The organism is Microvirga sp. GN3 (assembly GCF_055792825.1).
Genome location: NZ_JBVVAK010000004.1, coordinates 1 through 113,318 on the forward strand (window position 1 = coordinate 1; position 113,318 = coordinate 113,318).

Sequence of the window (113,318 nt, forward strand, 5' to 3'; positions counted from 1 at the left end):
AGGTCAGGTCATTCCGCTGATGGGACTGCAGGTGCGCGTCATCGACCCGCAGACTGCGTCGAATACATTGGAAGGCCCACCTGCGAAGACCATCATGCGGCGAACTGGTGTCGACCGCGAAGACAACCGTGCTCCCGGCAAGCGACCATCACTGGCGCCAAGAAGAACAGGCAATGCGATCGCAATATCAACCTTCTGTTCGTGATTCGTCGAACGATCGGCAATGGTATTGTCGAGCAATTTCAAAAAAGACTTGATCAAGAGGCTGCGATTAGACAACCCCATCTGTCGCAGGATGCTCAACGGTCCCAGGCGTCGCCATGTGGGTTGTTGGTCTTCACCTTCGGATCGCCGAGCCAAGCACAGAGATCCTCCAATGAGGGGAAGGTGTGCTCAATCTTATTGAAGGGCACAGGCCTCTTGCTCCGCGGCAAATCCTCAAGCAGCTCCGCAGTTCATGTGTATGGCTGTCGTGATCCGCTTCTCACGACGCTTCCCATCACCTCAGCATTCAGCAGGAGGTCGTAGGCGCCCGGTGCGAGCTGGATCAGATGGGGTGGTTGCCGCCCTCCCCAGACGGCATCGCAGTGTGCCAAGAATGTGGTGGTTTCATCCACCAGGCGGAGAGGACGGCAAAGTGAAAGATACAATGATTGGAGTGGATCTCGCGAAGCAGGTATTCCAACTCCACGGCGCATCAATGGCGGGGCACTTGAAGTTTCGGAAGAAGCTGTCACGCTCGCAGTTTCGGAAGTTTATGAGCGAGCACCCGCCGGCAGTCGTGGTGATGGAAGCCTGTGGCAGCGCCCATTATTGGGCACGGGAGATGGCCAAAATCGGCCATGAGGTGAAGCTGATCGCGCCGCAGTATGTGAAGCCCTTCGTTAAGCGCCAGAAGAACGACGCAGCCGATGCCGAGGCGATCGTGGTCGCAGCCCAGCGCCCGGAGATGCGCTTCGTCGAACCGAAATCGGAAGACCAGCAGGCCAAGGCGGTCCTGTTTCGGGCGCGGCAGCGCCTGGTCCATCAGCGCACCGACCTAGTGAACGCACTGCGTGCGGTTCTTTATGAATACGGCCACATCGTCCCGCAAGGGATTGGCCAACTCAAGCGCATCGACGCGATCATCGAGGAGCCAAACAGCGACCTGCCCGAGCTGGTCCGCCAGGAATGTCAGGACCTTATCGACCAGATTGGCCGGAAGACAGAACGAATTGAGACTAAGACTGAGCTACTCAAGACATTGGCGGCGGAAGACGGAACAGCGAGACGGCTGCAAACGATACCGGGGGTCGGCCCGCTGAGCACTCTGGCAATCGAAGCATTCGCCCCTGATATGGCTAGCTTCAAATGTGGTCGAGACTTTGCGGCCTGGCTAGGCCTTGTTCCACGTCAGCATTCCTCAGGGGGCAAGGAACGTCTCGGGCGTGTATCAAAGGAGGGGCAGGCTGACATTCGCCAGTTACTCATCGTTGGGGCGATGTCGCGGCTGAACTGGCTCGGTCGCAAGTCGATTCTTGAGGGTTCGTGGCTGGCACAGATGCTGGCGAGAAAGCCGCGGATGCTCGTGGCGGTGGCCTTGGCAAACAAGATGGCACGGACGATCTGGGCCATGCTCACCAAAAAAGAGGATTATCGGAATCCGGCACCGGCCGTGGCTGCATGACTGACCTGTAGCAAACAGCCTGATGTCGGTAAGGGGGTGTGAGAAGGCGACGACCTGAATGGGCACAATGATCGAACAGATCGGGATTAGGCGTAGGGTCTGGGGACATCATTTCAGCTGAGCCAGGGCGGTGTCCAGCCGGTAATCGGCAATCCTGATGCGCTCGCGGCTGCCGACGTAGGCCGCCTCAACAGCTTCGCCGAGAGGGATCTTGTCGAGGAGTTCGCAGACACGGTCGATGGGTGGCTGACCGCCCAGCGCGGTGTGCGGCTGATGCCAGTTCCAGTGATGCTGCCACTCCGACAACTTCGCCTCGATCTCCGGATCCTTCGGATCAACCGTGTCCCAGAATTCCTCCCGATCAGCGCGGTGCGTCCGCTCGACCTTGCCGTTCAGATGCGGCGACCGGGGCGGGATCGGCCGAAACTTGATAGCCTAGTCCATCAGACGCTGCTGAACCGCCTCGGCAAAGAACTCGCGACCGCGATCGGTTTGGAGGCGCTGGATCGAAAACGGCATCTCCTCGATGAGGCGCTCCAGAAAGTCGAGGGTGTTGGTGCCCGTGGCGCGGCGGTAAACGCCGAGCACCTTGTAGCGGCTGCAGTCGTCGATCGCCGTGTACTGATAGACGCCAGGCCTGGTCTTGCAGACGTCCATCTGGACCCGATCACCTGGGATCGGACGGCTGTAGCGTCGTTCGCCCTTGCGCCAGCGTCGCGGCCAATTCAGCACCTGCGCGCCATGGCGAACGAGCGTCCGGTGGATGGTGTCGAGTGACAGCGTCAGATCGTGCTGCCGGATCAGTTCATTGCGCAGTTGCTTGACCCCGAGCCGCCTTTCTCGGCGAAGCGACAGGATGAGGGCTTCCTGGTCGGCAAAGACCTTCTGGGCGGCCAGACGATACGGGCGGCGGCTGTGGTCTACGAGGCCTGCCTCGCCATCCGCCTGATAGCGGCGCCACCACTTGCGCAGCGTGGGCCGAGAAATGCCGCAGCGGCGACAAACCAGTCCAGCATCGCCGGTCTCGGCATAGAGCTCGACCCACGCACGACGCGCCTTCGTCAGATCCACAGCAGCAACAGGATCAGCATCGCATCTCAGAGGTGGATCTGACGATCGGAAAGTTGAAACGATGTCGTCGGACCTCACAAATCAGGAGCAGATCTTGCGCTGGCCCCAACGCCGCACCATGCTGCCACGAACAGCGCAATCGTCTTCGTCACGCGCCGCAACGAAGAGAGGGAGACGCGCTCATCGATAGCATGGATGTTCTCCGCGATAGGCCCGTAAACCAGTGAGGGGATCCCCGCGTGGACAGCATAGACGGCGGCATCGAGGTAGCACGCCATGACGTAAGCCTGTAAGGGCAGGCCACCGGGGGCATTGGCAGCGGCATGCGCTTTGGCGAGGACAGCCTCGGCGTCGGAACCAGGAGCAAGCGTATAGCCCGCATGCATGACGCCGACCCACTCCACGGCCGGGTCTGGGCAGCGCTGAACCAATGGATCTTCGGCAGCCATCAGGCCGATAAAGGCTTCGAATTCCCTCACCCGCTCCTGAGGGTCGTCGCCAGGATAGAAGCCAATGCGCCCCTCAAAGCGGCAGCATGCTGGAACCGATGCGATCCACTCGCCGCCGTTGATTGTCCCAATCGTCAGAGCCGCGGGATTTTCTACGTCCGCAAAGAACGGCTTTGTCACTCGTTCTTCATTCCAGCGTGTCTCAAGCGTACGCAAGTGTTCGATGAGCCGCATGGCCGCTTCGAGCGCGCTCACACCCCCACTGACGTCACGCGGATGGGCGGGGGTGCCATGAACCGTAACGGCAAACTTGATCACACCGGAATTGGCCCGAACAAGCTTCTCATCGGTCGGCTCCGGAATCAGCACCGCGTCGGCAACATGGCCACTGGCCAACGCCATCGCGGCTCCGTTTCCGGTAATTTCCTCCTCCACGACAGAATGGATCTGGACCGGGGCTGTCAGTTCAAGTCCGGCGGCCCTGATGGCATCGAGAGCGAAGATCGCGGCAGACAGGCCCGCCTTCATGTCGCCGGAGCCGCGGCCGTAAAGCCAATCGCCATGTCGCGTCGGTTCGAAAGGCGGGTCTTGCCACCGGTTCGGATCGCCTGTGGGCACGACATCGACATGGGCATTCAGGATGAGGGATCGTCCCTGGGTGATCACCGGGCTGTGAGCTCCGATCACATTCCAGGAATGTTCATAGCTGATCGTTGCCGGGGAAAAAGCCGGATGCTGACCAATGAACGCCTGATCGATTATCTGACGATTGACGTCGTACCCTCGCTTCCGGAGCGCTGCTTCAACCAGTGTCTGGACTCCGGATTCCTGGCCTCGAAGCGAGGCGGAGTGGACCAGGTCCGACAGGAAAGCAACCTGCGCTTCAAAGGCCTCATCGACAGCGGCGAGGATTCGATTCTGATCGATTTCGGAAAGGATGTTGGTCGATGCGGATTGGTCGAGACCGTCATTCGCCATTGTGGGAACCTTTGGATGGAGGGCCGAGCGCTGGTTGATGGATGATAGTTCCTTCTCAGCTTAGGCCATCACCTTACAAGGAACACATCTTCTGACCCCATTGAGCGAGCGGACTCGGCGCCCTCAATGCGTCAGAGGGGAAGCTGACGCGCCGAAGTAAAGCTCTTTCAAATCATCATTCCTTGCCAGCAGTTCCGCAGCCGGGCCTGATCGCACCACACGGCCCGTCTCAAGAACATACGCATGGTCCGCGTATTGCAGCGCCAGGGCGGCATTCTGCTCAGCGAGCAGGAAGCTTACCTTTTCTTGTTCGTTGAGCGTCTTGATGATCTCAAAGATTTCTTCAACGACGATAGGGGCCAAACCCATCGAAGGCTCATCGAGCAATACCAGCGTCGGCCGGGTCATCAGCGCACGTCCAATCGCAACCATCTGCTGCTCACCGCCCGAAGTGAGACCGGCCCTTGTGCGGCGTCTCTCGTTCAGTCGCGGGAACCAGGTGTAGACGCGGTCAAGGTCTTCGTTGATTTGCCGGCGGCTCGGCTTACGAAGAAATGCTCCCGTCAGCAGGTTCTCCTCGACTGTCAGCTGGGGAAAGACATGGCGTCCCTCCAGAACCTGAACGATGCCCTTCCCGACAAGGGCCGCAGGATCGAGCGCGGTGATGGACTGCCCCCGCCAGGTGATCGCACCTCGGCTGAGGCGCCCGCGCTCGGACGCAAGCAGATTGGAGATCGCCCTCAGGGTCGTTGTCTTGCCCGCGCCGTTGGCCCCGAGCAGCGCCACGATCGAGCTCTGCTCCACCGTGATCGATATGCCGTCAAGGGCCAGGATGGACTGGCCATAGACCGCCTCCGCGTCCCGGACGCTCAGAAAAGGTTCAGTGTCGCTCATTGGGCTTTCCGTGGAATGGTACTCGCGTTATGCGTCAGGCTGACGGACGGGCCGAAGCCCGTCCGTCGCTTCAACGATCAGGCAGGTTCTAGTTCACCGCTTCGCTCCGGGGGGTGATGACCTTCTCCTTGGCGTAGGCGGCGGCGCGCTCGTAGATCAAGGGCAGAAGCAGCTCCCTGTCCGATCTGACCCAGCCATCGCTGGCGACGGTCCACTTGGCGCCATCCCACTGCAGGACCTTGCCCGCACCGCCACCCTCATGGTCCTTGATTGACAGCTTCAGAGGCTGCAACAGGCCGAGGGCGCCAATTTCCTTGAGGCGGGCATCCTGCAAGTTCAGGTTTTCAAGCCCCCACTGCGCTTCCTCGCCGTTGATCGGACGGGCGCCGAACTTCTTCTGCGCTGTACGGATCGCCTCGACGGTGATGATCGCCTCGTTGACCCCGGAATTGTAGTAGACCGAACCGAAGCTCTTCAGGTCCTTCAGGTCACTGAGGCCCTTGTCGAGGATATGTTCCTTGAGCTTCTTGTGGATCTCGAAATCAGAGCCGGCCGGAAACGGCGTGATGGCGAGATAGCCCTTGGCGACCGCCCCGGCGGGGCGCACATCCTCTTCGGAGCCCGACCAAATGCCGCCAATGATATGATCGACAGGGAAGCCGACCTTGGCGGCGGTCTTGATCGCAACGGGTGTCATCACGCCCCAGCCGCGCAGGAAGACCCAGTCCGGCTTGAGCTGACGGATTTTCGCCCATTGGGCCGACTGGTCATTGCCGGGATGCGGCACCGGGACCTGAATGTCCTCGAACCCGTACGTCTTGGCGAGGTGGGCGAGGGGCGTTTGGGTCTCCTTGCCATACGGACTGTCATGATAAAGGGTGACGATCTTCAGGCTCTTCAGCTTGTCCTTCCCGCCCTGCTTTTCGGCAATGAAGTTGATGACAGAGGAGGCCTCGCTCCAGAAGCTGAACATCACCGGAAAGGAATAGGGAAAAATACGGCCGTCGATCGACTCAGTCCGCCCATACGCGAGGGTCATGAGGGGGATCTTGTCGGCGACGGACTTCTCGGTCAGGGCCTTTGAGATCGGATCGCCGTGGGGCAGGAAGATCGGCACGGGCGATCCGTCTTTGCCGCTCTTCACGCGCTCGTAGCACTCGACGCCCTTCTCGACATCCCAGTTGGTCTCGCACTCGTCCCAGAACAGCTTCACGCCGTTGATGCCGCCCTCGACCTCGTTGACATAGCGGAGATAGTCGATCACGCCGGCCCAGGCCGGGATTCCGCTCGAGGCGTAAGCCCCGACCCGGTATGTCGCGAGCGGCACATACTGCCTCTTGGCCTCTTGGGCTGAGGCGGGCGGGCTCGCGGTAAGCGAGAGGCCAAAGAGGGCGAGCGCAACAGCACGCCACGGCTTTCCTATGCGCAGGGACATGAACAAATCTCCGTTCTTGAGGATGGTTGAGGATGGACGTTAGCGAGAAACGAGGGCTTGCAGCCGCCGCAGGAGTCGCCCGAGGAGGGCCGCCAGGCCATGCGGCTCCTTGATCAGGAACCAAATAATCAGGGCTCCGAAGAGGACTTTCTGGAAGTTCTCCAATTGCCCGGCATCGATTGCCCCACCCAACAGATCATCGGCGAGGTGGTCGATCAGGATGGGAAGGAGGATGATGAAGGCCGCACCGAGGACGTTGCCGATCAAGCTTCCCAGGCCGCCGATGATGACGATGAACATGACCTGGAAAGACCGATCGAGATTGAAGCTGCGCGCGTCGACGGTCCCGAGATAGGCGAAGGCCCAAAGCGCCCCAGCCAGACCGCAGATCAGTGCGCCGATGAAGAAGGCACTCAGCTTCCCCTGCCCGACCGGGATTCCGATGATTGCAGCCGCCGTGTCCATGTCACGGATCGCCATCCAGTTTCGCCCGGTCTGACTCCGCACGAGCTTCCAGGCGACGGCCACTACGAGGCTCACCGTCACGAGTGTCAGAAGATAGCGCCCGACCGGCGTGTTGAGGTCCTGGCCGAGAAGGGTCAGCCGCGGTGCCGAAATCGACGTCGATGTGGAGTAGTTCGAAAACCAGCCATACTGGTTGAACATCCACTCCAGGAAGAACTGCGCCGCTAACGTGGTGGCCACCAGGTAGAAGCCTTTGATGCGCAGGCTCGGCAACCCGACGATCAGTCCGACCAAGCCTGCAATCAGGCCCCCGGCGAGCAGGCTGATGGGGAGTGGGAGCTCTGGGAGGCGGAGGAGGATATTGTAGGTGGCGTAAGCGCCCACCGCCATGAACGCACCGGTGCCAAGCGACGCTTGCCCGGCGTAGCCCATCATGATGTTCAACCCGAGCCCGGCCAGCGACATGATCAGAAACGGGATGAGGATGGCGTTAAGCCAATAGTCGCTGCCGCTGAGAGGGACGAGGCCAAAAGCCACCCCGATCAAAGCGATCGCACATGTGGCGGCAACCCGCTTCCTGTCGGCATAGGCCGCAGGCGAGGCAACAAGCCCAGTGGGTGCGTCGGAGCCGATGGAGGAAGACATGGATCAGACCCTTTCGATGGCCCGTTCGCCAAACAGGCCCGCCGGACGGGCAAGGAGAAAGGCGACGGCCAGAACATACGCGAACCACGTCGAGACACTGCCGCCGAGGATTGGGCCAAGGTAGATCTCGGCCAAACTGTCGCCCGCCCCCACGATCAGTCCGCCGACAATTGCACCGGCGATCGACGTAAATCCTCCGATGATGAGGACCGGCAGAGCCTTCAGGACGACGAACGTCAGGGAGAACTGGACGCCCTGTCGCGCGCCCCACAGCAATCCTGCCACGAGAGCGACTGACCCGGCGACGCCCCAGACGATCCGCCACAGGAGCTGCAGGCGGATGCCCACCGACAGAGCAGCCTGGGGGTCGTCGGCGATGGCTCTCAGGGAGATCCCGATCCGCGTCTTGCTGAAGAGAAGGGACAGGGCGACGACGAGGAGCCCGGCGGTTGCTGCGGCCACAAGGTCGAACTGGCTGACCTGGATCGGGCCAAACTCAACCGGCACGTCGACGATCCCGAGATCAAGCTCATGAACGCTGGCGCCCATGATGATCTGGGAAAGTCCCTCGATGACGAAGCTCAATCCGAGGGTCGCCATGAACAGCGTGACCTGAGGCTGGTTGACGAGCGGGCGCAGAACCAGGCGTTCGACCGCAATGCCGATCACCACCATGATCGCGAGGCTCACGAGCAACGCGAGCCACCAGTTCAGACCAGTCTCGGTCAGCGTCACGAAGGTCAGCGCCGCGCAGAGGACCATCGACCCTTGGGCGAAGTTGAAGACGCCGGACGCTTTGTAGATCAGAACGAACCCGATTGCGACGAGAGAGTACATGACGCCCGCCAAAAGGCCGCCGACCAGTGTTTCGATAAAGAAGTTCATGTCACACCTTAATGAACGGCGCCGAGATAAGCGGCGATGACGTCCGGGTTCCGGCGCACCTCGTCAGGATGGCCGTCCCCGATCTTTCTTCCGTAGTCGAGCACCACAACGTGATCGGACAAATCCATGACCACGCCGATGTCGTGCTCGATCAGCACCACCGTCGTGCCAAGATCCCGGTTGGCGTCGGCGATGAAGCGCGCCATCCGTCGCTTCTCGTCATGGTTCATTCCCGCCATCGGTTCGTCGAGCAACAGCAGGGCCGGCCGCCCCACCAATGCTCGCGCCAGGTCAACACGCTTTTGCACGCCATAAGGCAATGTCGAAACGACGGCGTCGCGGTATGCCGTCAGGTCGAGGCTCTCGATCATGCGATCCGCGCGCTGGCGAAAGTCCTTTTCCTCGTTTCGGTCACGAGGAAGGCCGAACGTGTGCTCGACGAGGTTGGTCCTGCTATGCCGCGTCAATCCTGTGAGCACGTTTTCAAGAACGGTCAACCGGCTGAACAGCGCGTTGTGCTGAAACGTCCGGCCGATGCCCCGCCGTGCTGCCGCCAAGGGAGTGATCTTCCCGAAACGCTTGCGCTCGAAGACGATCTCACCGGCATCGGCCCGATAGACGCCGGTGATGATGTTGAGGAGCGAGCTCTTGCCCGCTCCGTTCGGACCGATGAGAGCGCAGATCTCGCCCTTGACGACATCGAAGCTCAGGTCACTTAGCACCTTGATCCCTTTGAACGAGAGCGAGACGTCGCGCAGCTGGAGGATCGCGCTTGCCATCTGTTATTCTCCTGCCGCTGCAAGTCGATTCCCATGGGTGTGACTGTCGGCGGGTTCTGCCTCACGGCGCTTGACAGCCTCGATGTCTCGGTACTGTGCACCCGGATGGGTCTCCGGCAGATAAGCGCCTTCGCCGAACAGCTTCTCGCGCAACGTGCCTGGTTTGTAGGAGGTCGGGTAAGATCCGCGCCGCTGAAGCTCGGGAACGAGGAACTCGACCACGTTCTCGAAGCTCTCGGGCGTTACCGCGTAGGCGAGGTTGAAGCCGTCCACGTCCGTCTCGTCGATCCATTCCTGCAGGATGTCGGCGACAGTGGCAGGCGAGCCGACGAAGACCGGTCCAAAGCCGCCGATCCCGCCCCAGCGCGCGAGCTCCTCGATCGTCCAGGATCTTCCGCCGCCTGCGAGAGTCTCGACGACGGAAACGATGGCGTTGGTCTCAACCTTCTTGACGAGATCGGTCGGCGCGTACTGGCCAAAATCGATGCCGCTCCAGCCGGACATAAAGACCAGCGCCCCGTCGTAAGACGTGTAGCGCTTGTACTCCTCAAACTTCGCCTGGGCCTTCGCGTCGGTCTCGTCGACAATGATGGTGACAAGGGTGTAGATCAGGATCTTGCTTGCGTTCCGCCCGGCCTCGGCTGCCTGGCGGCGGACGTCTGCGACATAGGCTTTCAGCGCAGGCTTTGTCGGGGCGCCGACGAACACGCATTCGGCATGATGGGCCGCGAAGGCTTTGCCCGGCCCTGACGCACCTGCCTGATAAAGCACGGGGGTGCGCTGCGGGGACGGTTCGCACAGGTGATAGCCGGGCACTTCGAAATAGCGTCCCTTGTGCCCGATTTCGTGCACCTTCTCCGGAATGGTGAAGATCCGCCGGTCCCGGTCCCTTACGACCGCTCCTTCCTCCCAGCTTCCCTCGAAGAGCTTGTAGAGCACCTCCAGGTACTCGGCGGCAACGTCATAGCGATTGTCGTGGCGACGCAGACCGCCTTCGCCGATGTTCTTGGCCCCGCTTTCGAGGTAGGAGGTGACGATGTTCCAGCCGATACGTCCCTTGGTATGATGGTCCGCCGTCGAGAGACGGCGGGCGAATGTATAGGGGTGCTCAAAGGATGTCGACGCCGTGATCCCGATCCCAAGGTGTTCGGTCGCAAGCGCAATGGGCGCCGCGAGCTGCAACGGGTCATTGACCGGGATCTGAGCCGCTTGCTCAAGGGCGTGGTAGTTGGAGCCTTTGTAGACGTCGTAGTACCCGATGACGTCGGCAATAAAGATCCCGTCGAAGATCCCGCGTTCCAGGATCTTCGCGAGGTCAGTCCAATACCCAAGGTCTTTGTAGTGCCATGACCGATCGCGGGGGTGCGTCCAAAGGCCGGGGGATTGGTGGCCAACGCAGTTCATGTCGAATGCGTTGAAGCGAATGGTCTTACTCATTGGATCCGACTCCGGTGTGCACGTCTTGTTTCATGAGGCCCGCGAAGGGCCGAGTGCTTCATGCAGGCTGGCTGCTAGCCTTGGCCGATCTGCCAGACATAGACCGGCTCGCCACGGTTCAGGGTCCAATCACCCAGGATCTTTTCCTTGTAGATCAGGGGGTTGTGGCTCAGCACTGTCCGCGCGTTGCGCCAGTGGCGATCGAGAGCCTTGTCGTCCGCCGTGGCCGAGGCGCCGAGTGCGTTGAAGAGATCTCCGGTTGCGCGCAGCACGATATCGGCGATAGCGACCTGGGCCTTGGCGGCCTCGATCTCGGCGGAGGTATGCGCTTCCGGCTCGCTGCCTGCATGGCTCGTGAAGGAGGCCTCGTAAGCAGCCTGTACGGCTTCACCGGCGCGAACGGCGATAGCCTCGGCCGCATAGGCGGCAGCAGCGATACGTCCCACGACTTGTTGGATCTGAATGTCCTCGGCGGGCCGGCGGGCGTTGCCGTGGCTGTAGACACGAGTCCGGGCTCGAACCTCTTGGGACACGTCCCGCTCTGCTGCTCTGACAATTCCTGCGAGCACAGCGACCAACACCAACTGGTAGAAGGCGGTCTGATATTTGAATTGCGCACTGAAATCGGTGACGTGCGCGCGCTCTACGGACGCATTCTTGAAAACGGTGGTTCCGCTCCCGGTCGTTCGCTGGCCAAATCCATTCCAGTCGTCGAACTGCTCGACCCCAGGTTGATGAGTGCTGACGATCGCGATCACATCGGCTCCTGTGTCCGCACGTTGCGCATAGACACCGATCCAGTCGGCAAAGATGCTGCCGGTGCTGTAGTACTTGGTGCCGTTCAAGAGCCAATGGTCTCCCGACGGCGTGACCTTGGTGCTGACATCACCGAGTTTCACGTTGCCGATTTCGGTCCACGCGCCGCCCACGATTTCGCCGGCGACGAAGCGCTTGAGCCAAGCATCCCGCTCCGCTCCCGGTTGGGACACGAGCCTGTCCTCGACAGAGCCGAAATGGGCGCGCAGAGCCTGCGGGAGATTCGAGTCCGCCTCGGCCAATTCGATCAGCAAGCGCGTCAGCTCCGAGAGGGTCGCCCCACCGCCGCCATACTCCACAGGAACCCGAACCGCGCCAAAGCCAGCCTCCTTAAGCCATTGGATCGGCTCCCGAGGGAGAGTGCGATTCCTCTCCCTCTCGACAGCTCCTTCGGCAATCCTGTCGAACACCGGCCGAAAGCGCTTCGCCAAAGCCTCGTACCCGCTCTGGCGGTAAGAAGTATCACGAGGACCAATATCTTGGAATTCTTGCACTTTCGCGAAGGCTTCGGCGCTCATGTTCTGCCTATGGTCAGTCAGTAAAAGATGCGGCCCAACGTGAAGCCAAGTCCCGTCCCAAGTCAACGGAAACGTTCTTTTTAAAAAACAGGGAATCGGAGAAGAAATGCTCGATCTTGACTTGAGAGGGGAGTAATTTTTGCTCAATACGCTTGCGCTGCTCGAGCCGGAGACAACGCGAACCACAGTGTTTCCGCCAAGGATAAGATTTGCCGACAGCAATCGAGGAGAGCGATTGTGCCCGCGGGTGACCGAGGAGCTATTCACCCCGGCGGAGCGGCCAAACAGGGCTTGGCTTGAGGCCTCGAATGGCTCAAGAGCGACAGATAAGTTCGTCATATCGAACGATGAAAGCTACAACCGAGTTGTACCAGGACGTGCATCGTGGCGGGTGCTGCTAGCGGCCGGCCGCCGTGACGAGGGGAGCCGGCTGTCTGGTGCCAAACTCATCCAAGATCGAGAAGCGGCAGCGTCCCTGCATATCCCGGGAGGTCTGATTGTGAGATGCTCGATGACATGGTTGTCGCGGTCGAAGGTCAGGATCTTCGGCGGGATCTCAGTGACCTGGCTCCCAGGGATGTAGACTGAGTTGCAGATGATGGCGGGATCTCCCGGTTGACAGGTGCGCGCCGCGGTCCAATTCAGGATACAGCAGCGGAAGCCACACTTGCCGAGGATGACATAGGTCGAGATCCCGGCCCCAGAGTTCTTGTTCCAGATCTCGATGAACTCCATGGCGCGAAGTCGACCTCTTCGCAGTGGTCAGGGTCGAAGGTGATCAACCCATGATAGTTCAGTTTGGCTTACGTGAGATGGATGCCATGCAGCTTTCCGGCGACAACCTTCCTCATGCGCGATCCTATTCGGTTCAGAGTTCGATGCGTAGCCAAGCACGGAGCTCTCCCAGACTCGCAAATGCGTGCTCCATTCGGCGCAAGGGTTGTGGCAGCTGGTCGTAGGATTGATCGTGAAGCGACTTGGCGATCCAAGTGATCTCACCGGCGCGATGACCGATGCGCATGACGCGCCATGATCCTCTCATCAAGTCCAAGATCGTAGCTGTCGGGAGCCAGCTGAACCAGAAGGTATGTCATGGATACCACTCTCCAAGTCGTGTCCGAGCATCAATCCACTTGGATCGCTTGAATCCCTGCTGTCTGCTCGCTCAATGTAAGGTGAACGACTGAGCGTCGAGCGCTCTGGCGGCTCTTCCCCCACCGAGCTAATCTGGCAAGGGCGGTTTGTAAGGTCGAGACAGATCTGAATCCCACTCTCGGTCCGAGTCGGCTATAGCAAGTTGTGATCATATGTCCGGTCGACGCTGCAGCGGACAATTTCGTGTTCGTGGCGTGGTATGCATTGACGAACGCTGCTCCTGTTCGTCACCGCGGCGTCATCACATCTGCGCGCGTTCGCCTGCTTGCACATGACGTTCGGCGCCTGCCCTAACCCCGTCTGGACTCCGCTACACGGACATCCACGACCAGAAGCGGCTCGGGTTGCGCGTTTCTGACGCGGACCGTAATCCGCCTGTGCTGATGGATCCACTCTTTGGCGAGCTCGCCTGCCGTCTGCAGGGCTGTCCGACGCGCCTCCTCCGGAGCGGCGAGATCGATTCCATCCGCATCGGTGCACCACCGCTCATCGTCACACCGGGTGTCGAAGTAGTAGCGGTCACCGCCCTTCGCGTGGGACGAGCTCTGGTTCGCCTCGGACGGGGGCGGTTGGGCCGGCGAGGAGGTTCGTGTGAGCTGCTCGACCAATGCCTGGAGACGCGGTGGAAGCGGTGCGTCGAGTACATCCCCGTACAGACCCGCGAGCGCACGCCCAATGTGGAGTCCCACCTGCCCTTGATCCGGGTTGAGGCTATTTGAAAATCGCGGCGGATCCTGCTCGCTGCGCTCAGCCATAAGGTTCACCTGACGTTGTTGCTGACGGTCCTGGTTCAACTCACCCGACGGACTCCCCTATACGCCGGGAAGATGCCTGCACGAATCGGCGGTGCGGCATTACAACTGATAGCTGCTTTGAGCAGATGGCTAATTCACGGGCCGGGCCACAGACCCTGCGGCACGTTCAATTCCGGCACGATCCCCTCGACTGTAACGCTTTGCCTAAGCTACCCTCGAGGCAGCAAGTTTATGTCCGAGCTCATGTTGTGATGACGTCAGGCTGGTGGAGCAAGCCGACCGATCATATTCTTGAAGCATCGCGATCGCCTCTTCGGCATAGGCACGATATCGGGCTCTGACTGGCTCGGGTTCCAAATCCCACCCACGCGTGTCATCTTGGCTCTCGTAGAAGGCTTGAGCCACGGCCTCGATCTGCTGCAGCGTCATTGCTTGTGGTCTCCTGTCCATAAGAGCGGCATCGTTCGCGATGCACCCGCACTCACAACGGCCGTCACAGCGTGCATATAAACGTTGTCCGGAGTTTCGTTTGGGAGCTCGGATCGAATCTGATGGACACCGCTCGCTGTAAATCCAGTCAACCAGCCATAAACAGCACTGGCTGTGATGCTCCACTCCTGTTCTGGCTTAAGTCGTCGTTTCATGTTGCGCGCCCTCCGGGACTTCGATGTGCTGCTCATCGGGACCAGATAGCCGAGAGGAAGCTCGGTAGAGATGTGCCTTGGGAAGCGGCGAGGCGCTAAAGAGAATGATCCGACGCGGCTGGATGGGCACTTCCACTCCCGTTCTGTGATTGCGCCCCATGCGCTTGCTCCTACTGCGCACCGTGACGACACCAAAAGACAAGGGTTTAACGTTCTCGCCTTCTACCAGCGCGGTGAAAACTGCTTTGATAACTTGGTCAACCAGATCTGCGGCATAGTCCTTTGTGACGGCGCCGTGTCGGTACACGGCCTCGGCCAGATCGGCGCGGGTCACCCTCTTGCGTGCCATCAGAATCCTCAAGTCAGGTTAAAAAAGGGCTGCCGTCACCAGCAGCCCAAGTTCGGGAGGAACGACTTTCCTCAGAGGAACGACATCGCGCCTGTTGAGGACACACGCGAGTCGCGCGAAGTATTTATCATCATGTATTTGAATTAGAAATCATACTCTGCCCATGTAATCGATTACGAGACTATATTTTCTACCGCAATCTTGCTGATTGTCTGAAAACACACAGTACTATTGTTTGAAACCACACAGTCTTAGGACATAATGTATAGTCTAATCCATATTGGCTCTGCTCTTGCTCTCTTCCCTCTTCAGCCTATCCCGACTTAGGATCCTATTAGAATTTGCTGCAGTCTTCTATGGATAATGTTCTATTCCACTGGACGTCTTGAAAGAGGCCAAGCAGGCGAACAACGAGGTGCTTGAGAGGCCGGAAGGTGTCATTAAAACGTGGGCCGTTTTGCCAGAGGATTCTCGTTAAAGCTATAGATCATGGAAGATCATCACTCACGCGGGAGACCAAACGGTCGTTATCAAGCCGAGGAATAGTTCTCCTCTAGCTCGGACAAAATAGCGTTCCAACCCTTACGGCTCACTCATGTCAGAGAACTGATCCAAAGGCTTGTAGCATTTGCACACAAGCTGTTCGAAGCGGGAGCGATCGCTAATCGTGACGAAGCCGCGGCCCTGCTTGATTGAACCGGTTGATTGGAGTTCGTTCATGACGAGGCTGATGATTGATCTTTGTACTCCCAGCATACGAGATAAGTGGTCATCAGTGAGTGACAACGTGGAGCGGTTAACGCGCTCGATTATGAGCCGATACCGCGGAGGCAAACAAGGTCCGACAGAAACCGTTCTCTCACGAACGCCAGCGCTGCTCCGGAGGCACTGAGGATTACGGCACTATGCTCCAGGATGACTTCAGGGTGCGGATCATAGAGAGCTGGCTCGGGAAATTTGGACAGCGGGATAAGTGGAGTTTCTGCCTGACTGCGGCCAGAATGGCGGCTGAACAGGAGAAACGATGAGCAAGAGACCGCGCCGGAACCACTCTCCGGCTTTCAAGGCCAAAGTGGCCCTGGCCGCCGTGAAGGGCGAGAAGACCCTAGCCGAACTGGCCCAGCAGTTCGACGTGCACCCCAACCAGATCACTCAGTGGAAGGCCCAGCTCCTCGACGGAGCCGCCGGGGTATTCGGGCCTGAGCCCAAGGCGGGAGCTGACGCCCCGCCGGTGGATGTGAAGACCCTGCACGCCAAGATCGGCGAGCTGACGCTGGTCAACGATTTTTTGGAAAGCGCGCTCGGCAAAGCCGGAGTGTGGCCGAGCGCAAAGCGATGATCGACCGATCACATGCCCTGCCGCTGACCCGGCAAGCCGAGGCCCTCGGGATCAGCCGGGGCAGCCTCTATTATCGACCGCAGCCTGCCTCGGCGGCCGATCTGGCCCTCATGCGGCGGATGGACGAGTTGCATCTGGAGTATCCGTTTGCGGGCAGCCGGATGCTGCGCGACCTGCTGCTGGCGGAGGGCTTCACGGTCGGACGCCTGCATGTCTCTACGCTGATGAAGCGGATGGGCATCGAGGCGCTCTATCGCAAGCCCAACACCTCCAAGCCCGCGCCCGGGCATCAGGTCTATCCTTATCTCCTGCGCAAGCTGCCGATCACCCGCCCGAACCAGGTCTGGGCCATGGACATTACGTACATTCCCATGGCTCGCGGCTTCGTCTATCTGGCGGCGGTGGTCGACTGGTTCAGCCGGCGGGTTCTGGCCTGGCGGCTGTCCATCACTCTGGATGCGGCGTTCTGCATCGAGGCTCTGGAGGAAGCGCTGGCCCGCTATGGTCGGCCCGAGATCTTCAACACAGATCAAGGAAGTCAGTTCACCAGCCACGACTTCACCAGCGTGCTGCGCAAGAACGAGATCGCGATCAGCATGGACGGCAAGGGCGCTTGGCGCGACAACGTGTTTGTCGAGCGCCTGTGGCGCAGCATCAAATACGAGGAGGTGTATCTGAAAGCCTACGACAGCGTATCCGAGGCCCGCGCTTCGATTGGCCGCTATCTGACCTTTTACAATGGACGGAGGCCCCATTCGAGCCTTGACCGGAGGACACCCGATCAGGCCTACTTCATCCCGCTGCCGCAGCTTGCGGCAGCCTAACCCCGGCAGACACTCCACTTATCCAGCCGAAAACGCTGTTCAGACAAACCGAGCCACCTCATAGAATGAGCTGCCAAGCCATGCTGGAGCTGCAGATGGTCCACTCCTGAAAAGCGCGGAGCGCACCGAGAGTGTGCGACGGAAAGGATGAAGTGGCGCGATGACGGTCCCGAACGGAACATCGGTTGTCTGCAGACGACTGTTCATGTCCGCAGGGAGGCGTTGCGGCACGAACCAATTCTCCGCTATCGCGAGCGGCAGCGTACTACGCACCATTCGAACCTGCCGGTACTGAATGGTCTCGTCCGCAGCGGGTTCAAGAGCCGTTTCGACGTCGTCCGGGATCACCGCAGGCGTGAACCGCTGACGGACCTCGACGGTGATCGGCCCGTGCGAGAGGCCATGCTCGTCGCACCAGGCCAGAAGGGTTTCCGTCGCCATTGCGCCAGCGGTCAGCCGGGTGCTCAGCTCCTGAACAAGGGCATGGGGCCAGGATTGTGGCGTCATGACGATCGCGACCCTTCCGCATCGGCGGTGGCCTGTCGATCGAGAGCATGCGAGACCAACTCGAGCTCGTGATCGGACAGAGCTGTCGGCGGAGGGATCAGGAGCACGTTGTCGATCAGGCGCGTGGCCCCGACAGTGGCAGCGACGCACAGCACGGCCGGCTGTTCGACCAATCCTGGGACGGCATCCAAGGTCCTGGCATCCCGCAGCTCGAGATATTGCAGCTGATCAACCTCGGTCATGTGAGCCTGTGCGATCTCGATCAACCTGCCGCTATCCCGCTCCCCCTGGCGGAAGGCTGAAAGTGCGGCTAACAGGCCCCGGCTGAGGCAGCGGGCGCGCTCGCGATCGGTGGGGCTCAGGTAGCTGTTGCGGCTGCTCAGCGCCAGCCCATCCGGCTCGCGCACGGTCGGCACCGTGACGACCTCGATGGGCAGATTGAGATCGCGCACCAGCTGCCGGATCACGGCGCATTGCTGGAAGTCCTTCTGGCCGAAGAAGGCCACCTCCGGCTGCACGATGTTGAACAGCTTGGTGACCACGGTGGCCACGCCGCGGAAATGCCCGGGCCGGACGGCACCGCACAGCGGCGCGGCGATCGGCCCAGGCTCAATGTACGTCTGGAAGCCGGTTGGGTAGATCTCGCCGGCATCCGGCACGAAGATCAGGTTCACCCCCGCGTTGCGGCAGAGCTGGTGATCCTGCTCCAGGGCACGCGGGTAGCGGTCAAGATCCTCGTTCGGCCCGAACTGGGTGGGATTGACGAAGATGCTCACGACCGTGATGTCGCAGCGGGCGACGCTCTCATCGATGAGCGCCCGATGGCCCGCGTGCAGGAAGCCCATGGTGGGCACGAAGCCGACCCGCAGGCCCGAGGCGCGGTAGCCTTTCAGGCACTGGGTCAGCGACTTGATCGTGCGGAAGGTGAGCATTGATAGCCTCATGCGCTGGTGGAGGGGTGGGGCACCCAGGCGGACACCGCGGCTTGGGCATCGGCCGGCAGGGCATAGGCTTCGGCGGATGACGGAAAGACACCGCCGCGCACGTCCTCCGTCCAATGGGTGAGGGCCTGCTGCAGCAGATCAAAGCCATCAACGTAGCTGCGCACGAACTTGGGCCGGTGCCCCTGGGTCAGCCCGAGCACATCGTGCAGGACCAGCACCTGGCCCGAGCAGTGCGGCCCGGCGCCGATGCCGATGGTCGGGATGCTGAGCGTCTCAGTGATCCGGGCGGCGAGCTCTGTGGGGATGCCCTCAAGGACGAGGGCAAAGCAGCCCGCCTCCTGCAGCCGGTGCGCATCCTCCAGGATCTGGAGGGCGTCCTGGGCTCCCCTGCCCTGCACCTTGAGGCCGCCCATGGCATGCACGCTCTGCGGCGTCAGGCCGAGATGGCCCATCACCGGGATCTCGCACTCCACCAGAGCCCGGATCGTCTCGACCCGCTTTTCGCCGCCCTCCAGCTTCACGGCCGCCGCTCCGCGCTGCAGGAAGCCGCCGGCATTGCACAAGGTGTCGTCGAGGCTGAGGTGGTAGCTGAGATAGGGCATGTCGGCGACGAGCAGGGCACGGGGCTTGGTCCGGGCCACAGCCTCGAGATGATGGTTCATCATCGCCATGCTGACCGGCAAGGTGTTGTCGAAGCCGAGACACACATTGCCGACGCTGTCGCCGACCAGGAGCATGTCGACGACAGGATCAGCCAGGCGTGCCGTCACGGCATCGTAAGCTGTCGTCATCACCAGTCGCCGACCATCACGCACCCGCTGCTGAAGCAACGGGATGGTAATGGCCGGTCTGTCAGGCGGAGGCAAATGACTCATGAGGGCTTGCATTTCGGCAGAGGCTGAGCCAGCGAAAGGGTCATCCCTGAAAGCGAGATACGACGGAGCCTGGACGCGAAAGAACGCTTGATGCACCGAGCCGAGTACCAAAATCAACATTGGTGCGTGGGAATGCTTCTAACTTGATCGATCGTCGTTGTTCAAGGGTACGTTTTTCTGTTTTCTAGCAAAAAACTAGAAGATCGTTTCTCCTATAACATCCAAGCGACAAAAACATTCTCATGAGAGACAAGTGCGTCTTGCAGGAGCGAGAAACATCTGCTCACAATCATCCTCTAAAACGAAATGGTAGAGTTCGTTGCCCATCTGCCGAATGTTCAAACTTTCTTCAAAGCAGACCATATTTGTAACTCTGCCTTAGAGTAATCGAGCGATCAGATATATCGCACCGGCTATACCGGCCAGAGCTATAACCAGGTAAAGCAAGCGCTGCGCGCTGGATGGTTTGCGTCGGACCCACTGATGCTCATCGGCCTGCAGAAGATCGTCCTCATCTGGTGTGTGTATCATCGGACTCACGGTTCTGCGTGAGTGAGAGTTGTTTTGAGCGCTGCCGCATGATCTCGTGACATCCGCACGCGATCCGTTCGAGACCGGAACAGTCGGTGACTGTGATTGCACCACGGCCCTGGTGGATCAAACCCGCTGATTGAAGTCCACTCGTGACGAGACTGATCGTTGACCGTTGCACCCCCAACATTCGGGACAAGTGCTCATGCGTGAGTGGCAAGGTAGCATGGTTGGCCCGATCAAGCATGGTGAGGATCCAGCGGCAGCAGCGTGCCTCTACGCTGTGGACGGTGTTGCAGGCCATCGCTTGGAGAGTATCCGCCAGCAGGACCTCTACGAAGCGCAAGAAGGGTTCACGGAGCTTCGGCCGTTCCTCGAACGCGCGATGCAGGACATCAGTGTCAATGCGCGAGGCCGTGCCTGTGACTTGCACGACAAAGCGCCCAACAGATTGGCGGGTGACAAACGCGCTGACCAAACCAAACATGGCTTCCCGTCCGAGCAGCGCCATCTCGACGGTTCTGCCATCAGGCAAAAGAGTGACAAGGGAGACAATCGCGTCATGGGGGAAGTAGACGAACGGCAAGCACTCGCTGGTCTCATAGATAACCATGCCCTTCTGCAGCTCAACCAGTTGAAGATGTGGCTCAAGATGGGCGAAGTCTTCCGGCTGCAGTGCCGATAGCAAGTGGTTCGCACGATGGGTTGATCGGGGTGCGGACAGTGACATGGCAGCAATCCTTAGCCTGTGTGAATCTTACCGTCTGAATGGTGGATAGATAGTACTTGATGCCAACCGATAGGGCTTTGTGCGTTTACACTTGGCTCGCGGCCTTGCCGCCGAGCGCCGCCTGCGCGGCGGCCAGACGCGCAATCGGCACGCGGTAGGGCGAGCAGGACACGTAATCGAGCCCGACCGACTGGCAGAAGTGGATCGAGGCCGGATCGCCGCCATGCTCGCCGCAGATGCCGAGCTTGATGTTCGGCCTCGTCGTCTTGCCGCGCTCGGCCGCGAGCTTCACGAGCTCGCCCACGCCCTCCTGGTCGATGGTCACGAACGGATCGGCCGGCAGCAGGCCCTTCTGCGTATACGGACCAAGGAAGGACGCCGCGTCGTCGCGCGAGATGCCGAGTGTCGTCTGCGTCAGATCGTTGGTGCCGAAGGAGAAGAACTCCGCCGATTCCGCGATCTCGCCGGCGCGCAACGCCGCGCGCGGCAGCTCGATCATCGTGCCGACCTGATATTCGACCGTCACGCCGCTTTCCTTGGCGACCGCTTCCGCCATGGCGACGATGCGCGCCTTCACGAGATCAAGCTCCGGTTTCGTCATCACGAGCGGCACCATGACCTCCGGCACGACGGGCTGGCCCGTCTGCTTGCCGGCCTCCACAGCGGCCTCGAAGATGGCGCGCGCCTGCATCTCGGCAATCTCAGGGTATGCGACCGCGAGACGGCAGCCGCGGAAGCCAAGCATCGGATTGAACTCATGCAGCTCGATGGCGCGGCGCTTGAGCTTCTCCACCGGCGCGTTCATCGCCTTGGCGACCTCCTGCATCTCGTCCTCCGAGTGCGGCAGGAATTCGTGAAGCGGCGGATCGAGCAGGCGGATCGTGACTGGCAGACCGCTCATGATCGTGAACAGCTCGACGAAGTCCTGGCGCTGCATCGGCAGCAGCCTCGAGAGCGCCGCCCGGCGGCCCGCCTCGTCGTCGGAGAGAATCATCTCGCGCACTGCCACGATGCGGTCGCCTTCGAAGAACATGTGCTCGGTGCGGCACAACCCGATGCCCTCCGCGCCGAAATTGCGCGCGGTCTTGGCGTCGAGCGGCGTTTCCGCATTGGCGCGCACCTTCATGTGCCGCACCTTGTCGGCCCAGCCCATGAGGGTGGCGAACTCGCCCGACAGCTCCGGCTGAAGCATCGTCACCTGGCCCAGCAGCACCTGGCCGTTGGAGCCGTCGATGGTGACGATCTCGCCCTTCTTCAGCGTCTGGCCGGCGACGGTGAGCGTCTGCGTGGCGTAGTCCACGCGGATCGAGCCGGCGCCGGATACACAGGGCTTGCCCATGCCGCGCGCCACCACCGCCGCATGCGAGGTCATGCCGCCGCGGGTGGTGAGAATGCCCTCCGCCGCATGCATGCCGTGGATGTCCTCAGGCGACGTCTCGACGCGCACGAGGATGACCTTGTGACCGGCCTTCCTGGCCGCTTCCGCATCATCCGAGTTGAACACGATCTCGCCTGAGGCCGCGCCCGGAGAGGCCGGCAGGCCGGTGGCGATAATCGTACGTTCTGCCTTAGGATCGATGGTGGGGTGCAGCAGCTGGTCGAGCGCCGCCGGCTCGACGCGGGTGACGGCCTCTTCTTCCGTGATCAGCCCCTCGGAGGCGAGTTCCACCGCGATGCGCAAGGCGGCTTTCGCCGTGCGCTTGCCGTTGCGGGTCTGGAGCATCCAGAGCTTGCCCGTCTCCACCGTGAATTCCATGTCCTGCATGTCACGGTAGTGCTTTTCGAGAATACCGTAGATGCGCACCAGCTCGTTGTAAGCTTCGGGCATCGCGCTTTCCATCGAGGGCTTGTCGGAGCCCGACGCCAGACGCGCCTTTTCGGTGATGTCCTGCGGCGTGCGGATGCCCGCCACCACGTCCTCACCCTGCGCATTGATCAGGAACTCGCCGTAGAGCTCGCTTTCGCCGGTGGAGGGATTGCGGGTGAAGGCCACGCCCGTGGCGGAGGTCTCGCCCATGTTGCCGAAGACCATGGCCTGCACGTTCACCGCCGTACCCCAGCTCGCCGGGATGGCGTGCAGCTCGCGATACTTGATGGCGCGGTTATTCATCCAGGAGCCGAACACGGCGCCGATGGCGCCCCAGAGCTGCTCCTGCGGCTCCTGCGGGAAGGGCTTGCCGAGCTCCTTCTCGACCAGCGCCTTGTAGCGCGGAAGGATCGCCTGCCAGTCTTGCGCTGTCATATCCGTGTCGAGGCTGTAACCCTTGCGATCTTTGTACTCGTCGAGGATCTCCTCGAAGTGATGGTGCTCGATGTCGAGCACCACATTGGAATACATGGTGATGAAGCGGCGATAGCTGTCATAGGCGAAGCGCTCGTCGCCTGCGCCCTTGGCCAGCGCTTCGACGGTCACGTCGTTGAGGCCAAGATTGAGCACCGTGTCCATCATGCCGGGCATGGAGGCCCGGGCGCCGGAGCGGACGGAGACGAGCAGCGGGTTCTCGGCATCGCCGAAGGTGCGGCCCGTGAGGCGGCCGACATAGTTGAGAGCGTTCTCGACCTGGGTCTTCAGTTCCTCAGGATAGGAGCGACCATGATCGTAGTAATAGGTGCAGACTTCCGTGGTGATGGTGAAGCCCGGAGGCACCGGCAGGCCCAGATTGGACATCTCGGCCAGATTGGCCCCCTTGCCGCCGAGCAGGTTCTTCATCCCCGCCTGGCCCTCGGCCTTTCCGTCCCCGAAGGTATAGACCCACTGCGTCATCGCTTGAGTGTCCTGCTGAATTGCTAATGTCTGATTAGCCGCTGTGCGCCATCCACGAAGAGCAAAGGGGGCTCGCTGCGGCCACGCCGAGCGAGCCCAAGTTTGGGAGGAACGTCCCGAAGGACATCTCCCCTGCCAGAGGGGAGTACGGTGACCAGAACACGTGGCCACCTCCTCCGCTGCCAGGTGCGCCGGCAGGGAGACCGGTGCAGGCCCATGGCCTGCAAATGGAATGCGCTGAGGGATCGTAGCCCGACCCCTCTTACGGGTTCGATCCTCACCCGCCCTGCGGCCCGGGTGGCATCGCTATCCAACTCTTCTTTCGGCGTCGTGAACGAGCTCGACCGCAATGGCCAACTCGGCCGCGTCGAATTCAAAGCAGCCACAACTGTCGAGTACCGCACCGGTGGCCTGGGAGCAAACCTCCAGCCAAAAAGGCGGTACGGCAGGCCGGTGATCGTCCGGCTGAACGATCTCTGTTAGTCGCACCTCGACAGCCCGAGAGCGCGCCAACGTCACCGATCGGACCCCGCCCGTCTCATCCGGCGTCACCGCCAGTTGCACATACGCACGAAGAATCGCTTGCTCGATGTGGTCGAGGTTGCGGCCCTCGGCATCAACCTGATCTTCGAGTCTCGACCTTACCGGTCCATCGACCAGCCCAAGAGGAGCGCACCCTCTCCTGTCGGAAGACGATCGGCTGTGGGCTGGAAGTGCTGGCATCAGATGGCCTCCTGAATCCTGTAGGTTCACGTCAAACCCTCTGTCCCGCTCAGGCTGTATGGCGACTGTCTCTTCAACCGGCGCGAAAGGAAGAGCGCTGTAAAACCAAGATTGATACCGACACTGTTCCACTGGTTTGAGCTTATCAGATAACACTGCCGAGCCAGTGCCGGATATGCGGGTTTACGCGCGGCAGGGATCAGCATTGCCGCGTGAGCCCGTTAAGCAACCTGGCTTGTCTCAGTGCGCCCGGTGTCAGTTTATGTGACAATACCATCTCCGGTGACTGGCAAACGCCACTCGCGTCGATGGTAGATCACCACTCGACCGAGATATACTGCGTCTCAAGAAACTCCATAATCCCTTCATGGGCGCCTTCGCGGCCAATGCCGCTCTGCTTCATGCCGCCGAAAGGAGCTGCGGGGTCGGACACCAATCCGCGGTTCAGGCCGATCATCCCAAAGTCCAGCTTCTCAGCGAACGCCAATCCTCTGCGCATATCTTCGGTAAAGACATACGCGACAAGACCATACTCGGTATCGTTGCAGCGCGCCGCCAGTTCGTCTTCATTGGTGAACCGAGTTAAGGCAGCAACGGGCCCGAAAATCTCGTCCTTGAAGCACTCTGCCGAAGCTGGAACATCACCTAAGACGGTTGGCGGATAGAAGTAGCCCGGTCCTTCGATGATGGTCCCACCCGTCAGGAGTCGTGCGCCGCGCGATATGGCATCCTCGACCAGCTGGACGACCTTGCTGCGGGTTTCAGAATTGACGAGCGAGCCTACCTCGACCCCTTCCTCCAGACCGTTTCCTACCCTCATCGCACCCATTCGACGGGCTAGCTTCTGGGCAAACTCATCATAGAGGCTGTCATGGACGAAGAAGCGGTTCGCCGCCGTGCAAGCTTCACCGAGATTGCGCATTTTCGCGACGAGAGCACCCTCGACAGCACTATCGACGTTGGCATCAGCAAGAACGACGAAGGGCGCATTTCCGCCAAGCTCCATGGCGGGATTGATGACACTATCCGCAGCAGAGCGCAGGAGTTTGCGTCCAACCTCCGTTGACCCCGTGAACGAAACGACTCGGACGCGCGGATCGTGGAGCAGAATATCAACCAATGGCCCAGAGCGCCGGGAGGGCAGGACATTCACCACCCCAGCCGGGACGCCGGCTGCCTCCAAGATCGGCATGAGCGCGAGCATCGTCAGCGGCGTCTCCGATGCGGGCTTGATGACAACGGGGCAACCCGCAGCAAGCGCCGGGGCGATCTTGCGCGTCCCCATGGCCGCCGGATAATTCCACGGTGTTACCAATACGGCGACGCCGGCCGGCTTGTGATGGACGAGCATGCGTGCTCCACTCGACGGTGCCCGGGAAACTTCGCCTATGTTGCGAACAGCCTCTTCGGCATTCCACCGGAAGAATTCCGCAGCATAGGCGATTTCAGCTCTGGAGTCGGGCAGAGCCTTGCCGTTCTCGATAGTCACCAGGCGCGCCAACTCTTCCTTCTGATCAATGATCAATTCGAAGACCTTGCGAAGGATTTCGGCCCGTTCGCGCGGCTTCCGGTCTGCCCAGTCATGAAAGGCAACCTGCGCCACATCGAGCGCAAGCAGTCCGTCTTCCGGGGTCGCGCTCGCAACCGTCGCGACCAATTCCTCGGTAGCAGGATTGGTGACGCGGAAGGTGGCTTTATCCGACGCATCAAGCCATTGGCCATTGATGTAGAGCTTGGCCGGAAGGTTCGGAATTGGAGTGTGATGCATGAGAATATCCATCAGCTATAGCTTGCTTCTCAACAGTTGCGCAGAGCGCTTCGATCACCTGCAAATGCGGCGGTGATGATCTGGAAGAGCGCCTCGGCATCGAGCGGCCGCGGATTGTTTTTGATAAGGCGTGCGGCGCTCATTGCCTGTTCCGCAGTCCATCGCATCTCCGCTTCGGAGAGTCCTAACTCGGCGAGCGTTGCAGGGATGCCGATTTTCGTGAATAGGGAGGCGACGGCGTCGATGGCGGCGTCCGCTTTTGCTGAAGAGCACGTTTCCGCTGCCGAGACGCCAAAGGTCTCCGCAATGGCAGCCAGCTCGTGCTCGCAGGACGTGCGGTTGTACTCCATGACATAAGGCAGCAGGACAGCGACACCAACCCCATGCGGGGTGTGCGTCAGTGCGCCGACCGGATACTGGATAGCATGCGCTGCGGCCGTTCCCGCCGCTCCAAACGCCATTCCGGCAAGCAGCGACCCCAGCATGAGTTGGGACCTGGCTTCAGCGTCCTGGCCGTCGCGCACGGCGGCCTCGAGGTTGCGCGCAATACAGGAAATTGCCCGCAGAGCCAGTTGGTCGCTGAGTTCGTTCTTTCCGACGAAGACGTGGGTGTCGGCAAGATCGCTTTGAGGGGGGCGACGGATGGCCGTGAACGCCTCAATCGCATGAGTGAGCGCGTCGGCGCCGACCATGGCTGTGAGTGCGGGCGGGCAGGCATAAGTGAGTTCTGGATCGCAAATTGCGGTGTGGGCGATCAGGTACGGGCTGGATATGCCCACCTTGAGTGCACGCTCGGCATCGCTGATAACGGCGACGGGCGTTGCCTCCGATCCTGTACCGGCTGTTGTCGGAATGGCGATGAGAGGGAGCACAGGTCCCGGAACCTTGAACTCGCCGTAGTAGTCGCTCACGTCGCCGCCGTGTGTGAGAAGCAGTCCCGACACCTTGGCGAGGTCAAGGCAACTGCCACCACCGAACCCGATCACCAGTTCCGGTCGGAAGGGTTTGGCTGTCTCGAGGCAGAGATCGATGCACTCGCGCGGAACATCCGGCTGGGTACCATCGAACACCATGCTGTCGACGCCGGCGGCTGAAAGATCTGCGATGAGATCCGCGAGTTCCGGAAGGCTCAATAGGCGCTCGTCGGTGCAGATGAGTGCGCGCTTTCCAAGCTTTGTGGCCGCACGGCCCACCGCGCGCCGCTGTCCGGCGCCAAAAAGAATCTCGCGGGGCGCCCGCAGGAGGCCGAATGAGGTCACTGTTGAGCTCCGTGGCTGCTGTGTGGTGAGACTTTTCCGGCCAGATTGAGCAACTGCTCCCAGACATGATCGGGAAGCGTCAAACCCATGTCGAGACGGCTCTGCCGCTCCCGCCGCGACCTATCCCCCGGAACGGCGACATTTCTGAAGCCGGTCATCGGCTCACATCTTCGGATCGCGTCCAGATAGTCAGAGAGGTATGAGAGATAGTCCGGGGCAGCATCCGGCGATATGACGATGAAGATGTCGCCTTTGTTGCAAACCTCGGTCGAGTCGAGCGTACCCTGAACGTCCGTTCCGATTGCGCTTCTGGCCAGAACCGAGACCAGTAATTCGAAAGCGAGGCCGAGCGCGTAGCCTTTCGCTTCGCCGAAGGGTGCGATCGCTCCACGTTTGGCCGCCTCGGCGTCAGTCGTCGGTTGGCCGTCTGCGTCAAGCGCCCAGTTTGCAGGAATGGGCTTGCTGCGGTTGGCGTGGTCGTAAATCTTTCCCATGGCAACAAGGCTGGTCGCCATATCGAGTACAAACGGAAATGGCTTCGCAGGAATGCCGATGGCAATCGGGTTCGTGCCGATCATCGCCTTTCGTCCGCCCCATGGATGGACAAGCGCTTCGCTGGTCGAGAGGCAAAGGGCAATCTGTCCCGCCTGTGCAACCTGCTCGGCATACCAACCGAGCATGCCGATATGGTTGTTGTTCTGGACAGCGGCGATGGCGATGCCCGTTTCTGACGCCCGCCTTGTGATCTCCGCGAGGGCGCCCAGAGCGACCACCGGGCCGAGCCCCATTTTTCCATCGACACGCAAAAACCCGGAAGAAACCCATTCGAGCTTTCCCGATGTTAACGGATCTATGACGCCGTTACCGATGCGCTCCACGATCCGGGCAAGTCGAAGCAACCCATGGGAGGCGTAGCCCCTAAGTTCTGCTTCAATCAGGAGGTCTGCTTGGACCTCGGCATTACGCTCTGAAGCGCCGCTGACGCGGAGGATCGACGTTGCCAGGCTCCGCGCTTCGTTGGTCGACACGATCATTGACTTCTTGTCCTCAAATCGAATGGAGCGGCAACAATTTCGGTGGACCGGTCGATGTCTGTGTAGTTTTCCTTCATCAGGCATGAGTCCGGTGCAATGTTTGTTCGCCGACCAGCCGCGTTTCCAAGAGCAATCCGCTTTCGTTCAGGATCGGGTAAGCGATTGCCGCAATGTGGGCGTTAATGCGTTTCAAATCGCGTAGGATGTCGAGATGGAGCGACGAAGTCTGGATGCTTGCAAGTTGCCCATCGCGAAGACGGTTGAGGTGATTGGTGACGGAGCGTTCCTCAACGCGCCGGATATTCACTTTAGCTTCGACCAGTTGGCGCGCGAGCATATCGTCATGAGACACCAGGATGCTCTGGGCAAGCCTCAGATTTTCGAGCGTAGCTCTGTAGAGAGCATCGATCTCAACTGCGCCTTCTGGCGAGAATGAGAGTTGGTTCTTGATCTTCTTCTCGACTAATTCGCGTAGATTTTTGTCGATGATGTCGCCGATGTGTTCCAGATTTGTGGCATAAGCGACGATTTCGGTAGCGCGCCGTTCGTCCTTCTGTGTGAGCGCGTCGCCTCCGAGCTTAGCAATATACAGCTTGATGGCGTGGTTGAGCCGATCGACCTCGTCGTCCATGGCACCGAGCGAGTCGCAGCGATTGCTGTCGTTCTTTCGCAAGGCTTCAAGATTGCTTTCGAGCATGGCGGAGACTCTGTCGCCCATGCATAGCGTCTCCCGCGCAGCGGCCGCGAGGGCCATGGCTGGCTTGTTCAGAATGCCGGGATCGAGATGACGCGGTCCGTCGTCGGTGGGTTGCCCGAGAGGCAGAAGCCGGTGCATCAAAGCGGAAAGCGGGTCCAGCAGCGGCAGCATGAGACCAGCGAGCGCGATGTTCAGGACGACGTGCGCATTGACGACCAAGGCCGCCGGATCATCAGTTAATCCCGAGAGCAAGCCTGTGGCCTCGGTCGCAAAGGGCAGCACGATCACGCATCCAACGAGACGAACGAGCAGATTGCCGATGGTGACGCGCCGAGCGAGCGGGCCGTCGGCCATCGTGGTGAGCACTGGCGGAATGGCGCCGCCGACATTGGCCCCGAGCACCAGGACGACGCTGAGTTCGGAACCCACTGTTCCCGTCGCGGCCAACGACATGACGAGCAGTACCACGACCAGGCTGGATGAGGCGGCAAGTGCGAGAACGGCAGCGACGACGACGGCGAGCGCCGGTACGGCGTCGAGGGAGGCCATTAAGGCCTGCAGGACATGCGACTGCCGCATCGGTTCAGTGGACTGACCCAGCAGTTTCAGGGACAGCAGCATCAGCCCTAGCCCCAGGACGGCGCGGGCGATGCTTTTGTTGGGTTTCGTCGCGCTGCAGGTGAAGCCGGCAACGCCTGCTGCGATCAGCAGTGGCCCCAGCCAGTGGATGTCGAAGGCAAGGAAGCGAGTGACGAGGCTTGTACCGACATTGGCGCCGAGCATGATTGCCTGTGCCATCGCCGAACTCATGTAACCGCTGCCGGCAAAGCCCGCCGTCATCAGCGCCGTTGCGGTGCTGCTCTGTAGTGCTAGGGTGGCTGCCAGCCCAAGGCAGACCGCAATGATCCTGTTTTGCGTGCCGGAAGCAATCCAGCGGCGTAGCCGTGGGCCAAAGGCGCGACCGATGCCTGTCTTCACCATACGAAGACCCCATATAAGCAGAGCCACGGCGCCGGCTAGATCGAGCATCTATAGGTCCAATCGTTTCCCGAGAGCTGTAACGGCGTCGCGCCAAAGCCATAGATCGTCAAGAAGTCCAAGCCGATTGCACTCATTCTCGACATAGCGGGTTGCCATCTCGACAAACGTATCAGATCCGTTGGTGGCTTTGAATTCACCAACCTTCTCGAAATCGAAGGTGATAGACCACCGGCCTGATGCATCGCTGATCTCAATCCCGAGTTCGCTGGGCAATACGTCTGGCATAGCGTTCCTCCGTTGCCACTATGCTGCATCAGGCCAGGAAGCGCTTTTCGTCAGTCTTAACCTGATCCATCTTTTGGAGGCGGAACACCTCTTCAACGGAGACAATATCACGGTTGACGTTGTGAATGCCGCGATCTCTGAGGATGCGTGAGAACACATCCTTCATGGCGGTAACCGACGCGCGCACGGCATGATTTCCGTAAATTACCATGGCAATCTTGCCGAGCGCCTTGATGCGTGCCTCATTCATTTCCGGATAGGCGGTTGGGACAATGACGACCGGCGCCTTTCCATTCCAGGCGCGGACAAAGCTTTCCACCTCTTCCGGTGTCTTCTGCTTGGAATGTACGAGGATCATATCGGCGCCGGCGGCCTCGTAAGCCGCGGCGCGCCTGAGCGCCTCTTCCTCACCGAGACCAGCGATTAAGGCTTCGGTGCGGGCGATGATGAGAAAGTCAGGATCGGAGCGCGTCGCGATTGCGGCTCGGACCTTGCCCTCGAACTCTTCCACCCGCAGTAACTCCTGGCGGCCGTCGGCGACAAGGCTGGTGACCTTGGGGAAAGTTTTATCCTCGATAACGACAGCAGCTGCACCAGCGCGTTCATATTGCCGGATTGCGTAGATGACGTTGATGGCGTTGCCGAATCCGGTGTCGATATCAGCGACAATCGGCAGTGACGACTGGTCAGCCATGGCGCGCACCATGTCGAGATGCTGCGTCATCGAGACAAGGCTGACGTCTGCCAGCCCGAAAAGCGCGGAAAGTTCAAACCCCGATGCCCAGAGCCCGTCGAAGCCAGCCTCTTCCGCCAATCGAGCAGAAAGCGGGCTGTGGGCGGCCATGACGTGAGCGAGGCCGCTCTTGGCAATCTTGTCTTTAAGGAGCGTGCCCCGGCTCATGCTGCCTTCTCCCTTGAGAGCTTTGTGCATGCTGCGATGATGCGATCGCATGCCTTTGTAAGTTCCTCGACGGAGGAAGCGTAGGAGATGCGGATATAGGGTGAGGCCAGGAAGCCCGAGCCCGGCACGACGGCGACGCCGGCCTCTTCCAGAAGATACATGGCGAAGTCCGTATCGGTCTCGATCACATTGCCCGATCCGGTTCGGCGCCCGAGTACGCCGGCGCAATTGGGGAAGACATAAAAGGCTCCGTCGGGAACGCTGCAGGTCAACCCCGGCGCTTGGTTGAGCTTCTCGATCACGAGATCGCGGCGCTTCTCGAACTCCGCCGTAAAGCGCGGCACATAGCTATGGTCGCCGGCGATCGCCTCGATCGCAGCATATTGCGAGATCGAACTGGTGTGCGACGTCGTCTGTCCCTGGATGACATTCATGGCCTTGATCAGCTCGGCTGGCCCTGCGCCGTAGCCTACTCGCCAGCCGGTCATGGCGTTGGTCTTGGAAACGCCGTTGACGGTGAGCGTGCGGTTGAACAGGTCGGGCGCTGCGCGCGCCATGGTGGCGAAGCGGGCACGGCCATAGACGAGCTTCTCGTAGATGTCATCGGCGAGCACCCAAACATGCGGGTGCTTGCGCAGCACCTCGGCCAGCCCGATCAGGTCGGCCTCGCTGTAGACTGCGCCGGTCGGATTGCAGGGTGAGTTGAGCATCAGCCACTTGGTGCGCGGCGTGATCGCCCTTTGGAGCGCTTCTGGCTTCAGCTTGAAGCCGTCAGTTTCGCTGCAGTCAATAACAACCGGCTTGCCGCCGGCGAGACGCACCATGTCGGGATAGGAAACCCAGCAGGGAGCCGGGATGACAACCTCCTCGCCGGGATTCAGGCTGGCGAAGAGCGCGTTGAAGACGACCTGCTTGGCACCGCATCCGACAGTGATCTGGTCGAGCGTGTAGCCGAGATCGTTCTCGCGCAGCAGCTTGTCGCGGATCGCCTCGCGCAGAGGGACAATGCCGGCGACGGCCGTGTAGCGGGTCCGGCCCTCCCGGATCGCGCGAATGCCAGCCTCCCCCACGTTCTCAGGCGTATCGAAGTCAGGCTCACCCTGGCTCAGCGTGATGATTTCGCGACCTTGAGCTTTCATAGCAGCCGCACGAGCGGTCATGGCTTTAGTTTCAGACGGCCGAATTTGCTTAATATGTTCCGCAACGATCTTCACGATAACTCTCTGCTTCGGATTTCAACGAAACGCGCTTGGGCTCACCTCTTCTTGGCAAGCTCAAGAGTCGTGCTCGTCACATCATCACTGATCGAGCAGTTTCAAACCAGTATGAAATCCTGACAACGTTGTAAGTAAAGCTTACAGGCTGACGAGCTCATCGCTCTGCGATTTGACTTCCGCCATTAAAGCTTCAAGGAATAATCGGTGGCTTCGGCTACGGCCGACGGCCAGAGGGTAGAGGACGTGAAATCCAGGTCCCGCAAGAACTCGATCTCTAAAAGGTGCGATCAAACGGTTCTCACGAATGTCATCCTCAACCAAGCAAAGGGGGCCTAACGCAATACCTAAACCGTTGATGGCTGCTTGAAGCGACAAGAAGAAATGATCGTAAAAAGGTCCGCTAGGTGTCTGATCAACTTCGACCTCACACATCTTGAACCAATTCCACCACGCTTGAGGTCGCGACTTGACATGAAGTAAAATTGAGTGCCGCAAATCGCAAGGTGCTTTGGGAATAGAATCAAGCCGAGGAGAAAGCAATGCTGTAGCGGCGTCGTCAATGATTTTGTGACAAACATGCTCGGATCTCTTCATTGGTTCTCGTCGAAAAATGAAATCGTAGGATTTGGTTAGGTGGTCAATGCTGTCATCCGTGGTTGTTTCAACAACGACGCGCACATCTGGATTTTCGATTTGAAACCTTGATGATCGCGGTATTAGCCACCTCATTGCAAATGATGGAGTTGCGTTAACTGTAATAGTTGACGCCCTTCCTACAGTTCGGAACTGTTCCGCAGCCAACGAAATTTGATCAAGTGCCGCTGTCACATCTTCGAGGAATAGTCTTGCACCTTCGGTAAGCTCAATTCGGCGACCTATCCTTTTAAAGAGCACTTGGCCGAAGTGGTCTTCGAGTGTTCGGATGTGCTGACTTATCGCGCTATGAGATACGCGTAGCTCAAGGGCCGCCTTTGTAACGCTTTGATGGCGCGCAGTAGCTTCGAAGGCCCGGAGCGCGGGCAGTGGCGGGAGTGTGCGCATGTTAGAAAAACCGACACATATGTTAGAATTACCTACTTTACGTCTTTGCTTCGGGCGCGCTTCTCTCGGGCGTAGGGTTGCGGCTCATCCAACTCCATCACGAACTCGACCCGCGTACTGCAGAATGAGCTGAGACCATGAACAATGGGAGTATTGTCGGCATCTACGTTGGTGACTTCCACTTCGAATACTGTCTCTGAAGGTGCCATGCGCAAATGGCTTGCTTCCGCTGGAGTTGGCGCTCTTCCCCGGATCCGAACCGTATGGCGCCGAAAGTCACTGATCCCATGAGCAGCCAGCGCGGTTCGTGTGGACCGATCGCCGTTATTTGAGGCTGCAAGCCGTCGAAAGGTGTCGGAGATTCCCGGGAGTCGGGAAGCAGGGAAGTAATTTTGGTTGTAACTCACGGGAAGTCCGTCGGCGACCCCGACCAACACAACAAGTATCACCGGATCTCCAGTTCTGATCTGTAATGCGGAGGCGATACGTTTGGAGGCCCTTATCTCATCAACTGATAGAATATCGCGAGTCGGAGTGCGGTTTAGCTTCACAAGATTTTCTTCGAAACGGGTACGCGCTCCCATTCGATAAGGAATAACCCGCTCAACGTACATACCTCCGCCGCGTTCAGTCCTTACAAGACCTTCACTCTGGAGATGGCCAATGGCTTTAAGCACAGTGAGCCGGTTGACACCAAATCTCATGCCTAATTCGGAGCTTGATGGCAATCGATCACCAGGTTGGAGAATACCATCATGGATCTCGGTTGCTAAAGCCTCGCTTATTTGGCGCCATAGCGTCACGCCTTCGGTTGGCATCCTGAATCTTTCTCGCTTTTGGACATCGCGAACGAAATTTTTCGCTTGTCATATTTACTTCATAGTGCCTATGCTACGACTAGTCTAGTCTACTATATTAGAGACGTCTAGCCTCCTACAACAGATTGCCAGCGCAGGCAACGGAAGGGAACCGAGATATGGGAGATGAAATGCCGAAGTTTCTGTTAGTCAGCTTCGATGGGTTGAGGCCGGACTTAATTGATCCTGTCTTGACACCAAACATTTGCCGCCTGCAGCAGCAAGGCGTTACGTTAGCGCGGCACCGAACCATCTACCCGAGCGAAACCCGTTCGGCGTTCCCCAGCTTGGTAACTGGTGCAACTTCAAGTCGTCATGGGATGGTCGGGAACAAGTATGTCGATCGCGGCATGACACCACAACGATACATTGACACATCCGATGCCGTGCTCCTCGACGAGCTCAACCGAGAGAGCGGTGGTCATCTGATGACGTCCCCAACGCTTGGGGAGATCCTTGGAAGCGCCGGTCGCAGTCTTGTAGTGCTCGCGACCAACACGGCCGGAACGACTCGCCTTTTTCATCACAAAGCTGAAGAATTTCGCCATATTCGTATATCTGGCCATTTCCGAGAAGCCTGCACTCCGGATGAAGTGCTGTCGCAGATTGAGGCCAAATACGGTCCGCTTCCCCCGGTGCCACCGAAAGGGGAGCCGGACATAGATGCGCAGCAACTAATTACCTCTGCTTTCCTCGAGGTTATTTGGCCTAAGCTAAGGCCAGATGTAACAATACTCTCGTATGGCGAACCGGATACCTGTTCGCACCTGAACGGCACGGGAGCCACAAAAACGCGCGAAGTAATAGCGTATTGCGACAGCCAGCTTGGGCGTGTGCTCGATTGGTGGGAGACTGAGGGAAAGCAGGTCGGTGTCCAGATCATCATCCTATCGGATCATGGTCATATCACGGCGCACACCAGGGTCTCGGTCATTGACCGCCTGACGGCAGCCGGATACTCGCCCGCCGCTGCTCCTGGCCCTGATGTGGACGTAGTGGTTGTTCCTGGCCAAGTCGGAGCGTTGTACCTTTCGGATCGAAGCTCACACTCAGTTGCTCGCCTCGTCGAAGCTGTCACGGCGGAACCGTGGTGCGGACCAATTTTCACTTCACCAAAAAACGAAGTGGAAGGGATAGCTCCTGGCAGCCTTGGAAGCCATCTCGTCTTCGCTAATCATGAGCGTGCTCCGGATGTCTATTTTTCGTTCAGGGCAGATAACACGATTGATCCGTTCGGTCTTGAGGGCGGGACTTTCTATGACAACGACCGCCCATCCGGCCTCGGCGTTCATGGCGGCCTCCATCCAAAGGAGCTGGCTGCTGTCGGCATAGTTGCCGGAAAAGAGTTCTGTGGGACTGGCATCGCATCATTGATCCCCACGAGTATCTGCGACGTTGCTCCAACCATCCTTCAACTTCTCGGCTTGGCTCGCCCGCCAAAGATGAATGGGCGCGTTCTTACTGAGACGATTGGCAAAGCGTCTGCGGACAGTCTCGGCGTCAAATCGGAAGTATTTGAGACTGGGCTCGGCGACTATGTGCAAATACTTCGCCGCTCGCGGGTAGGATCTACGTACTATCTCGACGGTGGTTGGGCGGGCCCACACGCCACTTCGATCGCTAGACACCACGTGGCGTGAGGTTTCGACATGACAGGCGTTATATTTGCGGAAATTAAAAAGAACTTCGGTGCGACGCCAGTCTTGCGCGACGTATCTTTGGAAATAGCCGAGGGCGAATTCCTGACACTACTTGGTCCATCGGGCTGCGGCAAGTCCACGTTGCTCCGGATCATAGCCGGGCTCGAAGTGCAGGATTCCGGAACCGTTACCATTGGCAACCAGGTTGTTGATGGGCTGAGACCGAAGCGCCGCGATGTCGCAATGGTTTTTCAGTCCTACGCGCTCTACCCGCATATGACTGTCGCCCAGAATATGGCTGTACCGCTTCGTATGCGCCAGCTGACTTTCTGGCAGCGCCTGCCGATGTTGGGGAGTTTGCTGCCGGGTACCCATTCCGTCGGCACAGAGATCCAGCGTGAAATATCAAAGGTCGCCAAATCAATCGGCATTGAACACCTTCTTGACCGGAAGCCTGGGCAGTTGTCCGGCGGACAGCGCCAGCGAGTCGCTGTCGGACGGGCCATGGTGAGGCATCCCGCAGTCTTCTTGATGGATGAGCCACTTTCTAACCTAGATGCGAAGCTGCGTGTCCAGCTTCGCGCCGAGATCAAGGAGCTTCACCAGAAGCTGGGAGTGACGTTCATCTATGTGACGCATGACCAAGCCGAAGCGATGACCCTCTCCGACCGCGTAGCAATTATGCTCGACGGGGAGTTCCTACAGGTTGCGCCGCCATCGATCATCTATTCCGACCCGGCGGACCGTCGCGTCGCCGAATTTATCGGAAGCCCCAAGATTAACATCCTCGATGCTATAGTGAGAGATCGCGCAAGCGTCGACGTCGCCGGCACGACCATCGACCTCGAAAGCTCTATCCAGCCTGGCGCGTCCGTCTTGCTGGGGATACGGCCGGAAAGCTTCCAGATCGCAGATCGCGGCGGTCCCGGAATCCTGACCGGCAGTGTGAGGCTGATCGAACATCACGGGTCGGATCTGTTCGTGCATCTGAACATGCCTGCCAGCTCAGAGCCGGTGATTGCACGGCTCCTCGCGGAAAGAGCAGGAACACTTCACGTCGGCGAAACCCTCCACCTTTCGGTCCGCTCCGATCGCATCCTGCTCTTTGCTCAGGATGGTCACAGGATCAGGGCTGCCGAAGAGAAAACAAGTGCGTTGAGGAGCGTTACATGGCTGTCGACTTCCAATTGAGCGGCAATCCGCCCGTCACAAGACATCGGTGGAGCGACCGTCTCTTCACGGAATCCACTAACGCGTACCTCTTGGTGGTCCCGTCATTCCTACTGCTCTTAGTGACGCTCATACTTCCCGTTTTTGCCGTGTTCGCAATCGCGCTGACGGATTGGGAGTTCGGAGCCCAGACTTTGGCCTACGCTGGTCTCCAGAATTTCCGGGAGTTGGCCCAGGACCACAGCTTCCGAACCTCTCTGCTGAATACGATCACCTATGTGTTGATCGTCGTTCCAGGAACGGTTGCCTTGGGCTTTCTGATTGCCGTGTTGATCGAAGCCGGAAAAAGCCTTCGCAGCTTCTATCGCGCGCTCCATTTCCTGCCGTTCATGGCGACCTTGGCAGCGATGGCAATCGTTTGGGAGGCGATGCTTCACCCGACGATCGGGCTTGTGAATCAAATTCTTTTTCTGGTCGGCCTGCCGACGGAGAATTGGCTTCGCAACGAGTACACGGTGCTTCCGGTCCTAGCCGTCATTGGGATCTGGCAGAACGTCGGGTTTGCGATGATCCTGTTCTTGGCCGGACTCAAGGCAGTCCCCGGCGACCTCTACGATGCGGCCGACATTGATGGGGCCGATGGTTGGCTAGACCGCATGCGAACGGTAACGCTCCCACTTCTAGGGCCTGTCACCATGTTCGTTGTGATCGTGGTCGCGATCCGGTCGTTTGAGGTCTTCGACACCGTCCAAGTCCTCACCCGTGGAGGACCTGGAAATGCTTCAGAAGTGCTACTTTTCACGCTGTATCGTGAGAGCTTTGAATATCTCAGAGCCGGCTATGGCGCAGCTATTACCATAGCATTCCTCATAATTGTCGTGACGCTGACGCTGTTGCAGGCACGCGTCCTGGAAAAGCGAGTACACTATACATGAACCGCACCTTCTCCACATTTGCGATTGCTCGTCACACAACGCTGATCGTGACAGGCATCGCCACGGTGATGCCATTCGTTTGGATGGTAAGCCTGTCGCTGAAGCCGCCGGGAGAGATATTCCGAGCTACCTTCTCTCTTCTGCCGGAGCAATGGTATGCGGTCGAGAACTACCACCGAGCAATGACCGCGGTGCCGCTACTGAGATACATGCTGAACGGTGTGATAGTCTGCACTTCGATTCTCGTGCTTCAGATTCTATTCTCGGCCCCGATCGCATATGCGTTGGCAAAGCTGAAGTTCAAAGGTCGTGAGCTTCTATTCGGCTTGGTCCTTGTCGGCCTGATGCTGCCCCACCAAGTCCTTACACTGCCTCTGTTCATCCTTGGATATCAAATTGGAATCCTGAACACCTACGTGGCGCTGATCTACCCGTTCATGATTTCCCCATTCGGGATATTCCTTTTCCGGCAGTTCTTCAAAACCGTTCCCGACGACATCGTCCATGCGGCCCGGCTTGATGGACTGTCCGAATTCTCCATCGTGTGGCGTATCATGGTGCCCATGGCGCTGCCGGCGATCCTGGCATTCTCGATCTTCTCAGTCGTGGCTCATTGGAACGATCTCTTCTGGCCGCTCATCGCGGTCCGCTCCGAGGAGCTCATGCCGCCAACTCTAGGGATCCTGGCTTTCAAGAACGAAGAGGCGGGTAACGACTACGGTCCGCTAATGGCGGCAGCAACACTCGTCGTCGCCCCCCTCACCGTCGCGTTCCTCACCGCCCAACGCTGGTTTATCGAGGGGCTAACCGCAGGCGCCCTGAAATAGGCGGCGCGTGAGGCGCAAGTGATTGTGCGTCAACTCAAAGATCCGATGACGTTCATGAGGAGAGATCAATGACAAAAGCAGTCGAACTTCACCGCAGGGAGTTTCTTTTATCTGGTGCCGCTGGCCTTGCCACCTTAGCGCTGCCGGCCAACAAAGCTCGCGCGCAGACGCTCATTGAAACGAAGATCAGCTACTATGCTTCCAGCTACAAGGACATGCTGGGCGAGCTCGCACGTACGTTCGAAAGCGATAGCGCGAAATCAAAGGTCGAGTTCATTGCCGAGGGAGACAATTGGGGGCCCCTGCTACAGAGCACACTCCGCGCCGCAATCGTCGGCTCCCTGCCCGACGGGTCATGGCAGTCCATGAACTACACCCCGCTCCTCGTCGAGCGTGCGATCGCGCAACCCCTCGACGGCATCATGGGAGGAGTGGCTGTGCTCGAGGGCATGGGGCTCTCGCAAACGTTGCTCGAGGCATCCATCATAGGTGGGAAGGTCTATTCGGTACCCTTCGGCACTAGCGTGTTGGCGATCTACGTCAACATGAACCTTCTCCGTCAGGCCGGTTACACGAAGGCAGAGCCGCCACAGACTTGGGACGAGATCATCGACATCGGCAAGAAGGTCGCGGCGCTCGGCGGTCCAATCTCTGGCGGGTACGTCGAATATGACGCGAGCAACGCCTGGGTGTTCCAGAACCTGCTCGCCTCATATGGCGGTCGGATGATGAAGGCCGATAAATCTGACATCGAATTCGAAAGAGAGGAGGGATTGCAGGCGCTCGAACTGCTGTGGCGATTCGGTGACATCAGCACCGTCGACATGACACGCAACCAGGCGCGCCAGTCCTTCAATGCCGGCACGATCGGCTTCCTCATTCGATCGGCGAGCGGAATACAATCCGTTGCCAACGCGGCACAGGGACACTTTGATCTCAAAGTTGTCTCCTTGCCCGTTCCAGCGCCCAATGGTCGGCTCGTTGGGGCAGGCCACGGTTTCTTTATGTTCACCAAAAATAAGGAGCGGCAGCAGGCGACTTGGGACTTCATCCGATTTGCCGCAGGGCCGCAGGGACAGGCCATCCTAGCTCAGAAGACAGGCTACCTCCCGGTCAACATGCTGACGCTGAAAGACGATGGATTCCTTGGAAAATACTTGGAAGCGAATCCGCATCACAAACTGCTGCTCGACCGTCTGCCGATCACAGGCGACTGGTACTCCTTCCCGACCGCCAACACGGAGAAGATCTTCCAGATGATGACCGATCAACTGCGGCAGGTCGTAACGCACAACGTCGAACCCAAGCCGGCCCTGGCTGAGATGGCGGCGCGCACCCGCGAACTCCTGCGCCGTGGGTAGGAGCAGCGGACCTCATATGAGTGACCCTCGGAGGGCATCACTTTGCAGCTAGAAGTTCAACATAAACGGGGCGCTCTCAAGGCGTACTCGAACTCGGATGATCCAGTTGAGCTCGAACTCAGGCGAAATTTCAAACAGCCCGACGATTGTCGAAAAAAGAGAGGCGGCACCGGCAATAGGCGCCGAAGGTTCAGTGCGAATTGAGAAACATCTCAGCATGATCATAAATCTTCACTACTGATAGCAAACATAATGTTGTTAGGCGGGATATAGAATGGTTCTAAGGCTTCTAAAATACGGCTTGCGCCGGAAATACCCGATCTCGCAAGACATCCCTCCGACGCCTGAACTCGGGCCGTCATATGACGTCGTGATCGTTGGCGGCGGCGGGCACGGGCTGGCGATCGCTTACAATCTGGCCAGGTACTGGGGAATACGAAACGTCGCCGTCCTGGAGCAAGGTTACCTCGCTGGAGGCAACACGGCGCGAAACACAATGGGTGTGCGATCGACATACATTTCCTACGAGTCGGTTCGCTTCTACAAGGAGTGTGTGGAGGCTTATAGCAAGTTATCGCATGAGCTCGATTTTAACATTCACTTTTCGCAGAGAGGTCAAGTTTCCGTCGCTCACAGCGGAGCGACAGTTCGTGATTTTCACCAGCGGGCTGAGATAGGAAAGTTCCTCGGGACTCGCATCGAGGTGATCGAGGACACTGCAAAAATCAAGGAAATCTGTCCTCGTCTATACGAGAACGAAGACGCGTCCAGGCCCATCTTGGCAGCACTTTGGCACCAGGATGGCAGCATGGTGCGGCACGATGCTGTGGCTTGGGGATATGCTGCAAGAGCAGCCCAACTAGGAGTCGAAATCCACCAGCGTACGAAGGTTGTCGGCTTTGGCGTTGAGAACGGCAAAGTCACGACCGTTCGTACTAATCGCGGCACGATACATGCAGGCCATGTAGTTCAGGCTTGCGGGGGAATGAATTCCGTCGTGGCTGATATGGTGGGCATCCGCCTGCCTATACGGACTATCCCGCTCCAAGCAATGGTGACGACACCAGTAAAGCCATTTCTTGGACCGATTGTAATTGCACCCGATTTACATACGGTTGTCCGTCAAACGGCGCGCGGGGAAGTTGTGATTGGTGGAAATGTTCTCGACGGTTATCAGCTTTACTCGACACGTTCGACGCTCGATATGAAAGAAAAGGTGGCGCTCCATGCGCTAGAGTTGTTTCCCTTCCTGAGTGAGTTGCGCTTGGTCCGCCAATGGGCGGGCATCTGTGACATGACACCAGACCGAAGTCCCATCATAGGCCCGAGCCCCCTTTGCAATTATTGGCTCGACGTCGGATGGGGAACCGGCGGATTCAAATCAATCGCTGCGGCCGGAAGTCGAGTTGCCGAGATCGTTGCCACCGGCAGGGTTCCTGATGTGCTGCATCCATTTCGATTGGATCGATTCAAGACGTTTGACCTAATCAACGAAAGTGCCTTCGGCACAAGTCAGTAGGAGAGCGGCATGAAGCTTATGCGTTGTCCAATCAACGGCTACCGCAATATTCAAGAATTTGCCTATTTTGGTCCGGTTAAGCACGTGCCGAATCAGGATGTGCCGGATGACATCTGGGCAGAGTACATTTTTGTAAAACCTAACCCAGCAGGCCGAGTGCAGGAGTGGTGGTGTCACCTTCCAAGCAATTTCATTTTCATCGCCGAGCGTGACACCATTACGGACGAGATTTTTGCGACCTACGCCTCTTCCGGTTTGTAGATCATCATGAAGAACTAGAGGAAATACAATGAGTGGACGGAATCGCCTTACGAGCCCGGCTGGCCTTCTAATTGATCGCAGCCAGCCGATCGAATTCAGCTTTGAAGGCAAACGTTACACAGGCTTCGCAGGGGATACTATTGCGAGCGCTCTTGCGGCGAATGATCAATGGATTCTGTCCCGTTCCTTTAAGTACCATCGTCCGCGCGGCATCTTCAGCATGGCTGGCCACGAGGCCAATACGCTTGTACAGTTGGCAACAGAACCCAATGCACTGGCGGATCTCGTTCCCATTTCGCAAAACCTTGAAGTTTGGGGTCAGAACTATAGCGGAAGTCTCGAACACGACCGGGATGCATATATCGGGCTTCTTTCCCGATATTTACCTGTCGGATTCTACTATCGTACTTTCTTTCGTCCGGGACGGCAGGCTTGGACAAGAATTTGGGAGCCGATTATCCGCCGCAAAGCCGGGCTCGGGCGCATCCCTAGCCATCCCGTCAAGCAATCGTATGATAAGAAGCACCTCTTCAAGGACGTGGTGGTCGTTGGCGGCGGGCCAGCGGGTCTTTGCGGTGCCCTGACGGCAGCCGAGGCTGGGGCCGACGTTCTACTTGTAGAGGGAGGCAGCGTGTTGGGAGGATCCCTCACGCACTCGCGTTTCGATCCTGATGCTTCGTGGGCTCAGAAGGAGCGTCTCGAGCTGATCCAGGCGGTAGCGTCTGCCCGCAACATCCAAGTAATGGCCGATGCTGTATGCAACGGCTGGTTCGCGGACCAGTGGTTGCCCGTCATACAGGGCAACCACCTAAACAAAATCCGCGCGAAAGAGGTCATTATCGCTGCAGGGAGCATCGAACAGCCGGCAATATTTCGGAACAATGATCTTCCAGGGGTAATGTTGGGATCGGCCGCCCAGCGCCTCATTAAGCTGTATGGTGTCCGACCGGGTCGCCGTAGTGTTGTACTGACCGGAAATGTGGATGGTTACGGGGTCGCTCTGGATTTAGCAGACGCTGGCGTCGACGTGGCCGCCGTTGTTGACCTCCGATTGACTCTGTCAGCCTCCGCTTTGGTGAATGCGGTTAGGGATCGCGGAATTCAGGTGCTGACTGGCCATTTTGTGCGCGAGGCCATCGGGACAAAAGGGCATCGCCACCTTAGGGCCGTCTGCGTGAAGCCCCTCGACGAAGCCGCCGGAGGTGAAACCCGTTGGATCGACTGCGATCTTCTCTGCATGTCCGTCGGATATATGCCTGCTTGGCAGTTGCCTCTGCAGGCAGGCGCGCGCTTAGCGTACGACAACCAAAACGAGCATTTCTCGATCACCCAGCTACCCCAACATATGCATGTTGCGGGTTCCGCGAACGGCGTCTTTGAACTGGACTCAGCTATTGCCGACGGGAAGCGCGCAGGAATCAATGCGGCCAAAGCATTGGGTCTGACCCCTGTTGGCGAGAGTAGCGGGATATTTTCGCCTTGCCGTGAGCCCGTGAATTTCTCATGGCCAATTTTCGAGCACCCAAAGGGCAAAGAGTTCGTCGATTTTGACGAGGATCTTCAAGTTCAGGACATTCTCAATAGTGTCGCGGAAGGCTATTCTGAACTAGAACTTGTGAAGCGGTTCTCCACGGTCGGCATGGGCCCTAGCCAAGGGCGACACTCGGCCCTTGCGACGGCGCGATTAGTGGCGAAGGCGACAAGCCGCAGTATTGCCGAAGTTGGGATAACGACGGCGCGCCCGCCGGTCGTGCCGGAAAAGCTCGGCGTGCTAGCAGGCCAACACTATAGGCTGGGGCGCCGCACACCAATGCATCATCGCCATGTAAGCCTGGGAGCACAGATGGTTGCCAGTGGTGCTTGGCTACGTCCTGCCTATTATGGTCCAAAAGCCGAAGCGCAAGCGGCCATACGTGCCGAGGTGCAGGCGGCGCGTCAACAAGCTGCGATTGTGGATGTATCGAATCAAGGGCGGTTTGAATTCCGTGGGCCTGATGCCGCAGAACTTGTCGATCGACTTTACACCTCAACCTACAAAGACTTAGAGGTCGGGCGTGGTCGATATGCCTTAATGACAAATGAGTTAGGCTCGATCATAGACGAAGGGGTGGTGTATCGACTAGACGATGATCATTTCTACGTCACCTCCTCCGCCAGTGGTACCGATCGCATATATCGCGAGATGCTGTTGTGGAACGCACAATGGAATATTGATGTCGATGTTGCCAATGTAACGCCGGCCTATGCCGCTGTGAGCATTACAGGTCCGAATGCGCACACAGTGCTCGCGGAAAATTTTGAAACGACAGAGCCACAGGACGATGCTTCCCACGGACATACGATCCGCGACGTAAAAATTGCAGGCATACCGGCCCGTCTTCTACTGACGAGTTCGCAAGAGGAGTCCAGCTACGAAATTCACGTTCCGGCATTGATGGGTGAAGCCCTCTGGGATCTGCTCCTCAAAGCGGGCCAACGTTCGGGCCTTCGACCGTGCGGAACGAGCGCCTTGGCAATCCTTCGGCTCGAAGGAGGCCAACTAGCACTGGGGCAAGATACGGACGCTATCACTACTCCCGACGAGGTGGGTCTTGATTGGGCCGTGGCAAATGAGAAACCCTTCTTCGTCGGGGCCCGCTCTATTGCGCTTCGGCGGCGACATCCGCCAAAGCGCAAACTCGTTGGCTTCGTCCTGGATAAAGAGCAACCACAATCGCCAGAGATTGCGAGTTTGGTGCTGAATGCAGGCCTCCCGGTAGGGCGCATTACATCTATCTGTCTTTCGCCGACTTTGGGGCACGTTATTGGCTTGGCCTACACAGCTGCAGCCAACACGGAAGGTGGCGCCCCAATCCACTTTCGTTCACGTAGCGGACAGCTGATCGAAGGCGTAATCACCTCTCGTCAGTTTCTGTAGTCCAATTCACAGGTGGAATCTTTGAGTATGCTAGCACCTAAAACTTATTTACGGCGAAGCCTTCTCGCTCAAACTCTTGTCTCGTCCAAAGCTAATTTTGCTGAAGTCTGCGGCGGTGAGATAGCTACTGACTTCGGTTGCCGCGCCGAGGAGTCCCATGCGGCGCGACGCCTTGGACTGTCGGACCTTTCGGTAATGCCGCGCACCGGCTTTAGAGGGAAAGACAGTGTAGAGTGGCTAAGCAAGCATGGCATCTTGATCCCTAGCAAGCCGAACCGGGCAGTCAGGCAGAACAATGGTGCTCTAGTGGTACAGCTTGGGGTCGGCAGCCTTCTCGTCCTAAGTGACTTGTTCGGCAAGAGCGCTCTTGTCGAGCGGATCGATACCACTTGGTCGCGCGAGCGCAAAGAACGTCATGTATATGCCATGCCATACTCAGACAGCTTGGCTTGGATGCTGGTCGTCGGTGATCGAGCATCAGATATCTTTGCGAAGGTGTGCGCTGTGGACCTTAGTCAAAGAAGTTTTGACGATCTGGATGTCGCTCAGGCACACGTTATGCAGCTGGAAGCCATTGTTATTAGGGCCGATATCGGTCCCGTCCCAGCATACCATATCCTTGTGGAGTCGACATATACGCATTCCTTTTGGTGTCATTTGCTAGAAGCAATGGCCGCAGATGGTGGGGTTCCTGTGGGCTATTCGGCCGTCCTCAATTTGGCAGCGGCCCACATCCCGCTCGATGCGTCCGCGTAGTCCTTAAGGGCCCTTGCGAGCCTGCAGATGAGTCTCCTAAACAGTATCCTCTAGAGGAAGTAGTTAAGGTCGGTTGTCATAAAGCCCTCAAATATTGTCGCCCCGCATCGTCACCAGAGCTGCCACGGATCATCTTCATATGAGGTGCCGGTCATCTCGCTCGTGTTGCCTACGGCCATATGGCAGGGAGGCATTCAGACTTCTTGGGTGACTGGTAAAACTAACCTGGGTGCGGACTGCTGGCTATTATTCATCCTAAAGATGGTAGTATATCCGGTAACTTCACTGTCTCTGAGTGAGCCAAATTTGTTGCCGCGGCGTCAAACGAAACAATCACTTCAAGGAGGCTACTAAAGTAACTTAATTGCGATGGGATCGAGCATGGGTGGACAACATCTAGCCCGTGCTTGCAATGTTTCGATCTCGTAACGATCGTTGCACCTCGAGCTATTCATTGCGGTCGCGGCCACGCCTTCAATTCCAAGCTTAGCTCCATATTATCGCAGCACAATTAATGTCACTGAATCGGGATTTCTCAATTTCCAAGCCGAACTGTCAAGGGGACGACTGAGGTGGCTCGGTTTGTCTGAACAGCGTTTTCGGTTCGCTAAGTGGAGCGTCTGCCGGGGTTACGCTGCCGCGCGTTGCGGCAGCGAATTGAAGTAGGCCTGATCGGGCGTGCTCCGGTCAAGGCTCGAATGAGGCCTCCGGCCATTGTAAAAGGTCATATAGCGGCCAATCGAAGCGCGGGCCTCGGATACGCTGTCATAGGCTTTCAGATACACCTCCTCGTATTTGATGCTGCGCCACAGGCGCTCGACAAAGACGTTGTCGCGCCAGGCGCCCTTGCCGTCCATGCTGATCGCGATCTTGTTCTTGAGCAGCACACTGGTGAAGTCATGACTGGTGAATTGGCTGCCCTGATCGGTGTTGAAGATCTCTGGCCTGCCGTAGCGGGCCAAGGCTTCCTCCACAGACTCGATGCAGAAGGCTGCCTCCAGGGTAATCGACAGCCGCCAGGCTAGAACCCGCCGGCTGAACCAGTCGACCACCGCTGCCAGATAGACGAAGCCCCGCGCCATGGGGATGTACGTAATGTCCATGGCCCACACCTGATTAGGGCGCGTCACCGACAGCTTGCGCAGGAGATAAGGATAGATCTGATGTCCTGGCGCCGGCTTGGAGGTGTTGGGCTTGCGATAGAGCGCCTCGATGCCCATCCGCTTCATCAAAGTAGAGACATGCAGGCGTCCGACCGTGAAGCCCTCCGCCCGCAGGAGATCGCGCAGCATCCGGCTGCCCGCAAACGGATACTCCAGATGCAACTCGTCCATCCGCCGCATCAGGGCCAGATCGGCCGCCGAGGCAGGCTGCGGTCGATAATAGAGGCTGCCCCGGCTGATCCCGAGCTCCTCGGCTTGCCGGGTCAGCGGCAGAGCATGCGATCAGTCGATCATCGCTTTGCGCTCGGCCACACTCCGGCTTTGCCGAGCGCGCTTTCCAAAAAATCGTTGACCAGCGTCAGCTCGCCGATCTTGGCGTGCAGGGTCTTCACATCCACCGGAGGGGCGTCAGCTCCCGCCTTGGGCTCAGGCCCGAATACCCCGGCGGCTCCGTCGAGGAGCTGGGCCTTCCACTGAGTGATCTGGTTGGGGTGCACGTCGAACTGCTGGGCCAGTTCGGCTAGGGTCTTCTCGCCCTTCACGGCGGCCAGGGCCACTTTGGCCTTGAAAGCCGGAGAGTGGTTCCGGCGCGGTCGCTTGCTCATCGTTTCTCCTGTTCAGCAGCCATTCTGGCCGCAGTCAGGCAGAAACTCCACTTATCCCGCTGTTCAAACTTCCCGAGCCAGCTCTGTTCGAGCTGGTTGGCTGCTTCATCACGATCCTGGTGAACACGCGCGCCGGATTTCCCGATTCGCTGCGAGTGGTTCGCCAGATCGTGCGTGGTTCCGATTTCGCGTAGAGTACTGAATTATGGGAGCGAGAAATGTCCAGTGGACTGCAAGAGCGGGTCGGGCGATGGACGGCACTGAATCTTCGCTAGCGCCGCCATCCCGTGAAGTTCTAGCAATTCTTCACTTTAGAAGCGCTCGGTAGCTGTCGCGTACGATGGTGAGCCCATGACGAAGTTGATCTCTCGTGAGGACAGTTCCGATACCAATTCGGGCTGCCTCTGGAGCAACCCGATCACCAACGACAAAGCTGTCGATCATTCCGACAATGACCCCTTTTTCGGCTGCCGCCGTGGCTAGTTCCATGCGCAGTCCCGGCCGTTGCATCCGAAGTAGTATGTTAAGCGCTCCGAAATTGGTGCTAAATGGCACGTCGGCGAGTATCTCGGCACATATTGCATGTCGCTCGATCATTTCTGATCTCAAGGCAGATATCATTTCGATGATGGCGTTCCCGTTTATTAATGCGGATGCTATCTCGGCGTTAAGTGGCGCGGGCATCCAGTATGTTGAACGTGTTGCCGGCCAGAATGCCGCCTCAGAATTCTTTCTGGTTGGGGCGACGACATAAGCCACCTTCAACCCGGGCGTGACTCCCTTTGCGGTTCCCAGCACGTACCAGCCGAGGTCGGGAGCTATCGCCGAAAATGGTGGTGGAGCGTCCGTGGGAAGGAGGCTGTAAATATCGTCCTCGATAAAGGCGACGCCGTTCTTCCGTGCCGTAGCAGCTATCGTATGCCTACGTTCAAGTGGCGTCGTCACTGTCGTCGGGTTGTGGAGCGTCGGTAAAGTATAGAAGGCCCTTGGCTTGACGGTTTCACAGACCCGGGCGAAATCATCCGGATCGATACCTTGTTCATCGATACGCACTGGATAAAGGGATATTCCTAGCCGTGCCGCTATCGGCTTAATGGCAGGATAGGTGAGTTCTTCGACGGCGAGGATTCCATTTTGACCAACAATGGCGTCAAATAGACGATCAAGAGCGCTTTGCGTCCCGTTCGTTACTACGACACGGTCTGCCGATGGTTCTTGGCCTAACCTAAGGGCCGCAAAACGAGCCCCAGCGCAACGGTCTTGCTCATTTCCCATGAACCGATGTGATCCGACAATCTCACTGAGCGACCGATTTTTTACGATGGAATCCAGGGCATGGCGGAGGATAGGTTCGAAAACCTCTGGTAGAATCGGAGGAAGATTGCCGCTTAGATTTATGGAGCCCTTCGGCAGGGATGGATCCGTCTGGCGCATAGGCTCATCAATTGAGTGGGCCGAATCCAATGTTTTGGTCTCTTCCATGCTGTGCTCCCGTGGCTGTTAGATGCGTGGCTTGCTACGAGTGCCAACATCAGAAGCCGAAAACCCGCGAAATCATACGTCTAGGCTAGACTACTAATCTAGACGTGCTAGCCGGGTAAGGCAATAGAGGGATAACTGACGCCTCGAAAAAAGTTCGAACTCCCGGGCCCAATTCGTACGTTCTTGTGTTCTGCGTTAGGCCTTTGTAGGCCGATGACACAATTGAAGGCTTGCTCAATTCAGGTCGAAATCTCTTTGTCGCATAACAAGAAGAGGACGCCTCATTCATGCATGAGCGATCCTATGAACGATCGGATCGGTGTGGCGGAGTGAGGTGGCTCGATTTGTCTGAACAGCGTTTTCGGCTGGCTAAGTGGAGCGTCTGCCGGGGTTAGGCTGCCGCAAGCTGCGGCAGCGGGGTAAAGTAGGCCTGATCGGGCGTGCTCCGGTCAAGGCTGGAATGGGGCCTCCGACCATTGTAAAAGGTTAGATACCGATCGATCGAAGTGCGGGCCTCAGCGACACTGTCGTAGGCTTTCAGATAGACCTCCTCGTATTTGATGCTGCGCCACAGGCGCTCGACAAACACGTTGTCGCGCCAGGCCCCCTTGCCATCCATGCTGATCGCGATCTCATTCTTGAGCAGCACGCTGGTGAAGTCGTGGCTGGTGAACTGACTGCCTTGATCCGTGTTGAAGATCTCCGGCCGACGATAGCGGGCCAGCGCCTCCTCCACCGCCTCGATGCAGAACGCTGCCTCCAGCGTGATGGACAGCCGCCAGGCCAGAACCCGCCGGCTGAACCAGTCGACCACCGCCGCCAGATAGACAAAGCCGCGCGCCATGGGGATGTCGGTGATGTCCATAGCCCAGACCTGGTTCGGTCGCGTCACCGGCAGCTTGCGCAACAGATCCGGATAGATCTGGTGGCCCGGTCCCGGCTTGGATGTATTGGGCTTGCGATAGAGCGCCTCGATGCCCATCCGCTTCATCAGCGTGGAGACATGCAGGCGCCCAACCGTGAAGCCCTCGGCGACCAAGAGATCGCGCAGCATCCGGCTGCCCGCGAATGGGAACTCAAGATGCAGTTCATCTATCCGTCGCATGACGGCCAGATCAGCCGCTGAGACCGGCTGCGGGGCATAATAGAGACTGCCTCGGCTGATTCCGAGTTCCTCGGCTTGCCGGGTTAGCGGCAGGGCATGCGCGCGGTCGATCATCGCTTTGCGCTCGGCCACGCTCCGGCTTTGGCGAGCGCGCTTTCCAAAAAATCGTTGGCCAGGGTCAGCTCGCCGATCTTGGCATGCAGCGTCTTCACGTCCACAGGTGGGTTTGCGGCTGCAGCCTTCTCGGCCCCGAACACGTCGGCTGCTCCGTCGAGGAGCTGGGCTTTCCCCTGGGTGATCTGGTTGGGATGGACATCGAACTGTTGCGCCAACTCGGCCAGAGTCTTCTCACCCTTCACGGCAGCCAGGGCCACTTTGGCCTTGAAGGCCGGTGAGTGATTGCGGCGGAGTCGCTTGCTCATGGTTTCTCCTGTTCGGCAGCCATTTTGGCTGCAGTCAGGCGGAAACTCCACTTATCTTACTGTTCAAATTTCCCGAGCCAGCTCTCACTTGTGTATCTGACTTTTCTAGGTTCTTAGGCGCTCCGCATGCCAGCGCAGATGGTCCTCGATGAAGGTGGCAATGAAGAAATAGGAATGGTCGTAGCCGTCTTGCATCCGTAGCGTTAAGGGCTGACCCGCCTTGGCACAGGCCGCCTCCAGGAGCTGAGGCTTGAGCTGGCTGTCCAAGAAGCTGTCAGCCGTGCCATGGTCCACCAGGAGGTCGGCGAGGCGTGCACCGCTTTCGATCAGCGCGCAAGCATCGTAGTCGCGCCAGGCCGAGCGGTCGGGGCCGATATAGTTCGACAGGGCCTTCTCGCCCCAGGGGCAGTTCATCGGCGAGGCGATGGGCGCGAAGGCCGAGACCGCCTTGAAGCGGGCCGGGTTGCGCAGCGCAATGGTGAGCGCCCCGTGTCCGCCCATGGAGTGGCCGGTGATACCCTGCCGGTCCATGTCCGCCGGAAGGTTCTCGGCGATCAGTTCCGGCAGCTCGCGTTCGATGTAGGAGCGCATGCGGTAGTGCTTCGCCCAAGGCTCCTGCACGGCATCCACGTAGAAGCCGGCGCCGAGGCCGAAATCGTAGGCGCCCTCTGGATCGTCCGGCACGCCCTCGCTGCGCGGGCTGGTGTCGGGCGCGACGAGGATGATGCCGAGCTGCGCGGCCACGCGCTGCGCGCCCGCTTTCACGGTGAAGTTCTCCTCCGTGCAGGTGAGGCCGGAGAGGAACCACACTACCGGTGCCTTGCGCTCGTTCGCCTGCGGTGGAATGAAAGCAGCAAACTTCATAGTGCAAGAGCAAACATCAGATCGATGTGAGAATACATGCTGTATCCCACCGAATGATTTGACCGTTGAGATCTCGTCCATGAATGTTGCTGCTTTAAAATTGCCTTCTTAATGGCCCGACCGCAATGTCAGCAACGACGTCATCGTTACGTAAGAATGCCGTTCTTCCGCGCTGTCCAAGATGCTAGATAGTCCATCAAGCTAGGCGAAAGACAGTCGTAAGGCTCAAGCCCGAGTTCTCGCAGGCGTCCTCGGATTTCGCTCGTTTGAGAAGGATCGATGCCAGACTCGATTACAGACGAGACGAATGCTGCAAATTCCGGCTCTGGCCACTCTGCGCTCTCGAACCGCTCCGGATGGATAAATGCTAGCCCTTTGAATGCGTGCTCCCGCTCCACAGGCCCGTACATATGAACCCCGCACACTTTGCACGCGTGCCTTCGGATCAGGGTTGCTTCGTCAACTACCTGCAGCTTATCACTATTCTCTAAGATCATAATCTTGTCGTGTGGTACGACTGCCACAATCGAGAATGTTGCTCCAGTGGGCTTCCAGCACTTTGTGCAACCGCAGGCATGGTTGTGTAATATCCCACCGTCGATCTGTATTTTTACAGGATTATCAACACAGTTGCATACAAGGGTTCCCCCATTGAAGGCTGTGGAAGGCTTACGAACGCCATCGTCAACAGCGGGATGTATCGAGCCCTTTGCCATCAAAACCTCCGTTATTTGCCTGTAGTCTCTATCCTCGAGACTATGAAGCTGGATCGTAAGACATCGCGCCCATGCTGGGTACTTGAGTGGCACCAGATCTGCTTAGAGCGCGAATAGGTCGCCTGATCAATAGATCACGACCGAGCGGATCGACTTGCCTTCGTGCATCAGGTCGAAAGCGGTGTTGATTTCGTCGAGCGGCATGGTGTGGGTGATCAGATCGTCGATGTTGATCTTGCCCTCCATGTACCAGTCGACGATCTTTGGCACATCCGTGCGCCCACGCGCACCACCAAAGGCCGTGCCCTTCCAGACGCGGCCGGTGACGAGTTGGAACGGACGTGTCGCGATTTCCTTGCCGGCCTCCGCCACGCCGATGATGATGCTCTCGCCCCAGCCGCGGTGGCAGCATTCGAGGGCCTGACGCATCACATCCGTGTTGCCGGTGGCATCGAACGAGAAATCTGCACCGCCGCCCGTGAGATCGACGATGGCCTGCACGACCTTGTCGTTGCCGATCTCGTTCGGGTTGATGAAGTCGGTCATGCCGAACTTCTTGGCCATCTCGACCTTGGCCGGGTTGATGTCGACGCCGATGATCTTGTCGGCGCCGACCATGCGCGCGCCCTGGATCACGTTGAGACCGATGCCGCCGAGGCCGAACACCACCACGTTCGCGCCGGGCCACACCTTCGCGGTGTAAATCACCGCGCCGATGCCGGTGGTGACGCCGCAGCCGATGTAGCAGATCTTGTCGAATGGCGCGTCCTCGCGCACCTTGGCGAGCGCGATCTCCGGCAGGACTGTGAAGTTCGCGAAGGTCGAGCAGCCCATGTAGTGGAACACGGTCTCGCCATCGCAGCGGAAGCGGCTCGTGCCGTCCGGCATCAGGCCCTGCCCTTGCGTGGAACGGATCGCGGTGCAGAGATTGGTGCGGCGCGACAGGCAGGATTTGCAGCTGCGGCACTCGGGCGTGTAGAGCGGGATCACGTGATCGCCGACTTTCAGCGTCGTGACGCCTGCGCCGACCTCGCGCACGATGCCCGCGCCCTCATGGCCGAGGATCGCCGGGAACTTGCCCTCGGAGTCGAGACCCGACAAGGTATAGGCATCGGTGTGGCACACCCCGGTGGCCATCACCTCCACGAGCACCTCGCCGGCTTTGGGTCCCTCGATGCGGATGGTCTCGATGGTGAGCGGCTTGCCAGCCTCCCACGCCACGGCGGCCCTGGTTTCCATGCGATACTCCAAAGGATGGTTTAGTAGCCAGTTGGCTCGGACACGGGGCCAGTTGGCTCGGACACGGGGAGCGCTGTTAGCTCCGAAACTAACTAGAAATCTCGTTAAATTCGGATAACTTAGCTATCGCTATTAATCAAATTGATCGCATCAATGATGATCATCGATCACGTTAATCTATCAAAGCTGGATCTGAACTTACTTGTTGCACTTGATGCTCTGCTCACCGAACAGAGTGTCACACGAGCGGCCCAGATCGTTGGTTTAGGCCAGTCTGCGATGAGCCACAACTTGGCGCGCCTGCGTGTAGTGTTCGGTGACGAACTCCTAACTCGTGCACCTCATGGTATGCGGCGCACGCCACGGGCTGAGGCGCTTCTAGGCCCCTTGCAGACTGTCCTGCTGAATGTGCAGTCGCTGATAAGGAGCGACTCCAGTTTTGACCCTCAGACAGCGGAACGTAGCTTTCGGATAGCGCTTCCCGACAGCGTTGAAGTTTTGCTTGTTCCTAAGTTATTGGCGTTCCTAACAGACCTGGCTCCGGGGGTAAGACTTAGAATGCACACTATTGATCCTGAAACCGTGCTCGAAGAGCTAGACCTGAACCATATCGATTTTGGGATCGGAATAGGGCCGTTCGGTATGGCTCAGACTCACCATAGGTCACGGATTCTCTTGACTGACTCTTATCTATGCCTCTTCAATTCGGCACTAGTAGAAGCGATGACCCCAATATCTATGGGGGATTATCTCCGGTTCCCACATATCCTCACTAGCCTACGACATGGAGAATATGGTGTTGTAGATGCGGCGTTAGCTCAAATCGGACTGACGCGCAGAATTGCTCTCACGACACCTCGATTTATGAGTATCCCAATCCTGGTTGCTCAAGCACCATCTATTGCTACGATGCATGCGATGCCGGCGCGGCTACTTGCTAACACCTTCAATTTAAGCCTTAGCCCACCGCCGGTGGCTCTATCGACCATTTCGATCTCACTTCTGTGGCACGCATCCTTCGATCACGATGCGGGACACAAATGGTTGCGCCAAGTCCTTGTGCATCTCGCATCCGAGCTGATGAAAGATCGTCCTAGATGATGTAATAGGCCTGCCACTTGCGCAGCAGCGGAGCGGGGTGGCTGCCCTTCAGAGTGAAGATGTAGACACGGAGTCCGATTGGTTGGCCCCAAACATCATGAGGGACAGCCATGGACGACTATGCCGGAATCGACGTGTCTTTGGAACTGAGCAGCGTCTGCATCCTTGATGCCTCAGGACAAATCTTCCGCGAGGCGAAGATCGCCAGCGAATCCGAGGCGCTTGAGACCTTCCTCGCCAGCCTAAACCTGCCGCTCACCCGTGTCGGCCTGGAGGCCGGTCCTCTGTCGCAGTGGCTGCATGCCGGCCTTCTGGAAGAGCCGACCGGTTGCGCTTCAATCAAAGCTCTCCCAGGCCCGGCGCTCATCGTGCAGCGTCAACCACATCAGGGCGAGAACCGCCTCGTCGATCTCCGTGCGCCCACTTTACCGCGCCACGGTCAAAGATTCCGTACCCATCCGAGCAGGCTTTCAATTACCCACATTTTTGGTCTGATCCGCCGCGCTTGCCTGACCAGCCCACATCGTGATTCCTTATCGAGCACCTCATTGTCTATGAGAGGCGTCTCATGGGCCGAGTTCTCTCTCAGCTCTTGCGTGATCTCGCCCATCCCTGTGGGTTGAGCCCTGATCAGACTGTCCGTTGTCTGCTGGGCCACGGCCGCAAGGGAGCCGGGCCATGACGAGGGCCTCGCTCCCAGCACCCCACCTCATTAACGATGCGGCTGAAGCCGTCTCCTGGGTCGAGCGGGAACTCGCTGGCTGCAGCTTTCGGGACAACCGTCTTGACCAGCGCCTGCGTAAGCTCCTGACCCACATGGCCGGTGCCATCGGCGGCAGCCTTCCGCTGGCCTGCCAGGACTGGGCCAACACCAAGGCCGCTTATCGCTTCCTGTCCAATCCCAAGGTCTCCGAACACGAGATCCTTCAAGGCCATTTCCAGGCGACCCGCACCCGCTTTGCCGCAGTCGATGGACCCATCCTGGTCATTCAGGACACAACGGAACTGTCCTACCAGCGCGCGCAACCCCGGCGGATTGGGTCCACCTGCCGGGTCAACAGCGGGCGCGACAAGGAAGGTCGCTACAGGATGCACAGTCTGCGGGCTGCTGATGATCTCCTGCCTGGCCGTGACCGCAGAGGGGCTGCCACTCGGGCTTTCCGCCATCAAGTTCTGGACGAGAGCCCAGTTCAAGGGCACCAAGGAGCTCAAGCGCAGGATCAACCCGACCCGGGTGCCGATCGACCAGAAAGAGAGTATCCGCTGGCTGGAGTGCCTGAAGCAATCTGTGGCGCTGTTCGGTGCTCCTGAGCGCTGCATCCATATCGGCGACCGCGAGAATGACATCTACGAATTCTTCTGCACGGCTCATGCTCTGGGCACGCACTTTCTGGTCCGGACCTGCGTGGATCGGCTGGCGGGTGACGGGCAACACACCATCGCCGACGAGATGCAGGAGGTGAAGGTCAAAGGACGGCATCAGGTTGAAGTTCGCAGCCCAAAAGGTGCTGTCAGCCCTGCGGTCGTTGAACTGAGATACCGCCGGATCCATGTTCTGCCGCCGATCGGCAAACAGAAGCGCTCTCCGGCCCTTACCCTGACGGTGGTCCACGCGCAGGAACGTCACACGCCGAAGGACCGGGCGCGGATTGACTGGAAGCTGATCACGGATCTGCCGGTGCGATCCCGCGCGGACGCGATCCAGATGCTCGACTGGTACGCCATGCGCTGGAAGGTCGAGCTGTTCCACAAGATCCTCAAATCCGGCTGCCGGGCTGAGGAGACCAAGCTGAGAACGGCCGAGCGACTGGTGAACCTGCTCAGCATCTACTGCATCCTGAGCTGGCGGATCTTCTGGATGACGATGCTCAATCGCGTCATTCCGCACGTGCCGCCGCAGTTGGCCTTGACGGGGCTGGAAATCGACCTGCTTGACGAGCTGGTGAGAGACAAGGGCCAAGTGTTGCTGCGGAGAAAAACACTCTCGCATTATCTGACCAAGATCGCTCGCATGGGCGGCCATCTCGCCCGTGGGCATGATCCGCCGCCCGGCAACACCGTCATGTGGAGAGGACTTTCGCGCCTGATGGATATCGAACTCGGCGCCAGGATCGGAGCGCAAATCTATGGGTAATTAAAAGCCGAGCAGGGCCGTCTTGTCCGATTGATGGATTTGGAAGAGGACTGGCTATATGGACGTCAATATAGCCGGTATTCTAGCCATGGACATTATTGGAGACAGCCAGCAGCAAATCAGCCGCCTGGAGATTGTGGAAAGTGGTCGCCGTCGCCGCTTCAGCGATGAGGCAAAGCGAGCGATTGTTGCGGAGAGCTATTCCGGCTCCCGGCAGGTGACGGTTACTGCGCGCCGACACGGGATCACCCGCTGGCAATTGAACAGCTGGCGCAAGGCGGCGCGAGAGGGCAGGCTTGGCGGCTCGTTTGAAGGGTTCGTTCCCGCCGTTATCGTTCCGGACTATCAGGCGTCCGTCAAACATTCGACGCTGGCTTGGCCAGCGGAAGGAACGACACAACCGAGCAGCCGTATGGAGGTCGTCACCGCGAATGCCCGGCGTGTGATTGTTGACCGGGATGTCGATGTGGAGGTGTTGCTGCGGGTCATGCGCGGGTTGGAAACTCTCCGATGATGAACCTGTTTCCGATGAGCCCGGGTGTAAAGGTATGGCTGGCAACGGGCTATACCGATATGCGACGCGGCTTTCCATCACTGGCCCTGCAGGTGCAGGAGGTGTTGAAGCATGAGCCGCTCGGTGGTCATTTGTTCTGCTTCAGGGGCCGCCGGTCTGACGTGATCAAAATTATCTGGCATGATGGTTTGGGGGCTTGCCTTTTTACCCGGCGACTGGAGCGAGGCCGGTTTATCTGGCCAAACATGGAAGGCGGCGTGGTGGCGATATCCCCTGCGCAGCTGTCTTATTTGCTGTCCGGAATCGACTGGCGCAATCCTTAGGAAACCTGGCGTCCGACACGGGTCGGGTAGCATTATTCGATTGAAAATACAGGGAAATTCTGATCGAATGGCGTCATGCCGTCGATGCCTGTCGATCTTCCAGAAGAGCTTGCGAGCGCCTATCTGGCGCTGCTTTCCGAGCGTGAGGTGTTGCAGGCGGAACGGGATGTCGTTGTCGCCGAGAGGGACATGGCGGTGGCGCAAGCCGCCAAGGCGCAGGCCAGGTTGTCCGACAGCGAGGCACTGATCGCCCGTCTGGAACTGGCGATCGAAAAGCTGAAGCGCGAACTGCGCGGCCAGCGTTCCGAGCGCGCGGCACGGCTGATCGACCAGCTGGAATTGCAGCTCGAAGAACTGGTGATGGCTGCGACGGAGGATGAGGTTGCGGCGCAGGCGGCCGCGGCCAGGAGATCAAACGGGCGCTCTTTTGTGCGCAGGCGGCCGGTACGAAAGCCCTGGCCGGAGGATATCGAGCGCGAACGCGTGGTGATCGATCCCCCGGCTACCTGTGCATGCTGCGGTGGCTCGCGCCTGTCGAAACTGGGCGAGGACATCACCGAGACGTTGGAGGAGATCCCGCGTCGGTTCAAAGTGATCGAGACGGTCCGGGAAAAGTTCAGCTGTCGGGATTGCGAGGCGATCAGCCAGCCGCCGGCGCCGTTTTATGCCACGCCGCGCGGCTTCATCGGCCCTCATCTGCTGGCGACGATCCTCTTCGACATGTTCGGCATGCACAGTCCGCTCAATCGCCAGAGCGCCCGGTTCACATGCGAAGGCATCGCGCTTTCGACCTCGACGCTGGCCGATCAGGTCGGGTTTGGAACCGCCGCTCTCATGCCGGTCTTTGACCTGATCGAGAAGCATGTCTTTGCGGCCGAGCGCCTTCACGGCGACGATACGACCATTCCCATCCGAGCCAAAAGCAAATGTACAACCGGGCGCATCTGGAGCTACGTGCGAGATGACCAGCCCTTCGGGGCGGCACGGCTCCGGCAGCGGTCTATTATGCTTCGAGTGACCGTCGCGGCGAACATCCGCAGAAACACCTGGTCGGGTATGGCGGCATTCTGCAGAGTGACTGTTACAATGGCTTCGAGCCGATCAGTGTTGCCGAACAGAAAGCAGTGCCCATTACCTTTGCCTTCTGCCACGCGCATGCGCGGCGGAAATTCTTTGAACTGGCCGATATCGAGAAAAGTGCTCGGGATGGCAAAAGAAACGGCAGGCCGATCTCCCCCATCGCGTTGGAAGCCGTCAAACGGTTCGACGCGTTGTTTGAAATCGAGCGTCAGATCAACGGCTTGAGCGCCGCAGAACGACTGGCTGTGCGGAGGGAGAAAAGCAAGCCGCTGTTCGATGACATGCACGAGTGGCTGAAACGGGAGCGTGCCACGCTCACCCGATCGTCCGAGGTGATCGGAGCCATTGATTACATGCTGAAGCGCTGGAGCGGCTTTGCCCGTTTCCTGGAAGATGGCCGGGTTTGTCTCACGAACAATGCCGCCGAACGGGCGTTGAGAGGGATCGCCCTGGGGCGCCGCAACTGGACCTTCGCCGGTTCCCAGCGCGGGGCCGATCGTGCCGCCGTCATGCTCACCCTCATCACGACCTGTCGTCTCAACGACGTCGATCCAAAAGCCTGGCTCGCCGACGTGCTGGCCCGGATCGCCGATCTTCCTGTCGCCCGCCTGCATGAATTGCTTCCCTGGGAATGGAAAAGCCGACGGCTGGCCCTGAAGCCCGCTCCTCAGCTGGCCGCCTGACAGAAAAGGGATCGACGAATGGGATATCGCAACTCAACTCTGTACACGCTGAAATACGTGGCTGAAATGCTCGGTGAAGACGAGGACTTCCTGCACGAGTGCTCCATCGAAATGTTCTCGGAAGACGGCTGCCTCAGTGCCTACGACACCTTTCCGGCCTGCGAATTGACCGAGCACATTGTCCTCTTTACCGAAGATGGCATCAACAACCTCAAATACATCATCGAGGCTCGCAGGGACGCCGCCGCATCACAAAAACCCGGCGCTTAAACCCGCACACAGATTAGCCAGGATCCCAGTTACGCGAGGCTTTATCCCGCGTCCTTCCTCGGATGCATACAAGATTCCGCGGTCTTCCGCGGATGCTCACGATGCTACTGCCCCTTGGTCCCGAGGAAACACAACAGCTCACCGTCATCGACAAGGCCGAAGGCAGGCAGATCAGCTCATGAACCGTGATCCCGGTGCGATTCAGCACACTGGAAACAGTTGTCTGAGGGTGAAGTGGGGGCACAAAACTTGCGCATCCCCCTCAAAGGTCGGCCACATTGCTGGTCGGCGAGGTATCGTCGGCGATCAGCCCCCCTGTCTGACGCTCAATCATGCGATGCACCCGCGGCTGACCAGGCCCTTGGTGAAGCGCTCGCAGGCGTTCACTGACGGCTGCATCGGCGTGAGTCATGCGCTGGTTGTGCCGCACGTATTCCACCCACGTGGGGCTGTGGTAGCGTTCCACCCACACCGCCGGGTCCTCGAGATCCCGCAGCAAGGTCCAGTGGCGCGCTCCGTCACGGCGCCGGATCCGCCGCCGCTCCGCCATGACCGCGAGAAACGCCACCACATCCTGCGGACGGATGACGTATTCGATCGTGATCACAATCGGTCCGCTGCGGGGGCGAATGTCGACCGCGATGTCAGGCTTGGTCCACCGGTTGAGAGGATCAAGGTTCAGCGTTGTTAGTTCCGGCAGCCTAAACTTCAGGCCCAGCACCGCTCCGGCGACCAGCGTAACCGCTGAGACGAGCAGAGCGTCCGCGGTGCCGTAGCGCTCGGCGGCAGCGCCCCAGAGCCAGCTGCCAAAGGTCATGCCGCCGAAGGTCGCCATCTGGTAGAGCGCGAGGGCGCGGCCAACGACCCAGCGCGGCGAGGACAGCTGGATAGTCGTATTAAAGCTCGAGAGCGCCACGGCCCAGCTTGCGCCTCCAAGGGCCATTGCGGCCATGGTCAGAGGCAACAGGGGGCTGAGCCCTGCCACAGTCGCGCAGATTGCAAAGCTGGCAAAGGCCAGGCGCACGAGGGCCTCGAGTGACAGCGCCTGGCTCAGAGGCATGACTAGAAAGGCCCCACCGATCGCACCGGCGCCGAAGGCGCCGAGCAGGAAACCATAAATGAGGGGGCCCCCGTGGATCAGATCTCGGGCGATGAGTGGCATCAGGGCTTGAACGGCAACGGCCGCCAGTCCGAAGGCTGCGCCACGCAACAGCACGACCCCAAGATTGGGCGACATGGCCACATAACGGATTCCCGCTGCCATGGCCGCCCTGAGTGATTCCGGCGGCAGGGTTCTAGGCGGGATTGCCGGCCGCCATCGCATCAGCACAACGATCAACCCGACGGAGCTGATGGCATTAGTGGCAAAGGCGGCGAAGGCGCCGACCGTCGCAACGATCATCCCGCCAATGGCAGGTCCGACGCTGCGCGCGATATTGAAGCCCATGCTGTTGAGGGCGATCGCGGCCGGCAGGTCCGACCGGGGCACCATCTCGCCGACGAGAGACTGCCAGGCCGGACCGTTGAAGGCTGTCCCGCAGCCAACCAGGAAGGTGAAGGCAAGCAGAAGCCAGGGCGTTATCAGACCGAAATAGGTGCAGAGGGTCAGGGCGATCGAGACAACGAGCAGGAAGATTTGCGCGGCCAGCATCAGATTGCGCCGGTCGAAATTATCGGCGATGGCGCCGGCCATAAGCGAGAATAGCATGATCGGCAGCGTGATCGATGCTTGCACCAGAGCCACTAGTTCAGCCGAAGCGCCGATCGAGGTCATGAGCCAGGCGGCGCCGACCGACTGGATCAGCCCTCCGAAGTTGGAGGCGAGACTTGCAATCCAAATGGCAAGGAAAATACGATGTCGGAATGGCGACAACGGCGATGCCTGGCTATCCAATGTCTTTGATGTCCTGTGTCGGCACAGGCGCTCGAGCGTTCCGGGACTGGGCTAAAGCGGGTGCGGCTGCCTAGGGTCAAGTCAATGCTCTATCAGAGCCCCCGGAAGATTGCACGAGGCGGTCGGTCCGGGAAACAACGGAATACGAATAGGTAAACAGCGAAAGAGCATTGTTCCGTTATTGACCGACGAGATCCCGGAGATTGGCCTCACACGATGCCCCAGGCGCGGTAGCGGGTGCGTCCGGTGATCTCGCGCGGGAGAGCGCCGCCGAGCTGCGCCAGCATCAGATCAATCGCTTTAGGGGTGACCTTCAAGAGCTTGGCTCCGAGCGGCGCCGTCACCAGCGGCCGCGAGAGGAACAGCTCGACCAACTCCGGCAGTTTCGAGTTGCTACGGGTCTTCGCCGTCACCCGGGCCATCAGTTCCCGCGCCAGGATGAGGCCGGAACAAGATCTGCTCCCAAACACATGCTAACGCAGTACGTAGCAAGAACGTGGGTCAGTAAACTGACCAAAAGACCCGCACAATGGCTGAATGCAGCTTGGATCTTGGTGTTTGAGCGGTCTCCCAGGGCCGCCTTGCGGAAGCTCGTGTGCTCGGATGCGGCGAGGAAATAGCGCAAATGGCGAAGCTCTATGTGATCAATGCCCTTCCCCATCCGCCCACCCTCACCCGCGACAGGCGTCAGTGACACCACTCCCAAAGAGCCGGATTGCGGTCATGCAAGCCTCCTGGATCGAGGAGAGCGCGACATTGCGGCTGCCCTGGCTTTGCCCCGCCAATCTCGGTTCCGACAAATGGCCGGATACCGGCCTTCCTTCTGTCAGCCGGGCACGCTCTGCTCCGAAAGCCGTCAGGTCTGCGAAGGACGCAGCGCACTTCGGACCTCGCGCCGAAGATCGTTCTTTCCCCATCAGTTCTGAACGCATCGACGAAGGGCCTGAATCAAGCAGTCCGCGGCGATAGCCGGCGGACCTGCGTTGTCGATCTCTTCGACATCCGGCCCGCTGATCTCGAATGCAACGCTACGCATCAAGCGGCCTGACACCCCCTCGCCTGCTTCACGGCCGCGGTTCCTCAGCCGTTCGGCCAGCACCGCGGGTGGCGCGGTGACGTTCACAATCATCAGACAGGGATATTTGCGCCGGGCTTCGGGCAGGACGGCGCGCGATCCGTTGGCGACCGCAACGTGTCCATGGGCCAGCCATTCGTCCATCGTGTTCGGGAGGCCGTAGAACAGACCATGCGCCTGCCAATGCAACGCGAAAGCGCCCTTCTCGACACGCTTGCGGAAGACCTCCTCCGCCATGAATTCGCTGTCCTCGCCGGCGCCGGCCGGGCGGGTGATGACGCGCCGCACGAAACGGAAACGATCGTCACGGGCGAGCTGCTCCCGCGCCAGCGTCAGCAATGTATCCTTGCCGGCGCCGCTCGGGCCGACGACCAGGACGAGCTGGCCCTGTGAACCAGGGTTCGCCATCACACTACCCTCCCCTCTTGAACGGGAAGCGGGCGCGGACGACGAAGTCCGTGCCGGGCTGCGCCTGCTCGAACAGCGTCAAGGCATCAATGGCATAGTCTTCCGTCGTCAGCGCTCCGAACCGCTTCTCGAGCTGGTGCCGCACCTTCGCTTGCATCCCCGGCGAGAGCTTGTCGGTCAGCGTCAGATGGAAGCGGAACCGATCGAACACATAAGGATACCCCCAGCGCACCAGGTGCGCGGTCTCGGTATCGTCGAGACAATGGCTCAGGCGTCGCTGCAATTCCGTTTCGCTCAAGGGAGCCCGGAACGGGTCGAAGGCTGCAACGATGGTGGAGGCAAACGCACGGAGCATCGGTGACGGTCTGGCCGCCACGAGCGCAAAGAAGCCGCTGATCAAATCAATCCGCAGCGGACCGATCGGGCATGGCCGACAGGCCGCGACGAAGCGGAAGAGGGCTTCGTCAAGCTCGTCGATATGTCGGCCGGCGGCGAGCCGAAAGGGGGCTTTCAGCGTCGCGTGGAAGCCGTACCGGCGGGGTTCTGTCGTAATGGATCGTACCCGGTCGTCCAGATCCGCAGCACCGCTGCCACAGGCAGTCCGGAAGGCATCTCGTCCCAGCCACTCAGCAGCGGCCCGTGTCAGGGGATGCTCTGCCGGCGGGCTGTAGTAAATCGCGTAGCGAGCTTCGCTGGACATCAGGCGGCAACCCCGCGTCGGCTACTGATTTCAGGCCTTTCCTCAGCGCTGATTTTCCCCACCTCGAACAGGCGGTCGGCAACAGCATTGCGTACCTCCTCGTCGTGGAAGATGCCAACAATGGACGTGCCGCGCGCCTTGGCCTCGCGGATCAGGTCAACTACGGTCTGGCGGTTGGCGGCATCGAGCGAGGCGGTCGGCTCGTCAAGAAGCAGGATCGGATAATCGACGATGAAGCCGCGGGCGATGTTGACGCGCTGCTGCTCGCCGCCGGAAAAGGTGGCGGGCGCCAGCGACCAGAGCCGTTCCGGGATGCGCAGCCGGGTAAGCAGGGTTTTGGCGAGGGCCTTGGCCACATTGGCCGGCATGCCATTGGCGATCGCCGGCTCGGCGACGACGTCGAGGGCGGAGACGCGTGGAATGACCCGCAGGAACTGGCTGACATAGCCGATGGTGCTGCGGCGGATGTCAACGACTTCCCAGGGCTCGGCCGCCAAAAGATCCACTGTTTCGCCAAGGTGCTCGACCAGGATCCGCCCGGCATCCGGCTTGTAGTTGGCATAAAGCGAGCGCAACAGTGTCGACTTGCCGGCGCCGGAGGGCCCGTGCAGGCAGACGCATTCGCCGCCTTTTACCATAAGGTCGATGTTGTTGAAGACCGGCAGGGCGACGCCGCCCTGCGTGTGGAGCGTGAAGGTTTTGGATAGGCCTTTGGCGTGCAGGCGAACGGTCATGATAACCTCCTTACCGTCTCAAACCTGCAGGACAGACGAGACAAGCAGCTGTGTATAGGGATGGTGGGGATCGTCGAGCACCTGATCGGTGAGACCCTCCTCGATCACCCGGCCCCGTTGCATGACCATCAGGCGATCCGCGAGAAGTCGCGCCACGCCGATGTCGTGTGTCACGATAATCGCGGCAATGCCCAGTTCGCGTACAAGATTGCGAATGAGGTCCAGGAGCTTCGCCTGCACCGAGACGTCGAGGCCACCCGTTGGTTCGTCCATCAAGACCAGGCGCGGATGGGTTGCCAGTCCTCGGGCGATCTGGAGACGCTGCTGCATCCCGCCGGAGAATGTCCTGGGCAGGTCCTCAATGCGGTTGGCATCGATGTTGACCCGTTCCAGCCATTTCAGGGAGGTGTCGCGGAGGGTGACGTAATATCGTTCGCCATTCACCAGCAACGGTTCGGCGATGTTGCCGCCGGCGCTGACGTTAAGCCGGATGCCATCTCTCGGATTCTGATGGATGAGTGAAATAGCAGTTGGGAGAAACTGTTCCCGTAGCGCCTCGTCCATCGCCCACAGGTCGGCCATCGCGTCCCCGCTGGAAATATGAATGGTTCCGGAACTTGGTCGCACAGCGCCGGCCAAACACTTGAGAAGAGTGGATTTCCCCGAGCCGCTCTCTCCGACAATCCCGAGCACCTCACCTCTGCGAAGCGACAGCGAGACGTCGCTGCACGCCGAGATGCCCCCGTAGTCCTTGCGGACAGAGTCAACTTTCAGGACCTGCATCGATGTCCGTTTCATGGCTCGTTCCTTTCGCGCCTGTCCGTGCAATATGACGTGTCAGAACAGATAAAAGCGCGCGTTCCGTTGTCATCCAGCAAGACTTCGTCGAGGTAGCTGTCCGCCGCTCCACAGAGTGAGCAGCACTCATTCCACCGCTGGACGGTGAACGGGTGGTCGGCGAAGTCCAGGCTCTTCACATCCGTGAAAGGCGGGATGGCATGGATTCTTCGCTCGCGTCCTGCCCCGAACAGCGCCAAGGCGCGGCTGCGATTGAGCTTTGGATTATCGAATTTCGGTATCGGTGAAGGGGACGCCAGGTAGCGGCCGTTGACCATCACGGGATAGTCGGTGACGATCGACACTCCCCCATGGCGGGCGATGTCCTCGTAGAGTTGCACATAGATGGCCCCATAACGCGCGAAGGAATGCATTTTCTTAGTCAGGGCCTCCTGAGCCACAAGCCGCCGGAGAGGTTCGGGGTTCGGCACCTGAAAAACGATGATCTGGTCTTCGGTGAGCGGGTCTTCCGGAATTCGATGTCGCGTCTGAATGACGGTGGCTTCCGTTGTCCGCTCCGTCGTGGCGACGTCGGAGACCTGGTTGAAGAATTGGCGGATCGACACGGCATTCGCGGTATCGTCAGCACCCTGATCGATCACTTTCAGCCGATCGTCTGAACCGATGATGCTCGCCGTGACCTGCATCCCGCCGGTTCCCCAACCCGGAGGCAGCGGCATTTCACGGCTTCCGAAGGGCACTTGGTATCCGGGAACGGCGACGGCTTTCAGAATCGCGCGTCGGACCATCCGCTTAGACGTTTCGTCGAGATAGGCGTAGTTGTAACCGTCGTCTTCATCGAGGATGATTTCAGTCTGCAATTTCGTTCTCCTCGATCATCCGGTCGTCGGCAAAGTCTTCCGACCGCCTGTTCATGTATTCGTCCCGCATCTGCTCGAGCAGTTGCATGGTGGCCTGAAAATCGACGTAGTGCGGAAGCTTCAGATGCTGGACCAAACCAGAGCTTGCGACGCTGTCGGAATGAGACAGGACGAACTCTTCGTTCTGCGCCGGATATTCGGCCTCCTCGCCGAACTCGTCCGCTCGCAGGGAACGGTCGAGAACGGCCATTGCAATCGCCTTTCTCTCGCCCTGACCCAATACCAGTCCATAGCCTCGCGTGAACTGCGGAGCGCGTGAACCGTTGCCGGGTGTCAAATGGATGGTTTGGCATTCCGATAGGCGCACGGTACCGACACCGACCGTCAAGCCGATTTCTGGGACGTCGAAAAACACTTCCGCATCGCCATAACGAAGTTCTGCTACAAAGGGGTGGTTTCGTCCGTATCCGCGCATGCTCGAATAGCAGAGTGCGACGAGAAACCCTTCATCACCACGCGTCAGGGTCTGCAGACGTTCGTCTCTCTTCGACGGAAAAGCGATCGGTTCCCTCGTTATGTCATTGACGTCCCGAGGAGCGATTCCCTCGACGCTCTCGATGATATCCGATCTCGCCAGGATGCCGCCCTCCTCGTCTAACTCTTTCAGATTGGAAAGTTCCTCTTCGGTGCTCATGACGCGAGCGGACGGCGCTTCACTCGATCCATTCAGAAGTGAGAAGTCCAGGATACGGTGGGTGTAGTCGTATGTCGGGCCAAGGAACTGCCCGCCCGGGACATCCTTGTGGGTCGTGGCAATTCTTCTGCGGACCAGCATCGTTCCTGTGTCGACCGGTTCGCCATAGCCAAAGCGGTTCAGCGTGGTGCGGAACGATCTGACAAGGGCAATCGCCTCGATCAGGTCGCCTTCCGACTGCTTGATCGCCAGTGCTGCAAGGGTCGTATCGTAGAGCGAACCTTCGCTCATGACACGATCAACCGCCAAGGACATCTGCTGGCTGATCTGCTCGACTGTGAGTTCGGCGACCGTCGTATCGCCGCGCCGACGTTTCGCTATGAGCTTATGGGACGCAGCAATCGCGGCCTCACCGCCCTTGATGGAGGTAATCATCATCGCCATTCAGCCTTTATTGATCTGGGAAGGCCGACGACTTGCAAGTCGTCAACTAGAAAGACGTCCACGCCAAGCGGATACCTGGCCGCGTTCTTTTTCCATTCGGGCCAAAACCAGTCAGGTAGTCCGGCAGGGGCGATAGCCGCAGTTGTCTCGATCCCCGGACCACTGAGGGTAACCTTCGGTCCGCCCGACAGCGAAGGTAGGCGCACGATGACCGTTGTGGCCTTTTCCGGCGACGAGGCTTCGCCTTGGTTGAAGCACGACAGCGCAGGAAGTTCCGCGGTATCCCCGACAAAGGCCAGGTTCGCGGAATCCGGCCCGGCTGTCAGCAAGGCGTTCGTGTGAAGATGGAGGTAGTTGCGCACGTTGTCAGTCGCGATCGACCGGCTCAGCCAGGACGGGCAGTCGCCATCGAGAAGGGTCAGGGCGATCGCCGCCATCGTGCCGTTAAGCGGGTGGGGATAGCCTATCGGCTGACGGAGGGACACAGCTGTTCCCGGGCGCGAAAGAGCCTTAAGAAGCTGCCGAAATGCCCGCTGAGTGTCACGGATGGGGTCTTCGAATTGTCGTGCCAAGGATCGCATAGTCATTCGGGTCATCCCCCCTGTCCGTACATGAAGAAGTCGACCTTGCTGGAGTAGGTCTCACTTTTGACCCGGGTGCCCGCTTCCCGAATGCGCCCATCAAGGGCGTCCACGATTGACGTGACAGTCGAGGCCCCGTTCCCTGATTCCCTCTGCATCAGCGCGTCAAGTAACGCCGCCAGCGCCGCATGCCGCTTGCTTCTTCCCAGCACGTAGGCGACGCCGATTTCCCCGCTCTCAATCTGCACTGTGCATCTGGTGATCGTTGCCTCGCCGACATTGAACGGCGCATTTCCTTTCGCAATCCGCCCCCTGAGCATGATCATTCCCACTTCAGGACGGCGGACCCATTCGAATTTGGGAGAGGGTATCGTTGCCCAATGAAGTTCGATTTCGGCGAGCGGCGCTTTGGCGAGCGTCGTCATCCAGGCCTCGCGGCTGCGGTTCATTGATGCCTCCAAATCGTGTTTTTCCGTGAAAGTCATGTGCTTCAGAGCATCCGCCTGCCACGAAGCCACACGGAACGGACAACGGGACCGTCAATGTCCGCGACCTGCACGAGATCGGCGCGCTTGCCGATCGCGATTTCGCCGCGGTCGGAGAAACCAAAGGTTTTTGCCGGATTGAGGGTTCCCATAGCGACCGCTTCCGGGAGCGACGGTCCGTTCGACAGCGTAGGGAGATACCAGATGGCACGCAGTAGGCTTGCCGGGATGTAGTCCGAGCAAATAATGTCGAAGAGCCGGTGTTCTGCGAGTTCGCGCACGGAAACATTGCCAATGTGCGATCGTCCTGCGACGATATTCGGTCCGCCGACGATGGCCGTCATGCCCGCGGCGCGCGCCGCCCGCGCAGCTTCCATTGAAATGGGAAACTCTGCGATGTTTGACCCAGCCCGCACAGCTTCCTCTATATGGTCAGCGGTCGTGTCGTCGTGACTTGCACAAGCGATCTTGCGCTCCCAGCACATTTCAAGGAGCCGCTTCCTGTTGAACCGGCTGCAATCCGAGGAGGATTTCTTTGTCGCGATCATGTCCTCAATTTCGGCCTCGCTTCGGCCCTTGTAGGTGTGAATCCGGCGGAAGCGCTCGAGGTTGCGGTGAGGACCGTCATCCATGATCGTCACAAAGCGAAGATCCAGGCGATCGAGGTATTCCGGTACGATATCGAGGAGACTTGGCTCCTCCGCTTCACATCGAAGGTGCAGGAAATGCTCAGCCCTCAGTGCTTGGTGCGCCTGTGCTCGCTGAATTCCTTCGATCATAAGTGGCAAAAGGCGCTGCCGTTCCGGGTTCCCGACTGCGCCCACGGTCAGGGAGTCGAAAACAGTCGTCGTGCCGGCAGCAATGATTTGGGCATCATAGGCGATCGCCGCGCTCACTGGATTCCAGGTCATTCCGGCGCGGGGTAGGATGTGCTTTTCCAGATGGTCGGTGTGAACATCCACGATGCCGGGGATCAGAAAATCCCCGTTGACATCTAATGCATTGGCGGCTGCCGATGTGCCGCGAGTGATGTCGGCAATCACGCCGTTCTTGATCCTGACGGTTCCGCTAAAACACTCCGAGTTGGTGACGATCCTGGCGTTTGCTAATATGGTTTCAGAATGTCCGCTTTCGTTTAGGCAATCCTGGCCAGGCCAAGCCTCAATAACTGTCATGGGATGGAGCCCCGCTCTGTTCATCAATTGCAACGGTCTTAACAGCGATGTCGGCCGCTTGGGAGACGAAGTGATGACAATGCGTAGACCTCTGGCCAACTTGTACCTACAACTTAGAACTTGGATCGGGCCTCATACGCTATAAAGGTCCATATCGAGCCAAACGCAGAAGTCGACCGATGAAATCGTCCGATCGCCCCAGTTTGTCAGAACGACGCGGAGCCACTACGCTCTGGCGCATCGTCGTGCGCGCTCTCGAAGCCGAAATTCAGGAGGGTAAATGGCCGCCAAGTGCGCGATTGCCGAGCGAGTTTGAACTCGCCGCTCGTTTCGATGTGCACAGAAATACGATTCGCCGCGCCCTTTCGGTCCTTCGCGAGCGCAACATCATCAGGGTGGAACAAGGCAAAGGAGCGTTCGTAAAGGAGCGCCTTGTCGTGCATCCCATCGGGGCAACATCGCGGTTGACCGCAACACTCGGGAGTATTCATCGTGTAGGAGAGCGACGATATACCGGTTCGGAACGTGTACGCCTGGATAAGGACCTTGCCGGAAATCTTCATTTGACGCTTCATCACTTCGCCCGAAGAATCGACACGGTTACAGTCGTGGAAGATGCGATAATAGCCGCGACGTCGAGCTACTTTCCCCTCCCGCGTTTCGAGGGAATAGAAGAGTTTATCCAGGAGAGTGGCAGTTTCACCTCCGCCTGGAAGGAATATGGCGTCACGCAATACCAGCGTCTCGAAACAAGGATCACGTCCGCTGCCCTCTCAAGCACTGATGCAAAGCTTTTTGGCAGGCCTCGTGGGCAACCTGTTACAATCCTGACGAACATCAACATTGATATTGATGGCCAACCGATTGTCTGGTCGCGGATGAGAATATTGCCCCAATATATGGAATTGGTAGTAAAATTTAAATAATGACACATTGAGGCACACCAGATCATAGACGTGTGCTTTTGGCCTGCTTCACAATGCGGAATGGGCAGAAGAGGTCACACCACCCGCCTCGCGTGGCAATAGTCGTTGCCTTATCCGCGTAAGGCGACGAGGCCGTTGCGGATCGCCACGAGGACGTTGAGGGCCTCTGTCGCCGACTACCAAGCACGGGTCGGGATGCTGCTGGAGCGCTGTCGCGGATGCGAGGCTCACCGTTGTCTCGGGCTTTGGGCGATATTTCGACCGCGACGCGGTGCGATTTCGATGACCGGCTCATCCGTCAAGACCCGCAGTGGCATACCGGAACGTTGTCGGTGAGAGTCAGGTACAAGTGGCTCACTTGATCCGAACCTGTCAGATCACCTTCATCCGAGCCCCGTAAGTAATCAATCATACGAAACGTGCCGCTTTCTCGCTCCGCCTCTAATCTCGAGGCGCAGCGTGTTCGGCGCCGCTCAGATTCAAATCCGCCCGATCAGGAGCTCTCAGATGGAACGAATACTGTTGTCGTTTATTGCCGCGATCGGCTTGGCCGCATGTGCGTCTGCGTCATACGCCGAACCAATTACCCTTCACTTGACCCATGCTTTTCCTGGTCGTGACACACTTTTCCTAAAGCCGATCGCGGATCGGTTCATGAAGGAAAATCCCGACATCAAGATTGAACTGGAAGCCAACGCCACCGACTGTCCCGCGCTACTTCAGCAAATGCTTCGGAACACGGTGACGGGCGCCCTGCCGGACATGGTTTCATCGGTCTGCTACACTGATATGCCTGTTCTTGCTGAACGGGGTATCCTGACGCCGTTGGACAATCTTATATCGAGCGATCCTGATTGGAAGAATGTGGGCATTGAGCAGAGTTCGCTTGGCACGACGACCGTGAAAGGTCACTTGGTCGCGATACCGCAGTCCGTCTCGTCCAGCATCGTTTACTACAACATGAGTTTGATCAAGAAGGTTCGTCCTGACCTCATGAACCTCGATCTGCCGTGGAACGAAATACTCTCGATTGCGGCCGATCTAGGAAAGGCCGAACCCGACGTGATGCCGCTGTTTTTTGAGTACTACGCGGATAGCTACAATTGGTCGTTCAATAGCCTCGTTTCCAGCCATGGCGGCGATGTTTTCACCGAAGACGGCGAGATCGGCTTCGACTCGCAGGCTGGACGGGATGCGCTGAAACTGCTGCAGCGGTTCAGTGAAGCGGGCATGGTCGACATGACCGCCGAGCAAGCGCGCCAAGCATTCGCATCTGGGAAAATCGGCATCTACTTCGCCTCGACATCGAGATTGAAGACGCTTACGGCCAACGCGGGACCGACGATGGATATCCGTACGGGGGTGTTCCCGCAGTCGGCCACGGACGGAAAGTTGGCGTCAGGTGGCGGCGGAATGGCCATCACCACCAAGGATCCCGCAAAGATCGCCGCTGCTTGGAAATTCCTGAAGTTCGCTTCGGGGCCAGAGGCGCAGACGTTGATGGTCAAAACCACCGGCTTCGTACCGGTCAATGCCGTTGCTGCGAACGATCCCGCGTATCTTGGCGGCTACTACAAAGAGAATCCGGCCGTGCTTGCCGCGATCCGCGAGCTGCCCCGCGTCAAGGTTCAAAACCCCTATCCCGGTCCGAATGCCGCGCGGATCACAACCGTCATCCGTGATTACCTGCAAGGCGTGGTGACATTGAAGCAGACGCCTGAAGAAGCCATGCCCGGGATGGTCCGCGACGTCACGAACCTTCTGCGGAAATCCTGATCTCGATGATTGGCAGTTCTCGTCTCTCGGGGTGCTGGAACCGCCAGCAAACCCGGCCTACAGAAAGAAAGATACAATGGTCAAGGAAACCTACTCGCGGCAGGAAATCCTTCGATTGATCGATGATTCGGACGAACGGCATTTCGTTGCCGAACTTGAGACGGGCATCGTTACGCTCAGCCGAAACCGCCAATATTTCAAAGGCTATTGCTTCTTTTCCGCGAGGCGGAAGGCACGTGAACTGCATGATCTGCCGACCGACAGTCGGACAAAACATCTCCTCGAAATGGCGATGGTGACAGAGGCGGTACAGCTTGCTTTCAATGCCAGGAAGATGAACGTAGCGTTCTTCGGCAATTCCTTTGCGCATGTGCATTGGAATATCATTCCTCGTTACGGCACCGATCCGCTTCCCGAAGACTCGATCTGGACGCTAGATCGCAAATTGATCGAGTCGCACGTCCTTTCAGAGGAAGAGCTGTCGGAGGTGAAAGCCACGCTTCGGGACGTGCTGTTGCAGTTGTCCAAGCGCGATCAGATTGCGGTCTCATTCGTATAGGTCGGGCCCCCGACGCGAGATGCCGACCGTCGCCGCGACTGGCGGCGGTCCAAACCACCAGTCTATCCGGTCTCAGGTCCGGTAGGTCGCTAAAGCGCCCTTTCCGTCGAATGCCGAGACAATGCGGCGCCCCCAAGGGAGCAAAGAAATGAGTGGTATCAATATCAAAGCCGTTTCGAAATCCTTCGGCCCGACCTCCGTTCTGCGCGACGTCTCGCTTGAGATCGCGGACGGGGAGTTCCTGACGCTGTTGGGCCCGTCGGGCTGCGGGAAGTCGACGCTGCTCAGGATACTGGCAGGCCTTGAGGTGCAGGCCGGCGGTTCCATCGCGATAGATGACCGCGTAGTCGACGGGGTCAGGCCGAAGCGGCGCGACGTTGCGATGGTATTCCAGTCTTACGCACTCTATCCGCATATGACGGTCGCCGAGAACATGGCCGTGCCACTAAGGATGCGCCGGATGTCGGCCTGGCAGCGGCTGCCGCTCCTCGGGCGTTTCCTGCCGGGCACGAAGGCGGTCACCGCGGAGATCGAGAAGGACGTCATGCGCACCGCCAAGGCGCTTGGCATCGGGCATCTGCTCGCCCGCAAGCCGGGGCAACTGTCGGGCGGTCAGCGCCAGCGCGTGACAGTCGGAAGGGCGATGGTGCGCCAGCCGGCCGTCTTCCTGATGGACGAGCCTTTGTCGAACCTAGACGCCAAGCTTCGCGTCCAGATGCGCGCCGAAATCAAGGAACTGCACAAGCGCCTCGGCGTCACCTTCGTCTACGTCACCCATGACCAGTCGGAAGCCATGACCATGTCGGACCGGGTGGCGGTGATGCTGGATGGGCAGTTGCTGCAGGTCGCACCGCCGCAGGAGATCTACGCCGGCCCGGACGACCGGCGCGTCGCCGAGTTCATCGGTTCGCCGAAGATCAACATGCTCGAGGCGAAGGTGCTGGAGGCAGGTTCGGCCGATGCGGCCGGCACGATCTTTTCCATCGCTGCCGATATCGCACCGGGGAGCAGCCTGTCGATCGGCATTCGCCCAGAGGCCTTCCATCTGGTCGACAGCCATGGTGACAACGTGCTGACCGGTTCGGTTAGGCTCGTCGAGCACATGGGTTCCGACCTCTATGTCCATCTCGATGTGCCGGGAGCCGATCATCCGGTGATCGCCCGCCTGCTCGCGGAACGTGCGCCGCACATCACTTCCGGGCAGACGCTACATCTCGGCGTCAAACCGGGTCGGCTGCTGTTTTTCGCCGCGGATGGACGCCGTCTGCGTCCTCACGATCATGCCAGCGCGACCGTGCTCAAGATGAGGGAGCGCGTGCAATGAGCACGGCCTCCTCTCCCGCAGCGGCACAGGCCGCGTCGCCGACCGATGGTTCCGACGCCCCAAAGGCGCTCAGCCGCCAACGGATCGCCGAGACCTTCGCCGCCTGGTCGCTGGCCGGCCCCGCACTTCTGCTGCTCCTCTGCCTGTTCTTTGTTCCGGTCTTCGCGGTCTTCGCCATCGCGCTCACCGACTGGCAGTTCGGCGCCGGCTCGCTCTCCTTCGTCGGGCTCGGCAACTTCCACGAGGTCTTCGCCGACGCGGGCTTCCGCGCCTCGCTGGTCAATACCGTCTGCTATGTTGCCCTCGTCGTGCCCGGCACGATCCTCCTGGGGCTGGCTATCGCGCTCCTGATCGAAAGCGGCGAGTCGTGGCGCGCCTTCTACCGCGCCATCCACTTCCTGCCCTTCATGGCGACGCTCACTGCCATGGCGATCGCCTGGGAGGCGCTGCTGCATCCGACCATCGGCCTTGTCAACCAGACGCTCGCCAGCCTCGGCCTGCCCACCGCCAACTGGTTGCGCGACGAGACCACTGTGCTGCCGGTGCTGGCTGTCATCGGCATTTGGCAGAACCTCGGCTACGCCATGGTGCTGTTCCTCGCTGGCCTCAAGGCGATCCCGCAGGACCTGTATGACGCGGCCGACATCGACGGCGCCGACCTCTGGCTCGACCGGCTGCGCACCGTCACGCTGCCGATGCTCGGGCCGGTGTCGATGTTCGTCTTCATCGTCGTGGCGCTGAGGGCGTTTGAGACCTTCGACACCGTGCAGATCCTAACCCAAGGCGGACCAGGTCACGCTTCCGAGATGCTGCTCTACACCCTCTACCGCGAGAGCTTCGAGTACCTGCGCACCGGCTACGGCGCCGCGGTTGCCGTCGTCTTCCTCTTCATCGTGGTCGCGCTGACGCTGATCCAGGCCCGCGTCATGGACAAGAAGGTTCACTATCAATGAGCATGTCCCAATCCCGAGGCCTCGCCGTCCCGGCCGTGACCACCCGGGACTGGATAGGACATCTTCCCTTCCGCATTGTGGATACGTCAACAACGGCTGACCACATGAAAACAAAGCAGAATATGTGCCGACCTATAGCTAAATGGAACCTCGCTAGGTTAGAATCCTTGCCGTGCAAGGTTCCCAACCTCGGTCACACAGGGAAGTTCTGAAACCGACGGCCGTGAACGCGCTGTCGGCGCGTGTCCAGTCTGGTGCGGTCCAAATCGGTCCGAAAGCCTCCGATCGAACTAAGCCCACGGCGTCGCAAGCTGGCTCTCCAAGGTATCGAGCAGGTTGTCGAGAGCCTCATTGGTGAGGGCACCTCAGGCGCAGCCATCAGCCCGGCCAAAGCCAGGAACTGGTTTCGGTAGTGCGGATCTGCGCTAACCTCAGACCCAAACCACGGCAGCGGCTGAAACGCGAGAGCCTCCTGCTCGTGCTCAAACACCACAGCGACAATCTCGACCGGACCAGGCGTGAGGAACTGGCTGACGTGAACGACGCGGCTGCCGATGGATAGAGAGGTACGGATGTAATCCACCACCCCGCAGTCATCGTGAGCAGGGCCTCGGCGTGAGCACGGGGGATCACCGCATGCTCCGCTACGGGACCATAGGACCGCGGGTGCTCAGGACGAGACTGCCCAACCGATCATCAAGATGCAGGTAACAACACCGGCTGTTGCGTTCCGGGAAGTAGCCTTCGACGATACGCTGCCCTGCCCTCTCCTTCTGGATCAGGCGAGCCAGAGACGGGGCAAGAAGAAAACGCCGGCTGGTGCTCATGAGAGGTGTGCCTGAACAATTGTGCCTTGCCGCCCTTCGGGCATGGTCACGAAAGTTAATCACCTCGCGGCCAGGACAGAAGGGCATTTGCGCCCGCGCCTGATGTTCCTGCTTCTATGGTAACCACGCGACGCTGTACTACCTTCGCGATGGCGCTCCTGTCCGCGTCGTCCAGCAGGCCCGGTGGTGAGGAGCAGCAGGGGCTTAAAGTGTCAGGGCCGTGGAGGAACGACTGAAGCAGCGCTGGTTGCTTTTCAGTGTTTGTGTGGCCATCCGCATAGGATAGCCACAATCGGCAAAGTGCTTCCCCAAAGTTCGCGTCAGCCCGCCTCCCCACCGAGGTGGGTGTTTGTGTGATTGATCCTGTGCCGCAAACCGTCCATGCGGCCGCTCGCACCATCGTGTCCTGCTCCATGATCTTTCGTTCCGCGATGCTGATCCCAGTGGGCGCGGGGGTTCGACCGCTTTGAAGATCCCGGAGGATTGCCATCGCGGGCGCGTGGGGCATGAGAGCCACTCTCAATGGAGGGCCTTAGTGAGAGGATACGAGTCAAGAAGGGTTCCTTCGGGGCCAATGATCTCCAGCCGCCACCCGGCCCAGTCCGCGATGGCCCTGTCATAGTCTCGTCGCAACTCACTGATGGCCTTGTGCGCTTCCGCCCTTGCGGTCTTGAGGTCCGGAACGTCAACACCCGTATCGTCCAGGAGGGTCTCTTGCTCGTTCACGAGGCGAAAGTAGCAGTGCATCACCAGCGCTTAGTGACAGATCATCGGCCGCTTGCCTCGTCGATGGCACAGGGATGGGTGCCGCGATTGATGGCCGCAGCACCCGTTTGCGGCTAGTGGACCGAGAAGTAATCGCCCGGGTTGTTGTGAACATCGTCAGCGTTGACATTCACCAGAGTGATGCTGTCGCCGTTGCCAAGGTCGACCACCGTGTTGTGCCCGACCTGCTGAACGCGGCTCGTAAGATCGTCGGCCGATGCGATATCGGTTCCGTTGATCCCTTTCGAGATCTGCAGGATATCCTGGCCGGCCTTGAAGTCGAGAACGACATCGTTGCCGCCGCCGCCGGTGAACACGAAGGTGTCGCTGCCGGCCCCGCCGTGAAGCACGTCATCTCCCGCGCCACCATCCAGGATATCGTCTCCGGAGCCACCACGCAGGATGTCGCTGCCCACACCGCTCTGTATCAGGTCGTCACCGGAACCACCTTCGATGATGTCATTCCCGTCGCCCCCGAGCTCGATGTCATTGCCATGACCGCCGCGGAGGTCGTCGTCGCCAGCACCGCCGAGTTGAACGTCATCGTCGTTGCCGCCGAACAGAACGTCATTGCCGTCGCCGCCGTCCTGGACGTCAGCTCCCTCGCCGCCGGTTAGCCAGTCGTCTCCGGAGCCGCCGGACGTCCAGTCATCGCCGCTCCCGCCAAAGATGACGTCCTGGCCTTCGCCGCCGGAGAGAGCGTCGCCCCCGCCTCCGCCGAAGATCAGATCATCCCCGCTATGTCCGAACACCACGTCCGCAGTGGCAGTGCCGTGCAGCGAGTCGTTGAACGCCCCGCCTCCTAGAGTTGCCATGTCTCGTCTCCTTGGTATGCGCGCCAAGTGAGAGGGCGCGTCGGGTCACAAGTATCACCGTGAAGCAGGGTGCAGCGATTAGCGCCCTACACGGCATTTCTAAATCGAATCCTATGTAGAGTAAATATTCATTTCGAAATTATTAGTATTGCTGACTAATAGACAAACTATACTGTCAGATTAGTTTCGAACAGGGACAACAGTCATTTTGCAATGAAACGAGAATACAACGATATTCGAGCTGTTTTATCGTTGGGCTCGACGGAACAGCCAGCGCTCCGCATGAGAACGACCTGTCTCAGGAAAGGGGCAAGGGATGAGGATTGAGGCATGGCTGAGGGATGGAGCACGCCATCAAGAAGGAGGTCGTTGCGCTCTCCATGGCCGCCCGAGACCGCCGGGTGCCGTGGTCTGTGAAGGCGGCAATGGCGGCCATGGCGGCCTATGCGTCCAGCCCCATCGATCTCATTCCGGACTTCATCCCAGCGCTGGGCTATCTCGATGAGGCGATCCTCCTGCCGGTCGCGGTCACTCTCGTGAACAAGATGATCCCTGATCCGCTTTCGGCGGGGTTCCGCGAGGAGTCTCAGGATCGAGCCGATCAACCCCTCCGTCTGACGCAGCACGAGCTGAAACACCGCCCGGAGTGTCAGGGCTGTCCTGATCGCCAGGGCTGAATAGTGGAGCTGACCGCCTGGTGTCATCCGAGGCTCAGTGCGCAAGGCGGCAATCGCCTCCTCGGAGAACCAGACCGTGAGACTTCCGCGCTGGCGCAGGGCAGTGTCATACTCGGCCCAGTTCGTCCCTCTGTGCCGTTGCCGGGGGATGCGATGACGGCGAGCGGCCTGGACCTTGACCGACATGGCGGATCTTTGCTCAGACGGCGAACAGGCCGCTACGCTAGCTCTTTTCGAGCCACTCCGTGGACACGAGGAGGCGTTCATTGGCAGCCTGCACGCGGAAGGCCGAGACGAACAGCGCTGTCGCGACGACAACCGTAACCAGGAGCGCTTTGGTATTCAGGCTAATCCCGAAGGGTCGGCAACTGCTGCCAGATGGTGTAACTAGCGTTTCATGGCGTGACGCACGATCACATTGTCGGCCTGGGCCAAGCAGCAAGGGGTGTCGCGCATGACCGCCTAGCGCATGGCCACCGCAGGAAGCATCGAGGGTGCAAGGAACAGCCCGGCAGGCCGGTGGGTCGTGGACGTCGAGGATCCTGAGCCGCCCAAGCTCACCGTCGCTTACGCCCGCGTCTCGTCCCACGACCAGAAGCACGACCTCGACCGCCAGGTCGCCCGCATCGCCGAGTGGGCCGCTGCGTCCGGAACCAGGATTGACCGATACGTCCGCGAGATCGCCTCGGGCCTGAACGACAAGCGGCGCGAGCTCAACGCGCTGCTGTCCGACCCCTCCGTCGGCACGCTCATCGTCGCGCATCGCGACCGACTTGCGCGCTTCGGCGTGAACCAAATCGAGCAGTCCCTCAAGGCGACAAAGCGCTCGATCATCGTCATCGATCCCGGCGAGCTCGAGGACGACCTCGTGCGCGACATGATCGAGCTGATGACCTGCTTCTCGGCCCGTCTCTACGGCAAGCGGTCCGCCCACAACCGCGCCCTGCGCGCGGTGGAGGCGTTGAAGTCCTGATGCGCACCTTCTGCACGATCACCGGAGACCCGAATGCCGACATGAAGCTCGCCCCGGTGGGCGAGCTGTCCGGGCATGTCAAGCACTGGAGCTTCAAGGAAATCTATGCCCTCAAGCGTCCCGTCGCGGAGGTCAAGAAGGAGGCGATCGCCCGCTTCGGCATCACCGCGCGCCACTTCAACGGCATCCGCTTCGATCTCGACCAGGCCGTGAACTCGTGGCACGGCTCGGTGCAGTACCGCATCCAGCAGCTCAAGGACTCGATCGAGGCCACCGAGAAGCGCATCGCGTCCCTCGGCAAGCAGATGGGCAAGGCGAAGACCGAGGGGCGGCAGAAGTCCCTGAAGTTCAAGCAGGTCGGCAAGAAGCGCAGGCTCGACGTGCTGAAGGGCCGGCTCAAGTCGGCCGCGGCGGAGCTCAAGGCCGCAATGCCGCGGGTGTGCTTCGGCGGGCGCGCGCTGCTGCGCGACAGGGGCACCGACGACGGTGCGATCTGGCGCTGGAGGCAGAAGCGCTCCGGGCGCATCAACTTCGTCGGTGCGGCCTGCGAGAGCGACGGAAACCAGAGCTGCAAGTGGGACGGCAAGGATCTCAGGATTCGTCTTCCCGATGCCCTCGGCGGGTCGTTCGTGACGATCAAGGCCGTGACGTTCCGCTACGGCCAGCGGGAGATGCGGCGCATCCTCGAGCGCAACATGAATCCGGAGACGCGCACGGGCATCACCTGGCTGCTGTTCCGCGATGATGAGGGACGCTGGAACGTGCGCGCCACGGTCGATGAGCCAGTCGCTGCCGTCGTCACGGACATCCGCCTCGGCGCCATCGGGGTCGACGTCAACGTCGACCACCTCGCCGTCGTGATCGCTGACCGCCACGGAAACCCGACGGGCCGTCTGCGCCTGCCGTTCCCGGACGCGGATGTTTCAAGCGACAAGGCCTCCGCCATGATCGGCGAGGCATGCAAGGCGCTCTCCCTGCTCGCCTTGAAATACGGCTACGGCATCGCAGTCGAGGATCTCGAGTTCTCCCGCAAGAAGTCAGCCCTCCGGGAGTTCGGCGCGGCGCACGCGCGACGGCTCTCGGGCTTCGCCTACTCCAAGTTCTTCCAGCTCCTCAAGGCGCGGTGCTCTCGCGACGGGGTCGAGCTGGTCAAGGTCGATCCGGCATACACGAGTAAGATCGGCCGGACGAAGTACGCCCGCTGGCGGGCCATGTCGGTGCACCACAGCGCCGCGTTGGTCATCGCCCGTGCGACGCAAGGGTTTGGCGAACGCCTCGTCGCCATGGACGGCACCGCCCTCGACGCTCCCGGGAGGATGCGTCCGAGGACCGAGCGGCGCCGTTGGCGGGGCGCGCGCCCGCTGACGCGGGAGGGGGCCAAGGCCCCGTTCGCACCGCGCGGTCGGGGACGGGGAACATGGCGCGAGGGGGTGGGCGCAAGCGCCCAGCCTCCGCGGGTGCGGCACAGGGTCCGAGACCCTCACGCATCGGCGGACGGACGACCCTGAACGGCCCGTCTCAAGTCGGGGGCGCCGTTGCCCCGGCGTCGGACACGGTCGGCCACATGGCTGATACGCCTGATATACTTACTAGCAACGGTTGTTCAGCGACGACGCCGGGTGAGTTTTTCACGTGCCGCCCGGCTGGCCTCCTCGATCGAGGCAAAGATGGTCAGATCGAGGGCCTTGAATGCAAAGCCGGCGGCGAAGAAACGGAAGCCGCCTTCGACGGCGACGACGATGCCCGCGGTAACATCTCCGACTTCGATGACATGGGTGGTATGTGGCATGACACAAGCTCCCTGCCGCCAACGCTGGGTTGGCAATGATGCGGTTGTCTCAAGGAAGGAAAAAGGCTGTTTATGAAAGCCGACACCAGCTCCGGGCGCCGCGAGCCCGACGCACCATTCGATGCAAGGCGAAGTTCAACAGAGCAACAATCATGATCGCAACCCTCCGATGGGATCACGAGGCGCATGAGACGCATCGTGACGCTAGCGGTGCACTTCAAATCACCGCGGTCTCGAATGCCATATCGAGCTCTGAGACCCTGAGAAAATGGCTTGGCCTCATGACTCCGTCAACGGGAATAGGATTTTTTATTCATCGCTCAGACGCGAATGACCTACTGTCGGAAAGCGAGCGAACGAAAACTCTTCCGCAACTTGATGCTGGACCTTGCTGGGCCGGCAGCCCCGTTCCATGAGCCTGGACAAGTCACAACAGGTGACCTCGGAACTTTCCGTCAGACGGCCAACCAAACAGCTTGTCGAGGAATTGGACTTTGCCGGCTGTTCTTTGCCCTGTGGGGCTGCCGGGCCCGCGCCGAATGATCCCCGTAGCTCCAATGCGCTCCAGGGTCATATGGGGAGTGTCATCCTGAGGCTCCCATGGGCTGGGAGGTTGACCTGAGCGCCTGGCGAGTGGCCCTGATGATCCTGTTCAAATCCTTTCAGGCGCTGCGCTTGCTTTGTTTCAGCGATAGCCCGTAGCGATGCAGGCACCATCAGCCGAGAACTTTCACTCTTTGAGTTTTTCTCCAATTCCCGTCACGCGACGCGGCGCAGCTCCTTCTCGGTCACGCCGAGGCTGGTCAACAGTTGAGCGCGTAGTTGCGCGAAGCGTAGCTCGCGCTGCCGTCTGTCAGAGGGTAGGTTGACTTCCAGATCCACCGTGAAACGGCCCTGATCGAGAATAAGAATACGCTGAGCCAGGTGGATCGCCTCGTCGACATCATGCGTCACGAACAGAACAGCCGGCTGGTGACGGGCGCACAGGTCGAGCAGAAGAGCCTGCATCCGCAGTCGGGTCAAAGCGTCGAGCGCTCCGAAAGGCTCATCGAGCAGGAGGAACTCAGGCTCGCGTGCGAGCGAACGTGCCAGGGCAGCGCGCTGCTGTTCGCCGCCGGAAAGCTGCATCGGCCAAGCCATTGCGCGCGGCACCAAGTCGACCTCTTCCAAAGCCTTAAGCGCGCGCTCGCGGGAGGCCCCTCCCTTCAATCCTAGCGTGACATTGTCAATGACCTTCTTCCACGGCAGCAGCCGGGCATCCTGGAACACGACCGAGATTGCGTCGGGAGTGTCAACCTGGCCTGAGCCTGGAATGCCATGGTCAAGGCCAGCGAGTGCGCGCAGGATCGTGCTCTTGCCGGAGCCTGAACGACCGAGCAGAGCGACGAACTCGCCACGGCCGATATCAAGATCGACGCCGTCGACAATCGTGCGCTCGCCGTAACGGCGCCTGAGCCTGCGCACCTGCACGACAGGCTCCTGGATCAGTCCGCCAAGATCTTTCGCCATGGGAGGGCCTTTCGTGTGATAAAGCGTACCAGCCAGTCCGAGCTCAAGCCGAGCGCAGCATAGACGGCAAGGCACAGGATGATGACTTCGGTCTGCCCATAGGTGCGGGCCAGATTGATCATATAGCCCAAGCCGCTGGTGGCATTGACCTGTTCGACAACGACGAGCGCCAGCCAAGCATAGGTGACGCCAAAGCGCAGGCCGAGGAGGAAGCCTGGCAGAGCTGCCGGAAGCACGACATGACGCAGGAACTGCAGGTTGCTGAGGTCGAGCGTCTCGGCCAGTTCGATAAAGCGGGCGTCGGTCGAGCGCAGGCCGTCATGGGTCTGGATATAGATCGGTGCGAAGGTGATCAGCGCGATGGTCAGGATCTTCATGCCTTCGCCGATGCCGAACCAGAGCATCAGGAGAGGAATCAGGGCCAACGCAGGGATGGCGCGCTTGATTTGGATAGGGCCGTCGACGAGATACTCGCCAATTCGGCTCAAGCCGGCGATGACACCAAGCAACGCCCCAGCGACGATGCCCCAGAATAGACCCCAAAAGGAACGGACGAATGAGGTCCAGAGATTCTCCTGTAAGCGGCCATCTTGGATCAGTTCAAGGCCGGTCAGCGCGACAGTCCATGGTGCTGACAGGATGCGGTCGTCGATATAGCCGGTGGTCGAGCCGATGCTCCACAAGATGAGGAGTAGCGCAGGGCCAATCGCGGCCCCATAAGGGATGGTCGGACCGGGTCCAAGCTTGCGCCGTCGCTGCCGCCCATTCCGGTTGCTCGTGGTCGATAGCGAGGATTGGATCCTGCCAAGGCTCGGTCTTAGCCATTGCTGCTGCCTTGATGTATCAGGGGCAGAATCGACGCTTGGGATCGAAAGGTCCACCATGGTTCACTCTCCCCGATAGGCAGCGCCGGCAACTGTCTCGAATCGGCGGTCGAACAGGGTTTCCGCTTTCAAGATCGGCTTCTTCAGTTCTTCCGCGAGCAGGTCGACCGTTTCCTGTTGGCGTTCGATCGCCCCGTTCCAATCGAGTGGCACATCCGGATGGCCGTTCGATTCCACCAGAAATCGGGCAGCGTCGTCTTTCAGGCCTTGGTCCTTGATATAGTATCCCTTGATCCATTCCTCGGGATGCGTCTCGATCCATTTCGTGGCACGGCCCCATGCCGCGACATAGGCGCGGATGGCTGCGGCCTTGTCAGGATCCTCAAGAGAGGATTTCACCACGTACAAATAAGCCGGGTCGTCACGCAGGCCGTGGGCGAGCGCCTTAGCCCCGTCCTTGGCGTAGTTCTGAATGAAGCGCTGCTTGTTTGCCTCCGCAATCGGCGCGGCATCGATGAGCTTGCTCGCCAGTGCATTGACATAGGCGTCACCGACACTCGGCAATTCGATGAGTTGGACGTCGCTGCGCTGCAATTTAAGCTTCTTCAAGACTCGTAGCACGAGCGCGCCCTGAGCCTGCCCAGGGCTGAAGGCGATTCTCTTGCCTTTGAGATCGTCAAGCTGCTCGATGCCGGAATGCGGTGCGGTGGCGATAACGTAGATGGGGTGACTCACCGGATCGAGGCGGAATTTTGCCGCGACGATCTTGACATCCAAGCCCGTCCATTGCGCGTGGATCGGAGGAATATCAGCGACCGAACCAATATCCAGCGCCTTGGATCGGAAAGCCTCGATTGTCTGCGGGCCGCCCGAGATGTTGGCCCACTCGACCTGGAAAGGCAGCTTGCCCAGTTCGCCCGCAAGAGTGAGCGCGACCCGGGTTTGCGGATCACCGATAACCAGCTTGGTCCCAGGGGCGATCTTGTCGGGGACAGGTGCATTGTCGGCGAGAGGCTCGGCAAGGGCTGCTCCGGTCATCAGGAGGGCTGTCGATAGGATGCATAGGATAGCGGTCGGAAGGCGCAAATATGCTTTTGTCATGGTTCCCCACTTGAGCTCTGGGCGCAATCGAGACTCATAAGGTATGACTGGTAATTACAATAGTCTATAGAATTAATAGTTTAATATTGCGATCATTGAAGAAGAGTTTTAAACAAAGGCGAGACGTGAGGAGAAGATCTTTCAGGTTAGCGGTGAGATATCGCTTGATGGGCCCGCAAGCGCCTGCCTTCCCTGGCGATCGGCAGTGGCCTTAATGCCGGTCACCAACTGCGAGCCGATGACACCGCGCCGCCTCTTGCGTGCTGGCTGACAATCCGATTTCTGACCATGGAAGGCAGGGCGAAACGACTCGTTCTTTCAGTGCTGAGTCGACGCGAACTCTGTCTGGTGCTTTGGTTCCTGTCGTTTACTGAAATGCGCTACGCGCTTCTTTTCTTGAATGACACCGATGCTTTTTGCTCTGGGACTTCCTTGTCTTGGCCCTTGACCGAGGTGGATCCCATGTGCTCTCGCGTTTCTTGGCAAACCCAACGAACTTCCTTGTGCCACAACGCGCCTATGGGCGCGAGTGCCCTTCGGCCTGAAGCTGCGGGGAGCGTTCTCACTGCTTGTCGCCCATGGTGTTCCGGCTGGCCTACCGACATTTTGCTGAATCAACCCGGCGCGCGATGCCTCCATGATGCATCAGGCGGTGGAGACCGCCGCCAGTCGCGCGACCGTCGATCCAAAAACGGGGCGTCGTCCGAGATCGCGCCGCCCTGGCGGCTGCATCCAAGCCCATCGAGATGATCGGAAGGTCGGACGCGCTGGGGCCAACCACGGACCGGCAGAGCTCTCCCGAAGGTGCTGGATGATGGCCGCCGGTCTCAGGCGCTCTTTCTCTGCGCCAGCGCATAACTGCTTTTCGGCCGCGGCAGGCCATAATGGTCGCGCAGCGTATCACCGATATACTCCTCCCGGAACAGCCCGCGCTTGCGCAGGATTGGAACGACCTCGGACGCGAACGCGTCGAAGCCGCCGGTCAGCCAAGGCGGCATCACGTTGAATCCGTCGGCTGCGCCGTGCTCGAACCAGGTCTGAATCGCATCAGCAATGCGCTCGGGAGTACCAGCCAGCACCCAATGCCCACGTCCGCCGGCCAGGCGTTGAATCAGCTGACGGATGGTCGGCTTCTCGCGGTCGATGATGTCGACGACAAGCTGGAACCGACTGGCGACGGCCTTGAGCCCGTTTGTGTCGACGAGGTGGCGAGGAAACGGTGCGTCGAGGTCATGGCCTGTGAGATCGACCCCGATCATGCGCTTGAGTTGCTCCAGCGAAGCGGCCGGCTGAATTAACTCGTTCAACCCCTCCTCCAGTCTATCGGCCTCAGCCTGCGTCGAGCCGAGATAGGGGCTGATGCCGGGGAGGACGCGAATATGGTCCGGCCGCCGTCCGAGCGCGGCGGCACGGGTCTTGATATCGGCATAGAAGGACTGCGCGCTCGCCAGCGTCTGGTGTGCGGTGAAGATTGCTTCGGCGTGCTGGGCAGCGAAAGAGCGGCCGTCATCAGACGAGCCCGCCTGGATGTAGACCGGCCTCCCCTGGGGACTACGCGCGATGTTGAGCGGTCCGCGGACCCGGTAATGCTTGCCGATATGATCGATGCTGTGCACCTTGCTGGTATCGGCAAAGATCCCGCTTTCGGGATCGGCAACGAGCGCCTCGTCCTCCCAACTGTCCCAGAGCTTGGTCACGACCTCAAGAAATTCGCGCGCCTTCTCGTAGCGGTCACGATGCGGGGGGTGTTCCGGCAAGCCGAAATTCTGCGCAGCTCCGGGATCACCTGTGGTGACGATGTTCCACCCAGCGCGCCCTTTGCTCAGATGATCGAGCGAGGCGAACAGTCGGGCGAGATTGTAGGGCTCGGTGTAGGTGGTCGAGGCCGTCGCAATGAGCCCGATTTTCTGCGTTGCTGCTGCGATTGCGGCGAGCCAGGTGATTGGCTCAAAGCGAAGACGGGAGGAATAGCGGACATTCTCCGGGAGTGAGGGCCCATCGGCGAAGAAGATTGCGTCGAACTTTGCAGCCTCCGCTCGCCGTGCAAGTTGCTGATAATAGCTGATGTCGAGCACTCGCCTAGGTTCGGATTCCTTGAACCGCCAAGCCGCCTCGTGGTGGCCACCAGGATAGATGAAGAGATTCAGGGTCAATTGGCGCTTGGGATTGGACATGGATACCCTCGCTTTAGAATGGTCGACTTCGAAAGTCGGCAAGTGGTGTAGCGGCCTCTTCGAACCAGCTTTACCGGCGACGCGATGTCTCTGAACGATGCCAGGGGTGCTGCAAACAGGTCAAGAGAAAAAGTTCTTTAAAAAGAACGTTAACAAGAGAATGTTAAACTAATCTTACGTGGAAGGCTAAGACGTGGCAGAAGGGCCACAGCTACACTAGCAATATTGTTGAGCAGCTAAATTAAACTTAATACCGTGAGTGACAGGAAGAATAATTCTCTCCGTACAGTGCTTTATAAAGAACATCCCTATTAACCAGCGTTACCATGGCCGATAGGCCCCTAACTGATCGAGCAGATCAGTGGTGCTGGCCCTCGATCTGATCAGAGAAGAAATGGTGAGGCTGACCCAACCGCCGTCGGGCAGGCAGGAGAGATTGCCGATCGCGGGTTGGGGCCTAAAATTCTCATCGGCGCCTGCATGGGCATCGCCGGAAGCCACTGTGGGTCGCCAAGCAGTCCGGCGTTTGTTGAATTGCTCCCCTGAGGGGCTGGCGACCATAGTTGCTCAAAAGGCACGACAAGCCACCGGGTCGACGTAGGGCGAGGGAGATGGGCAGTTGTCGGGCGGTGCTGCCTTTCCTGATTTGAGCTTGCTTTCCTCCAGAGCACGCGTCTCGCAGACCACGGTGTGAAACCTCTCTTATTCTGAGCTGCGAACGGAAAAACTCATTGCTGAAATATTGTTAGTTGATAGACTTAATCTGATATCGCTGCTTGCTGAGGTCTAGGGGTGTTAACCAACAAGGGCAAATACGGGCTCAAGGCAATTATTCATCTCGCGAGGCTCGATGCCGGGGAGACGGCTCAGGTCGCAGAGATTGCCCAGACGAATAACATCCCGAAGAAATTTCTTGATGCCATCCTGCTGGATCTGCGCAATGCCGGCATGTTGAGAAGCAAGAAGGGCCCAGGCGGGGGCTATGCCTTGGCCAAGCCGGCCCGTACCATCAAAGTCGGTGCCGTCATTCGAGCGCTTGACGGTCCGCTCGCGCCGATCGCGTGCGCTAGCCGATCCGCGTTCCGCGCCTGTGATGATTGTGGCAAAATCGAGTTATGTCCTGTTCGTTCGATCATGAGCGAAGTGCGCGATGCCATCGCCTCGGTCGTTGATAACACCACCGTTGCCGATCTCGCCAAACGCACCCCATCACGCTTTCGGAGCAACAAAGCCGCAATAGCATGATCGATATTTGTCTACTAACATAGCAGACAACTTTTGAGTGACACCATAGTTTGACCGTCCCCGGGGACTTGCGCGGCATGGCGTATGCCTATCGTCCCCGTAGTCAAGCGACGGTCGCCATGAACAACGTGATCCGCCGCCGAGAGCCTGCTGGGATCGAGCCCTCCGCTTTTCGCGCAGTGATGCGCAATGTCGCTGGCGCAGTCAGTGTTTTACGGCCTCGGCCGGAGGCATCCGCGCCGGATTGACCGCGACGTCCTTGACGGCTTGTCGGCCGAGCCTCCATCCGTCCCCATCTGTGTGAATCGGAGCGCGTCTGCTTGGCCGGTGATCGCACAGGCCCGGCATTTCGCGATCAATATCCTGTCGATCCAGCATCGATCGAATACTGACTGTTTCGTTGGCCGTGGCGGGATCAAGGGCGAGGCGCGGTTTCACGAGGGCGACTGGACGCGGCTTATCACCGGCGCGCCTGTCCTGAACGGTGCCTTGGCGATTCTCGATTGCGAGACAGAGGAGATGATCGACTGCCATTCGCCCACGATCCTGATCGGTCGCGTCAAGGCGATCAGTGACGACAATGCAGAAGGTGCCCTCCTGTACTGGCGCGGCGACGATGGCAAGCTGGACGAGCCCCTCCAGCACGGTGCTGGTATTTGACCGCTTTTCGACAAAGATGAACGATCGCGTTCGGAAGAAAATTCTCTAGCTGAAACTTAATCGGGATCGCTGTTCCATCATTCGCCCTGAATTTGACAAGGCATTTCATTGACCGGTCTTCCCTTGAGCCTGATACTTCTCGGCAATAGAGGAAGATCAGCTATGACAATTCTTATGGTCCCGGGCTTCAAGGGCTCTGAACCGGAACATTGGCAGAGTCGCTGGGAAGCCGCGTTGGACGACGTAGAACGGGTCCAGCAGGAGCACTGGGATGCACCGGATCTCGACGTCTGGCTTGCGGTCCTGGCGCACCACGTGAAGCGAAGGCCGGGTGCCATTCTGGTGGGCCACAGCCTTGGAGCGACCTTGATCGCCCATCTAGCACTGCGCCATCCGGACCTGGACATCGGCGGTGCCCTGCTGGTAGCACCAGCCGATCCCGACTTGCGGCGCTCCCGCGTGCCTGGGATCGCTTCGTTCGGCCCCTTACCGATTGAGCCCTTCGGCTTTCCCGCCATCTTGGTTGCCAGCCGGACCGACCCCCACATGGCGCAGGATCGTGCCCGTATCATCGCCAATCTGTGGGAAGCAGCCTTCGTCGATGCCGGAGATGCCGCGCACATTAATGTTGCCAGCGGCCACGGCGCTTGGCCGGAGGGTCTCCATTGGCTTGCCCGCTTGCAGGTCCGGCAGCGTGCCTTCGCACAACTGCCCCTGTCGCGACCGTCGACCGGTTCGAGACATTCTACGCCGTGAGCGCTTAGCGGGGATGCTGTTCGAGCAGTCTGCTGTCGGTCGGACACTGCGACGTAGTCCGAAGTGCGATCGCCATCTGTTACGCGGGCAATCGCACGTAGCAATGACGCCAGGCGAGATGAGCCCGCATCGGCCGCCTTTGTTGCAACCTGTGGAACTCCGTGATGATCATGACAACAACGATCAATTCGGCCTCGCTGCCGACGGTCGACGTCAAAACCTTTTGGCAAACCCTCGCTGAGAGGGTGACTGGCATGACCATTGTGACCACTCATGGGGATGACGGCCCGGCCGGTCTGCTGGGGCTTTCCGCTGCGCACGTCACTGCCAACCCGCCAACGATCCTCCTATCGATCGATAAGAAGACAACTGCGCTCGGCGCTATCCTCTCCCGTCGCCACTTCGCCGTGAACTACCTGCCGGCCGGAGCAGAAGCTGTTGCAAACGCATTCAGTGGCAAGGCGGGTGTTTCAGGGGCCGACCGCTTCCTCGAAGGCCAGTGGGACACCCTGGTGACCGGTGCGCCGGTCTTCAGAACGGCTCTCGGCGCCTTCGACTGTGTGGTCGATGATGTCATTCAGCGTGGCGATATTTCGATTGTGATCGGCATTGCCGTTGCCTCTCGCGTAGACTCCGCACGACCACCGCTTGTCTTCTTTCGGGGAGCCGTCCGGAGTGAACTTGGCGGATGATGATTGGTCTTACTCGCAGCCTTCCGGAGGGGCCCCTCTCAAGGGCCGCCCCACAACCTTTTCCTGAAGTACCGCCTGCGTATAATGGAGCAGGAATGCGTCAGGCTGCGTGCCCATGATCACGGTGTCGTGCTTTCTGACGGCATCGTTCTCCCTGCTCATTTTGCGCTCCTCACAACCGGCGACTGCCGCGAGGAGCGCCATGAACTGCGCCTGGAGGACCCATGGTCATTGCTCGATGTAGGCCAGACGGGGCCGATCTACGCGCTTTCCCGGCGTGGTCTCCTTCCCCAGCCCCACAGCGTCACAAAGCCCTGAAGCTCTCGGCCGCGGGCATCCCGATCGAATTCAGCCTCGCCGACATGATGCTTTGGCTTCACTCAACCATCCGGATGCACGAGGCTGCGGGCGGCGACTGGCGCAACGTGACCGATGGATTGCGGCCGCATACCCAACTGCTCCGGCGCCACCTCCGGCACGAGAGCCGCGGCCATTTCCTCCGGCATACCTCAAGCATGTGGGACATGCACCATCACCGGATGCCACTGTCGTCGGTGGCTCGCATCGATGAAGCATAAGCCTCGGGTCTCCTGCGGATCGTCAAGGGTCATTTCCAGGTGGCGTTGAAGACCGCGCGTGGCACCACTGTCACCGATCGTCGTTCCGACGGCAGCGAACCTGTAAAACGCGAAGCATCGCATGTCATCGATTGCCGCGGTTTCAGGCGCCTCCCACTTCCCACGCAGAACCGTCTCATACAGTCTATGCAGGACGGTGGGCTCGCCCGCGTGGATGAATTGGAGTCGGTTCTGGTAGAGGGCGAAATGACACCCTAAGCGAGAGCTTGTCCGTCTTGTGGTTCCGCGTGGTCAAGCGATCTTCGAAGTGCCGACTTCGGCCTGCTTCCGTCGTCCTATGGGCGCCTCGATCTCTTGAGCTGATGCATGTGTAATCTCTTGTCTGATTGCGGTTGCCCGCATAAACATATCCGCAACCTACCAGCGGACCGCGGGGTACCCCGAACCGGACGTCACGAACGATGGCAGGGTGTGGAAATCTGACCGTTGCTTAACGCGGCTTGTTGTTCGAGAGGTCTTGGATGAGAACCCACATCAAAATCTGCGGTATCGCCTCGGCTGACGAGGCGCGAATGGCCATCGAGGCCGGCGCGGATGCTCTGGGCTTCAATTGCGTAAACCCGCCCAGCCTTCGCACGATCACTGAGTCGGCCGTGGCCGAGATCGCACGGGGGATACCGCCTGCCGTTGAGACCTTCCTGCTGACTTCTGAGACCACGGCCGACGCGATTGCAGATCAAGTGCGCCGCACCCGTACAACGAACGTTCAAATCCTTTCACACATCGATCCGGTCGAGTCCGCACGCCTGGCTGAGCTCGCTCCTCATGTGAGGCGAGTTCAGGTGATGCATGTGGAAAGCCGGGCCGTGCTCGACATGATCGCAGCGTACAGTCGCTATGTTCATGCTTTTCTGCTCGACTCCGGGCGGCCCAATTTGGCTATGCCCGAGTTCGGTGGAACCGGGCGCACGCACGACTGGAGGATAAGCGCCGAGTTTGTTGAGACCAGTCACCTTCCCGTGTTCCTCGCTGGCGGCCTCTCTCCCGCGAATGTCGGTGACGCCATCCGACAGGTGAAGCCGTTCGGCGTGGACCTAAGTTCAGGTGTCCGAACCGAGGGCCGACTGGATCAACGTAAGTTGATTGCCTTCGTCTTGTCGGTGCGAGAAGCGGATGAAATTCGCCTGTCCGCTTAGGGTCGCGATCAGTCGGCGGGGCTGCGGCCTGAGATGTCGGCCTCGATGGCGAACAGCTCGGCGATGCGCTCCAACGCCTCACGTGCAGCCGGCAAGGTGGTGGCGAGGTGGACGTCGTAGAGCTTGCGCCGCACGTGCGCCCAGCAGGCGACCTCGACCAGCCGCGGCTGACCCGTCTCGGCTTGGGGTCCGGATGGCATGCTGAAACGATTGAGCGGATGTCCCTCCAAACTGATCCGAATCCCAGCAAGCCCCATGGATGCCAGGGACACAGGCATGATGCCACAGGGCAAGATGCAGGATCGTGACCTCGCTGAAGCCGATCAGAAGTTTCGGGTCTGCACGCATGGCAGAAAAGTCGAGGCCATCGGCATCTGGCGGTTGCGTTGCGCGAGGTTGGCCACGTCGAGCAAACACTCTTCATTATAGTGTGGATCCTCGAGACGGACATGCAGCGACGCGCGCAGATCGGACTCAACAAGGGTGAGGCCCATTATGCGCTCAAGAATGCGCTACGTATCAGTCGCCAGGGTGAAATCCGCGATCGCACGGCAGAGGGACAGCACTACCGGATCGCCGGCCTCAACCTCCTGACCGCAATCATCATCTACTGGAACACCGTCCGCCTCGGTCATGCCGTCGCAGAGCGACGAAACGAAGGGCTCGACGTGCCGCCCGAGCTTCTGGCGTACATATCCTCGCTGGGCTGGACGCACATTTTACTGACTGGCGAGTATCTGTGGCCGAAGGAGCAGAACGCTTAGGGTGTCATTTCGCCCTCCACGGGAACCTATCCCGAATTGAACCTTGGTCTCGACTTCGGCCAGCATGATGCTTTGATTGACTCCCACGGCCGAAGCGTCAAGCGCATCTTTGGCATCGGCCTTATCACCCGTGGCGTCTATTGGGAGAAAACTGCAGTGCCCGACATGCGAGAGCAGGCAGCCCACCTGGCTGAACTCCTGCTGGGCTCGTCCGGCCTGTCCATCTCGGCGGCCCGCCGGGGCATCCGCTGAGGAAGGGGGAGAGGCCAATCGTCCTCTTCCCTTCGCGATCCACGCTAAATCTCTTCTCCTTTTAACAGCAATTATGAAATGGACGCGGAAGGCGAACCGCCATTAGTCTACTGTTTTAGTAGATTTATAGAAGGAGACGACTATGTCCAAGCTCGATATCCTCGGCCTCGCCGGTAGTTTCAGCATACCCTCCCGCACGCGGGGCCTCGTCGAAGAGGCCGTTGCCCGCACTGTGGCTCGCTTCGGTGGGCGGTCCAAAGTCATTGATCTGTCGCAGCTGGGGTCAGATTTTGCTGGCGCACGCCATCTCAAGGAGCTCACTGGATCCGGGCGCGACGTGGTCGACTCGATTGTCGACACCAAAGCGTTGATCGTTGCGACCCCGGTCTACAAAGGAAGCTATCCGGGCCTCTTCAAACATCTCTTCGACCTGATCGATCCAACAGCACTTGCCGGGAAACCGGTTCTTTTGGCCGCCACGGGAGGCGGAGACAAGCACGCTCTGGTGATCGAGCATCACCTGCGTCCGCTCTTTGCGTTCTTCGAGGCGCAGACGCTTGCCACAGGCGTCTACGCCTCGGAGCGAGACTTCGTGAACGGCCAGCTTGTCTCTCCCAGCCTCATCAACAGACTGGACCGCGCGATTGGGCAATTCGAGCCACATCTGAAGCAGGACGACCGCGACGTGCTGTTCACGGCAAAGACCGAACGCTGGCGCGGGACCGCAGAGGCGGTCGCTGCCCATTCGTGACCCACCCTCCCCTCGAGCCTACCAGGTGAATTCAGATATGACCCGACAGATCAAGCTTGGTGCCTTTCTGCCCGGCGGAGGCCAGCACATCGCTTCATGGCGTCACCCGGACCAGCCGGCGGACGGCGCCACCAGCTTCGAATTCCATAAGCAGCTCGCGCTCACAGCCGAGCGCGGCCTTTTCGACGCTTATTTTCTCGCCGACGGCGTGGCGGTGTCTTTTGGCGGCGGCTCCGAGGGTGGCAGCGCAAAGGTGGCGGGACTGGAACCCGTGACGCTTTTCTCGGCGCTGGCACCGCTGACCTCCTACATCGGATTCATCGCAACGGCCTCCACCACCTATGAAGAGCCATACAACCTCGCGCGGAAGTTTGCGTCCCTCGACCTCATTTCCGGCGGCCGGGCCGGCTGGAACGTCGTGACGACCGCCACGGAGGCCGCCGCTCATAACTTCAACCTTGAGCAGCAGCATCCGCATGCCTTTCGGTATGCCCGCGCCAAGGAGCATGTCAACGTGGTCAAGAAGCTCTGGGACAGCTTCGAGGACGACGCCTTCATCCGCGACAAGGCGAGCGGCGCGTTCTTCGATCCGGACAAGCTGCATGCCGCCGATCATCGGGGCGAACATTTCAAGGTCAAGGGACCGCTCAACGTGCCGCGGTCCCCGCAGGGTCATCCGGTGATCGTGCAGGCTGGGCAATCCGAAGACGGCCGCGGGCTCGCCGCTGCGACTGCGGAAGTCGTCTTCACGGCGCATCAGCGGCTGGAGACGGCCCAGGAATTCTATCGAGACATCAAGTCCCGCGCGCAAGGGCTCGGCCGTGATCCGCGCCACATCCTCATCATGCCCGGGGTCTCGCCCTTTGTCGGCAGGACCGAAGAAGAGGCGCGCGAGAAGTATGACCGCCTGACCAGCCTGATCCTGGAGCCGGACGGGATTGCGCTGCTGAACGGCCTCACCGGCGGTACGCTCGACCTCAAGGGCTATGACCTCGACGGCCCTCTTCCTCCCGCAGCGCCCACGGAAGGGATGAAGAGCCGTCAGGCGCTCATCCGGCAGATCGCCGACGAGAACAACTTCACCATCCGTCAGCTTTATCAGTGGGTCGCCTCTGCCCGCGGCCACTTCACCGTGGTCGGCTCTGCGACCCAGATCGCCGACACTCTGCAGGAATGGTTCGAGAACGAAGGAGCCGATGGCTTCAACATCCTGCCGCCCTGGCTGCCGACTGCGCTTGAAGATTTTGTCGAGCTCGTCATCCCCGAGCTGCAGCGGCGCGGACTATTTCGCAGGGCGTACGAGGGCCGCACGCTTCGGGACAACCTCGGACTTCCCTATCCGCACAACCGCTGGGCCGCCGCAAGACATGCCGTCCAGGCCGCCGAATGAGGCCCAGGGAAAGGATCAAATCATGTCTATGATCGATACAGAACAGGGCTATGCCTATCGCCGAACCAAATTTGACATGGCCTTTGCCTCGGGACTTGCCGAAAAGGCCGCGGCTGGCCTCATCCAAATCGGCACCCGCTATGGCGTGCTCGTCGGCTTCCTGGTCTTCTGGCAAGTCGCCAGCGAAGTCGGTTGGCTGAACCCCGCGGTCTTCCCGCCGCTCGACACGATCGTTGCGGCCCTTTGGAACGGCCTGGTCGGCGGATTTCTGCTGGACGACGTGGCCATCAGCCTGCAGAGGTCCGGCATCGCCTTCTCGGCGGCCGTCGTCATCGGCATTCCGCTCGGCCTGTTCATGGGCCAGGTGAAGCCGGTCGAGCGCAGCCTCGATCCGATCCTGCAACTGTTCCGGCAAACATCGGCCTTGGCGCTCTATCCAGTCTTCATCCTTCTGCTCGGCCTGGGCGAAGCTTCCAAGGTCTTCGTGATTTTCTGGGCCACACTCTTTCCGACGCTTCTGGCCACGATCGGCGGCGTGAAGCAGGCGGATCCGAAGCTCATCGAGATGGCCCGCGTCTACGGGGCGTCACGGCTGACGATCTTCCGCCGCGTGGTGCTGCCGGGCGCGGTGCCTTCCATCTTCGTCGGCCTGCGGCTCAGTGCGACCACTGCCCTGCTTCTTCTGATCGCCGCCGAAATGATCGGCGCCAACAGTGGCGTTGGCTTTCAGGTCATGAATGCCCAGTACAATTTCCAGATCCCGCTGATGTTCGCTGCCATCCTGCTGCTCGCGATCCTGGGACTGAGCGCAAACTACGCGCTGGAGCGCCTGCAGGGCAGGCTCTGCCGCTGGAACCGGCTGAATCGATGACATCACCTGTCCATCCGCAATCGAAAGGTCATACCATGATGAACATCACCCGCAGGCATCTCAATCTTCTAGCAATGCGCTCGGCCGCGGTGCTTTTCGCCAGCACCGCGCTCCTGGGAACGGCGCAGGCTGCAGAAGGGACGACGAAGCTCCGCTACCTTGCCAGCCACGGTGGCATCTCGGCCCACGAACTGGCTGCCGAACTCGGCTACTTCGAGGGAACGCGAATCGTGCTGGAAAACATCGGCTACGCCGGCGGCGGCCCCGAGTCCCTTTTTGCCCTGGCGTCCGGGAACGTGGAGATCGGCGGCGCCGCAACTGCGGCGGTGATCAACTCGATCGCCGGCGGCAATGATTTCGTCGCGGCCTATCCAAGCAACGGGATCAACGATCAGGTTCAGAGCAAATTCTACGTCCTCGAAGACAGTCCCATCCACTCCGTGAAGGACATCGTCGGCAAGACCGTAGCGGTCAACACGCTTGGTGCGCATCTGGATTACACCGTGCGCGAAGCCCTGCATGCCGAAGGTCTGCCCAAGAATGCGGCGCGCCTGGTCGTGATCCCGGGCCCGCAGCTTGAGCAAGTGCTGCGTTCCAGACAGGTGGATGTTGCCGCCTTTGGCTACTGGCAGTCGACCTTCGAGGGTGCGGCGCGCCAGAATGGCGGCCTGCGCCCGATCTTCGACGACACCGACGTCCTGGGCGAAATCGCCGGCGGGTTCGTGGTGCTCCGCCGGGACTGGACGAAAAAGCATCCCGAAGCGGCCAAGAGATTCGTCGAGGCCTCCGCGAAGGCGCTCGATTTCGCACGCGAAAATCCACAGAAGGTGCAGGAAATCCTGGCCCGCGTCTTGAAGTCCCGGGGCGAAAACTCGGACATCGCAAAATATTTTGCGGGTTACGGCGTGCGGCCCGGGGGCCGCGCGGTCGATCGCGACCTGCAGTTCTGGATCGACGTGCTGGTTCGCGAAGGCAAGCTGGCCCATGGACGGCTCAAGGCGTCGGATATCCTGTACGCCCCTGAGACGGTTGCGAGTGGAGGTTGACGATGGCGGAGGCACAGACCACCGAACGCGGAGAGGTCTCCATACGGAACCTCTCTAAATCCTTCTTCCTCAACGGGCGCGACCTCAACGTGCTGCGAGGCCTCGACCTGGAGGTCGGCAGCGGCCAGTGCGTGGCGATCGTCGGGGCCAGCGGCTCGGGCAAGACGACCTTGCTGCGCATTCTTGCAGGCCTGGAGCCCGCCGACGGCGGCGACGTTCTGATTGACGGCGCGCCCATCCGCGGCGTGGGGTCCGACCGCGCCGTCATCTTCCAGGAGCCGCGTCTTCTGCCCTGGCTCACGGTGATGGGCAATGTCGCATTTCCCCTTGAGGTTCGCGGCCTTGCAGCCAATGTGGCCCTGCAGCGGGCACGTCGCTACCTGCGACTCGTCGGGCTTCTCGATTTCGCAGACGCCTATCCTGCCCAATTGTCCGGAGGCATGGCGCAACGAGTGGGCATCGCCCGGGCGCTGGCGGTGCAGCCGGAACTGCTCCTGCTCGACGAACCTCTCGGAGCGCTCGACGCGATGACGAAGATGACGATGCAGGAGGAACTTGCGCGGATCTGGGCGGAGGAGCATGTGACGATGGTGCTTGTCACCCATGATCTCGAAGAAGCAGTCTATCTGGCAGACCGGGTCCTGATCCTGCCAAAGCACAAGGGCAGTGCCATCCGCACTATCGAGGTGGATCTTCCACGCCCCCGCGACCGCAGCGATCCTCGCTTCGTCTCGCTGCGTCAGTCTCTCTTGGCCGAGTTCGGGCTGCATTAGACGAAGTCACGGGAATGTCACTGTTGCACTGGCTCGCTCCAGATCGCGCATGATCGGGAGGCTGCAGCAATCGCAAACAGGAGGTTCTTTCTCGATGCTAATTGCAAGCACGATGATGCGTTAGAGCCCGAAACGCAGCCTCCTAGGCGTCATCACGAGAACCCGTCGGCCAGGGCATGGGCCAAGACATAGCCCTGTTCCCGACCGGCTCTGGTCGGAGCCAAAACAACACCGCCGAAGGTACTGCAGATCCACACCTCCCGATCGCAATCGATGAATCGGAACTGGGCTTGGCAGGGAGGAACCCTGTGCACGAGGCATCTCCATTAGGGGTGGTCCTAGCAGCAGCCCGACATAGGTCCGTGCCGGAACGATCCCACAACGCATTCCTTAGGCGGCGAGTGCGGCCGGCACAGACAATCTTTCGGCCAGTTCCTCCGCCAGGCGAAACTCATGCAGGGCCGCGCTCGCCTTCGTGCGAGGGATCCCGATGGAGGTTACCATCCGAAGCGAGAGCAAAGACAGAACCTTCGGCAGCGGCTTGCGGTGCATCCCGAGAATGAACTGCGTATCTCTGATCCCGAATGTCAGCAGTTCCCGCTCCTGGTCTGTCGTCATCACAACATCGGCATCGAGATTGTGACGATCCAGGGCTGACTCAAGCGCATCAATAGCTCCGAGGATGTTGATCGCCGCAGTTGTGGTGTCGTTGATCGTAAACATGTCTCTCCCATGGTCGTTTGGGAGATCTGCTGGAAAGTTCCTCCTAGAAATATGGATCGATGAGGGTTCCTGGTGAGCGAGGAAGGTGACTTCAGAATGACATGCGGACATAGCGAATCTGAGCCTCCCAACTTTGCGTCTTATCGGGCTTGAACCGAGCAATGGAACCGGGCAGTGGCTGAACAAAAGCGAGCGTCTGGCGCGAGCGCCTGACGTTTGATTGGACGATTTGGGTTAGCCTCCTGACTTTCCCAGAAATTGATGACGGTATGATGAAACGGGCGCTCAGGTGAGACCCGAAGCATCACACATACATCAGGGAAGACATCTTTGTGGAGGCAGGCGACGCCGGCGTCTATTCCCAGAACAGGCCTTCCTGTGCCGCCTGGTGCCAGTCAGCCTCACTTGACTTATTGCAAATGATTTGCAACTGCATAAACGATCCAAACGACCCCTGAGGAGATGATGATGAAGCTTGCCCCTCTGCTGTTCGGCCTCGCAATGCTGCTCTTCACCGCTGCACCGTCTGCTCAGGCCGCAGACGGCAAGCTCAAGGTCGTCACGACCTTCACCGTCATCGCTGACATGGCGCGGAACGTGGCGGGAGATGCCGCCGTCGTGGAATCGATCACCAAGCCCGGGGCGGAGATCCACAACTACCAGCCGACGCCGGGCGACATCCTGCGGGCGCAGGATGCCAACCTCATCCTGTGGAACGGCCTCAATCTCGAGCTCTGGTTCGAGAAGTTCCTCCGCAATCTGAAGGAGGTGCCCAGCGTCGTCGTGTCCGAGGGCGTGAAGCCGATGGGGATTCAGGAGGGGCCCTACACCGGCAAGCCCAACCCCCATGCCTGGATGTCGCCCCGCGATGCCCTCATCTATGTCGACAACATTCGGGATGCGCTCGTCAAACACGACCCCAAAAATGCTGAGGCCTACCGCGCCAACGCGGAGACCTACAAAGCCAGGATCCAGGCGACCGTCTCACCGATCCGGTCGATCCTGGCGGCGATCTCCGAGCCGCGGCGCTGGCTCGTGACGAGCGAAGGCGCCTTCAGCTATCTCGCTCGTGACTTCGGCCTGAAGGAACTCTATCTCTGGCCGATCAACGCCGATCAGCAGGGTACGCCGCGGCAGGTGCGCAAGGTGATCGATGCCGTTCGCGCCAACAGCATCCCGGTTGTCTTCTCTGAGAGTACGATCTCGCCCGATCCGGCCAAGCAGGTGGCCCGTGAGACCGGTGCCAAGTACGGGGGCGTCCTCTATGTCGATTCCCTGAGTGATGCCACGGGTCCGGTGCCGACCTATCTCGATCTCCTGCGCGTTACCTCGGAGACCATTGCCAAGGGGCTGACCGAATGAACGCTCCCACCCGACGCGCCGACCCTCTTTCAGGCGCCGCGGGCGCGGGTCTTGCCGTGAGCGGCGCAACGGTCACCTACCGCAATGGGCATACAGCCCTTCATGACGTGAGCTTTGCGATCCCCCGCGGCACCATCACCGCCCTGGTGGGGGTCAACGGCAGCGGCAAGTCGACCCTGTTCAAGGCCGTCATGGGCTTTGTCCCCGTCTCGCCCGGATCGATCTCGATCCTCGGCGGATCTGTGGCCCAGGCACTCAAGAGCAATGTCGTCGCCTACGTGCCCCAGAGCGAGGACGTCGACTGGAACTTCCCCGTTCTGGTTGAGGATGTGGTGATGATGGGCCGCTATGGCCACATGAACTTGTTGCGTCTGCCCCGGCGCCAGGACCGCGAGGCGGTGGACGCGGCGCTGGACCGTGTCGGCATGAAGGCCTTCCGCAAACGCCAGATCGGCGAGCTCTCGGGTGGCCAGAAGAAGCGGGTCTTCCTGGCGCGTGCCCTGGCCCAAGACGCCCATGTCATTCTCCTGGACGAACCCTTCACCGGCGTTGACGTCACCACAGAGGAGGCCATCATCGTGCTCCTGCGCGGGCTTCGCGACGAGGGTCGCGTGATCCTGGTCTCGACCCACAATCTCGGCAGCGTTCCAGAGTTCTGCGACCGGGCGGTGCTGCTGAACCGGAGTGTGCTTGCTGCCGGGCTGACGGAAGAGGTATTCACGCAGGCCAATCTGGAAAAAGCGTTCGGTGGGGTGCTCCGGCACTTCGTGTTCGATGCCAGCCTTCGTGCAGGGATCTCGTCGGTGGATGTCATCTCCGACGACGAGCGGCCGCTGGTCATCTACACGGACAAAGCTTCGGATGCGACCAAGGATAGCACGGCTAACCCACCGGCCGCGGGAGGCGAGCGCACCTGATGGCCCAGCTCCTTGAGCCGTTTTTCTACGAATACATGGTCAACGCGATGTGGGTGAGCGCCCTCGTCGGGGCGGTCTGCGCCTTCCTGTCCGCCTACCTGATGCTCAAGGGCTGGTCGCTGATCGGCGATGCGCTCTCACACTCCATCGTCCCGGGCGTCGCCGGCGCCTACATGCTCGGCCTGCCCTTCTCCGTCGGAGCTTTCCTCTCGGGTGGGCTGGCGGCTGGCGCCATGCTGTTCCTGAACCAGCGCACGAAGCTCAAGGAGGACGCCATCATCGGGCTGATCTTCACCTCGTTCTTCGGCCTCGGGCTGTTCATGGTGTCGCTCTCGCCCACCTCCGTGAACATCCAGACGATTGTCCTCGGCAACATTCTGGCGGTGACGCCCGAGGACACGCTCCAACTCGTTATCATCGCAGGCGTGTCTCTCGCCATTCTGCTGGTGAAGTGGAAGGACCTTCTCGTCACCTTCTTCGACGAGAACCATGCCCGCTCGGTCGGCCTTAATCCCACCGCTCTGAAAGTCCTGTTCTTCACGCTGCTCAGTGCCTGCACGGTCGCGGCGCTGCAGACGGTCGGGGCCTTCCTCGTGATCGCCATGGTGGTGACGCCGGGCGCCACGGCGTACCTCCTGACCGACCGCTTTCCGCGGCTGATCCTGATCAGCGTAGCGGTCGGCGCGCTTTCAAGCGGCCTCGGCGCCTATCTCAGCTACTTCCTCGATGGTGCCACTGGCGGCATCATCATCGTCTTGCAGACGCTGGTCTTCCTGACGGCCTTCGTCCTGGCTCCTAAGCATGGACTGCTCGCCGCCCGGCGGCGCATGCGAGCCGCATCGGGAGCGAGCCCATGACCGGCCTGTTCGACACGCTCGCCCTGCCCTTCACCTTTCCGTTCATGCGAGAAGCCCTCGTCATCGCCATGCTCGTCGCGGTGCCAGCGGCGCTGCTGTCGTGTTTCCTGGTGCTCAAGGGCTGGTCGCTGATGGGGGACGCGATCTCGCATGCGGTGCTGCCCGGGGTTGTGCTGTCCTACGTCGCGGGCTTGCCCCTGGCGGTGGGAGCCTTCGTGTCGGGCATGGTCTGTGCCCTCGCCACCGGCTATCTGAAGGAGAACAGCCGCGTCAAGGAGGACACGGTCATGGGCATCGTGTTCTCCGGCATGTTCGGCCTCGGGATCGTGCTCTACACCAAGGTCGAGACGGAGGTGCATCTCGACCACATCCTGTTTGGTGACATGCTCGGCGTGGATTGGCCCGACCTCTTGCAGAGCGGGATCATCGCCGCCGTCGTGCTGGTCATCATTGCCATGAAGTGGCGGGATCTGCTGCTCCACGCCTTCGATCCGCAGCAGGCCCAGGCCATGGGCCTGCCGGTGCGGCTTCTCCACTACGGCTTCCTCTCCCTGCTCTCCTTGACGATTGTGGGCGCCTTGACCGCGACCGGCATCATTCTGACCATTGCCCTGCTGATCACGCCGGGCGCGGTGGCGTTTCTGCTGACCAAGCGGTTCGGAACGATGCTGGTCGTGTCGGTGCTGATCGCCGTGGTGACATCCTTCACCGGTGTCTATGTCAGCTTCTTCATCGACAGCGCCCCCGCCCCGACCATCGTTCTGGTCATGGCTGGCACCTTCGTTGCCGCATTCTTCTATCAGCGTCGGTACGTCAAAACTGAACCCGGGCATCAAAGTCCAACACCAGCGGCCGCTCGAACGAGGGAAGACTAAGATAGCAACATCAGGCGCCGCCATGCGCAAGCTGGTTCATATCTGCTTTGGCGGGCTCAAAAGCAGAGGCGATTGCTGCTTTCCAGTTGCCCACCAGACTTGACCGCTCAGACGCCATCTACATCAACGCCCAAGGTGAATGAAAGTATCTTTACCGGACTATCGACAGTGATGGCGACACCGTTGAGTGCTGATTCAGCGCGTGGCAGCAATCTCGCTGCCGCCAAGCGGTTCCTGAGCCGAGCGCTTAAGCGGCATGGCCGCCCGGGACGGATCGTAATCGATAGCAGCCGGACCAACCGAGAGGCGATCCTGTCCTGCGATACGACAGATTCGATTTGCTTCTATCCTGTTGGTTCAAGTCCAGAGTTGCGACAGAACCAATCTAAGGGCCCTGTCTTGGTGGCCCTGGGCCTCCTGCCGGGCGATGTGATGCAGGAAAGTCTCATCCCAATGCGGAATCGAGCTGCCTACAGAATCACGCTTTATCAGCCAGCTCTCGTCTGCGCCTATGCGCCGATCTCTCAGCGGTTGCCTCTCCATGCGGTACTGGTGCATTGCCCTTGCTGTCCCCGCACTCACTGTTGGTTTCGCGGTAACGCTTGTCCTTTGCTTGGACAGGGTTGCTCCTCAGATTCGAAGGATCGGCAGGAAGCCATAACCGCCACTTCGCCGCCCCTCTTGAGCCGCAACGAATTCTTTACTCTGTCACCTCAGGATGCTCTCACCGGGCGTGACGCGAAACATCCCGATCCGGGGCGGAGATATCCTCCTCCGCTGACGCCCTGGTTGAGGTTTAGACAGCCCTCAGCCGGGGCGCTTCTATTTTATAGAGACGGCTTGGGTGATCTTGAACTGTGCCGGAGCTTGGCTGGGCTATTCGATCCTATCCATGACCGCCGGTGTTTCAACTGCACCCAAGCCGTCTCAATAACTATTACTCTTAACCCACTTGTTGACCGTGAGAGGCAAGGTCGTAATCTCCCGGGTGTGACATGCCTTCGGCTCGACAATGTCACGTACGCCCTGGCTGAGAGGCCCGCCCGCCTTCTCCGCCGGGGCATTTACTTTCGGGTGTTCTCTAGCCAAAAGTACGGCATGCTGCCGCGCCCATGTCGGGCGGCTTGTGCCCGTCGGCAAATCAGCTCACCCCCACATCAGCGGCCTATCAACGACAGCTATCGACGAGTCCCGGCATAGGCACGAATGGGCTGCCCTCCTGGACTCCTCATCGGACTTCCCCTATGTTTCCTTCCTCTGTTCCGGCGGCGCCAAGGCGGTGTCCTCATCGTCCATTTCCAGCGCTGTGAGCATCGCGGGAGGGACAGGAATGAGCAGGTCCTCTCGGTAGCGATTTCGCAGAACCTGCCCAATATGCTCGATGATGTGTCGTGGTAGGCGTGGTGTGCGGTGGTTAACCGCGCGGCTCTGCCGCCGGCTCTCTTCTGCCCCCATAGGCTTGTCTCCGTCACCGTTGATTGGCGCTTCTCGGATGCGAACCAGAACTGTCGTCAGGATCAAAGACAGCCGCGCCAAGCCGTTTGACGGCTCACCCACGGCGCGATCCGGCATCGACGTTGTCGGGGCCGGAAGCTCAGGTTCTTCTTTCATGACTTGCAGGGAAGACAAACTCCCAGATTGCTGGCAGCTTAGCCATCGACGAGAAAGTAGTGAAAGAGCACGTCAAGGCGATCCTGCGGAGGTCCAAAGTCCGCTTCAATAAGTCAGACCCCTCAGGAATCTGAGCTTGCCATTACTGCCGCGATACCGCCGCTACCTCCGTGCTTACCGGCCAACCCGACAGCACCTGGTCTGAGGAATGGTGGGTTAAATGTGAGGCCCGCGCCATACTGACGATGTCCAAGCATGAACAGGATGTCTTTTTCAGCGGCCGGAAGCCAGAGGCGATCTACGTAACTCCAAGCCAGATCTAAACCGTCATTGTCTCGGCAGACAGTCCAAAGGTGCAGGCCTCGATCGTCAGCATTAGGCTGCTTGCTCCGCAGCGTCGCCCGGATCCGGTGCCATGATCAGCACCGTGCGCTGCTTCGGCTGCGTCACGACCGCCGTCCACTCAATGCGCTCTGGGCAAGTCGCATTCGGTGGCCGCGGTGCTCCAGGAATTCGGTGTTCTGGCCGCTGGCGTCCTAAACGATCAAGGACACGAAAGCTCCGCCTAAGCGCCATGTCTGGTTTGCCAAGCATTGGAATCATATGCCTGTATCTGCTATGAATGATTCGAAGGCTGCGGGGGCTCGGCCTTCTGTTGCGTAGAACCCCTTACGCGATAATGGGGCGTGAGGGGTTCTTCTTTGTTTCACTGCTGTCACGGAGCGTAAGTGTCCCGCCTGTGCGGCTTAGATTGCTCACATACTCCTATTGTGTTCACTTTGCCCCTCATATGGCGTGCGCGCGAGGGACTTTTTCTATGCGGCTGCACTGAAATCAGCACCCGGTCGTTCCTTTCTCGGATGCTGGGACAGAAAGGTCCTTGAGCATGAGGTGGTACTCTTGGTGACCGCCAATGGCAGGTGGGACGGTCTTTCCCGTTGTCTGGGGCAGGGACCATCACCGCAGCCGCCGAAATTAGAGTGTGTCGGGGTGCCTTCAGGTCCTGCTTCATTCGTCTCAGGTCACCCATTTTCACCGGCGGTCCGTCTTGATCTCGACCCCACAAGCCAATTGCGAATCTTGGCTACGGCTGCGAATGCCATTGCACCGTCCAAGGCGAACATAGCCGTTTCTCCAGGCCCGCCTCGATCTCGTGGCGTGGCGTGGCGGAGCATCCCTACGGAGAAATCCAACGTCCTTGTCATATTGCTGTTGTGAACACACCTCAGGATTTCCGGATCAGCCAGTATTCAGCATCACCAGCTTCCAAGCCCCGCGATTCCGGCGCACAGCGCAAGGCAATCCTTTGACGAGTTGTGAGGAAAGATGGCAACTAACGGACGGCTCGGTCGGACACCACCGGACAAGGCTAACGAACTCTTCGACAAGCTGCTCGCCACGTCCGATAACGCGGTCAAAACCCGGGAGCGGCTATTCGTAGACCTGAAGGAAGAGTTGAAGCTTCTGGCCAATCTGCAGGAGCAGCATCTCTTTCCAGTCCTGAGGCGGCATGGGATGGATGACCTCCCGTGCGACGCCACCAGCGACAACGACGAAACGAGTGCGCTCCTGGCAGACCTGGAGCGTATGTCCAAGAACAGTAGCGAGTTCCTCGGCAAGGTGGCCGAGCTGAAAAGAGTATTCCAGCAGCATATCCGGGGTGACAAGAAGGAACTGCTTCCCGCCGTGCTCAAGGTCTTGAGCGACGCGGAAGCCAAGGCGGTCGTCGAACAAGTGGAGGGTGACATGGCAGGCATTGACGAGACCAAGCGAGCCGGGGCTCAGAGTTCCCACGAGCAGGTTGAAACTGTCCGGCGCGTGACGGATGACGTGGCGGATACCATGAGGGCTGGTATCGAGGGAGCCCAGACCATGGTCCGCACCATGCAGGAGGCGGTGGAGAGTAGCCTTGGCACCGTCTCGGAGGTGGCGCGCCGCTCGACCAGCCAGACCATGCGGCTTTTCGGTTTTCCGAATGGGGATGCACATGATCTGACCGGGCAAACCTCGGAGAACCTCCGCGCGGTGGCCCAATCCGGCACCGCCCTGGCCTGCGGGATTCAAGGTGTCTCCCACGAATGGCTCGAACTAAGCCGAAAGCGCCTGCAGCGGAATCTCGATGGCCTGGACCAACTCGCGCGCTGTCGGTCAGTCGCCGATCTGATCGCGACCCAAAGCACCCTCATCCGCGACAACCTGGAACAGACCCTCGAGACCAGCCGCCGCATGGCGGAACTGACGATCCAAGTGGCCGATGAGGCGACCCGGACCATAACAACGCGAGCTGAGCAAACGGCGCAGCGCTTCAGCCGTGTGGCTTAGGGACCGCCACAGCGATCACACTGGTTAGCTCTTGGCTCACGAGCCAGGAGCGGTCGACGAACAGATCCCGAAACGAATGCGAGGTGGTTGCATCTCGCCTACCTCCTGGGCTGCCGATGCGGTGCTCGTCGTCCGACGGATTTCATGGCGCGATCATGAACCCAAGGCATCGGCAGGCTCATAATGTTCGCCCTGTCCAAAACCGTGTTTGAAGACATGGGTGCTTAGAGAATCTCGCACCAGCCGGCCGGATACATCATGGGACATGCCACAGCCTGTTACAGTTGATCGGATCGGGTGTTACCACGTTAACAGGCATTGGGCGCATTGAGGGAACTCTCAATGCCTCACGGATCAAGCGGCGACGCCTGCCGCGGTTCACCAGTTCGTCATAGCGCTGAGGCAATGCAGATGGGTGGCAAGGGCACAACGACAGGCTCACTCTCGAAAAACAGAGAGGACGTTGAGCGATTCTTCTGCTTTGAGCTTGTTGCCGTGGAGTTGGAGGAGAGCAAGGCGATCCCTCCCCTCGTCGCGTCGGACGTTACACCCATCGATCTTTGCAGGTTTAATATTTTCGAACATACCTATTTTCGGATTAAGGGCGAACTTACAAGCATCGAAGGATTCAATAGCATTGATCCGAAGGGCTCGGGCCAATGAAGCAGAAAGCATTTTGTGGCTGTGACCTGTCCTCATCGCCGGACATACACACCACTTGAACTTTTCCAGCAGGCGCGGATCCTACCCATTATCAGGTCAAGAGGCAGTTTTAACTCAAGCGGCAGAAGGGGGTGAGGGATGAACCGGGCAGAGCTAGATCAACTCGTTACCGAACGCATTGCGACAACCCGGGATCAACGGAGTCGATCACGGCGCCTGATCGCCAAGGGACAGGCCCGCTATGCTGAAGAGGATGATCTCCGTCGCGAAGGCTTCGCCCGCCGAATGGCGGCTCGGGACCAACCGGTGCCTGAAGGTGCGGAGACCACCCAGGGTGACACCGCTGATTTCGTCGACGCTGTGTTCCTCACGTTGGGAGCCCGGGCGGCCCGTTCCGTGGCCCACATCGTCGGTGACGAGGGTCGTACCTCACTTGGCTCTGGGTTCATGATCAGTCCCAGCCTGTTCATCACGAATAATCACGTGCTGCTTGATGAGGAAACGGCTGCGGCGGCATGGATCATGTTCAACTTTGAGCGCGGCGAGCGACTGGCAGCCGTCGAACCGTCTGTGTTCAAACTGCGACCTGACCTCTTCTTTTACACCGTCGGCTGGAAGGATCTCGATTTCACGTTAGTAGCCGTGGGGGATCGCGTGCATGGGCGCGGGAGCCTCGCCGACCAGGGCTTCTGCCCTCTTAGTGATCGGCCCGATAAGCACGCCAAAGGTGCTGCCGTTAACATCGTCCAGCACCCTAACGGTTGGCACAAGAAAATCGTGCTGCGCGAAAACCGTATCATGGGTCGGCTCGACCGCGTCCTTCACTATGAGGCCGATACAGAAGGCGGATCGTCAGGATCGCCGGTCTTCAATGATGCGTGGGAAGTTGTCGCTCTGCACCATTGGGGCAAGCCATTCCTGGAAATGCGCACGGTCGATGGGCAGGAAGTCCCTATCACGGTCAACGAAGGCGTGCGGATTAGCAGGATTGTCGAACACCTGCGAGCCTCTCTGCCAAAGATGGCCGATGGTGAGCAACGTCGTCTCCTGCTGGAAGCCCTAGACGCTACGCCGCCGTCGCATCCTCAAGAGATCAGTTCACCCGAGGGAGAAACGAACATTGGTTCCGGAGGAGAGCGCACGATGGGGAACTCAATTAAGGCGTCTGCATCCGAGGCTACCCTGATTATTCCGCTGGAGGTCGCTATCCGACTACCAGGATATGCAGTTGACTCTCCCGCGCTAGCCCCTGTCGTGCGCTCCGAGAGGCGCCAGCTGTCACCTCCAGAAAGTGTGTCCAGCGCTGCCTCCTCGGTACAGGTCGACACTGAGAGAGGTCCTGAGAGGGTTGTCCTTGATCGTAATTATACCAACAGGCGTGGTTACGACCCAGGATTTCTGCCGGGTTTTAAACTCCCTCTCACCCCCATCGTCGCGCCCGTCCAAGACGACATTGCGCCACTCAATCCGGATGAGCCAAACCATGAGACGGGTGAACTGAAGTATCAACATTTCAGCGTCATCATGAATGCCGATCGCCGACTTTCCTTCCTCACGGCAACCAACATCGACGGGTCTACCTACATCGACATTGATCGCGAAACCGGACTGCCGAGCGAGATCGGGGCGGAGGGAGAGACCTGGTACGACGATCCACGCATGGACCCTTCGCATTACGTTGGGCAAAGCTTTTACTCGGCGAACAGCACCTATTTTGACCGAGGTCATCTGACCCGCCGGACCGATCCGACTTGGGGCACCCCGACCAAGGCGGTTCGCGCCAACGCGGACACGTTTCACCGAACCAATTGTACGCCTCAGCACTGGCTGTTCAACCAATCACTCAAGTTCTGGCAGGGGATTGAGCGATACTATCTTGAGTTTGGCGCCACCATGGACCGATCGCGCATGACGGTCCTCCAGGGTCCTGTATTCAGCCAGGACGATCCAAGCTATGACGATCTCAATGACCAGGGCATTTTCGTTCCACTGACATTCTGGAAGGTCGTCATTCGGATGATTGATGGCGAGCCTCGCGTGACCGGGTTTCTTGCTAGTCATGAGAAGCTCCTCAAGCGCCGGCGCACCACGTTGCGGGAGAACAAGGCCTCGGAAGTAGCCCCGGAAGTCGATGAATATCTCGCCTCCCTGCAGCGAATTGAACGGGTGACGGGTTTCGACATGAGCAGTCTCAAGCCGCATGACACCTTCGAGGGGCAGGCACCAGAAGGAGCTGAAGGGAGTGGGATCCGGGTCATTCGGTCCTTCAGCGACTTGCCTTGAAAGTGGCCAGAGGGAGACGGGCTGTACCTTAGCGTTCCGGGACGATTCCTAAAAGTCCGCGACCATTTGGGGTGCGGGAAGCGCCAGGGCGCAGCAGCCACTCATCGCGGTGCCCTTCGGCAACAACTGGCTCGCTTAGGCCAAGCACGGCGGCTATTACAAATCTTTGCGGACAGCACCTGCGAGCGATAGGACCTGAAGGTCAGTGAGCCATATGGCAGCATGAACTGTAGCCGCAACACCAGTGTGCATTCTGCGCTTTCAATGAAGCAGCTCCAAGCATGTCGGTGAAGCCTGTCATACGAATGCGAACTCCGGCTTTTAGAACCCGAGTCCGCTCGAGGACCTGTCCCTTTGCTTCCCGCATCAAGGTGGGTCTAGGGATGACCCACGACGATCTGGCGCTCAGTGTAGGAATTACAGCTTGGCGCCGCCTCAGCCACACGCTAGGAGAGCTGCCAAAGGGGATTTGCTGTGGACTGGGAGAAAGTTCGGCTGTTCTATGAAGTGGCTCAGGCTGGTAACTTTACCCGGGCCGGCGAGAAACTCGGACTGAACCAATCATCCATTAGCCGGATGATTGCTGCCCTCGAACGCGATCTGACGGTGAAGTTGTTTCATCGTCATGCCCGGGGCTTGATCCTGACCGAGCACGGTGATGTTCTGTTTCGCAGCGCCCGTGACGTCTGGAAGCGCTTGGAGGCAACACACGCGCACCTGAAGGACACCAAAGAGAGCCCAAGCGGGCACCTCAAGGTAACAGCGACGGTGGGTCTTGGTGGGACCTGGCTCGCCAGACGGATCTCCGAGTTTCTGGATCTATACCCTGAGATTCAGATCGAGCTCATCCTGACCAATGATGAACTCGACCTCGCCATGCGCGAAGCCGACATCGCCGTCCGGCTACGGCAGCCGATCCAGGCTGATTTGATCCAGCGGCGGCTCTTCACGGTTCAATACTATCCCTACGCCTCACGCTCCTATCTCGAGCAGGTGGGGGAACCGAAAGGCATAGAGGATCTCGACCGTCACCGGGTCGTCTGTCTGGGAGGTCATCAACCGGATTACATCCTGGACATGCATCAACTCATCTCATTAGGACGTGACGCCAGTAATCCCCGTGAGCCGCATCTGGTGGTCAATGACAGCATGGCATTGAAGCACGCCCTCCAGGCTGGGGCCGGCATTGGTATGGCGTCGGCTTACGCGATGGAGGGAGCACCGGGTATCGTGCGGATCCTTCGAGATCTCGATTGGCCCCATTTAGACACCTATCTCGTGTACCCGGAGGAAATGCGCTCGGTGGCGCGCCTGCAGGTGTTCCGCGATTTTCTGGTCATGAAGGCGAGGAGCTGGGCTTATTGAGTATTACCTGGGGCGAACAGGGCTGTATCGCAAATCTGGCCTAGAGCCGCAAAGATGGAACGTGTAGTAGCTGGAACGATACCTGGCAGGCGTTCATGCAGCGAGCAGTTCGACATCTTGGCTGCGTAAGACCAGAGGATGAATTAGCTGTCTGTCTGCCTTCACCGAAAATCCGCGACAGAATCGTTCAGAGAGTTCGTACACTTTCATGATGTCTGCTGAACCCGCTTTGCTGGTGATGCTCTCGGTCGTCCAGATCGAGTACCGTTTCACGGCTGGCATGAACGCGACGTCAAACCGCGACGCCGTCTTCCAGGACGTCATCGCTCTGTCATAGAGCGGATCTAAGGCTCCCGCTACGGTCTGCGACAGCGCCGCCGGCGAGGCTTGTCCGATTTGGCCCGGCCATCCGGCCTCCGCCCACTGAGGCATCGAGGATTCCGCATCAATGCAGGGCACCGATATCGAGACGGAGCGCGCCTTTGCCCAAGCGTTCAAGGTCCTCAGGAACCGGATCTCCACCTTCTTGGCGCTGCCGATGGCGAGCCTCGACCAGATCGCCCTCACCCATCACCTGGGGGTAATCGGGCGCCTGGAGGGCGCGACCCCGCAACCGTATTTCCCTTCGACCGCCCCTTCATCTGAGGCTTCCCATGGACGTGATCATCTACCACAACCCGGACTGCGGTACGTCGCGCAACACGCTCGGCCTGATCCGCAACGCCCGCATCGAGCCGCACGTGATTGAGTATTTGAAGACGCCACCGTCCCGGCTCCTGCTGCGGCAGCTCATTGACCGCATGGGCATCCTGGTGCGCGAGGCCATCCGCAAGAAGGGCACGCCCTACAAGGAACTCGGTCTGGATGATCCGGCCGTGAGCGACGATCAGCTCCTCGACGCCATGATGGCGCACCCCATCCTCATCAACAGGCCCATCGTCGTCACGCCGCAGGGCGTGCGCTTGTGCCGGCCGTCGGAGGCGGTGCTCGATCTCCTGCCGCAGCAGCAGGGCGAGTTCGTCAAGGAGGATGGCGAGCGCGTGGTGGACGAGCACGGGCGGCGGGTGGCAAGCTCATGACCGACACCTTTCCACCCGCGCAGCGCCTCGCCGCCGAGGCGCTCGGGACCGGCCTGCTCGTCGCCACGGTCGTCGGCTCAGGCATCATGGCCGACAAGCTCGCGGGCGGGAACGTAGCGCTGGCCCTGCTCGGCAATACGATCCCGACCGGGGCGATCCTGGTGGTGCTGATCTTAGGCCTCGGGCCGATCTCCGGCGCCCACTTCAACCCAGTGGTGTCGCTGGTCATAGGCCTCACCCGCGCCCTCCCCTGGCCGGAGGTCGGCTGGTACACGCTCGCCAGATTGTCGGTGGCTGCCTCGGCACGCTCGTGGCCCACGGCATGTTCGACCTGCCGCTGCTCCAGCTCGCCGGAACCGCCCGGACCGGGCCGGCGCAGTGGTTTGCTGAGGCTGTCGCCACCTTCGGGCTGCTCGTCACGATCCTGACGATCGTCCGGTTCCGGATCGAGGCCATTCCCTTCGCAGTCGGCCTGTACATCACGGCGGCTTACTGGTTCACCGCCTCGACTTCGTTTGCCAATCCAGCCGTGACGATCGCACGCTGCCTGACGAACACCTTCGCCGGGATCGCGCCGGGCAACGTGCCGATGTTCATCGTCGCGCAGGTCCTCGGGGCCCTCGCCGCCTTGGGGCTGATGCGCTGGCTGATCCAACGACAATTCCGGACCCGAGCCCACTTGACATGAAGACAACACCCCGAATGGGTACTGTTAGGAAGGCAGGTCAGGCCATTTCTCGGACATTGCGTATAATCCTACCCGAAGCACCCCCCATTCGCATGGTTGCTTCAGGATGGGGCCGCCGTTCGTCACACCATCTGGCGTACCCGTGAGCGGATGAATCCTGCGGTTCCTCCGAGAACCACCCAGAAAACTAAGCTGATTACAGAAACCATCACACCAAAATCATGGGCTAAACCCGCAGGAATCGGATTCTCGAAGCTGTCGGGCTTCGGTGCACCGATCAGATGCGGCGCACCGATGAGTGCAATGCCCAGAATAGCAAGCGGCAAGGATCGCTTGAACACTAGCAAGGCAAGGCCAATGCCTGTCGCCAATGCGGTTGCGACCCACCAGATCTGGCGCTTGTCCAGTTCCGCAGCGGGCATGGCCGGCAATTCAGGCGGAAGGCCGAGGCCGGGCGCCAAGGTGAACACAGCGAACCCTGCTAGTCCCCAGAACACTCCCTGGTGCCAGCCAGTCATTCCACCCGTTACCTCGGATGCGGCGACAAGCAAGAGTGCGAAGCCAACAGCTGTCACTACGTTGGCAAGAGCGGTGTAGGCCGAGCGCTCGAAGCCATCTGCCGGAGCCCATTCATCCTCGTCGTGCGAATGAGGAGCCCCCGCGTTCGGCACTGCGGCATGTTCATGAGCCAGCCCGGCGTTCTCGAAGGTTTCGGCCTTCAAGATCAGTGGGACTGTGCCGGCATATTGCATGGCGGTCATCGCAACGCCCGCGACGAGTCCGGCGAGAGCGGCGATGAAGACGATGTTACGAAAGATGGCCATCGCCCTTGCCCCTCAGTGGCAGGGAAATGCAAGCGAGTGGCGCACATCATGCGCCGCGTTGTGGATGGCCTCGATATGTGAGAAGCCGGCGACCCCGACAACGAAAAGGCCGAGGAAAGCTGCAAGACCGATCTGGGCCAGCCGGGAAGCCGACGTAACCGATGCTTGAATCGGGAGTGAAGTCTGCTGAGTATTCATGGTTCATCCTTTGTCCTCCACCCGAGGACCTTGCGAAGATTCTGACGCCGGCAGGTCTCCTGGCTCACGGATCAGCGTGTTTCCTCTTGCCTTCCCAGGGGAATCCAGTGGCGCGTCGAGGAACACTCTCCGTCTACAGTTGCGGGGGCAGCCGCGGCGTTGGGCGAAAGACAGCCCGCACCGCATTCCCTACTTTTCCCCAAAGGGAACCGACACCTTAGCTATAACCCCATTCCACCAAATCACAAACGCAAAGACGACGAGGGATTGGCAGTTTCCGCTAGAGCTCGTCTGATATCACGACTTGTCAGATGGAAGCTCTGCGTGCTCGGAACGCCCGCCCTTTGAATCTTCGCTTGGGCCGCCCGTTCGAAGGCATCCTCATGCGACCCAAAAAAGGCCTCGCAGCTGTCCCGGGAAGCCACTTTAATC

General features: G+C 59.6%; 103 protein-coding genes, 11 pseudogenes and 1 riboswitch. Of the genes and pseudogenes, 53 read left to right on the forward strand and 61 right to left on the reverse strand.

The genetic code is table 11. The features are described from left to right. Both ACS5Q1_RS03140 and ACS5Q1_RS03145 read left to right on the forward strand, forming a co-directional pair. Positions 1 to 205 (forward strand): hypothetical protein (locus ACS5Q1_RS03140; protein WP_473096830.1); only part of this gene is annotated, 205 nt, incomplete at its 5' end. Positions 206 to 649: 444 nt separating this feature from the next. Continuing rightward, positions 650 to 1,666 carry an IS110 family RNA-guided transposase gene (locus ACS5Q1_RS03145; RefSeq protein WP_473096996.1) on the forward strand — a complete coding sequence of 339 codons (1,017 nt, stop codon included), beginning with the start codon at positions 650 to 652 and terminating at the stop codon, positions 1,664 to 1,666. Between the two features lie 108 nt (positions 1,667 to 1,774). Here ACS5Q1_RS03145 and ACS5Q1_RS03150 read toward each other — a convergent pair. From ACS5Q1_RS03150 to ACS5Q1_RS03210, 13 genes and pseudogenes are all read right to left on the reverse strand, one after another. Then, a pseudogene (locus ACS5Q1_RS03150) lies at positions 1,775 to 2,737 on the reverse strand (IS481 family transposase). Between the two features lie 74 nt (positions 2,738 to 2,811). Further along, on the reverse strand, positions 2,812 to 4,164 hold the full coding sequence (locus ACS5Q1_RS03155) for an ArgE/DapE family deacylase (protein ID WP_473096831.1): 1,353 nt from the start codon (positions 4,162 to 4,164) through the stop codon (positions 2,812 to 2,814). A 123-nt stretch (positions 4,165 to 4,287) separates the two neighbouring features. Further along, positions 4,288 to 5,058 carry an ABC transporter ATP-binding protein gene (locus tag ACS5Q1_RS03160; RefSeq protein WP_473096832.1) on the reverse strand — a complete coding sequence of 257 codons (771 nt, stop codon included), beginning with the start codon at positions 5,056 to 5,058 and terminating at the stop codon, positions 4,288 to 4,290. Between the two features lie 88 nt (positions 5,059 to 5,146). After that, a complete protein-coding gene (locus tag ACS5Q1_RS03165) occupies positions 5,147 to 6,493 on the reverse strand; it encodes an ABC transporter substrate-binding protein (RefSeq protein ID WP_473096833.1) in 1,347 nt (448 codons plus the stop codon). Between the two features lie 39 nt (positions 6,494 to 6,532). After that, complete coding sequence (locus ACS5Q1_RS03170) at positions 6,533 to 7,603, reverse strand: branched-chain amino acid ABC transporter permease (RefSeq protein WP_473096834.1); 1,071 nt, start codon at positions 7,601 to 7,603, stop codon at positions 6,533 to 6,535. A gap of 3 nt (positions 7,604 to 7,606) precedes the next feature. After that, positions 7,607 to 8,488, reverse strand: coding sequence for a branched-chain amino acid ABC transporter permease (locus tag ACS5Q1_RS03175; RefSeq protein WP_473096835.1), 882 nt, complete (start codon positions 8,486 to 8,488; stop codon positions 7,607 to 7,609). 8 nt (positions 8,489 to 8,496) lie between these two features. Next, a complete protein-coding gene (locus tag ACS5Q1_RS03180) occupies positions 8,497 to 9,267 on the reverse strand; it encodes an ABC transporter ATP-binding protein (protein WP_473096836.1) in 771 nt (256 codons plus the stop codon). Positions 9,268 to 9,270: 3 nt separating this feature from the next. Beyond that, positions 9,271 to 10,704, reverse strand: coding sequence for an LLM class flavin-dependent oxidoreductase (locus ACS5Q1_RS03185; protein ID WP_473096837.1), 1,434 nt, complete (start codon positions 10,702 to 10,704; stop codon positions 9,271 to 9,273). 74 nt (positions 10,705 to 10,778) lie between these two features. After that, entirely contained in the window at positions 10,779 to 11,951 is a 1,173-nt protein-coding gene (locus ACS5Q1_RS03190) for an acyl-CoA dehydrogenase family protein (protein ID WP_473096838.1), read from the reverse strand. Between the two features lie 484 nt (positions 11,952 to 12,435). Then, a pseudogene (locus ACS5Q1_RS03195) lies at positions 12,436 to 12,835 on the reverse strand (aspartate 1-decarboxylase). Positions 12,836 to 13,483: 648 nt separating this feature from the next. Continuing rightward, on the reverse strand, positions 13,484 to 13,948 hold the full coding sequence (locus ACS5Q1_RS03200) for a DUF6894 family protein (protein ID WP_473096839.1): 465 nt from the start codon (positions 13,946 to 13,948) through the stop codon (positions 13,484 to 13,486). A gap of 627 nt (positions 13,949 to 14,575) precedes the next feature. Further along, positions 14,576 to 14,941, reverse strand: a complete 366-nt coding sequence (locus ACS5Q1_RS03205; RefSeq protein WP_473096840.1) for an HU family DNA-binding protein — start codon at positions 14,939 to 14,941, stop codon at positions 14,576 to 14,578. A 582-nt stretch (positions 14,942 to 15,523) separates the two neighbouring features. Then, positions 15,524 to 15,775: a helix-turn-helix domain-containing protein gene (locus ACS5Q1_RS03210; protein WP_473096841.1), complete on the reverse strand. Its 252-nt coding sequence runs from the start codon at positions 15,773 to 15,775 to the stop codon at positions 15,524 to 15,526. 190 nt (positions 15,776 to 15,965) lie between these two features. On the opposite strand from ACS5Q1_RS03210, the gene ACS5Q1_RS03215 reads away from it, so the two are divergent. Next, a protein-coding gene (locus tag ACS5Q1_RS03215; RefSeq protein ID WP_473096842.1) for an IS3 family transposase occupies positions 15,966 to 17,104 on the forward strand; the annotation gives its coding sequence in 2 pieces (ribosomal slippage) (positions 15,966 to 16,233 and positions 16,233 to 17,104; 1,140 coding nt in all). 39 nt (positions 17,105 to 17,143) lie between these two features. Here the strand turns inward: ACS5Q1_RS03215 and ACS5Q1_RS03220 are convergent. The 15 genes from ACS5Q1_RS03220 to phnF all read right to left on the reverse strand — a co-directional run bounded on the left by ACS5Q1_RS03220 (position 17,144) and on the right by phnF (position 34,179). After that, positions 17,144 to 17,611: a hypothetical protein gene (locus ACS5Q1_RS03220; protein WP_473096843.1), complete on the reverse strand. Its 468-nt coding sequence runs from the start codon at positions 17,609 to 17,611 to the stop codon at positions 17,144 to 17,146. Then, complete coding sequence (gene panC / locus ACS5Q1_RS03225; protein WP_473096844.1) at positions 17,608 to 18,543, reverse strand: pantoate--beta-alanine ligase; 936 nt, start codon at positions 18,541 to 18,543, stop codon at positions 17,608 to 17,610. The genes ACS5Q1_RS03220 and panC overlap by 4 nt, the downstream gene beginning before the upstream one ends. Before the next feature lie 8 nt (positions 18,544 to 18,551). Beyond that, the gene (gene panB / locus ACS5Q1_RS03230) at positions 18,552 to 19,430 is read right to left on the reverse strand and encodes a 3-methyl-2-oxobutanoate hydroxymethyltransferase (RefSeq protein ID WP_473096845.1); all 879 of its coding nucleotides are present in this window, start codon (positions 19,428 to 19,430) and stop codon (positions 18,552 to 18,554) included. Between the two features lie 511 nt (positions 19,431 to 19,941). Further along, positions 19,942 to 20,691, reverse strand: coding sequence for a Crp/Fnr family transcriptional regulator (locus ACS5Q1_RS03235; protein ID WP_473096846.1), 750 nt, complete (start codon positions 20,689 to 20,691; stop codon positions 19,942 to 19,944). Positions 20,692 to 20,776: 85 nt separating this feature from the next. Next, positions 20,777 to 23,455: a pyruvate, phosphate dikinase gene (gene ppdK, locus ACS5Q1_RS03240; RefSeq protein WP_473096847.1), complete on the reverse strand. Its 2,679-nt coding sequence runs from the start codon at positions 23,453 to 23,455 to the stop codon at positions 20,777 to 20,779. A 306-nt stretch (positions 23,456 to 23,761) separates the two neighbouring features. Beyond that, positions 23,762 to 24,178, reverse strand: a complete 417-nt coding sequence (locus ACS5Q1_RS03245) for a hypothetical protein (protein WP_473096848.1) — start codon at positions 24,176 to 24,178, stop codon at positions 23,762 to 23,764. A 316-nt stretch (positions 24,179 to 24,494) separates the two neighbouring features. Beyond that, positions 24,495 to 25,946, reverse strand: a complete 1,452-nt coding sequence (locus ACS5Q1_RS03250; RefSeq protein WP_473096849.1) for an NAD-dependent succinate-semialdehyde dehydrogenase — start codon at positions 25,944 to 25,946, stop codon at positions 24,495 to 24,497. A gap of 29 nt (positions 25,947 to 25,975) precedes the next feature. Beyond that, positions 25,976 to 27,205 carry an iron-containing alcohol dehydrogenase gene (locus ACS5Q1_RS03255; RefSeq protein ID WP_473096850.1) on the reverse strand — a complete coding sequence of 410 codons (1,230 nt, stop codon included), beginning with the start codon at positions 27,203 to 27,205 and terminating at the stop codon, positions 25,976 to 25,978. Next, entirely contained in the window at positions 27,202 to 28,239 is a 1,038-nt protein-coding gene (locus ACS5Q1_RS03260) for an Ldh family oxidoreductase (protein ID WP_473096851.1), read from the reverse strand. The genes ACS5Q1_RS03255 and ACS5Q1_RS03260 overlap by 4 nt, the downstream gene beginning before the upstream one ends. A 76-nt stretch (positions 28,240 to 28,315) precedes the next feature. After that, positions 28,316 to 29,965, reverse strand: coding sequence for a Na/Pi cotransporter family protein (locus tag ACS5Q1_RS03265; RefSeq protein WP_473096852.1), 1,650 nt, complete (start codon positions 29,963 to 29,965; stop codon positions 28,316 to 28,318). Continuing rightward, the gene (locus ACS5Q1_RS03270; RefSeq protein WP_473096853.1) at positions 29,966 to 30,202 is read right to left on the reverse strand and encodes a hypothetical protein; all 237 of its coding nucleotides are present in this window, start codon (positions 30,200 to 30,202) and stop codon (positions 29,966 to 29,968) included. It abuts the gene before it with no gap. A gap of 28 nt (positions 30,203 to 30,230) precedes the next feature. After that, positions 30,231 to 31,154, reverse strand: a complete 924-nt coding sequence (locus ACS5Q1_RS03275) for a phosphonopyruvate hydrolase (protein ID WP_473096854.1) — start codon at positions 31,152 to 31,154, stop codon at positions 30,231 to 30,233. Further along, positions 31,100 to 32,263, reverse strand: a complete 1,164-nt coding sequence (locus ACS5Q1_RS03280) for a pyridoxal phosphate-dependent aminotransferase (RefSeq protein ID WP_473096855.1) — start codon at positions 32,261 to 32,263, stop codon at positions 31,100 to 31,102. The genes ACS5Q1_RS03275 and ACS5Q1_RS03280 overlap by 55 nt, the downstream gene beginning before the upstream one ends. 195 nt (positions 32,264 to 32,458) lie before the next feature. After that, positions 32,459 to 33,361 carry a LysR substrate-binding domain-containing protein gene (locus tag ACS5Q1_RS03285; RefSeq protein ID WP_473096856.1) on the reverse strand — a complete coding sequence of 301 codons (903 nt, stop codon included), beginning with the start codon at positions 33,359 to 33,361 and terminating at the stop codon, positions 32,459 to 32,461. Between the two features lie 32 nt (positions 33,362 to 33,393). Continuing rightward, entirely contained in the window at positions 33,394 to 34,179 is a 786-nt protein-coding gene (gene phnF, locus ACS5Q1_RS03290) for a phosphonate metabolism transcriptional regulator PhnF (protein WP_473096857.1), read from the reverse strand. Between the two features lie 170 nt (positions 34,180 to 34,349). Between phnF and ACS5Q1_RS03295 the strand changes: the two genes are divergently transcribed. The 9 genes from ACS5Q1_RS03295 (at position 34,350) to ACS5Q1_RS03335 (ending at position 45,604) form a co-directional block, all read left to right on the forward strand. Further along, positions 34,350 to 35,858, forward strand: coding sequence for an alkaline phosphatase family protein (locus ACS5Q1_RS03295; RefSeq protein WP_473096858.1), 1,509 nt, complete (start codon positions 34,350 to 34,352; stop codon positions 35,856 to 35,858). Positions 35,859 to 35,867: 9 nt separating this feature from the next. Continuing rightward, on the forward strand, positions 35,868 to 37,049 hold the full coding sequence (locus ACS5Q1_RS03300) for an ABC transporter ATP-binding protein (RefSeq protein WP_473096859.1): 1,182 nt from the start codon (positions 35,868 to 35,870) through the stop codon (positions 37,047 to 37,049). Beyond that, positions 37,046 to 37,963, forward strand: coding sequence for a carbohydrate ABC transporter permease (locus ACS5Q1_RS03305; protein WP_473096860.1), 918 nt, complete (start codon positions 37,046 to 37,048; stop codon positions 37,961 to 37,963). The genes ACS5Q1_RS03300 and ACS5Q1_RS03305 overlap by 4 nt, the downstream gene beginning before the upstream one ends. After that, positions 37,960 to 38,790 carry a carbohydrate ABC transporter permease gene (locus ACS5Q1_RS03310; RefSeq protein WP_473096861.1) on the forward strand — a complete coding sequence of 277 codons (831 nt, stop codon included), beginning with the start codon at positions 37,960 to 37,962 and terminating at the stop codon, positions 38,788 to 38,790. Before ACS5Q1_RS03305 ends, ACS5Q1_RS03310 begins: the two co-directional genes overlap by 4 nt. A 68-nt stretch (positions 38,791 to 38,858) precedes the next feature. After that, positions 38,859 to 40,151, forward strand: a complete 1,293-nt coding sequence (locus tag ACS5Q1_RS03315; RefSeq protein ID WP_473096862.1) for an extracellular solute-binding protein — start codon at positions 38,859 to 38,861, stop codon at positions 40,149 to 40,151. A 274-nt stretch (positions 40,152 to 40,425) separates the two neighbouring features. Continuing rightward, on the forward strand, positions 40,426 to 41,670 hold the full coding sequence (locus ACS5Q1_RS03320) for an FAD-dependent oxidoreductase (RefSeq protein ID WP_473096863.1): 1,245 nt from the start codon (positions 40,426 to 40,428) through the stop codon (positions 41,668 to 41,670). Positions 41,671 to 41,679: 9 nt separating this feature from the next. Beyond that, positions 41,680 to 41,931, forward strand: a complete 252-nt coding sequence (locus ACS5Q1_RS03325) for a sarcosine oxidase subunit delta (RefSeq protein ID WP_473096864.1) — start codon at positions 41,680 to 41,682, stop codon at positions 41,929 to 41,931. A gap of 28 nt (positions 41,932 to 41,959) precedes the next feature. Further along, positions 41,960 to 44,848: a 2Fe-2S iron-sulfur cluster-binding protein gene (locus tag ACS5Q1_RS03330; protein ID WP_473096865.1), complete on the forward strand. Its 2,889-nt coding sequence runs from the start codon at positions 41,960 to 41,962 to the stop codon at positions 44,846 to 44,848. Between the two features lie 27 nt (positions 44,849 to 44,875). Continuing rightward, positions 44,876 to 45,604 carry a hypothetical protein gene (locus ACS5Q1_RS03335; RefSeq protein ID WP_473096866.1) on the forward strand — a complete coding sequence of 243 codons (729 nt, stop codon included), beginning with the start codon at positions 44,876 to 44,878 and terminating at the stop codon, positions 45,602 to 45,604. A 629-nt stretch (positions 45,605 to 46,233) separates the two neighbouring features. Here the strand turns inward: ACS5Q1_RS03335 and ACS5Q1_RS03340 are convergent. The 6 genes and pseudogenes from ACS5Q1_RS03340 to ACS5Q1_RS03365 form a co-directional block, all read right to left on the reverse strand. Continuing rightward, positions 46,234 to 47,372, reverse strand: a pseudogene (locus ACS5Q1_RS03340) (IS3 family transposase). A 306-nt stretch (positions 47,373 to 47,678) separates the two neighbouring features. Next, on the reverse strand, positions 47,679 to 48,854 hold the full coding sequence (locus ACS5Q1_RS03345; RefSeq protein WP_473096867.1) for an aminotransferase-like domain-containing protein: 1,176 nt from the start codon (positions 48,852 to 48,854) through the stop codon (positions 47,679 to 47,681). A gap of 391 nt (positions 48,855 to 49,245) precedes the next feature. Next, positions 49,246 to 50,381 (reverse strand): IS3 family transposase gene (locus ACS5Q1_RS03350; RefSeq protein ID WP_473096868.1). Its coding sequence is split into 2 segments (ribosomal slippage): positions 49,246 to 50,117 and positions 50,117 to 50,381, totalling 1,137 coding nucleotides; the frame shifts between segments, so codons are not numbered across the junction. Between the two features lie 105 nt (positions 50,382 to 50,486). Beyond that, positions 50,487 to 51,326: an S-formylglutathione hydrolase gene (gene fghA / locus ACS5Q1_RS03355; protein ID WP_473096869.1), complete on the reverse strand. Its 840-nt coding sequence runs from the start codon at positions 51,324 to 51,326 to the stop codon at positions 50,487 to 50,489. Between the two features lie 65 nt (positions 51,327 to 51,391). Further along, positions 51,392 to 51,961, reverse strand: a complete 570-nt coding sequence (gene gfa / locus ACS5Q1_RS03360; RefSeq protein ID WP_473096870.1) for an S-(hydroxymethyl)glutathione synthase — start codon at positions 51,959 to 51,961, stop codon at positions 51,392 to 51,394. 126 nt (positions 51,962 to 52,087) lie between these two features. Next, complete coding sequence (locus tag ACS5Q1_RS03365) at positions 52,088 to 53,200, reverse strand: S-(hydroxymethyl)glutathione dehydrogenase/class III alcohol dehydrogenase (RefSeq protein ID WP_473096871.1); 1,113 nt, start codon at positions 53,198 to 53,200, stop codon at positions 52,088 to 52,090. A 153-nt stretch (positions 53,201 to 53,353) separates the two neighbouring features. On the opposite strand from ACS5Q1_RS03365, the gene ACS5Q1_RS03370 reads away from it, so the two are divergent. The 8 genes and pseudogenes from ACS5Q1_RS03370 to ACS5Q1_RS03405 all read left to right on the forward strand — a co-directional run bounded on the left by ACS5Q1_RS03370 (position 53,354) and on the right by ACS5Q1_RS03405 (position 59,305). After that, positions 53,354 to 54,301, forward strand: a complete 948-nt coding sequence (locus ACS5Q1_RS03370) for a LysR family transcriptional regulator (RefSeq protein ID WP_473096872.1) — start codon at positions 53,354 to 53,356, stop codon at positions 54,299 to 54,301. A gap of 110 nt (positions 54,302 to 54,411) precedes the next feature. Then, positions 54,412 to 54,612: pseudogene (locus ACS5Q1_RS03375) on the forward strand (IS110 family transposase); the annotation flags it as partial. Positions 54,613 to 54,979: 367 nt separating this feature from the next. Beyond that, positions 54,980 to 55,150: pseudogene (locus ACS5Q1_RS03380) on the forward strand (IS4/Tn5 family transposase DNA-binding protein); the annotation flags it as partial. Between the two features lie 262 nt (positions 55,151 to 55,412). Beyond that, positions 55,413 to 56,435 (forward strand): IS4 family transposase, encoded by a 1,023-nt coding sequence (locus ACS5Q1_RS03385; protein ID WP_473096873.1) that lies wholly within the window; start codon positions 55,413 to 55,415, stop codon positions 56,433 to 56,435. An 88-nt stretch (positions 56,436 to 56,523) separates the two neighbouring features. Beyond that, positions 56,524 to 56,949: an IS66-like element accessory protein TnpA gene (gene tnpA / locus ACS5Q1_RS03390; RefSeq protein WP_473096997.1), complete on the forward strand. Its 426-nt coding sequence runs from the start codon at positions 56,524 to 56,526 to the stop codon at positions 56,947 to 56,949. Continuing rightward, positions 56,946 to 57,272 (forward strand): IS66 family insertion sequence element accessory protein TnpB, encoded by a 327-nt coding sequence (gene tnpB, locus ACS5Q1_RS03395; RefSeq protein ID WP_473096874.1) that lies wholly within the window; start codon positions 56,946 to 56,948, stop codon positions 57,270 to 57,272. The genes tnpA and tnpB overlap by 4 nt, the downstream gene beginning before the upstream one ends. A gap of 75 nt (positions 57,273 to 57,347) precedes the next feature. Continuing rightward, positions 57,348 to 59,035, forward strand: a protein-coding gene (tnpC, locus tag ACS5Q1_RS03400) for an IS66 family transposase (RefSeq protein WP_473096875.1) whose coding sequence is annotated in 2 segments (ribosomal slippage) — positions 57,348 to 58,254 and positions 58,254 to 59,035 — 1,689 coding nt in all. Because the reading frame shifts where the segments join, the coding sequence is not laid out codon by codon here. Positions 59,036 to 59,053: 18 nt separating this feature from the next. Further along, entirely contained in the window at positions 59,054 to 59,305 is a 252-nt protein-coding gene (locus tag ACS5Q1_RS03405) for a hypothetical protein (RefSeq protein ID WP_473096876.1), read from the forward strand. 262 nt (positions 59,306 to 59,567) lie between these two features. On the opposite strand, the gene ACS5Q1_RS03410 is transcribed toward ACS5Q1_RS03405, so the two are convergent. The 11 genes from ACS5Q1_RS03410 to ACS5Q1_RS03460 form a co-directional block, all read right to left on the reverse strand. Beyond that, on the reverse strand, positions 59,568 to 61,226 hold the full coding sequence (locus ACS5Q1_RS03410) for an MFS transporter (protein ID WP_473096998.1): 1,659 nt from the start codon (positions 61,224 to 61,226) through the stop codon (positions 59,568 to 59,570). A 182-nt stretch (positions 61,227 to 61,408) separates the two neighbouring features. Further along, positions 61,409 to 61,621: a helix-turn-helix domain-containing protein gene (locus ACS5Q1_RS03415; protein WP_473096877.1), complete on the reverse strand. Its 213-nt coding sequence runs from the start codon at positions 61,619 to 61,621 to the stop codon at positions 61,409 to 61,411. A 494-nt stretch (positions 61,622 to 62,115) separates the two neighbouring features. After that, positions 62,116 to 62,682 carry a phosphonate metabolism protein/1,5-bisphosphokinase (PRPP-forming) PhnN gene (gene phnN / locus ACS5Q1_RS03420; protein WP_473096878.1) on the reverse strand — a complete coding sequence of 189 codons (567 nt, stop codon included), beginning with the start codon at positions 62,680 to 62,682 and terminating at the stop codon, positions 62,116 to 62,118. A 4-nt stretch (positions 62,683 to 62,686) separates the two neighbouring features. Then, positions 62,687 to 63,382 (reverse strand): DUF1045 domain-containing protein, encoded by a 696-nt coding sequence (locus ACS5Q1_RS03425; RefSeq protein ID WP_473096879.1) that lies wholly within the window; start codon positions 63,380 to 63,382, stop codon positions 62,687 to 62,689. After that, positions 63,382 to 64,116 (reverse strand): phosphonate C-P lyase system protein PhnL, encoded by a 735-nt coding sequence (gene phnL, locus ACS5Q1_RS03430; RefSeq protein WP_473096880.1) that lies wholly within the window; start codon positions 64,114 to 64,116, stop codon positions 63,382 to 63,384. The genes ACS5Q1_RS03425 and phnL overlap by 1 nt, the downstream gene beginning before the upstream one ends. Before the next feature lie 18 nt (positions 64,117 to 64,134). Then, entirely contained in the window at positions 64,135 to 64,914 is a 780-nt protein-coding gene (gene phnK / locus ACS5Q1_RS03435) for a phosphonate C-P lyase system protein PhnK (protein WP_473096881.1), read from the reverse strand. After that, a complete protein-coding gene (locus tag ACS5Q1_RS03440) occupies positions 64,911 to 65,774 on the reverse strand; it encodes an alpha-D-ribose 1-methylphosphonate 5-phosphate C-P-lyase PhnJ (RefSeq protein WP_473096882.1) in 864 nt (287 codons plus the stop codon). Before ACS5Q1_RS03440 ends, phnK begins: the two co-directional genes overlap by 4 nt. Continuing rightward, positions 65,764 to 66,903, reverse strand: coding sequence for a carbon-phosphorus lyase complex subunit (locus ACS5Q1_RS03445; protein WP_473096999.1), 1,140 nt, complete (start codon positions 66,901 to 66,903; stop codon positions 65,764 to 65,766). Before ACS5Q1_RS03445 ends, ACS5Q1_RS03440 begins: the two co-directional genes overlap by 11 nt. Next, positions 66,903 to 67,508 (reverse strand): phosphonate C-P lyase system protein PhnH, encoded by a 606-nt coding sequence (phnH, locus tag ACS5Q1_RS03450; protein WP_473096883.1) that lies wholly within the window; start codon positions 67,506 to 67,508, stop codon positions 66,903 to 66,905. Before phnH ends, ACS5Q1_RS03445 begins: the two co-directional genes overlap by 1 nt. After that, the gene (gene phnG / locus ACS5Q1_RS03455; protein WP_473096884.1) at positions 67,505 to 67,942 is read right to left on the reverse strand and encodes a phosphonate C-P lyase system protein PhnG; all 438 of its coding nucleotides are present in this window, start codon (positions 67,940 to 67,942) and stop codon (positions 67,505 to 67,507) included. Before phnG ends, phnH begins: the two co-directional genes overlap by 4 nt. Positions 67,943 to 67,983: 41 nt before the next feature. Further along, entirely contained in the window at positions 67,984 to 69,153 is a 1,170-nt protein-coding gene (locus ACS5Q1_RS03460) for an alpha-D-ribose 1-methylphosphonate 5-triphosphate diphosphatase (RefSeq protein WP_473096885.1), read from the reverse strand. A 179-nt stretch (positions 69,154 to 69,332) separates the two neighbouring features. Between ACS5Q1_RS03460 and ACS5Q1_RS03465 the strand changes: the two genes are divergently transcribed. The 5 genes from ACS5Q1_RS03465 (at position 69,333) to ACS5Q1_RS03485 (ending at position 74,691) form a co-directional block, all read left to right on the forward strand. After that, positions 69,333 to 70,079 (forward strand): GntR family transcriptional regulator, encoded by a 747-nt coding sequence (locus ACS5Q1_RS03465; protein ID WP_473096886.1) that lies wholly within the window; start codon positions 69,333 to 69,335, stop codon positions 70,077 to 70,079. Positions 70,080 to 70,586: 507 nt separating this feature from the next. Next, positions 70,587 to 71,855 carry an extracellular solute-binding protein gene (locus ACS5Q1_RS03470; RefSeq protein ID WP_473096887.1) on the forward strand — a complete coding sequence of 423 codons (1,269 nt, stop codon included), beginning with the start codon at positions 70,587 to 70,589 and terminating at the stop codon, positions 71,853 to 71,855. 76 nt (positions 71,856 to 71,931) lie between these two features. After that, the gene (locus ACS5Q1_RS03475) at positions 71,932 to 72,414 is read left to right on the forward strand and encodes an HIT family protein (RefSeq protein WP_473096888.1); all 483 of its coding nucleotides are present in this window, start codon (positions 71,932 to 71,934) and stop codon (positions 72,412 to 72,414) included. A 148-nt stretch (positions 72,415 to 72,562) separates the two neighbouring features. Then, the gene (locus ACS5Q1_RS03480; RefSeq protein ID WP_473096889.1) at positions 72,563 to 73,738 is read left to right on the forward strand and encodes an ABC transporter ATP-binding protein; all 1,176 of its coding nucleotides are present in this window, start codon (positions 72,563 to 72,565) and stop codon (positions 73,736 to 73,738) included. Then, positions 73,735 to 74,691 (forward strand): carbohydrate ABC transporter permease, encoded by a 957-nt coding sequence (locus ACS5Q1_RS03485; RefSeq protein WP_473096890.1) that lies wholly within the window; start codon positions 73,735 to 73,737, stop codon positions 74,689 to 74,691. The genes ACS5Q1_RS03480 and ACS5Q1_RS03485 overlap by 4 nt, the downstream gene beginning before the upstream one ends. Positions 74,692 to 76,037: 1,346 nt before the next feature. Here ACS5Q1_RS03485 and ACS5Q1_RS03490 read toward each other — a convergent pair. Then, complete coding sequence (locus tag ACS5Q1_RS03490) at positions 76,038 to 76,265, reverse strand: DUF6894 family protein (protein ID WP_473096891.1); 228 nt, start codon at positions 76,263 to 76,265, stop codon at positions 76,038 to 76,040. 92 nt (positions 76,266 to 76,357) lie between these two features. After that, entirely contained in the window at positions 76,358 to 77,098 is a 741-nt protein-coding gene (locus tag ACS5Q1_RS03495; RefSeq protein ID WP_473096892.1) for a calcium-binding protein, read from the reverse strand. A gap of 341 nt (positions 77,099 to 77,439) precedes the next feature. On the opposite strand from ACS5Q1_RS03495, the gene ACS5Q1_RS03500 reads away from it, so the two are divergent. Further along, the gene (locus ACS5Q1_RS03500; protein WP_473096893.1) at positions 77,440 to 77,775 is read left to right on the forward strand and encodes a YkvA family protein; all 336 of its coding nucleotides are present in this window, start codon (positions 77,440 to 77,442) and stop codon (positions 77,773 to 77,775) included. Here ACS5Q1_RS03500 and ACS5Q1_RS03505 read toward each other — a convergent pair. After that, a pseudogene (locus tag ACS5Q1_RS03505) lies at positions 77,737 to 78,042 on the reverse strand (hypothetical protein); the annotation flags it as partial. The gene ACS5Q1_RS03500 and the pseudogene ACS5Q1_RS03505 sit on opposite strands and share 39 nt — an antisense overlap. 202 nt (positions 78,043 to 78,244) lie before the next feature. Here ACS5Q1_RS03505 and ACS5Q1_RS03510 point away from each other — a divergent pair. Together ACS5Q1_RS03510 and ACS5Q1_RS03515 are read left to right on the forward strand one after the other, a co-directional pair. Continuing rightward, positions 78,245 to 78,748: an IS607 family transposase gene (locus ACS5Q1_RS03510; protein ID WP_473096894.1), complete on the forward strand. Its 504-nt coding sequence runs from the start codon at positions 78,245 to 78,247 to the stop codon at positions 78,746 to 78,748. Then, on the forward strand, positions 78,748 to 80,256 hold the full coding sequence (locus tag ACS5Q1_RS03515) for an IS200/IS605 family accessory protein TnpB-related protein (RefSeq protein WP_473096895.1): 1,509 nt from the start codon (positions 78,748 to 78,750) through the stop codon (positions 80,254 to 80,256). The genes ACS5Q1_RS03510 and ACS5Q1_RS03515 overlap by 1 nt, the downstream gene beginning before the upstream one ends. Before the next feature lie 95 nt (positions 80,257 to 80,351). Here the strand turns inward: ACS5Q1_RS03515 and ACS5Q1_RS03520 are convergent, their stop codons facing one another. From ACS5Q1_RS03520 to ACS5Q1_RS03540, 5 genes are all read right to left on the reverse strand, one after another. Beyond that, positions 80,352 to 80,537, reverse strand: coding sequence for a hypothetical protein (locus tag ACS5Q1_RS03520; protein ID WP_473096896.1), 186 nt, complete (start codon positions 80,535 to 80,537; stop codon positions 80,352 to 80,354). Between the two features lie 759 nt (positions 80,538 to 81,296). Next, positions 81,297 to 82,046 (reverse strand): ABC transporter ATP-binding protein, encoded by a 750-nt coding sequence (locus ACS5Q1_RS03525; RefSeq protein ID WP_473096897.1) that lies wholly within the window; start codon positions 82,044 to 82,046, stop codon positions 81,297 to 81,299. After that, a complete protein-coding gene (locus tag ACS5Q1_RS03530) occupies positions 82,022 to 82,930 on the reverse strand; it encodes an ABC transporter permease (RefSeq protein WP_473096898.1) in 909 nt (302 codons plus the stop codon). The genes ACS5Q1_RS03525 and ACS5Q1_RS03530 overlap by 25 nt, the downstream gene beginning before the upstream one ends. 3 nt (positions 82,931 to 82,933) lie before the next feature. Next, on the reverse strand, positions 82,934 to 83,971 hold the full coding sequence (locus ACS5Q1_RS03535) for an ABC transporter substrate-binding protein (RefSeq protein ID WP_473096899.1): 1,038 nt from the start codon (positions 83,969 to 83,971) through the stop codon (positions 82,934 to 82,936). A gap of 827 nt (positions 83,972 to 84,798) precedes the next feature. Then, positions 84,799 to 86,145 carry an LLM class flavin-dependent oxidoreductase gene (locus tag ACS5Q1_RS03540; protein WP_473096900.1) on the reverse strand — a complete coding sequence of 449 codons (1,347 nt, stop codon included), beginning with the start codon at positions 86,143 to 86,145 and terminating at the stop codon, positions 84,799 to 84,801. A gap of 792 nt (positions 86,146 to 86,937) precedes the next feature. Between ACS5Q1_RS03540 and ACS5Q1_RS03545 the strand changes: the two genes are divergently transcribed. The 4 genes from ACS5Q1_RS03545 to ACS5Q1_RS03560 all read left to right on the forward strand — a co-directional run bounded on the left by ACS5Q1_RS03545 (position 86,938) and on the right by ACS5Q1_RS03560 (position 89,498). After that, entirely contained in the window at positions 86,938 to 87,390 is a 453-nt protein-coding gene (locus tag ACS5Q1_RS03545; RefSeq protein ID WP_473096901.1) for an RrF2 family transcriptional regulator, read from the forward strand. 189 nt (positions 87,391 to 87,579) lie between these two features. Next, complete coding sequence (locus ACS5Q1_RS03550) at positions 87,580 to 88,050, forward strand: flavin reductase family protein (protein WP_473096902.1); 471 nt, start codon at positions 87,580 to 87,582, stop codon at positions 88,048 to 88,050. A 162-nt stretch (positions 88,051 to 88,212) separates the two neighbouring features. Further along, positions 88,213 to 88,806, forward strand: a complete 594-nt coding sequence (locus ACS5Q1_RS03555) for an RBBP9/YdeN family alpha/beta hydrolase (RefSeq protein ID WP_473096903.1) — start codon at positions 88,213 to 88,215, stop codon at positions 88,804 to 88,806. 164 nt (positions 88,807 to 88,970) lie between these two features. Beyond that, on the forward strand, positions 88,971 to 89,498 hold the full coding sequence (locus tag ACS5Q1_RS03560; protein ID WP_473096904.1) for a flavin reductase family protein: 528 nt from the start codon (positions 88,971 to 88,973) through the stop codon (positions 89,496 to 89,498). 9 nt (positions 89,499 to 89,507) lie between these two features. On the opposite strand, the gene ACS5Q1_RS03565 is transcribed toward ACS5Q1_RS03560, so the two are convergent. Next, entirely contained in the window at positions 89,508 to 89,660 is a 153-nt protein-coding gene (locus ACS5Q1_RS03565) for a hypothetical protein (protein ID WP_473096905.1), read from the reverse strand. Positions 89,661 to 90,597: 937 nt separating this feature from the next. Here ACS5Q1_RS03565 and ACS5Q1_RS03570 point away from each other — a divergent pair. Beyond that, positions 90,598 to 91,272 carry a phosphoribosylanthranilate isomerase gene (locus tag ACS5Q1_RS03570; protein WP_473096906.1) on the forward strand — a complete coding sequence of 225 codons (675 nt, stop codon included), beginning with the start codon at positions 90,598 to 90,600 and terminating at the stop codon, positions 91,270 to 91,272. 8 nt (positions 91,273 to 91,280) lie between these two features. Here ACS5Q1_RS03570 and ACS5Q1_RS03575 read toward each other — a convergent pair whose 3' ends face one another. Continuing rightward, positions 91,281 to 91,472, reverse strand: a complete 192-nt coding sequence (locus ACS5Q1_RS03575) for an IS66 family transposase (RefSeq protein ID WP_473096907.1) — start codon at positions 91,470 to 91,472, stop codon at positions 91,281 to 91,283. A 64-nt stretch (positions 91,473 to 91,536) separates the two neighbouring features. Beyond that, a pseudogene (locus ACS5Q1_RS03580) lies at positions 91,537 to 91,689 on the reverse strand (LD-carboxypeptidase); the annotation flags it as partial. Here ACS5Q1_RS03580 and ACS5Q1_RS03585 point away from each other — a divergent pair. From ACS5Q1_RS03585 to ACS5Q1_RS03615, 7 genes and pseudogenes are all read left to right on the forward strand, one after another. Beyond that, positions 91,647 to 92,036 (forward strand): annotated as a pseudogene (locus tag ACS5Q1_RS03585) (Tn3 family transposase); the annotation flags it as partial. The pseudogenes ACS5Q1_RS03580 and ACS5Q1_RS03585 overlap by 43 nt on opposite strands. 36 nt (positions 92,037 to 92,072) lie before the next feature. Further along, positions 92,073 to 92,288 carry a hypothetical protein gene (locus tag ACS5Q1_RS03590; RefSeq protein WP_473096908.1) on the forward strand — a complete coding sequence of 72 codons (216 nt, stop codon included), beginning with the start codon at positions 92,073 to 92,075 and terminating at the stop codon, positions 92,286 to 92,288. A gap of 142 nt (positions 92,289 to 92,430) precedes the next feature. Continuing rightward, a complete protein-coding gene (locus ACS5Q1_RS03595) occupies positions 92,431 to 93,039 on the forward strand; it encodes an NAD(P)H-dependent oxidoreductase (RefSeq protein WP_473096909.1) in 609 nt (202 codons plus the stop codon). A 37-nt stretch (positions 93,040 to 93,076) separates the two neighbouring features. Continuing rightward, on the forward strand, positions 93,077 to 94,429 hold the full coding sequence (locus ACS5Q1_RS03600) for an LLM class flavin-dependent oxidoreductase (RefSeq protein WP_473096910.1): 1,353 nt from the start codon (positions 93,077 to 93,079) through the stop codon (positions 94,427 to 94,429). Between the two features lie 76 nt (positions 94,430 to 94,505). Continuing rightward, a complete protein-coding gene (locus tag ACS5Q1_RS03605; protein WP_473097000.1) occupies positions 94,506 to 95,300 on the forward strand; it encodes an ABC transporter permease in 795 nt (264 codons plus the stop codon). 74 nt (positions 95,301 to 95,374) lie between these two features. Beyond that, positions 95,375 to 96,346: an ABC transporter substrate-binding protein gene (locus tag ACS5Q1_RS03610; RefSeq protein WP_473097001.1), complete on the forward strand. Its 972-nt coding sequence runs from the start codon at positions 95,375 to 95,377 to the stop codon at positions 96,344 to 96,346. 2 nt (positions 96,347 to 96,348) lie between these two features. Beyond that, positions 96,349 to 97,119, forward strand: coding sequence for an ABC transporter ATP-binding protein (locus ACS5Q1_RS03615; protein WP_473096911.1), 771 nt, complete (start codon positions 96,349 to 96,351; stop codon positions 97,117 to 97,119). A 390-nt stretch (positions 97,120 to 97,509) separates the two neighbouring features. On the opposite strand, the gene ACS5Q1_RS03620 is transcribed toward ACS5Q1_RS03615, so the two are convergent. After that, positions 97,510 to 97,842: a hypothetical protein gene (locus ACS5Q1_RS03620; protein WP_473096912.1), complete on the reverse strand. Its 333-nt coding sequence runs from the start codon at positions 97,840 to 97,842 to the stop codon at positions 97,510 to 97,512. Positions 97,843 to 98,343: 501 nt separating this feature from the next. Between ACS5Q1_RS03620 and ACS5Q1_RS03625 the strand changes: the two genes are divergently transcribed. From ACS5Q1_RS03625 to ACS5Q1_RS03645, 5 genes and pseudogenes are all read left to right on the forward strand, one after another. Further along, a complete protein-coding gene (locus ACS5Q1_RS03625; protein WP_473097002.1) occupies positions 98,344 to 99,204 on the forward strand; it encodes a metal ABC transporter substrate-binding protein in 861 nt (286 codons plus the stop codon). Then, positions 99,201 to 100,121 carry a manganese/iron ABC transporter ATP-binding protein gene (locus ACS5Q1_RS03630; protein ID WP_473096913.1) on the forward strand — a complete coding sequence of 307 codons (921 nt, stop codon included), beginning with the start codon at positions 99,201 to 99,203 and terminating at the stop codon, positions 100,119 to 100,121. The genes ACS5Q1_RS03625 and ACS5Q1_RS03630 overlap by 4 nt, the downstream gene beginning before the upstream one ends. Continuing rightward, on the forward strand, positions 100,118 to 100,978 hold the full coding sequence (locus ACS5Q1_RS03635) for a metal ABC transporter permease (protein ID WP_473097003.1): 861 nt from the start codon (positions 100,118 to 100,120) through the stop codon (positions 100,976 to 100,978). The genes ACS5Q1_RS03630 and ACS5Q1_RS03635 overlap by 4 nt, the downstream gene beginning before the upstream one ends. Beyond that, positions 100,975 to 101,853: a metal ABC transporter permease gene (locus ACS5Q1_RS03640; protein ID WP_473096914.1), complete on the forward strand. Its 879-nt coding sequence runs from the start codon at positions 100,975 to 100,977 to the stop codon at positions 101,851 to 101,853. Before ACS5Q1_RS03635 ends, ACS5Q1_RS03640 begins: the two co-directional genes overlap by 4 nt. A 146-nt stretch (positions 101,854 to 101,999) precedes the next feature. Next, positions 102,000 to 102,192: pseudogene (locus ACS5Q1_RS03645) on the forward strand (DDE-type integrase/transposase/recombinase); the annotation flags it as partial. Positions 102,193 to 103,095: 903 nt separating this feature from the next. Here the strand turns inward: ACS5Q1_RS03645 and ACS5Q1_RS03650 are convergent. Next, positions 103,096 to 103,425 carry a hypothetical protein gene (locus ACS5Q1_RS03650; RefSeq protein WP_473096915.1) on the reverse strand — a complete coding sequence of 110 codons (330 nt, stop codon included), beginning with the start codon at positions 103,423 to 103,425 and terminating at the stop codon, positions 103,096 to 103,098. Positions 103,426 to 103,481: 56 nt separating this feature from the next. Here ACS5Q1_RS03650 and ACS5Q1_RS03655 point away from each other — a divergent pair. From ACS5Q1_RS03655 to ACS5Q1_RS03680, 6 genes and pseudogenes are all read left to right on the forward strand, one after another. Continuing rightward, a pseudogene (locus tag ACS5Q1_RS03655) lies at positions 103,482 to 103,598 on the forward strand (hypothetical protein); the annotation flags it as partial. 36 nt (positions 103,599 to 103,634) lie between these two features. After that, a complete protein-coding gene (locus ACS5Q1_RS03660; RefSeq protein ID WP_473096916.1) occupies positions 103,635 to 103,787 on the forward strand; it encodes a DUF7696 family protein in 153 nt (50 codons plus the stop codon). A gap of 1,003 nt (positions 103,788 to 104,790) precedes the next feature. Then, on the forward strand, positions 104,791 to 105,786 hold the full coding sequence (locus ACS5Q1_RS03665) for a phasin family protein (RefSeq protein ID WP_473096917.1): 996 nt from the start codon (positions 104,791 to 104,793) through the stop codon (positions 105,784 to 105,786). 1,059 nt (positions 105,787 to 106,845) lie between these two features. Continuing rightward, positions 106,846 to 108,732, forward strand: coding sequence for a DNA/RNA non-specific endonuclease (locus tag ACS5Q1_RS03670; protein ID WP_473096918.1), 1,887 nt, complete (start codon positions 106,846 to 106,848; stop codon positions 108,730 to 108,732). A gap of 474 nt (positions 108,733 to 109,206) precedes the next feature. After that, positions 109,207 to 110,097, forward strand: a complete 891-nt coding sequence (locus ACS5Q1_RS03675; protein WP_473096919.1) for a LysR family transcriptional regulator — start codon at positions 109,207 to 109,209, stop codon at positions 110,095 to 110,097. 208 nt (positions 110,098 to 110,305) lie between these two features. Further along, on the forward strand, positions 110,306 to 110,434 hold the full coding sequence (locus ACS5Q1_RS03680) for a hypothetical protein (protein WP_473096920.1): 129 nt from the start codon (positions 110,306 to 110,308) through the stop codon (positions 110,432 to 110,434). A gap of 108 nt (positions 110,435 to 110,542) precedes the next feature. On the opposite strand, the gene ACS5Q1_RS03685 is transcribed toward ACS5Q1_RS03680, so the two are convergent. After that, a complete protein-coding gene (locus ACS5Q1_RS03685; protein ID WP_473096921.1) occupies positions 110,543 to 110,710 on the reverse strand; it encodes a hypothetical protein in 168 nt (55 codons plus the stop codon). Positions 110,711 to 110,750: 40 nt separating this feature from the next. Here ACS5Q1_RS03685 and arsC point away from each other — a divergent pair, with 40 nt between their 5' ends. Then, positions 110,751 to 111,176, forward strand: coding sequence for an arsenate reductase (glutaredoxin) (arsC, locus tag ACS5Q1_RS03690; RefSeq protein ID WP_473096922.1), 426 nt, complete (start codon positions 110,751 to 110,753; stop codon positions 111,174 to 111,176). Continuing rightward, a pseudogene (locus ACS5Q1_RS03695) lies at positions 111,173 to 111,864 on the forward strand (aquaporin). Before arsC ends, ACS5Q1_RS03695 begins: the two are co-directional and overlap by 4 nt. A 122-nt stretch (positions 111,865 to 111,986) precedes the next feature. On the opposite strand, the gene ACS5Q1_RS03700 reads toward ACS5Q1_RS03695, so the two are convergent. After that, positions 111,987 to 112,688 carry a CbtA family protein gene (locus tag ACS5Q1_RS03700; RefSeq protein ID WP_473096923.1) on the reverse strand — a complete coding sequence of 234 codons (702 nt, stop codon included), beginning with the start codon at positions 112,686 to 112,688 and terminating at the stop codon, positions 111,987 to 111,989. Between the two features lie 12 nt (positions 112,689 to 112,700). Next, positions 112,701 to 112,886 carry a CbtB domain-containing protein gene (locus tag ACS5Q1_RS03705; RefSeq protein ID WP_473096924.1) on the reverse strand — a complete coding sequence of 62 codons (186 nt, stop codon included), beginning with the start codon at positions 112,884 to 112,886 and terminating at the stop codon, positions 112,701 to 112,703. A 32-nt stretch (positions 112,887 to 112,918) separates the two neighbouring features. After that, positions 112,919 to 113,115: riboswitch (cobalamin riboswitch) on the reverse strand. Positions 113,116 to 113,318 lie beyond the last annotated feature (203 nt).

Coding starts and splice junctions, on each gene's coding strand:
- ACS5Q1_RS03145 (WP_473096996.1), top strand. CDS start 650: ATGATTGGAGTGGATCTCGCGAAGCAGGTATTCCAACTCCACGGCGCA.
- ACS5Q1_RS03155 (WP_473096831.1), bottom strand. CDS start 4,164: ATGGCGAATGACGGTCTCGACCAATCCGCATCGACCAACATCCTTTCC.
- ACS5Q1_RS03160 (WP_473096832.1), bottom strand. CDS start 5,058: ATGAGCGACACTGAACCTTTTCTGAGCGTCCGGGACGCGGAGGCGGTC.
- ACS5Q1_RS03165 (WP_473096833.1), bottom strand. CDS start 6,493: ATGTCCCTGCGCATAGGAAAGCCGTGGCGTGCTGTTGCGCTCGCCCTC.
- ACS5Q1_RS03170 (WP_473096834.1), bottom strand. CDS start 7,603: ATGTCTTCCTCCATCGGCTCCGACGCACCCACTGGGCTTGTTGCCTCG.
- ACS5Q1_RS03175 (WP_473096835.1), bottom strand. CDS start 8,488: ATGAACTTCTTTATCGAAACACTGGTCGGCGGCCTTTTGGCGGGCGTC.
- ACS5Q1_RS03180 (WP_473096836.1), bottom strand. CDS start 9,267: ATGGCAAGCGCGATCCTCCAGCTGCGCGACGTCTCGCTCTCGTTCAAA.
- ACS5Q1_RS03185 (WP_473096837.1), bottom strand. CDS start 10,704: ATGAGTAAGACCATTCGCTTCAACGCATTCGACATGAACTGCGTTGGC.
- ACS5Q1_RS03200 (WP_473096839.1), bottom strand. CDS start 13,948: ATGGCTGAGCGCAGCGAGCAGGATCCGCCGCGATTTTCAAATAGCCTC.
- ACS5Q1_RS03205 (WP_473096840.1), bottom strand. CDS start 14,941: ATGGCACGCAAGAGGGTGACCCGCGCCGATCTGGCCGAGGCCGTGTAC.
- ACS5Q1_RS03220 (WP_473096843.1), bottom strand. CDS start 17,611: ATGACGCCACAATCCTGGCCCCATGCCCTTGTTCAGGAGCTGAGCACC.
- panC (WP_473096844.1), bottom strand. CDS start 18,543: ATGCTCACCTTCCGCACGATCAAGTCGCTGACCCAGTGCCTGAAAGGC.
- panB (WP_473096845.1), bottom strand. CDS start 19,430: ATGAGTCATTTGCCTCCGCCTGACAGACCGGCCATTACCATCCCGTTG.
- ACS5Q1_RS03235 (WP_473096846.1), bottom strand. CDS start 20,691: ATGTCACTGTCCGCACCCCGATCAACCCATCGTGCGAACCACTTGCTA.
- ppdK (WP_473096847.1), bottom strand. CDS start 23,455: ATGACGCAGTGGGTCTATACCTTCGGGGACGGAAAGGCCGAGGGCCAG.
- ACS5Q1_RS03245 (WP_473096848.1), bottom strand. CDS start 24,178: ATGCCAGCACTTCCAGCCCACAGCCGATCGTCTTCCGACAGGAGAGGG.
- ACS5Q1_RS03250 (WP_473096849.1), bottom strand. CDS start 25,946: ATGCATCACACTCCAATTCCGAACCTTCCGGCCAAGCTCTACATCAAT.
- ACS5Q1_RS03260 (WP_473096851.1), bottom strand. CDS start 28,239: ATGATCGTGTCGACCAACGAAGCGCGGAGCCTGGCAACGTCGATCCTC.
- ACS5Q1_RS03265 (WP_473096852.1), bottom strand. CDS start 29,965: ATGCTCGATCTAGCCGGCGCCGTGGCTCTGCTTATATGGGGTCTTCGT.
- ACS5Q1_RS03270 (WP_473096853.1), bottom strand. CDS start 30,202: ATGCCAGACGTATTGCCCAGCGAACTCGGGATTGAGATCAGCGATGCA.
- ACS5Q1_RS03275 (WP_473096854.1), bottom strand. CDS start 31,154: ATGCGATCGCATCATCGCAGCATGCACAAAGCTCTCAAGGGAGAAGGC.
- ACS5Q1_RS03280 (WP_473096855.1), bottom strand. CDS start 32,263: ATGACCGCTCGTGCGGCTGCTATGAAAGCTCAAGGTCGCGAAATCATC.
- ACS5Q1_RS03285 (WP_473096856.1), bottom strand. CDS start 33,361: ATGCGCACACTCCCGCCACTGCCCGCGCTCCGGGCCTTCGAAGCTACT.
- phnF (WP_473096857.1), bottom strand. CDS start 34,179: ATGCCAACCGAAGGCGTGACGCTATGGCGCCAAATAAGCGAGGCTTTA.
- ACS5Q1_RS03295 (WP_473096858.1), top strand. CDS start 34,350: ATGCCGAAGTTTCTGTTAGTCAGCTTCGATGGGTTGAGGCCGGACTTA.
- ACS5Q1_RS03300 (WP_473096859.1), top strand. CDS start 35,868: ATGACAGGCGTTATATTTGCGGAAATTAAAAAGAACTTCGGTGCGACG.
- ACS5Q1_RS03310 (WP_473096861.1), top strand. CDS start 37,960: ATGAACCGCACCTTCTCCACATTTGCGATTGCTCGTCACACAACGCTG.
- ACS5Q1_RS03315 (WP_473096862.1), top strand. CDS start 38,859: ATGACAAAAGCAGTCGAACTTCACCGCAGGGAGTTTCTTTTATCTGGT.
- ACS5Q1_RS03320 (WP_473096863.1), top strand. CDS start 40,426: ATGGTTCTAAGGCTTCTAAAATACGGCTTGCGCCGGAAATACCCGATC.
- ACS5Q1_RS03325 (WP_473096864.1), top strand. CDS start 41,680: ATGAAGCTTATGCGTTGTCCAATCAACGGCTACCGCAATATTCAAGAA.
- ACS5Q1_RS03330 (WP_473096865.1), top strand. CDS start 41,960: ATGAGTGGACGGAATCGCCTTACGAGCCCGGCTGGCCTTCTAATTGAT.
- ACS5Q1_RS03335 (WP_473096866.1), top strand. CDS start 44,876: ATGCTAGCACCTAAAACTTATTTACGGCGAAGCCTTCTCGCTCAAACT.
- ACS5Q1_RS03345 (WP_473096867.1), bottom strand. CDS start 48,854: ATGGAAGAGACCAAAACATTGGATTCGGCCCACTCAATTGATGAGCCT.
- fghA (WP_473096869.1), bottom strand. CDS start 51,326: ATGGACGAGATCTCAACGGTCAAATCATTCGGTGGGATACAGCATGTA.
- gfa (WP_473096870.1), bottom strand. CDS start 51,961: ATGGCAAAGGGCTCGATACATCCCGCTGTTGACGATGGCGTTCGTAAG.
- ACS5Q1_RS03365 (WP_473096871.1), bottom strand. CDS start 53,200: ATGGAAACCAGGGCCGCCGTGGCGTGGGAGGCTGGCAAGCCGCTCACC.
- ACS5Q1_RS03370 (WP_473096872.1), top strand. CDS start 53,354: ATGATGATCATCGATCACGTTAATCTATCAAAGCTGGATCTGAACTTA.
- ACS5Q1_RS03385 (WP_473096873.1), top strand. CDS start 55,413: ATGATCTCCTGCCTGGCCGTGACCGCAGAGGGGCTGCCACTCGGGCTT.
- tnpA (WP_473096997.1), top strand. CDS start 56,524: ATGGACATTATTGGAGACAGCCAGCAGCAAATCAGCCGCCTGGAGATT.
- tnpB (WP_473096874.1), top strand. CDS start 56,946: ATGATGAACCTGTTTCCGATGAGCCCGGGTGTAAAGGTATGGCTGGCA.
- ACS5Q1_RS03405 (WP_473096876.1), top strand. CDS start 59,054: ATGGGATATCGCAACTCAACTCTGTACACGCTGAAATACGTGGCTGAA.
- ACS5Q1_RS03415 (WP_473096877.1), bottom strand. CDS start 61,621: ATGGCCCGGGTGACGGCGAAGACCCGTAGCAACTCGAAACTGCCGGAG.
- phnN (WP_473096878.1), bottom strand. CDS start 62,682: ATGGCGAACCCTGGTTCACAGGGCCAGCTCGTCCTGGTCGTCGGCCCG.
- ACS5Q1_RS03425 (WP_473096879.1), bottom strand. CDS start 63,382: ATGTCCAGCGAAGCTCGCTACGCGATTTACTACAGCCCGCCGGCAGAG.
- phnL (WP_473096880.1), bottom strand. CDS start 64,116: ATGACCGTTCGCCTGCACGCCAAAGGCCTATCCAAAACCTTCACGCTC.
- phnK (WP_473096881.1), bottom strand. CDS start 64,914: ATGAAACGGACATCGATGCAGGTCCTGAAAGTTGACTCTGTCCGCAAG.
- ACS5Q1_RS03445 (WP_473096999.1), bottom strand. CDS start 66,903: ATGATTACCTCCATCAAGGGCGGTGAGGCCGCGATTGCTGCGTCCCAT.
- phnH (WP_473096883.1), bottom strand. CDS start 67,508: ATGACCCGAATGACTATGCGATCCTTGGCACGACAATTCGAAGACCCC.
- phnG (WP_473096884.1), bottom strand. CDS start 67,942: ATGAACCGCAGCCGCGAGGCCTGGATGACGACGCTCGCCAAAGCGCCG.
- ACS5Q1_RS03460 (WP_473096885.1), bottom strand. CDS start 69,153: ATGACAGTTATTGAGGCTTGGCCTGGCCAGGATTGCCTAAACGAAAGC.
- ACS5Q1_RS03465 (WP_473096886.1), top strand. CDS start 69,333: ATGAAATCGTCCGATCGCCCCAGTTTGTCAGAACGACGCGGAGCCACT.
- ACS5Q1_RS03470 (WP_473096887.1), top strand. CDS start 70,587: ATGGAACGAATACTGTTGTCGTTTATTGCCGCGATCGGCTTGGCCGCA.
- ACS5Q1_RS03475 (WP_473096888.1), top strand. CDS start 71,932: ATGGTCAAGGAAACCTACTCGCGGCAGGAAATCCTTCGATTGATCGAT.
- ACS5Q1_RS03480 (WP_473096889.1), top strand. CDS start 72,563: ATGAGTGGTATCAATATCAAAGCCGTTTCGAAATCCTTCGGCCCGACC.
- ACS5Q1_RS03485 (WP_473096890.1), top strand. CDS start 73,735: ATGAGCACGGCCTCCTCTCCCGCAGCGGCACAGGCCGCGTCGCCGACC.
- ACS5Q1_RS03490 (WP_473096891.1), bottom strand. CDS start 76,265: ATGCACTGCTACTTTCGCCTCGTGAACGAGCAAGAGACCCTCCTGGAC.
- ACS5Q1_RS03495 (WP_473096892.1), bottom strand. CDS start 77,098: ATGGCAACTCTAGGAGGCGGGGCGTTCAACGACTCGCTGCACGGCACT.
- ACS5Q1_RS03500 (WP_473096893.1), top strand. CDS start 77,440: ATGGAGCACGCCATCAAGAAGGAGGTCGTTGCGCTCTCCATGGCCGCC.
- ACS5Q1_RS03510 (WP_473096894.1), top strand. CDS start 78,245: ATGGCCACCGCAGGAAGCATCGAGGGTGCAAGGAACAGCCCGGCAGGC.
- ACS5Q1_RS03515 (WP_473096895.1), top strand. CDS start 78,748: ATGCGCACCTTCTGCACGATCACCGGAGACCCGAATGCCGACATGAAG.
- ACS5Q1_RS03520 (WP_473096896.1), bottom strand. CDS start 80,537: ATGCCACATACCACCCATGTCATCGAAGTCGGAGATGTTACCGCGGGC.
- ACS5Q1_RS03525 (WP_473096897.1), bottom strand. CDS start 82,046: ATGGCGAAAGATCTTGGCGGACTGATCCAGGAGCCTGTCGTGCAGGTG.
- ACS5Q1_RS03530 (WP_473096898.1), bottom strand. CDS start 82,930: ATGGTGGACCTTTCGATCCCAAGCGTCGATTCTGCCCCTGATACATCA.
- ACS5Q1_RS03535 (WP_473096899.1), bottom strand. CDS start 83,971: ATGACAAAAGCATATTTGCGCCTTCCGACCGCTATCCTATGCATCCTA.
- ACS5Q1_RS03540 (WP_473096900.1), bottom strand. CDS start 86,145: ATGTCCAATCCCAAGCGCCAATTGACCCTGAATCTCTTCATCTATCCT.
- ACS5Q1_RS03550 (WP_473096902.1), top strand. CDS start 87,580: ATGTCGCTGGCGCAGTCAGTGTTTTACGGCCTCGGCCGGAGGCATCCG.
- ACS5Q1_RS03555 (WP_473096903.1), top strand. CDS start 88,213: ATGACAATTCTTATGGTCCCGGGCTTCAAGGGCTCTGAACCGGAACAT.
- ACS5Q1_RS03560 (WP_473096904.1), top strand. CDS start 88,971: ATGATCATGACAACAACGATCAATTCGGCCTCGCTGCCGACGGTCGAC.
- ACS5Q1_RS03565 (WP_473096905.1), bottom strand. CDS start 89,660: ATGAGCAGGGAGAACGATGCCGTCAGAAAGCACGACACCGTGATCATG.
- ACS5Q1_RS03570 (WP_473096906.1), top strand. CDS start 90,598: ATGAGAACCCACATCAAAATCTGCGGTATCGCCTCGGCTGACGAGGCG.
- ACS5Q1_RS03575 (WP_473096907.1), bottom strand. CDS start 91,472: ATGCCATCCGGACCCCAAGCCGAGACGGGTCAGCCGCGGCTGGTCGAG.
- ACS5Q1_RS03595 (WP_473096909.1), top strand. CDS start 92,431: ATGTCCAAGCTCGATATCCTCGGCCTCGCCGGTAGTTTCAGCATACCC.
- ACS5Q1_RS03600 (WP_473096910.1), top strand. CDS start 93,077: ATGACCCGACAGATCAAGCTTGGTGCCTTTCTGCCCGGCGGAGGCCAG.
- ACS5Q1_RS03605 (WP_473097000.1), top strand. CDS start 94,506: ATGGCCTTTGCCTCGGGACTTGCCGAAAAGGCCGCGGCTGGCCTCATC.
- ACS5Q1_RS03610 (WP_473097001.1), top strand. CDS start 95,375: ATGCGCTCGGCCGCGGTGCTTTTCGCCAGCACCGCGCTCCTGGGAACG.
- ACS5Q1_RS03615 (WP_473096911.1), top strand. CDS start 96,349: ATGGCGGAGGCACAGACCACCGAACGCGGAGAGGTCTCCATACGGAAC.
- ACS5Q1_RS03620 (WP_473096912.1), bottom strand. CDS start 97,842: ATGTTTACGATCAACGACACCACAACTGCGGCGATCAACATCCTCGGA.
- ACS5Q1_RS03625 (WP_473097002.1), top strand. CDS start 98,344: ATGCTGCTCTTCACCGCTGCACCGTCTGCTCAGGCCGCAGACGGCAAG.
- ACS5Q1_RS03630 (WP_473096913.1), top strand. CDS start 99,201: ATGAACGCTCCCACCCGACGCGCCGACCCTCTTTCAGGCGCCGCGGGC.
- ACS5Q1_RS03640 (WP_473096914.1), top strand. CDS start 100,975: ATGACCGGCCTGTTCGACACGCTCGCCCTGCCCTTCACCTTTCCGTTC.
- ACS5Q1_RS03650 (WP_473096915.1), bottom strand. CDS start 103,425: ATGCCGGATCGCGCCGTGGGTGAGCCGTCAAACGGCTTGGCGCGGCTG.
- ACS5Q1_RS03665 (WP_473096917.1), top strand. CDS start 104,791: ATGGCAACTAACGGACGGCTCGGTCGGACACCACCGGACAAGGCTAAC.
- ACS5Q1_RS03680 (WP_473096920.1), top strand. CDS start 110,306: ATGATGTCTGCTGAACCCGCTTTGCTGGTGATGCTCTCGGTCGTCCAG.
- arsC (WP_473096922.1), top strand. CDS start 110,751: ATGGACGTGATCATCTACCACAACCCGGACTGCGGTACGTCGCGCAAC.
- ACS5Q1_RS03700 (WP_473096923.1), bottom strand. CDS start 112,688: ATGGCCATCTTTCGTAACATCGTCTTCATCGCCGCTCTCGCCGGACTC.
- ACS5Q1_RS03705 (WP_473096924.1), bottom strand. CDS start 112,886: ATGAATACTCAGCAGACTTCACTCCCGATTCAAGCATCGGTTACGTCG.